We start from the raw sequence: 114561 nt of genomic DNA on the forward strand, positions 1-114561 counted from the left end.
CCACTTCGCCCTCACCCGCCTCGCCGACAACGACACCCTCCACCACACCCCCATCGGCGTCATCCGCAACATCCAACGCCCCGTCTACGACACCCTCATGAACGACCAGCTCCACACCGCCACCCAGCAACAAGGCCCAGGAGACCTCGCCACCCTCCTCGCCGGCAACGACACCTGGACGGTCACGGAGTGATGCCCCCGGCCGCCCGGACCCGGCGGCCACGGAGCAGTTGACGGCACACGTGACAAGTGGCCCGCGCGGTCGGATGACCGCGCGGCGGCCCGGTGCGGTGCCGTGTGGGTACGGAGGGATCGGCGCGGGCGGCCGGAGGGCCGGGCCCGGACCCGGGGCGCTCTCGTAAAGCGGAGGGCGCCCCCGTACGTGAGAACCCGTCGCGCCCCCGGCCGATTCCGGCGCGGCGGAGTCAGAGCTCCCGGTACGAGCCGAGGAAGCGCGGACGGCCCCCCTCCACCCGGTGGACATACATACCGCCCCTGCTCTCGTCGATCAGCTCGGTGCTGTCCCGGAAGACGACGGGCTTCACGATCCCGTCCTCGAACTCCACCGTGCGCAGCCGCTGCGCCAGCCTGGCCCGTCCGATCCTCTCCCCCGGCTCGCTCATCCCCCGCGCGATGAAGTGGACCGCGTCATACGCCTCCGCCGCGTACCGCCCGGCCTCCTCCGTCTTCCACCGCTTCCGGTAGGCGGCCAGGAAGGGGCGTGCGGAGGCCACTTCCGCCGGGTCGATGTACGAGGTGCCGAAGACCCATCCCTCGGCGGCCTTCCCGGCCCGGGCCAGGAACTCCGGTTGCAGTACGGGCTCGGGGGCTCCGCACGGACCGGTGTGGCCCCGCCCGGCCAGGGCCCGGGCGAGCAGCGCGGCGCGGACGGGGCTGCTCCCCGCGTAGACCACACCGCCGGACCCTTTCGTCACGGCGGTACGGGCCGCCGAGGCGAAGTCCTCACTGTCGGCGGGGACCTGGTGGTGGGATATCTCGCCGAGGCCCGGGGGTGCCTCCCGGAGCGATGTGGCGATGTTCCAGGAGAGATCGCCGCCCGCGAGATCCTCGACCACGGTGACCCCTCTGACTCGCCGGCCGGCGAGATAGGCGGTGACACAGGTGAGCAGCACCCGGTCGGCGGGCCGGAGCTCGTAATAGGCGCGGCGGGCCGCGCCCGGCATCGCCATGCCCGCGTCGGCGGAGACCGACACCAGGGGCAGCCCCGCCTTCAGATATATCGCGGCCACCTCGCGAACGGTGTCGCCGGTCACCGGGCCGAGCACCGCGACGACCGGCGCGGCGGATACGTGCGCGGTCGCGGCGAGCCGGGCCCTCGCGCGGTCCCCGGCATCGTCCAGCACCTTCAGCCGGAGGTCGAAGGGGCGGCCGGCGCGGGCGTTGAAGGACTCGACCGCGAGCCTGGCCCCGCGCTCCTGTGCCCGCCCGTCCGCCCCGCGCGGGCCGCTGAGATCGGTCTGGATCCCGATCGTGTGGACCGGGAGGGGCCCGCCCCGGGTCGCCGTGGTGCCCGATCCGTCCGGCTCACGGCGGATCAGCCAGGTTGTGACGGAGCCGGCGGCGACCACGGCGGCGGCCGAACCGAGGGCGAGGAAGCGCCGCCGGGAGGCCGCCGCGCCGGCGGGCGCCGGGCTCACCAGCAGGGTGGGCTCGGGGACCGGCAGATCCAGGACGCGGGCGGAGCGCTCGGCGATCAGACCGGGCAGCCCGGCCGGAAGCCAGTCGGTGCCGACGTCCGTGCCCGTGCTCGTGTCCGCACCGGCGGGGCCGCCCAGAGCGGCGCGTATCGCCACGGCGGTGGGGCGGGCCGCCGGGTCCTTGTCCAGACAGGAGCGCACCAGCCCCAGCAGGGCGGGCGGGACACCGTCGAGATCGGGCTCCTCGTGGACGGTGCGGAAGAGGATCGCCGGCACGGTGCCCACGCCGAAGGGCCGCCGCCCGGTGGCCGCGTGGGCCAGCACACAGCCGAGGGAGAAGATGTCACTCGCGGGGCCGACCGCCGCCGCCCCGCCGGCCCGCGCCTGCTCCGGGGAGAGATAGCCCGGCGAACCGATCACGGCACCGGTCGCGGTGAGCGCGGTGGCACCGGCCGTGCGAGCGATACCGAAGTCGATCAGCCGGGGCCCGTCCAGGGCGAGCAGGACATTGCCGGGCTTCACATCCCGGTGGACCAGACCCTCCCGGTGCGCCCCGTCGAGCGCTTCGGCGAGCCGGGCGCCCAGGATCCGGACCGTGTGCTCGGGCAGGGCGCCATGAGCCGCCACGGCCTCCGAGAGGGAGGGGCCGGGGATGAACTCGGTCGCCAGCCAGGGCTCACGGGCCTCCGGGTCGGCGTCCACCACGCGTACCACCCAGTGGCCGGTGACCCGCCGGGCGATCTCCGTCTCACGCCGGAACCGGGCCCGGAAGCCCGGATCGGCGGCGTGCTCGGCGCGGATCACCTTGAGCGCGGCCGGCGCCCCGCCGCCGGTACGGGCGAGATAGACCACGCCCATCCCGCCCGCGCCCAGCCTGCCGAGCAGCCGGAATCCGGCGACAGCGGACGGATCCCCGGTCTTCAGCGGGTCCATGGATCACCCCTTCCAGCGGCCGGGATCTTCGGTCGGCGCGGTACCGATGTAGGTGAAGCGCCCCTGCTTGACGCCGTGGAGATGGGTACGGAGGCCGGTGAGCCCGCCGGCCTTCGGGTCGAAGCGGTAGTAGCCCATGACGCCGTCATAGGTCTTGTCCCGCAGGGCGCCGGCGAGGGTCTCGCGGCTGGGCCGCTTGCCGCCGCCGGCGGCACCGACCACCTCTTCGATCATCATGTTGACGGCGTCGAACGCCTCACCCGCGTAGTAACCGGGCGCGGTGCCGTACTTCTTGCGGTACGCGGCGGCGAACGGCCTGGCCGTGGCGAGCGCGGTGGGATCCCCCACCGGGGCGCCGATCGTCCAGCCCTCGGCGGCCTCGCCCGCCTCCTTCAGGAACTCCGGGTCGAGCGCGTGGCCCCCGGCGAGCATCGGCCCGTCGAACTTCCGCTCCCTGAGGAGCTTCGCGACCTTCGCGGTGGTGCGGGGGCCGCCGCTGTGGAGGAAGGCATCGGCGCGGGCGTCGAGGATCGAGTCGACGACCGGTCCGTAGTCCTCGACGGAGGCGGGGACCACCCGGGGGAGGGTGTGGTGCCCGTAGACGGTCTGCATGAGCTGGTTGAACCTCACCGTGTACTGCCAGGAGTACTCGTCGTCCGTGCGGTCCTGGATGAGTCCGGGGCGGGCCTTCCGCCGCTTCAGCCGGAGGCTGTAGAAGCGCTGGAGCGAGTAGGCGAGCTGGGAGGCGATCTCGGGGTGGGAGGAGATGGTGCGGTTGAAGGCGCGGTTGTCGGCGGCGGTCAGCAGATTGAGCCCGGCGGAGACCGATATCAGCGGCAGCAGCGCCTCTTCGTAGAGGGGGCGGACGGCCTGGGTGGTGTAGTCGCCGGTGGAGCCGAGCACGGCGGTGATGTCGCGGTCCTCGGCCATCTCCCGGGCGACGGCGGTCGCCCGGATGGTGTCGCCCCGGTCGTCGGCGGTGCGCAGTGCGAAGGAGAAGGGCCGGTCCGCGCGGGCGTTGAAGGCGTCGACGGCGAGCCGGGCCCCGCGCTCCTGCTCGGCTCCGACGCGCTTCTGCGGGCCGGTGAGATCGGCCTGGACGCCAATGACCCAGTCGCGCTTGCGGGGTGATCCGGCGGAGCCGCCGCTGCCGCTCAGTCCGGCCCACAGAGCGGCTCCGCCGCCGGCCGCCGCGAGCACCGCCGCGCCGGAGAGCAGAAGGACCCGCCGTCGGCCGGCGCCGGTGGCGGCGGGCCCCGGCTTCCCGCCCCGGGTGAGGTCGATGTCGGGGAGGGCCAGCATCCGGGCGGAGCGCTCGGCGATGGTGCGGACGACCTCGGGCGGCAGCCAGTCGGCGCCGCGCGGTTCGTCCTCGGCGAGCCGCTCGGCGACCTGATCGGCGGTGGGCCGGGCGGCCGGGTCCTTGGCGAGGCAGCCGGCCAGCAGCGCGGCCATGTCGCCCTCGATGCCGCGCAGGTCGGGGGCGTCGTGAACGGTGCGGTAGAGCAGGGCGTCCACGGCGCCCCGGCCGAAGGGCAGCCGTCCGGTGACGGTGTACGCCAGCAGGCATCCCAGGGCGAAGACATCGCTGGGCGGCCCGATCTCGGCCCCGCGCGCCTCGGCCTGTTCGGGGGCGAGGAAGCCGGGAGTGCCGACGACCATGTCGGTGGAGGTGAGGGCGGATTCGCCGGTGGTCCGGGCGATTCCGAAGTCGATCAGCCGGGGCCCGTCGACGGCGAGCAGCACATTGCCGGGCTTCACATCCCGGTGGACGAGGCCGGCGGCATGGACGGCGGCCAGGGCGCGGGCGATGGCCACCCCCAGGATCCGTACGCTGCGGACCGGCAGCGGGCCGTGCGCGGCGACCGCCTCGGCGATGGAGGGGCCGGGCACGAAGGCGGTGGCCATCCAGGGCTCGGGTGCCTCCGGATCGGCTCCGGTGACCGGCACCGCCCAGGGGCTGGAGACCCGCCGGGCGGCCTCCACCTCACGGCGGAAGCGGGCCCGGAAGTCGGGGTCGTCGGCCTGACCGGAGAGGGTCACCTTGACGGCGGCCAGCTCACCGGCCTCGGTCCGGCCGAGATAGACCACCCCCATCCCGCCCGCGCCGAGCCTGCCGAGCAGCCGGTATCCGGCGATGGCGGAGGGATCGGAGGGCAGCAGCCGCTGCACCGACCCGGCGGGATCGGGCCCGCGCTCGGGCACCGGCCCCGCGTGAGCGCCGCCGGGCGGTGGCGGTACGGATCCGGCTCCGCCGGGCGGCGGTACTGATCCGGGCGGTACGGGCGCGGGCGCGGGTCCGGATCCGGGTCCGTACGGCGGGGTTACGGATCCGGGCGGTACGGGCCCGGGTACGGATCCGGCGGCACCCGGCAGGGGCCCCGGCGGGCCGGCGGGAACACGGGGCGGCCCGAAGGACCCGAGCGGCGGCCCGAACTCCCCCGGCGGCCGGTCCGCAGCGCCCGACCCCGGGAACGCCACCGGCACCGGCGGCCCGGACTCCCCCGGCGGCACGGCCGCTTCGGCGGATTCACCATCGGCACCCGGCCCGGACTCGGCCCCCGTACCGGACCCGCCGGCCGGCGGCGGTCCGGCGCCGGGCGGTCCGGCGGTCCCGCCCTCCCCCGTACCACCCGGCGGCGAGGGCGGCCCGGACGACACCCCGGGGCCGTCCGCACTCCCCCGGACCCCGGCCGGGCGCACGGCATCCGCCGGCCCCGGCTCCCCCGACGCGCCTGATCCGGCAGGTCCGGTGGGACCCGGCCCGCCCGGGACCCGGACTCCCGGCCCCTCCGGCATCCCCGCCGGCTCGGCGGAAAACGCGGGCCCGGACTCCCCCGGCCCGGTGGATTCGGCGGACCCCGCAGAACCCGGCCCGTCCTCCGGCGTCCCCGCCGGCCGCTCGGCGCTCATTCCGCACCCTCCAGCCGCTTCTCCAGGCGGTTCATCATCCTGGTCATCGCTTCCACCCTGGCGGTGTGGATCTCCTTGGCGGCATGGCCCTCGGCCCCCTTGGTGACGGCCGCCACGGTGACCTGCCCCAGCCGGGACTGGAACCAGCCGTACTCATAGGGCTTGCCGCCGAAGGCGTCGCTCACGAACTCCCCGACCTCGCCTATCGCGTCCTCGGCGACGAGATTGCCCCCGGTGCCGAAGCCGTACCCGATCGACATGAGCCCCCTGATCCGCTCCCCGTCGCGCAGCTTCTGACCGGGGCAGCGCAGCGCCTCCTCCAGCGTGTCGGCCATCTCCCACTCGGCGTCCGCCACTTCGCGGTGGACGGTGACGGTGGCGGCCACCCGGAGCGGGCCCTTGCCCCCGGCGGCGGGCAGTTCGCTGTGGGCGGTGAGGCTGTACAGCACATCGGACGGCGGGGTGCCGCCCTGCCACGCACACGTCTCGTCCAGCACCGGCCAGTACCCCGGCGGGCTCAGGAACGGGGTCCGCCGCACAAAGCCGGGGCCCCACAGGTCGGGCCCGGCGACGACGGCCTCGGCCAGCTCCCGGGCCGCCGCCGGGTCCTTCGGCGCGCGGGCGGGGTCGGGATCGAAATCGAGCCGGGGCGGTGACTCCGACAGCGCCGCCGGTCCGGCCCCCGGACTCCCCACGCCCGGCGGCGCGGAGCCCGTACCCGCAGGACCCGGCCGTCCGGGCGGATCATCCGCCTTCGAGCCGGAGCAGCCGATCAGCAACAGGCCGCCGGCCAGCACGCCACAGACAGCGCGCGACACCCTTCCGTACGCCATGGTTCCCCCGCCACACGTTCCCCCAGTGTTGCCCCGATCGTACGACCCGCCACCGACAATCAGCCCTGGCTTCAAGGTGATTGATCACCACCACTACGGGACGAATGTCCGCCGTGACTCGTCGTACTCCTCGCGCGCGAGCTCCACGGCGGGCAGCCGCCCCTCCGCCCACCGGGCCAGCGCCCACACCTGTTCGGCGGCCTCCCGGCCCAGTGGAGTGAGGGTGTAGTCGACACGCGGCGGGATCACCGGCTTGGCGTCGCGGTGGACGAGGCCGTCGCGTTCCAGCGTCCGGAGTGTCTGGGCGAGCATCTTCTCGCTGACCCCGCCGATGGCCCGGCGCAGTTCGCTGAAGCGGTACGAGCGCTCCAGCAGGGCGGCGAGCACCAGCACACCCCATCGGCTGGTCACATGCTCCAGCACCGCGCGCGAGGCGCACCCGGCCTCATTGACATCGGCCTTCGGGCGGAAGGGCGCGACCCCTGTCACGGCAGCGCTCCGGTGGTCGTCGCCGGTTATCCCGTTGATGGTGCCTCCCGCCGGCCGCGTCTCCGAAGAATTCATGGGCACTTACCCCAACACCAGTACCTTACGTCAAAGTGGGTACTTTCCCTCAGTAAGCGCTCTCCCTAGGCTGGTGCGCACACCCCTACCGAAGCGGAGAAAAGCCATGAGCGTTGTCGTCACCGCGGCCACCGGAGCCCTCGGGCGGCTCGTCATCGAGGAGCTGCTGACCCGGCTGCCCGCCGACCGGATCGCGGCGGTCGTCCGCGACCGGGAGCGGGCCGCGGACCTCGCCGCCCGCGGCATCGAGCTGCGGATCGCCGACTACGGCGACCCGGAGGCGCTGGCCGGCGCCTTCCGCCCCGGCGACCGGGTCCTGCTGATCTCGGGCAATGAGCTGGGCCGGCGGGTGGCCCAGCACACCGCCGTCATCGAGGCCGCGAAGACGGCCGGCGTCGCCCAGCTGGCCTTCACCAGCTTCCACCGCGCGCCGGACGCGGAGTTCCGGCTGGCCGAGGAGTACCGGGTCACCGAGCGGGTGCTGACCGGATCCGGAGTCCCGTACACCATCCTCCGCAACGGCTGGTACACCGAGAACAACACCGACCGGCTCGCCGCCGTACTGGCGCACGACGCCGTGATCGCGAGCGCCGGCGCGGGCCGGATCTCCTCCGCCTCCCGCGCCGACTACGCCGCCGCGGCCGCCGCCGTACTGACCGGGGACGGCCATCTCGGCCGGGCGTACGACCTGACCGGGGAGGTGGCCTGGTCGTACGAGGAGTACGCGGCGGAGCTCTCCCGGCAGTCCGGCCGGACCATCAGCTACCGGAACGTGCCCGCCGAGGCGCATCTCGACGTGCTGACCGGAGCGGGGATGCCGCAGCCGATGGCCGAGATCTTCGTCGATCTGGACGCGAAGGTCGCCCAAGGGGCCATGGCCCACACCACCGGCGATCTGGCCGGGCTGATCGGGCGGGCGCCGACCCCGCTGGCGGAGACGGTCCGGACGGCCCTCGCCACCCACTGACCCGGCGCGGGACCCCGGCTTGGCCACCCACTGACCCGGGCCGGGACCCCGGCCCCGCCATGCGCCGACCCGGGGCGGGATTCGTGCCTCATCACGCTCTGACCCGGTGCGGGACCCCGGACCGCGCGGTGCCGCGGGCGCGGTCCCGTACCGCGCGCCGGCCGGTGCGGGACCCCGGAGCGGCCGACCGTCCGACCGGTCATGACCGTATGCCGATACGGGCATGACAGCCCGCCCCGGGTGCGCGTACCTTCGTTCGACGGATGAGCGCTCGGGCCGGGAGGTTTCAGTGAAGTCGAACGACGGCGAACAGCGGGCAGGACTGCTGTACGGGGTCGCCGCCTACGGTCTGTGGGGACTCGTCCCGCTCTTCTGGCCGCTGCTGAAGCCCTCGGGCGCGGTGGAGATCCTGGCTCACCGCATGGTCTGGTCGCTCGCCGTCGTCGGCATCGCCCTGCTCGCGCTGCGCCGCTGGGCGTGGCTGGGCAAGCTGCTGCGCGACCCCCGGAAGCTGGCGCTGATCACCGCCGCCGCCGTGGTGATCTCCGTCAACTGGGGCATCTACATCTGGGCCGTGAACACCGGCCGGGTGGTCGAGGCGTCCCTCGGCTACTTCATCAACCCGCTGGTCACCATCGCGATCGGCGTCCTGCTGCTCAAGGAACGGCTGCGGCCCGCCCAGTGGGCGGCCGTGGCGACGGGCGCCGTCGCGGTGCTGGTGCTGACCATCGGATACGGGCAGCCTCCCTGGATCTCACTCGCCCTGGCCTTCTCGTTCGCGGTCTACGGCCTGGCGAAGAAGAAGGTGAACATCGGCGGCCTGGAGTCGCTGGCGGCCGAAACGGCCGTCCTCTTCCTTCCGGCGCTCGGCTTTCTGCTCTGGCAGGGCTCCCGGGGGAACATCACCTTCGGCACGGAAGGGTTCGGGCATGCCGCGCTGCTCGCCGCGACCGGTCTGGTGACGGCCATACCGCTGGTCGCCTTCGGGGCCGCCGCGATACGGGTGCCGCTCTCCACGCTCGGGCTGCTCCAGTATCTGGCCCCCATGTTCCAGTTCCTGCTGGGGGTGCTCTATTTCAAGGAGGAGATGCCCGCCGAACGCTGGGCGGGCTTCTCCCTGGTCTGGCTGGCGCTGATCTGCCTGACCTGGGACGCGCTGCGGACGGCCCGCCGGACGAGAGCGCGGGCCCTGGCCGCCCTCAAGCTCGTCCCCGACGCCCCGGCGGCCGTCCCGCCCCCGGCGGCGGAGACGGCGGAGGCGCCGGACCGGGTGGCGGTGGCCCGTCAGGGCGCGCCGGCCCTGGACATACCCCCGAAGCAGTGAAGCGCCGGCTCCGGCCGCCCACTTCGGCTGCCCGCCGGAGGGAGCCGGTCCGCGGGACGGCGTACGCGGACCGCTCTGCCGCACGCACACCGCCGGGCCGCCGCGACACTCCCGCCCGGTGCGGCATTCGCCCGATTTACCACTCCATCGGCCCAGCCCACGGGCCGGGCGCAGGCCCCGCCCCCCTGACCGGTGTTACGACCGAAGTCCAGGCCCCGGTCAGCGGGGACCGTCAGCGGACGGAGTGAATGCGTCATGTCACAGCCCCTCGCCCTCTCAGTGGACTTCGGTCAGGGCCTCACTGACGCGTGGTCCGCGGTGGCCCGGTTCATCCCGAGGCTCATCGCCTGTCTGGCCATCCTGATCATCGGCTGGTTCATCGCGAAGCTGATAGCCAAGGTGGTGGACCGGCTGCTGCGCCGGATCGGTTCGGAGAAGCTCGCCGAGCGGAGCGGGGCGGCCGACGCGCTGCGGGACTCCAAGTACGACGCGACCGGCATTCTCACCAAGGTCATCTACTACGGTCTGCTGCTGATCGTCCTTCAACTGGCCTTCAGCGCCTTCGGGCCCAATCCGATCAGCAGCATGATCAACGCGGTGGTGGCCTGGCTGCCCAAGGCCATCGTGGCGCTGGTGATCATCGTGGTGGCGATGGCCATCGCCCGCGCGGTCCGGGACATCGTGCTCGGGGCGCTGGGCGGGGTCTCGTACGGCAAGGTCGTGGCGACCGCGGCCTGGGCGTTCATCGTCGCGCTCGGTGTGATCGCGGCGCTGGGACAGGCGGGGATCGCGACCGCGATCACCGGACCGCTGCTGACCGCCGTGCTCGCCACGGTCGCGGGTGTGATCATCGTGGGCGCGGGCGGCGGGCTCATCGGCCCGATGCGCCAGCGCTGGGAGCGGTGGCTGTCCCGGGCGGAGGAGGAGTCGGCGGTGGCGCGGGAGAGCATCAGCACCTATCAGCGCGGCCGGGCGGACGCGCAGGCCGGGCAGCCGGCGCCGGGCGCGCGGACGGCGGCGGACCCGACGCGGCGGCGGCCGGGCACGGACGGGCCGGAGCACATCGACCCGATGTGAGGCCGTACACGGCACCGGGTGCGGGACGGCGACGGTCCCGCACCCGGTGCCGTGTGCGCGTCCTCAGGTCAGCAGATCGTGTTCGCGGATCAGCCAGCAGACCGCGGTCAGCCGCAGGCTGGCGAAGTCGTACCCGACCGGCTCGGTCCACCCCGTCTCGTCCAGCCAGTCCGTGAAGCCGAGGACATAGTCCGCCAGATCCTCCCGCCGTACGGGTGGGGGTACGGGAGCGAGTACGGGCTCGGCCGCCCGCGCCGCCGCACGGTGCCGGGACGTCCGGCCGGGCTCGCCCCGCCGGGGTTCCGGAAGCAGCGCGTCCCGGACCGCCGCCGCATGCTGGTCGACGGCGGCGACCAGCCCGGGATCGAAGGAGAACTCCGAGAGCCGGGACATGTACGTCACCACCACACCCGGCAGCGGGCAGCCGGCGGCCGGTCCGTCTCCCGGTCCCTCCATGGGCGATATGTCCATCGTCCCAAGGTAAGCGCGGCGGAGCCGCCCGCCGGCGTGAGCTTGGTCGCACTCGGACCGGCCGGTCAGCGCGCGCCGGCCCCGGCCGGGGCGCCACCCGGCTCGGCCGTGCGCACCACCCGCCCCGGCTGCCCGCCGCGTACCCCCGGCAGGGAGACCGCCACCCCCAGCAGCGCCATCACCACGGGCACCACCAGCGCCGCCCGGAAGGCGTCCATTCCTGTTCCGGCCAGGCCGTGCACCGCCGTGACGGCGGCGATGCCCACCGCCGCGCCGAACTGTGTGGCCGTCTGGAGCAGACCGCCCGCCAGGCCCTGTTCCTCCGCCGCGACCCCGTCGGTCGCCGCGATGGTCAGCGGTCCGTACGCCAGGGCGAAGGCGATCCCGGTCAGCGCGAGGGTCGGCACCATCGCCGCGTAGGTCCAGTCCGGCCCCACCGGCAGGAAGAGCGCATAGCCGAGGGCGGCCAGCGCGAAGCCGCCGAGGATCACTCTCCGATAGCCGAAGCGGTTCACCAGGAGGGGTGTGAGCGTGGGCGCGAGAATCACATCGGCGCCCATCAGCAGCAGGGCGAACGAGGTCTCCAGCGAGGACCAGCCGCGCAGTTCCTGGAGATACAGCGTGATCATGAACTGAAAGCCCATGAAGGACCCCAGGAAGAGCAGTGCCCCGAGATCGGCCCGGACCATGGAGGCGCGGCGCAGAATGCCGAGCCGGACCAGCGGCGTGGCGGAACGGCGCTCGATCACGGTGAAGAGGCAGACCAGGAGCGCGCCGGCGAGGACCGCCGCGAGGGTGATGTCCCAGCGGTGGAGACCGTGTTCGAGGCGGATGATCCCGTACGCGAGAAGCAGCATCGCCCCCGCCGCCGTGATCGCGCCGGGGAGATCGAAGCCGCCCCGGCGCACGGGCGCCGGCTCCCCGGCCGGGAGCAGCCGGATCGCGGCGGCCAGGATCGCCCCGGCGAGCAGTACCGGGGCGAAGAAGACCCAGCGCCAGCCGAACTGGGTGAGCACCCCGCCGATGACCAGCCCGAGCGAGAACCCGCCGGCCCCCGTCCCGGCGAAGATCAGCAGTGCCCTGTTGCGCTGCGGACCCTCCGCGAACGAGGTGGTGATGATCGACATGGAGGCGGGGGTCATGAACGCGGCGGCCAGCCCGGTGACAAAGCGGCTGACGATCAGCATCCACCCCTCGGTGGCGAAGCCGCCGAGAGCGGAGAAGGCGAGGAAGGCGCCGAGCCAGAAGAGGAACATCCGGCGCCGGCCGAGGAGATCGGCCGCACGGCCGCCGAGCAGGGTGAAACCGGCGTATCCGAGGACGTAACCGCTGACCACCCAGGCCGCCGCGCCGGTGGTCAGCGCGAGGTCGGCCCGGATGGCGGGGATGGCCACGGCGAGCATCGCGATGTCGATGCCCTCCAGGAAGATCGCACCGCAGAGAACGAGAAGCAGGGCCCAGGCGCGCCGGGACATCGCCCCGGTGCCGGAAGCGGCGGGGGCGGGCGGATTCGGGGCCGGGGGCAGGGCTGAGGACATGGGCGGGGCTCCGCTGAGAGCAGGGATCGGGGATGGCGGTTACCGAGAGGGTGGCCAGTTCCTTCTTGTAACCGCTTCGATCCTCCGGCAGCATGCCGGTTCATGGAAGAAGGCACTTTGAAGTCACCGAGGCACTGCGCGGTGACCGACTTCGACGACAGCGGGGATCCGGACCCCTTCCAGTGGGACACCCGGAGCGACTGCGAGGTCCGGCAGATCCTCGACCGGGTCGGCGACAAGTGGTCGCTGCTGGTGATCGCGCTGCTCGACAGCCGGGTACTGCGCTTCACGGAGCTGCGGCGGGAGATCGACGGCATCAGCCAGCGCATGCTGACCGTGACCCTGCGGCAGCTTGAGCGGGACGGGCTGGTGAGCCGCACCGTCCACCCGGTCGTCCCGCCCCGGGTGGAGTACGCGCTCACCCCGCTCGGCTGCACCCTGCACCACACCATCCGGGCCCTGGTCACCTGGACCGAGGAACACCAGAGCGAGATCGCGGCGGCACGCGCGGAGTACGACACCCGCACGGCCCCGGACGCCTGACCCGCGAGACCGGGCCACCGATCCGGGCCGCCCGGCCCCGCGCTCTGCCGCCGCCGCGGGGCCGGGCGATCCGTCACCGGCCGGCCGGCCGTGATGGTTACCGGCCCTCGGGATGTCCCCGACCGGTGACGGAATCCGTGCTGCCGATGAAGGCGGGTCACCCCCAGGGGACCCCGGCCCGCTGCCGGCTCTCGGCGTTGACCTCGGCGAGCTCGGCCGAGAGCTGATCGGTGACGGTGGCCGGCCGGACGTCTTCCTTGGGCGCCTCCCACTCACACCCGCCGTGGAGGGGCCGCAGCCAGTACGTCGACTCGTACGCGTCCATGACGACACCGACGCGCTGAACACCGGTGTCGTACGCCACCGCGCCAATCCTGAGATCGCCCTTCATGCCGCCCCCACGGTCTCGTGTGCCGGTGCGGCATTCTCCCGGGGCCCGCTCACGCGTCCGGGGCGAACGGGGTTGAGCACGCCGGGGTGCTGGGCGGGCGAGGGGTCCCACCCGGTCCGGGGGTCACTGGACATCGAACACTCCTCTCCGTAGCGCTTCCGCTACCAAGGGGAGTCAGCGTGGCTTAGAGTCGAGCTGTCTTCAACTGGTGTTATGCGAAGGAAGAGTTGAGGGGCTTGCGTTGAACCGGAAAGAACTGGACCCGCAGTCTTCGGCGTCGGCAGCGTTCGGGGAGCATCTTCGCAGGACTCGGGATGAACGCGGCTGGACCCAGGATGATTTGGCGGAACACACCGGGTACTCCGGAACGCATATTTCTGCCGTCGAAACCGATCGTAAGCCCCCGACTCTTCGCTTCGCGAACAGAGTCGACAAGGCATTCGGGACCGGTGAGAAGTTCGAGCGCATGTGCCGGTCCGTGCGAAACGCGGCCCTGCTGGAGGGGTTTCCGGAGTTCGTCGGACACGAGATGCGCGCGGCGGAGATCAGACTCTTCGAGCTGGGCATCATTCCGGGATTGCTGCAAACCGCCGGCTACGCCGCCGCGATCACGATGGGCGCCGTGCGCCGGGGAGCGATCACGGAACAGCAGGCAGAGGAACGGCTGGCTCTCCTCGCGGATCGACAGGCGGCCATAGCCCGGACTCCCACACCGCTGATCTACGCCGTGCTCGACGAGAGCTGCATCCGGCGACGGGTGGGCGGGGCCGGAGTCATGGCCGCCCAACTGGATCAGCTCGCCGCGTTCGCCGAACTGCCGAACACCGTGTTCCAGGTGGCACCCTACGATCTCGGCGAACGACGGGCGTTCGATCTGCCGGTGACGCTGGTGATACTGCCCGACAGGACCCATGTCGCGTATTCCGAATCCGCGCAACAGGGGCGCCTGGAACGGGACATCGACTTCGTACAGCCCCTGCTCACCGCCTACCATCAACTACAGGCTGAAGCGCTCTCACAGGCAGCTTCCGTGGCCATGGTCCAAGATGCCTTGAAAGGGAACTCACCGTGACCGAACCCCGCTGGTTCAAGTCATCCCACAGCAGCAACGGCGGCCAGTGCGTCGAGGTCGCGGCCAACCTCGCCGGCACGCTCGGCATAGTCCCCCTCCGCGACAGCAAGGTCAGCGACGGCCCGGTCCTCGCGCTCTCCCCCACGGCCTTCGCCGGGCTGGTCGCACTCGCCCGTTCCGCTGAGCTCTAGAACCGCACGACCCGGTCCCCGCCGCTTACCGTCCTCCGGAGCGGCGGGGCTCTTTCATGTCAGTGGAGGCGCGGGAACCACGGCCGGTGTCGCCATCCCGTTGTGCTCCAGGGCGAGTGGATCGAGCTCGACACTCCGGATCAGCACACCGGGGAACTCCTCGAAGAAGCCGAGCGCTTCCGCGACGGCATCGGTCAGCGCCTCGGCCTCGAAGGAGCACATGAACTCTGCCGTTTCCGGCCCCTCGATCAGGCCGATACGACCGTCGTTGAATCGGTCGAGTCCCGCCAGGGTGTCGGACTGCTCCTCGGTCAGCGCGTCCGCCAGATGCAGGGTGAAGTGCCACTTACGCGCAGTCGCGGTGGTTCCGAGTGAAGGCATCGATCTTGTTCGCCTCGTCTCCTGTGTTCTGAGGGGTGCAGTGAACGGTATAGCGCTTGCTGCAAGGGCAGCACAGCACAAAACCCCAGTTGTGCCTGTTCTTCGCGTGCGTCACCTTGAGGCCGGCCGCTTCCGCCCGCTTGAGCGCCGCCTCGATGTCCTTCTTCTGATGCCGGTCCCCGATTCCCATGCCACCACGTTCCACGCGCCGACGACGTGACGTGTGCCGAGCGGGAGTCGATCACCCCATCGAGCTACCGTCCCGTCAGAACCGTGAGACCGGCGGAACACGGGATGGACCCTCACAAATCGCACTGAATGGCGAAATGACGACACGACTCGCACACGCATCCGGGTGTCAGTGGTCGCCCCTATAACTGATCACATGACCCTGCACTGGAAACTCACCATCGACGCCGCCGACCCCGTCGCCCAGGCCGACTTCTGGGCCGAAGCCCTCGGGTACGAGGTGGAGGACCACAGCGCGCTCATCGAACGGCTCCGGGAGCACGGGCAGTTGCCCGAGGGCTCGACCATCCGGGCGCACGGCCGGGACGCTTGGCGGGAATTCGCCGCCGTCCGGCATCCGGACGATCCGTTCAACGAGGAGACGGGCGTCGGTACGGGCCGCCGGCTGCTGTTCCAGCGGGTGCCGGAGGCCAAGACGGTGAAGAACCGGCTCCACATCGATGTGCATGCGGGGCCGGAGCGGCGCGAGGCCGAAGTCGCGCGGCTGACCGGGCTCGGGGCCACGGTCCTGTACGAGCAGAACCAGTACGGGGGGAGCTGGACGACCATGGCCGACCCGGAAGGAAATGAGTACTGCGTGGAGTGAGCCGGAGCGGGCCGCACACCAAGGAAGCGGAATACCGGTGAGTTCGACGCGTTCTGGGGCTCGGCGGTCATTTCCCGACCGATCGAGTCCTATATGCGAACGTAACTGACCGGTTTCCGCCCTTGACGGTATGACGAACTCTCGCTGAACTCTCAGGGCGCACAACACGCCACTCAGTGCACCCGCCCCACCACCGCACGCCCCGCACGCGACACCCCGTGCCATGGAGCGGGGCCGGAGACACCGGACGCCACCGCCCCACCCCACCCGGCGGCCGGCCGATCAGCGCCACTGCTCCAGCGCCCCGGAAACCGCCACTCCGGGGCGTCCCGCACGTTCCGTCCTGTCCCCGTACGGAATCCGGAGCCCCCAGATGAAGCTCTCCTTCTCCAGACGCACGGCCGCGGCGGCCGGAATAGCCCTGGCCGGGCTGCTCGCCACCGCGATACCGGCGGCGGGTGCGGCCACGGCGGCACCCGCCGGCACCCCGGCCAAGACGGCGACCAGCACCGCACAGGCACTCGCCGCCCCTGACATACCGCTGGCCAATGTCAAAGCCCATCTGACGCAGTTCCAGTCGATCGCCACCGCCAACGGCGGCAACCGCGCCCACGGCCGCCCCGGCTACCGCGCCTCCATCGACTATGTGAAGGCCAAGCTGGACGCGGCCGGATTCACCACCACGGTCCAGCAGTTCACCACCAGCGGCGCCGTCGGCTACAACCTGATCGCCGACTGGCCGGGCGGTGACCCGAACCAGGTGCTGATGGCGGGCGCCCATCTCGACTCGGTCGCCTCGGGCGCCGGGATCAATGACAACGGCTCGGGCTCCGCCGGTGTCCTGGAGACCGCGCTCGCCGTCTCCCGCGCCCAGCTCCAGCCGGCCAAGCATCTGCGATTCGCCTGGTGGGGCGCGGAGGAGCTCGGCCTGATCGGCTCGCGCCACTACGTCACCCAGCTTCCCGCCGCCGAGCGTTCGAAGATCTCGGGATATCTGAACTTCGACATGATCGGCTCGCCCAACCCCGGCTACTTCGTCTACGACGACGATCCGCAACTGGAGAGCGTGCTCAAGAACTACTTCACCGGCCTCGGCGTCCCCACCGAGATCGAGACCGAGGGCGACGGCCGCTCCGACCACGCGTCCTTCAAGAATGTGGGAATCAAGGTCGGCGGGCTCTTCACCGGCGCGGGCCGGGTGAAGACCGCGGCACAGGCCCAGAAGTGGGGCGGCACCTCCGGTCAGGCATTCGACCGCTGCTACCACTCGTCGTGCGACACCACGGCGAACATCAACGACACCGCGCTGGACCGCAACAGCGACGCCATCGCCCACTCCATCTGGACACTGGCGACCGGCCCGGTCGTGCCGCCCGGTGATGTGTACGAGAACCTCGCCGACGTGGCCATCCCGGACAACGGCGCCGCCGTGACCTCCACGGTGACCGTCGCGGGCCGGACCGGCAACGCCCCCGCCGCGCTCGCCGTCGGAGTGGACGTCAAGCACACCTGGCGCGGTGATGTGGTGATCGATCTGCTGGCCCCGGACGGGACCGCCTACCGGCTGAAGAACTCCAGCACCAATGACTCGGCCGACAATGTCATCACCACCTTCACGGTGAACGCCTCCGCCGAGGCGGCGAACGGTGCCTGGAAGCTCCGGGTCCAGGACGTGGCCGCCCAGGACACCGGCTACATCGACAGCTGGAAGCTCACCTTCTGACAGCGGTGAGCCGGTAGTAGCGGTGGGCCGGTGAGAGCGGTGGACTCCGTGACACCGGCGCTACCGCCGGCACTCCGAATCCGGCGGATGTCCCCCGCCCCAGCCCCCACGGGATCCGCCCGCACGGCAGCCGGCCGTACGGGCGGGACCGCGACCGGCCCCGGCCAACGGCCCACGCATCCCGCGGCCGAACGGACCGCCACCCCCCACCGGCTCCATGCGTGTGCGTCCCGCACACGCATGGAGTCATGTCCGGACGCCGCTGGCCGAGGGCCCCGCCGTGGTCAGCTGCTGATGTCCTTGGCCGTGAACCGCGCCCAGGCAGCCGAGCCGAAGACCGCCGCGTACACCGCCTGGAGTCCGAGGTTCTTCACCACCTCGTCCCAGTACAGCGGATCCCGCAGCAGATCCGAGAAGGACATCCAGTAGTGCGGGAAGAGATAGGGATGGACCGCGTCGAGCTGCGGTATCGATCCCAGGATCTGCACGGTGATCAGCAGTCCCACCGTGGTCGCCATCGCCGCGACACCGCTGCCGGTGAGGGTGGAGACAAAGAGACCCAGCGCCGCCAGCCCGGCCAGTGAGGCCGCGACCACGATCGCGACCAGCCCGGCGCGCAGCAGCCCCTCCCCGAAGCCGATCGTGGTGCCGGAGATGGTGGTGACCTCCCCGAGCGGGAAGAGCAGCGCTCCCACGGCGAGCGCGGAGACCGCCACCACCAGGGTGGCTATCAGGCAGAACGCCAGCGTGGTGGCGTACTTGGCCAGCAGCAGCCTGGTCCGCCCGGCCGGGGCCACCAGCAGATAGCGCAGGGTGCCCGCGTTCGCCTCGCCCGCGATGGAATCCCCGGCGATGACACCGACCGCCATCGGGAGGAAGACGGGCAGGGTCGCGGCGAGCGCGGCGAAGACCAGGAAGACCCCGTTGTTGGTGATCTGACTGATGAAGGCGGGCCCCTCACCGCCCCCGCCCCCGCCGCCCCCGTCATCGCCGAGGGATCCGCCGCCGCCGGTCTCGATCCGCACGGCGATGCCGATCAGTACGGGAACAGCCGCCAGCACCCCCAGCAGGGCGAGGGTCCGCCAGCGGCGCAGCGTGATCATCAGCTCGGACCGGAAGAGCCCCGCACCCGACCACGCGCGCCGCGCCGGATAATCCGCCGGACCGGCCGGACGCGCCTGTTCCGCCGACCCCGCGTCGACCGCTTCAGCCCGCGACATCGAAACCCTCCCCCGTCAGTGCCACGAAAGCGTCCTCCAGTGAGGCCCGCTCGATCCCGAACGCCCTCACCCGTACCCCGCCCCCGACCAGCGCGGCATTGAGGTCGGCCGGATCGGTCCCCTCCCCCGGAGGGTCGGCGGTGACCCGGTCGTCCGCGATCTCCACCCCGGTGAGGCCCAGTTCCTTGAGGAGCCGCGCCGCGTCACCGGTGTCCGGAGTGAGCACGGAGAGCCTGCCCCGGGCCCCGGCCGCCAGCTCGGCCACCGGCCCCTGGGTGATCAGCCGCCCCTGGGCCATCACCGCCGCGTGGGTGCAGACCTGCTCGATCTCGTCGAGCAGATGGGAGGAGAGGAAAACGGTGGTGCCGTCCGCCGCCAGCTCCCGGATGAGCGAGCGGATCTCCCGCATCCCCTGCGGGTCGAGACCATTGGTCGGCTCGTCCAGCACGAGCAGCCGGCGCGGCTGGAGCAGCGCCGCCGCGAGCCCCAGGCGCTGCTTCATCCCGAGGGAGTACGCCTTGGCCTTCTTGCCCGCCGCCGAGGCCAGGCCCACCCGGTCGAGCGCGGTGCCGATCCGCCGGCCGCGGGTCCGGGGGTCGGCGGTCGGGTCGGCGGAGTCGTACCGCGCGAGATTGTCCCGGCCGCTGAGGAATCCGTACAGCGCGGGCCCCTCGATCAGTGTCCCCACCCGGGGAAGCACGGTACGCGCGGCGCGCGGCATGGGCTCGCCGAGGACGGTGGCACTGCCCGAGGTGGGCTCGATCAGGCCCATCAGCATGCGGATGGTGGTGGTCTTCCCCGATCCATTGGGGCCGAGGAAGCCGAACACGCTGCCGTCGGGGACGGTGAGATCGAGCCCGTCGACAGCGAGCTGCCCTCCCCGGTAGCGCTTGGTGAGGCCACGCGTCTCGATCACAGCCGTCATTGCGGTACCCGTCTCCCTCGGTCAGCAGTCCGCCCCACCGTACGGAGGGTACGGCGGGGCGGACGTCGCTCACAGACCGCCGGGGACCACCCCGGCGGCCGGCGTCAGCGGCCTGCGCTGTCGGCGTTCGCGGCCTTGAGCAGCGCGCCCTTGGTCACCGCACCCGCGTAGACCGTGCCGTCGTCCGTCATCAGGGCATTGACGAGGCGGGTCTTGACGATCGTGCCCGAGCCGAAGTCACCGGTGACCCGGTCGCCCAGCATGCCCAGGAGGTCCCCCGCCTCGGCGGGTATGTCGGCTTCCTTCTCCGCTCCCGGAGCCGCGTCGGAGGAGCCGCCGAACTTGGCGATGGACGTCCAGCCCTCGCCGATGACCTCCGCGCCCTCGGGGAAGGCACCGAGGCCGAGGGGGCCCCCGCCGGCCTCCGCGTTGACGGCCTTGCCCTCGCCCAGGAGCTTCTCCAGCTCCGCCTCCTGGTCCTTCGACAGCCCCTTGCCGGTGTCGGCCGAGAGGTCGCCCAGCTCCTTCTCCAGCTCGTCCGCCTCGGTGACCTTCGCACCCTTCGGCGGCTTGAAGTCGAAGACCGAGGCGTCGGGCGCGGAGAAGTCGACCTTGGTGAAGCCGATCTCGACAACGGCCTTGCCGCCGCTGCTCGAATTGACCGAGAGCCTCAGGGGCGTACCGGTCTTCGAGTCCACCGCGATCTTGACGGAGCCGATCGTGGAACCGCTCTGCTTGGGCTTGATCACCAGCTGGTACGCGTCCCGGCCGGCCACCTGGGCGGTGCCGTCGACCGAGACCGAGGTGGTGTCGCCGACCGCCTTCAGGGCCTCGGCCGCGAAGTCCTTGGGCAGGGTGGGCAGATCCTCCGCACCGTGCGGCGCCTTCTTCCCGCCCTTCCCGCCGCCGGGCTCGCCCTCGCCGTGGAAGACGGTGTTGGCCGCGCTGTCGTACGCCCAGACCTCGCCCTTGTTCTGGATCAGGCTGTACTCGGAGCTGTTCCCCAGGATCGAGACCTTCTGCCGGTCGGGGCCGTCGACCGCGACACGCAGCGTGTGCGAGCCGGTCGCCAGCTCCATCAGCTTCTCCTGGGGCGCGGCCGCGGAGCTCTTGCCGCCGTCGCTGCCGGGGCCCGGGGTGAAGTTGTCCGCGAGACCGGCGAAGTCGGGAAGGCCCAGGTCCGTACTGATCTTCACGGTGCCGGAGAGCCGCTCGGTGTCGGACGCGGCGATCTTCTCGATGAGTTCCTGCGCACTGATCTCGGGCAGGTCCGGGTCACCGGAGGCCGCGAGGGCCGGGACGAGACCGATGGTCGCCGCCGCGAACCCGGCCACCGCGACCGGGACGAGGTAACGCGCCGCCTTGCGGCGGCCCGCCGAGACATCCCTGGACTCGTCGGTGGAGTGAGCGCTGTCGTTCGGTGCCATGGTGTGGCCTACCTCCGTGGTCGGTCAGAGAGCGGTGCGGTGCTGCTCGTAAGCCTCTGCTGAAAGCCTTCACTGCCGGGCTCGGGCCCATGCCGGCGGTGTCACCGGAAACCGTGTGCCGCGACGCTCAAGAACTCTTCGCTCAGGAGTCGTGCGCTCCGGTTCCCGTTCCGCCGGCGAGCCGTGTGCCTCGGGAGTGCTGATACCCATCTGACCAAATCAGCCGCCCGCGAGCGTCAACCCCCGGGCGCAACTTGGCGTACTGCTGAGGGATGACGAATCAACGCGTCACCTCCTCCGTCCAGTAGGGGAGACGTCATGGCGACGGCAGGGGTTTCGCCGCGAACCGCCGTTCAGTGGATGACCTCCGCCGGATGAGGCCATGGTCCGCTCCAAGGGCGAATCCGACAACCTTCCCCTTGGCACGGCTGCCGGAGTGGGCCGCTCCGCCCAGTGCGGCGGGCCGCCCGGCCCACCCGTCCGCCCGATTGCGTGGCCCTGAGGTCCGGCTCGGGGACACCGCCGCCGGGCCACCTCGACCACATGACCTGTGTCACACCGCCCGGTTGGTGCGATGCGCCCGTCTCGTGACACCGGAGACACGAGACGGTGCGCGGATCGGTTCAACGGCGGGCGGGAGTCTCCTCGACGCGGTGCGGACGCTCCGGGCCGGGCGCGATCCCGCCGCGTACACCGGCCGGCCGTGCGGCGGGTGCGCGGGGTACGTCTGCCCGGCCGAACCCGGCCCGGCTCCGGAACACTCGGCTCCGGAAACCCGGACGACGGACACCCGGAGGACGAAGTCCGGACGAGCGGACCGGCCAGGCGCACGGACCGGACGGACCGGCCAGGCGCACGAAGCGGACCGGCATCCGGACGGCGGAACCATCAGCCCGCGCGGTGCACCACGGCGTCGCACAGCTCCTCCAGAGCCGCCTTCGCCCAGCACTGCGGCAGCGGCGCGAGCATCGCCCGCGCCTCCTCCGCGTACCGCACGGTGTCCCGGCGGGCCAGCTCCAGCGCGGGGTGCACCCGCAGCCGCCGCAGCACCTCGCCGTGGCGGGCGTCGTCCGTGAGGTCGCCGTCCAGGAGCTCGACCAGCTCCAGATCGGCCGCCTCGCCCTGCGCCTCGGCCTGGGCGCGCAGATGCAGCACGGGCAGGGTGGCGATGCCCTCGCGCAGATCGGTGCCGGGCGTCTTGCCGGACTCGTGCGAGTCGCTGGCGATGTCGAGTACGTCGTCGGCGAGCTGGAAGGCGACGCCGAGCCGCTCCCCGTACTGGGTGAGGATGTCGATGACCGACTCGTCCGCGCCGGACATCATCGCGCCGAACCGGCCGGCGACCGCGACCAGGGAGCCGGTCTTGCCCGCGATCACGTCGAGATAGTGCTCGACCGGGTCGCGGCCGTCGCGCGGTCCCGCCGTCTCCAGGATCTGGCCGGTGACCAGCCGCTCGAACGCCTCGGCCTGGATGCGGACGGCCTCCGGGCCGAGGTCGGCCAGTATGTGGGAGGCCCTGGCGAAGAGGAAGTCGCCGGTCAGCACGGCCACCGAATTGCCCCAGCGGGTGTTGGCGCTCTCCACCCCGCGCCGGACATCGGCCTCGTCCATCACATCGTCGTGGTACAGCGTCGCCAGATGGGTCAGCTCGACCACCACGGCGGAGGGCACCAGGTCAGGGGCGTGGGGATCACCGAACTGGGCCGCGAGCATCACCAGCAGCGGCCGGAAGCGCTTGCCCCCGGCCCGTACGAGGTGCTGTGCCGCCTCCATGATGAAGGGCACCTCGCTCTTGGTGGCATCGAGCAAGCCCGCCTCCACAGCGGACAGTCCGTTCTGGACATCGGCTTCAAGAGCCTGGTCCCGCACGCTCAGCCCGAACTGCCCGACGACGGTCACGAGGGGGTCTCCTGTCTGCTGATAATCACACGGATTGTCGATGTGTCGGTGGATTCACTCAAGTCAGCGTATCCGGTCGCGTTTCGATCACCGTGAGCGCCTTCCCGCCGTCGCCGGTATGTTCGCCATCAGCTCATATGGCCGGAGGCGGGCCTCCGGCCGGCAGCGGTGCCGGCCCCCGGAGCCGGGCCGCAATCGGACTCCCGCCCTCCGTGAGGATCACCGCAGAGCACTTCGCGCACTTCCTCCACGAGGTGGCCCGGTGAGCCCTCCCCGCACCTTCCCGGAGCATCCTCCGCGCGCTCGCGGGAAAGTTCTCCGCACACCTCCCCGGAAGATCGTGGACGTACCGCCGGAGCGTCCCCGGCGAATATTCGCCGGAAAGGCTGACGGCGCACCGCCCGGCCCGGCTGCCCGCGCACCCCTGCGGATACCCGGCCCGCGGGCGCCCATGCCGGACCGGGCCGGCCACGCGCGAGTGTGTCCGGTTCCGGGCCCCGGGGGCCCGCCCCGGGACGCCCGGGGCCGCTCCGGGGACACCGCTCCCGGCCCCGCTCCGGGACCCCCGCGATGATCGTCCTCTGCCGGACGGGGGTGTCCCCGACGTAACGTGTCCTCACACCGTGGAAAGCGAGGCAGGCACCGATGTCCGAGCAGAGCCCGCTCGATCTGGCCGAGGGCGATCCCTTCGGTCCGCACAACCTCCCGTACGGAGTCTTCACCCCCGCCGGCGAGCCCGAACGCCCCCGACTCGGCGTCCGTATCGGAAACCATGTGCTCGACGCCGGAGCGGCCGCACACGCCCTGGGCTCGCCCTACGCCGTCCTGCTGGACCGCCCGAGCCTCAACCCGCTGATGGCGGCGGGCCGCACGGCCTGGCGCGATGTCCGGCGCGCGCTCACCGCCTGGGTGACGGTGCCCGCCCACCGCGCCATCACGGAGGCGCTGCTCCACCCGCTGGAGTCGGTCACCCTCCATCTTCCGTACGAGGTCGCCGACTATGTCGACTTCTACGCGAGCGAGCACCACGCCACCAATGTCGGCCGGATCTTCCGCCCCGACGGCGAGGCGCTGACCCCGAACTGGAAGCACCTCCCGATCGGCTACCACGGGCGCTCCGGCACGGTCGTCGTCTCCGGCACCGATGTCGTGCGCCCCCGGGGGCAGCGCAAGGCCCCGTCCGACGCGGCCCCCGTCTTCGGCCCCTCGGTGAAGCTCGACATCGAGGCCGAGGTCGGCTTCGTCGTCGGCGCCCCCTCCGATCAGGGGCACCCGGTGGAGCTCGCGGACTTCCGCGACCATGTCTTCGGCCTCTGCCTTCTCAACGACTGGTCGGCACGGGACATCCAGGCCTGGGAGTACGTCCCGCTGGGCCCCTTCCTGGGGAAGTCCTTCGCCACCTCCGTATCGGCCTGGGTGACCCCCCTGGAGGCCCTGGAGGCGGCCCGTACCGACCCGCCCGCGCGGGACAGGGAGCTGCTGCCCTACCTGGACGACTCCGCCGAGGAGGAGAAGGGCGGCTTCGATCTGCGGATCACGGTCGCCGTCAACGGCCGGGTGATCGCCGAGCCGCCGTTCGCCGGCATGTACTGGACGGCCGCGCAGCAACTGGCCCATATGACGGTCAACGGCGCCTCCCTGCGCACCGGTGATCTCTACGGCTCCGGCACCGTCAGCGGCCCCGAGGTCCACCAGCGCGGTTCCCTGCTCGAACTGACCTGGAACGGCCGCGACCCCTTCGAGGTCCCCGACGGCGAGCGCACCTTCCTGGAGGACGGGGACACGGTGACCCTCACCGCCTGGGCCCCCGGCCCCGACGGCACCCGTGTCGGCCTCGGCGAGGTCACCGGCCGGATCGTTCCCTCTCCCTGACCCGGGCCCGCCCCGGCCGCCCCGCACCGTCAACGACACGCCCCCTCGGTCATCTGTTCGCGGGGGCGTGTCGCGATTCCCGCCGATACGCCGGCCGGACCCGCGGGACTCCGTCCCGTGGGAGCACCGATGAGCGTCGGACCCGGGCCCCGAACCGGCTGACCACCGCCCGCCCGCATGCGAGGGGCCCGGCTCCCCACGGGAGCCGGGCCCATCGCGTGTGACCTCACGCGTCAGCGGACGAAGGTGCTCGCCTGCCCCGCCAGATCCAGGAAGTACTGCGGCGCGACACCCAGCACCAGGGTCACCGCCACCCCCACCCCGATCGCGGTCATCGTGAACGCCGACGGCACGGCGACGGTCGGGCCGTCCGCCTTCGGCTCGCTGAAGAACATCAGCACGATGACCCGGATGTAGAAGAAGGCCGCGATGGCCGACGAGATCACACCGACCACGACCAGCGCACCGGCGCCGCTCTCCGCCGCCGCCTTGAAGACGGCGAACTTGCCGGAGAAGCCGGAGGTCAGCGGGATGCCGGCGAAGGCCAGCAGAAAGACCGCGAAGACCGCCGCCACCAGCGGCGAACGGCGCCCGAGCCCGGCCCACTTGGAGAGATGGGTGGCCTCGCCGCCCGCGTCCCGGACCAGGGTGACGACCGCGAAGGCGCCGATCGTGACGAAGGAGTACGCGCCCAGATAGAAGAGGACCGAGGAGACGCCCTCGGGCGTCACCGCGATCACACCGGCGAGGATGAAGCCGGCGTGGGCGATCGAGGAGTACGCCAGCAGCCGCTTGATGTCGGTCTGGGTGATGGCGATGATCGCACCGGCCAGCATGGTGACGATCGCGACGCCCCACATCACCGGGCGCCAGTCCCAGCGCAGGCCCGGCAGGACCACATAGAGCAGCCGCAGCAGCGCGCCGAAGGCCGCCACCTTGGTGGCCGCCGCCATGAAACCGGTGATCGGGGTCGGGGCACCCTGGTAGACGTCCGGGGTCCACATGTGGAAGGGGACCGCGCCGACCTTGAAGAGCAGCCCCATCAGGATCAGCGCGCTGCCGATCAGAAGGAGGGCGTCATTGCCCATGGTGTCGGCGAGCGCCGGGTCGATGGAGCGGACATTGCCGTCCACCACATCGGCGATCCGGGCGTACGAGACGGAGCCCGCGTAGCCGTAGAGCAGCGCGACACCGAAGAGCAGGAACGCCGAGGAGAACGCGCCGAGGAGGAAGTACTTCACCGCCGCTTCCTGGGACATGAGCCGCTTGCGGCGGGCCAGGGCGCACAGGAGATAGAGCGGGAGGGAGAAGACCTCCAGCGCGATGAAGAGCGTCAGCAGGTCGTTCGCCGCCGGGAAGACCAGCATTCCGGCGATGGCGAAGAGGGCCAGCGGATAGACCTCGGTGGTGCTGAAGCCGGCCTTGACCGCGGCCTTCTCGCTGTCGCTGCCCGGTACGGAGGCGGCCTGGGCGACGAAGGAGTCGACAGGGGTGCCGTGGGTCTCCGGGTCGAGCCGGCGCTCGGCGAAGGTGAAGACGGCCACCACCGACGCCAGCAGGATCGTGCCCTGGAGGAAGAGGGTCGGTCCGTCGACGGCGATGGCGCCCATCGCCGCGATGTTCACCTTGGTGGTGCCGTAACCGGCCTGTGCCAGGCCGACGACGGCGGCGAAGGAGGCGGCGAGCGCGACGACCGTCACGGTGACCTGGACGGGGTGGCGCACCTTGCGCGGGAGGAATGCCTCCAGGAGCAGGCTGATGATCGCGGCACCGACGATGATCAGGATCGGCGCCAGCTGCGCGTACTCGATGTCCGGGGCCGGGATCTTGGCGATCGGGTCGGCCGCCGTTGTCCACAGGGTGTGGACAGCTGTTGTGCTCACTGCGACGCCTCCACCTCGGGCCGGGGGTCCTTCTTCTGTACGTCCGACATCGTGTGCTCCACCGCCGGGTTGACGATCTCCGTGAGCGGCTTCGGGAAGACACCGAAGAAGATCAGCAGCGCGATCAGCGGGGCGATGACGGCCAGTTCACGGGGCCTGAGGTCGGGCATCGACCGCACCTCGGGCTTCACCGGGCCGGTCATGGTCCGCTGGTAGAGGACCAGGGTGTAGAGCGCGGCCAGCACGATGCCGGAGGTCGCGATGATCCCGGCGACCGGATAGCGGGCGAAGGTGCCCACCAGGACCAGGAACTCACTCACGAACGGCGCGAGCCCCGGCAGCGAGAGCGTCGCCAGGCCGCCGATCAGGAAGGTGCCCGCGAGCACCGGCGCGACCTTCTGCACTCCGCCGTAGTCCGCGATCAGCCGCGAGCCGCGCCGGGAGATCAGGAAGCCGGCCACCAGCATCAGCGCGGCGGTCGAGATCCCGTGGTTGACCATGTAGAGCGTCGCACCGGACTGTCCCTGGGAGGTCATCGCGAAGATGCCGAGGACGATGAAGCCGAAGTGCGAGATCGAGGCGTAGGCGACCAGCCGCTTGATGTCGCGCTGGCCGACCGCGAGCAGTGCCCCGTACACAATGCTGATCAGCGCCAGCACGATGATCACCGGGGTGGCCCACTTCGACGCCTCCGGGAAGAGCTGGAGGCAGAAGCGGAGCATCGCGAAGGTGCCGACCTTGTCGACCACGGCGGTGATCAGCACGGCGACCGGCGCGGTCGCCTCCCCCATGGCGTTCGGCAGCCAGGTGTGCAGCGGCCAGAGCGGCGCCTTGATCGCGAAGGCGAAGAAGAAGCCGAGGAAGAGCAGCCGCTCGGTGTTGGTCGCGATGTTGAGCTCACCGCTCGCCCTGGCCTCCGCGATCTCCGTGAGCGAGAAGCTCCCGGCGACCACGTACAGCCCGATGACCGCGGCCAGCATGATGAGGCCGCCGACCAGGTTGTAGAGGAGGAACTTGACCGCCGCGTACGACCGCTGGGCGGCGGCGTTCTGGTCGGTGCCCGCGTGGGCGCGGTCGCCGAAGCCGCCGATGAGGAAGTACATCGGGATCAGCATGGCTTCGAAGAGGATGTAGAAGAGGAAGACGTCGGTGGCCTCGAAGGAGAGGATCACCATCGCCTCGACCATGAGGATCAGGGCGAAGAAGCCCTGGGTGGGCCGCCAGCGGGAGCTTCCGGTCTCCTCGGAGTCGGCGTCGTTCCAGCCGGCCAGGATGATGAACGGAATGAGCAGCGCGGTCAGTGCGATCAGCACGACCCCGATGCCGTCCACGCCCAGTTCGTACCGGACGCCGAAGTCCGCGATCCAGGAGTGGGATTCGGTGAGCTGGTAGCGGTCGCCGCCCGGTTCGAAGCGGATCAGCACCGCGGCGGCGAGCGCCAGGGTGCCCAGCGAGACCGCCAGGGCCAGCCACTTCGCCGCGGTCCGCCGCGCGGCGGGTACCGCCGCGGTGGCGATCGCGCCGATCGCCGGGAGCACCGCGGTGGCGGTGAGGAGCGGAAAGGACATGAGTTACACCGCCCTCATCAGCAGGGTCACGGCGATCAGCACCGCCGTGCCTCCGAACATGGAGACGGCGTACGAGCGGACGTAGCCGTTCTGGAGTTTGCGCATCCGGCCGGAGAGGCCGCCGACCGAGGCCGCCGTGCCATTGACCACGCCGTCGACCAGGGAGTGGTCGACATAGACCAGCGAGCGGGTCAGATGCTCACCGCCCCGGACCAGGACCACATGGTTGAAGTCGTCCTGGAGCAGATCGCGGCGGGCGGCCCGGGTGAGCACCGAGCCGCGCGGCGCGGTGACCGGGACCGGGCGGCGCCCGTACATCAGCCAGGCGATGGTGACGCCGATCAGCAGGGCGACCACGGTCAGCCCGGTGACGGTGATGGCGCTCAGCGGCGAATGGCCGTGGTCCCAGCCGGTGACCGGCTCGAGCCAGTTGAGGAAGCGGTCGCCGATGGAGAAGAAGCCGCCCGCGAAGACCGAGCCGAAGGCCAGGATGATCATGGGGATGGTCATCGAGCGCGGCGACTCGTGCGGATGCGGCTCATGGCCCTCCGCGTCGGGCTGCCAGCGCTTCTCGCCGAAGAAGGTCATCACCATGACCCGGGTCATGTAGAAGGCCGTGATGGCCGCGCCGAGAAGGGTGACGCAGCCGAGGATCCAGCCCTCGGTGCCGCCCTTGGCGAAGGCGGCCTCGATGATCTTGTCCTTGGAGAAGAAGCCCGAGAGCCCGGGGAAGCCGATGATGGCGAGATAGCCGAGCCCGAAGGTGATGAAGGTGACCGGCATGTACTTCCGCAGGCCGCCGTACTTGCGCATGTCGACCTCGTCGTTCATGCCGTGCATGACCGAACCGGCGCCGAGGAAGAGCCCGGCCTTGAAGAAGCCGTGGGTCACCAGGTGCATGATCGCGAAGACATAGCCGATCGGGCCGAGGCCCGCCGCCAGGATCATGTAGCCGATCTGCGACATGGTCGAGCCGGCCAGCGCCTTCTTGATGTCGTCCTTGGCGCAACCGACGATCGCTCCGAAGAGGAGGGTGACCGCGCCGACGACGACCACCGCGAGCTGGGCGTCCGGGGCGGCGTTGAAGATCTCGCCGGAGCGGACGATCAGATAGACACCGGCGGTGACCATGGTGGCCGCGTGGATCAGGGCCGAGACCGGGGTCGGGCCCTCCATCGCGTCCCCCAGCCAGGACTGGAGCGGCACCTGCGCCGACTTGCCGCAGGCCGCGAGGAGCAGCATCAGGCCGATCGCCGTCAGGGTGCCCTCGCTCGCCTCGTCCGCCGAACCGAGGACCGACCCGAAGGTGAAGGTCCCGAAGGTGGTGAACATCAGCATGATGGCGATCGACAGACCGATGTCGCCCACCCGGTTGACCAGGAAGGCCTTCTTGGCCGCCGTGGCCGCGCTGGGCTTGTGCTGCCAGAAGCCGATCAGGAGGTACGAGGCGAGGCCGACGCCCTCCCAGCCGAAGTAGAGCAGCAGGTAGTTGTCGGCGATGACCAGCAGCAGCATCGCCGCGAGGAAGAGATTGAGATAGCCGAAGAAGCGGCGGCGGCGCTCGTCGTGCTCCATGTACCCGATCGAGTAGACATGGATCAGGGTGCCGACACCGGTGATCAGCAGGACGAAGGTCATCGAGAGCTGGTCGAGCTGGAAGGCGATGTCAGCCTGGAAGCCCTCCACGGGGATCCAGCTGAACAGCTTCTGGTGCAGCGCGCGGTCGTCGGCGCTCTTGCCGAGCATGTCCGCGAAGAGCACCGCGCCGATGACGAAGGAGGCGCCGGCGAGCGCGGTACCGAGCAGATGACCGACACGGTCGAGCCGCCGCCCGCCGCAGAGCAGCACCGCCGCTCCGAGCAGGGGCGCCGCGACGAGCAGCGCAATCAGGTTTTGCACGGTTCAGCCCCTCACAGCTTCATCAGGCTGGCGTCGTCGACCGAGGCCGAGTGGCGGGAACGGAAGAGGGAGACGATGATCGCCAGCCCGACCACGACCTCCGCGGCGGCCACGACCATCGTGAAGAAGGCGATGATCTGGCCGTCGAGATTGCCGTGCATCCGGGAGAACGCGACCAGCGAGAGATTGCAGGCGTTGAGCATCAGCTCCACGCACATGAACACCACGATCGCGTTCCGCCGGATCAGCACACCGGCGGCGCCGATGGTGAAGAGGAGGGCGGCGAGATAGAGGTAGTTGACCGGATTCACCGACTGGCCTCCTCTTCGTCCCGGCCGGTGGAATCGCCGGTGCCGGAGTCACGGGGTGCGGAGTCGCGCGGACCGGGGTCGCGGTCCTCGACTCCCTTGCGGCCCAGCCGGTCCTCCGAGCGCTGCTCCAGGGCGCGCAGATCCTCCAGCGCCCGGGCGGACACATCGCGGACCTGGCCGCGCTCCCGCAGGGTGCTGATCACGGTCAGCTCGGAGGGGGTGCCGTCGGGCAGCAGGCCGGCGATGTCGACGGCATTGTGGCGGGCGTAGACACCGGGGGCGGGCAGCGGCGGGAGCTGCTTGCCCTCGCGCACACGCTCCTCGGCCAGCTCGCGCTGGGTCTTCGCGCGCTCGGTGCGCTCCCGGTGGGTGAGCACCATCGCACCGACGGCCGCGGTGATCAGCAGCGCGCCGGTGATCTCGAAGGCGAAGACGTACTTGGTGAAGAGCAGGGCGGCGATTCCCTCCACATTGCCGCCGTGCGCGGTGTTCGCGGCGCCCAGGCCGTTGAAGTTCTTCAGCGAGGCATTGCTGATTCCGGCGATGAGCAGCACGCCGAAGCCGATTCCGCAGAGGGCGGCGAGCCAGCGCTGGCCCTTCAGCGTCTCCTTGAGCGAATCGGCGGCGGTGACGCCGACCAGCATGACCACGAAGAGGAAGAGCATCATGATCGCGCCGGTGTAGACGACGATCTGGACGACGCCGAGGAAGTAGGCGCCGTTGGCGAGGTAGAAGACCGCCAGAATGATCATGGTCCCGGCGAGGCAGAGTGCGCTGTGCACCGCCCGCTTCATCAGGATCGTACAGAGCGCGCCGATCACCGCGACGGTGCCGAGCACCCAGAACTGCACGGCCTCGCCCGTCGAAGTGGTGCTCGCGGCAAGGATGTTCATGCGCCGATCACCTTCCGGGAGACCGGGCCGCCCGCACCGGGACCCTCCGCGGGCCCGGCCTCGTCCGACTCGGGCTTCTCGCCCTTGGAGACCGCGACCTGCCGGACGGTGCCGGGCGCGGCCTCGGTGACCGCTCCCCGGTAGTAATCCCCGTCGTCCATGCCGGGGAAGATCGAGTGCGGGGCCTCGACCATGCCCTCGTCGAGCCCGGCGAGCAGCTGCTCCTTGGTGTAGATCAGATTCTCCCGGGAGCTGTCGGCCAGCTCGAACTCATTGGTCATCGTGAGCGCCCGGGTGGGGCACGCCTCGATGCAGAGCCCGCAGAGAATGCAGCGCGCGTAATTGATCTGGTAGACCCGGCCGTACCGCTCACCCGGGGAGTAGCGCTCCTCCTCGGTGTTGTCGGCGCCCTCCACATAGATGGCGTCGGCGGGACAGGCCCAGGCGCACAGCTCGCAGCCGATGCACTTCTCCAGCCCGTCCGGATGACGGTTGAGCTGATGCCGGCCGTGGAAGCGCGGCGCCGTGACCTTCTGCTGCTCCGGGTACTGCTCGGTCAGCCGCTTCTTGAACATGGCCTTGAAGGTCACGCCGAAGCCGGCAACCGGGTTCTGGAACGAACTCTCCGATCCGTCAGACACCGTCAGCCTCCTTTCCGTTACTCGAACCGTCACCCTCAGTATTGGGGCCGCCACTGACAATCAGCTCGCGCTCCCGGCGCGGACGCCTGCGCGGCACGGGCGGCAGGGTCTGCCCGGGCAGCGGCGGTACGGGGAATCCGCCCGCCATCGGGTCGAAGGCCGCGGGCGGTTCCTTGGCGGCCTCCTCCTCCCGGTCCTTTCTGCCGCGGAACATGTCCGCGACGAAGGACAGCAGCAGTACGGCGATGACCGCGCCGCCCACGTACAGCAGGATCGACTGGAAGTCGTAGTTCTCGTTCCGCAGCGCCCGCACGGTCGCGACCAGCATCAGCCAGACCAGCGAGACGGGGATGAGGACCTTCCAGCCGAGCTTCATCAGCTGGTCGTAGCGGACCCGCGGGAGGGTGCCGCGCAGCCAGATGAAGAAGAAGAGCAGCAGCTGCACCTTGAGGACGAACCAGAGCATCGGCCACCAGCCGTGGTTCGCGCCCTCCCAGAAGGTGGAGATGGGCCAGGGGGCGCGCCAGCCGCCGAGGAAGAGGGTGACCGAGACCGCGGAGACGGTGACCATGTTGACGTACTCGGCCAGCATGAACATCGCGAACTTGATCGAGCTGTACTCGGTGTTGAAGCCGCCGACCAGGTCGCCCTCGGACTCGGGCATGTCGAACGGCGCCCGGTTGGTCTCGCCGACCATGGTGATCACATAGATGATGAAGGAGACCGGCAGCAGGATCACGAACCAGCGGTCGGCCTGTGCCTCCACGATCGCCGAGGTCGACATCGATCCGGAGTAGAGGAAGACCGAGGCGAAGGCGGCGCCCATGGCGATCTCGTAGGAGATCATCTGGGCGCAGGAGCGGAGCCCGCCGAGCAGCGGATAGGTGGAGCCGGAGGACCAGCCCGCCAGGACGATGCCGTAGATGCCGACCGAGGCGATGGCCAGGACGTAGAGCATCGCGATCGGCAGGTCGGTCAGCTGCATCGTGGTGCGCTGGCCGAAGATCGAGACCTCGTTGCCCGCCGGTCCGAAGGGGATGACCGCGATGGCCATGAAGGCGGGGGCAGCGGCGATGATCGGGGCGAGGATGTAGACGACCTTGTCCGCCCGCTTGACGACCAGGTCCTCCTTCAGCATCAGCTTGATGCCGTCGGCGAGGGACTGGAGCATGCCCCAGGGGCCGTGCCGGTTGGGGCCGATGCGCAGCTGCATCCAGGCCACGACCTTGCGCTCCCAGACGATCGAGAGCAGCACGGTGACCATGAGGAAGGCGAAGCAGAAGACGGCCTTGATCGCGACGAGCCACCAGGGGTCGCGGCCGAACAGCGACAGATCCTCGGCGGCGAGGACGGCATGGCCCCCGGCCGCGTATGCCTCGGAGATCATGAGCGCACCTCCGGCGCTTGGGTGGCGGCGCCGTCCTGCGGGGCCGGCGCCGGACCGATGCGGACCAGCTGTCCGGGGACGGCCCCGGTGTCGGAGGCGACACCGCCGCCGGTGGAGTTGAGCGGCAGCCAGACCACGCGGTCGGGCATCTCGGTGACCTGGAGCGGCAGCCGTACGGTGCCGGCGGGGCCGGTCACGGCGAGCTCGCCGCCGTCCTTGACGCCGGTTTCGGCCGCGGTGGCGGCGGAGAGCCGGGCGACGGCGGGGTGACGGGTGCCCGCCAGCGCGCTGTCCCCCTGCTGGAGCAGACCCTGGTCGAGCAGGAGCCGGTGACCGGCGAGCACTGCCTCGCCCTCGCCCGCGCGGGGCAGCGGACGGGCGGATTCCATGGGCTCGCCCGCCCCGGCTCCCCGCCAGGTGCCGAGGCGGTCGATCTCCCGCCGCACGGCGGTGACATCGGGGAGTCCGAAGAAGACGTCCATGTGGTCCGCGAGCATGTGCAGCACCCGGGCGTCGCCCGGGGCGAGCGGCCGGGTCATCTGCTCGGGCTTCAGGGCCGCCTCGAACATCCGGGCCCTGCCCTCCCAGTTGAGGAAGGTGCCGGACTTCTCGGCGACGGCCGCGACCGGGAAGACGACATCGGCGCGGTCGGTGACCTCGCTCGGCCGCAGTTCCAGGGAGACCAGGAAGCCGACCGCGTCGAGCGCCTCGCGGGCGCGGGCCGGGTCGGGCAGGTCCGCGATCTCCACTCCGGCGACCAGCAGGGCGCCGAGTTCGCCGTCGGCCGCGGCGGCCACGATCTGGCCGGTGTCGCGTCCGTACCGGGTGGGGAGTTCGCGTACCCGCCAGATCTCGGCGGTCTCCTCGCGGGCCGCCGGGTCGGTGGCCGGACGGCCGCCGGGGAGCAGCGAGGGGATGGCGCCGGCTTCGACGGCGCCGCGCTCACCGGCCCGGCGCGGGATCCACACCAGGCGGGCGCCGGTGGCGGTGGCGGTGCGGACGGCGGCGGTGAGGCCGCCGGGCACGGCCGCGAGGCGCTCGCCGACGATGATCACGGCGCCGTCGGCGCGGAGTGCCTCCGCCGCGGCGGCGCCCTTCTCGTCGAGTCCGATGGTGCCGCTGAGGGCGTCCAGCCATTCGGTCTCGGTGCCGGGTGCGGCGGGGAGCAGGGTGCCGCCCGCCTTCTCCAGGCCGCGGGTGGCGTGGGTGGCGAGGGCGAAGGTGCGCTGGCCGTGCTTGCGGTGGGCCTTGCGCAGTCGCAGGAAGACGCCGGGGGCCTCCTCCTCGGACTCGAAGCCGACCAGGAGTACGGCGGGGGCCCGCTCCAGTACGGAGTAGGTGACCCCCGCTCCGCCGCCGAGGTCCCAGCCCTTGCCCGCGACACGGGCGGCGAGGAAGTCGGCCTCCTCGCCGGAGTGCGCCCGGGCCCGGAAGTCGATGTCATTGGTGTCGAGCGCGACCCGGGCGAACTTGGCGTAGGCGTAGGCGTCCTCGACGGTGAGCCGGCCGCCGGCCAGGACTCCGGTCCGGCCGCGGGCGGCGGTCAGTCCGGCGGCCGCGGCGGCCAGCGCCTCGGGCCAGCTCGCCGGCTGGAGGACTCCGGCGGCGTCGCGGACCAGCGGGGTGGTGAGGCGGTCGCGCTGCTGGGCGTAGCGGAAGCCGAACCTCCCCTTGTCGCAGATCCATTCCTCGTTGACCTGCGGGTCGTCGGCGGCGAGCTTCCGCAGGACCTTGCCGCGCCGGTGGTCGGTGCGGGTGGCGCAGCCGCCGGAGCAGTGCTCGCAGACGCTGGGCGAGGAGACCAGGTCGAAGGGGCGGGAGCGGAAGCGGTACGCGGCCGAGGTGAGCGCGCCGACCGGGCAGATCTGGATGGTGTTGCCGGAGAAGTACGACTCGAAGGGAACGCCCTCGCCGGTGCCGACCTGCTGGAGCGCGCCGCGCTCCAGGAGTTCGATCATCGGGTCGCCGGCGATCTGGTTGGAGAAGCGGGTGCAGCGGGCGCAGAGCACGCACCGCTCGCGGTCGAGCAGTACCTGGGTGGAGATCGGTACCGGCTTCTCGAAGGTCCGCTTCTTTCCCTCGAACCGGGATTCCGGGCCGCCGTGGGACATGGCCTGGTTCTGGAGGGGGCACTCGCCGCCCTTGTCGCAGACCGGACAGTCGAGCGGATGGTTGATCAGCAGCAGCTCCATCACGCCCTTCTGCGCCTTCTCGGCGACGGGCGAGGAGAGCTGGGACTTGACGACCATGCCGTCGGTGCAGGTGATGGTGCAGGAGGCCATCGGCTTGCGCTGGCCCTCGACTTCGACGATGCACTGGCGGCAGGCGCCGGCCGGGTCGAGGAGAGGGTGGTCGCAGAACCGGGGGATCTCGATGCCGAGGAGTTCGGCGGCGCGGATGACCAGGGTGCCCTTGGGCACGCTGATCTCGGCGCCGTCGATGGTCAGCGAGACCAGGTCCTCGGGCGGGACCGCCGCCTCCCCGCCCCCGGAGGGAGCGCTGGTGGTCACAGTCATGCGTTCACCTCCGTGCGGTGATCGGCCCAAGCGGTCGACTTGGCCGGGTCGAAGGGGCAGCCTCTGCCGGTGATGTGCTGTTCGTACTCCTCGCGGAAGTACTTGAGCGAGGAGATGATCGGGGCGGCGGCGCCGTCGCCGAGTGCGCAGAACGACTTGCCGTCGATGTTCTCCGCGATGTCCACGAGCTTGTCCAGGTCGGACATGAGGCCGTGGCCGGCCTCCATGTCCCGCATCAACTGGACGAGCCAGTAGGTGCCTTCGCGGCAGGGGGTGCACTTGCCGCAGGATTCATGGGCGTAGAACTCGGTCCAGCGGGTGACGGCGCGCACCACACAGGTGGTCTCGTCGAAGCACTGGAGCGCCTTGGTGCCGAGCAGGGAGCCGGCGGCTCCGACGGCCTCGTAGTCGAGCGGGACATCGAGGTGGGCGTCGGTGAGCAGCGGGCTGGAGGAGCCGCCCGGTGTCCAGAACTTCAGACGGTGGCCGGGGCGCATGCCGCCGCCCATGTCGAGGAGCTGGCGCAGGGTGAGCCCGAGGGGGCCCTCGTACTGGCCGGGTGCGGCGACATGGCCGCTGAGGGAGTAGAGCGTGAAGCCGGGCGACCGCTCGCTTCCCATCGACTTGAACCAGTCTTTTCCGCGGAGCAGGATCGCGGGAACCGAGGCGATCGATTCGACGTTGTTCACCACAGTGGGGCAGGCGTACAGACCGGCGACCGCGGGGAAGGGAGGTCGCAGCCGGGGCTGGCCGCGCCGCCCTTCCAGGGAGTCCAGCAGCGCGGTCTCCTCGCCGCAGATGTACGCGCCCGCGCCCGCGTGCACCGTGATGTCGAGGTCGAGTCCGCTGCCGAGGATGTCCTTGCCGAGGAGTCCGGCCTCGTACGCCTCGCGGACGGCTTCGTGCAGCCGCCGCAGTACGGGGACGACCTCACCGCGCAGGTAGATGAAGGCATGGCTGGAGCGGATCGCGTAACAGGCGATGATCATCCCCTCGATGAGGGAATGCGGGTTCGCGAAGAGGAGCGGGATGTCCTTGCAGGTCCCGGGCTCCGATTCGTCGGCGTTGACAACAAGATAGTGGGGCTTGCCGTCTCCCTGGGGGATGAACTGCCACTTCATCCCGGTGGGGAAGCCGGCGCCGCCGCGGCCGCGCAGACCCGATTCCTTGACGTAGGCGATCAGGTCGTCGGGGGCCATGGCGAGGGCTTTGCGCAGTCCCTCGTAGCCCTCGTTGCGGCGGTAGGTGTCCAGGGTCCAGGAGCGCTCGTCGTCCCAGAAGGCGGAGAGGACGGGGGCGAGCAGTTTCTCGGGGCTCGCTTCCGCACCGGTCCCGGGCCCGGCGTCGCCGCCGTATTCGGTGGACAAGGTCATCACTCCCCCTCCTCGGTGACCGGCCCGGACGGGTGGTGCGGGTCGGAGTCGGCCGTCTTCTGCGGTGCGTCGTGCGAGCTGAGGTGGTGCCGCTGCCCGGTGTCCGCGGCGTCGCCCGGCACGGTCCCGGCCGGGGCCGCCGGGGTCTCGCCGCGCGGGGAGACCACCCGGGCGGGGATCGCCTCGCCCTTGGCGAGACGGAGTCCGATGAGGGAGGCCGGGCCGGCGCCGCCGCCGCCCTCGACGGCGCCGGGGCGCTCGTCGGGGAAGCCGGCGAGGATCCGCGCGGTCTCCTTGAAGGTGCACAGGGGAGCGCCGCGGGTGGGCTGCACCGGGCGTCCCGCGCGCAGGTCGTCCACGATGCGCCGGGCCGACTGCGGTGTCTGGTTGTCGAAGAACTCCCAGTTCACCATCACCACGGGGGCGAAGTCGCAGGCCGCGTTGCACTCGATGTGCTCAAGGGTGACCTTGCCGTCCTCGGTGGTCTCGTTGTTGCCGACACCGAGGTGTTCCTTGAGGTCGTCGAAGATGGCGTCGCCGCCCATGACCGCGCAGAGGCTGTTGGTGCAGACCCCGACCTGGTAGTCGCCGGAGGGCTTGCGCCGGTACATGGTGTAGAAGGTGGCGACCGCGGTGACCTCGGCGGTCGTCAGATCGAGCATCTCGGCGCAGAACCGCATCCCGGTCCGGGTGACGTACCCCTCCTCGGACTGGACGAGGTGGAGCAGCGGCAGCAGCGCGGAGCGGGAGTCGGGGTACCGGGAGATGACTTCCTTGGCGTCCGTCTCCAGTCTGGCGCGCACCTCGGCCGGGTAGTCGGGGGCGGGGAGCCGGGGCATGCCCAGCGCCACCTCCTGACCGGGCCGAGCCGGCTGAGTCGGCTGTGCGTTCATCGGTCCACGCCTCCCATCACGGGGTCGATGGAAGCCACGGCGACGATGACATCGGCGATCTGGCCGCCCTCGCACATCGCGGCCATGGCCTGGAGGTTGGTGAAGGACGGGTCGCGGAAGTGGACCCGGTAGGGACGGGTGCCGCCGTCGGAGACGACATGGGCGCCGAGCTCGCCCTTGGGGGACTCGACGGCCGCGTACACCTGTCCGGCGGGGACCCGGAAGCCCTCGGTGACCAGCTTGAAGTGGTGGATCAGGGCCTCCATCGAGGTGCCCATGATCTTCCGGATGTGGTCGAGGGAGTTGCCGAGTCCGTCCGGGCCGTGGGCGAGCTGCGCGGGCCAGGCGATCTTCTTGTCGGCGACCATCACCGGTCCCGGCTCCAGCCGGTCGACGCACTGCTCGATGATCCGCAGCGACTGGCGCATCTCCTCCAGCCGGATGAGGAAACGGCCGTAGGAGTCGCAGGTGTCGGCGGTCGGGATCTCGAAGTCGTAGGTCTCGTAGCCGCAGTACGGGTCGGTCTTGCGCAGATCGTGGGCGAGCCCGGCGGAGCGCAGGACCGGTCCGGTGGCGCCGAGCGCCATGCAGCCGGTGAGGTCGAGATAGCCGATGTCCTGCATACGGGCCTTGAAGATGGGGTTGCCGGTGGCGAGCTTGTCGTACTCCGGCAGGTTCTTCTTCATGGTCTTCACGAACTCGCGGAGCTGGTCCACCGTGCCGGCGGGCAGGTCCTGGGCGAGTCCGCCGGGCCGGATGTACGCGTGGTTCATCCGCAGGCCGGTGATGAGCTCGTACAGATCGAGAATGAGTTCACGATCGCGGAAGCCGTAGATCATGATCGTGGTGGCGCCGAGCTCCATGCCGCCGGTGGCGATGCACACCAGGTGGGAGGAGAGCCGGTTGAGCTCCATCAGCAGGACGCGGATGACGGTGGCCCGGTCGGGGATCTGGTCCTCGATGCCGAGCAGCTTCTCCACGGCGAGGCAGTAGGCGGCCTCGTTGAAGAAGGGCGTCAGGTAGTCCATGCGCGTGACGAAGGTGGTGCCCTGGGTCCAGGTGCGGTATTCGAGATTCTTCTCGATACCGGTGTGGAGGTAGCCGATGCCGCAGCGGGCCTCGGTGACGGTCTCGCCGTCGATCTCCAGGATGAGCCGGAGCACTCCGTGGGTGGAGGGGTGCTGAGGGCCCATGTTGACGACGATGCGCTCGTCGTCGGCCTTGACGGCGCTCTGGACGACCTCGTCCCAGTCGCCTCCGGTGACCGTGTAGACGGTGCCCTCGGTGGTGTCGCGCGCGGAAGCGTGTGATGTGGACATCAGCTGTACGACCTCCGCTGGTCCGGTGCCGGGATCTGGGCGCCCTTGTACTCGATGGCGATGCCGCCGAGGGGGTAGTCCTTGCGCTGCGGGAAGCCCTGCCAGTCGTCCGGCATCATGATCCGGGTGAGGGCGGGGTGGCCGTCGAAGACGAGGCCGAAGAAGTCGTAGGTCTCGCGCTCGTGCCAGTCATTGGTGGGATAGACCGTGACCAGTGACGGGATGTGCGGGTCCGCGTCGGGGGCGGAGACCTCCAGCCGGATCAGCCGGCCGTGGGTGAGCGAGCGCAGATGGTAGACGGCGCGCAGTTCACGGCCCTTGTCGTCGGGGTAGTGCACCCCGCTGACGCCGGTGCAGAGTTCGAACCGGAGCGCCGGGTCGTTCCGCAGGGTGAGGGCGACCGTGAGCAGATGTTCGCGCTCGATGTGGAAGGTCAGCTCGCCCCGGTCGACCACCGTTCTGACGATGGCGTTCTCGGGGACGAGGCCCTGCTCCTCCAGCGCGCCCTCCAGCTCGTCGGCGACCTCGTCGAACCAGCCGCCGTAGGGGCGGGCCGCGGGGCCCGGCATCCGTACGGAGCGGACCAGGCCGCCGTAACCGGAGGTGTCGCCGCCGTTGTTGGCGCCGAACATGCCGCGCTGGACGCGGATCTCCTCGCCGTGATCGCCCCGCTGCCCCGGCAGATTCTGCTCGCTGAGTTCCTTCTCGGGGTTCGGCTGATCCGTCATGCCTGTACCTCTTCGTTCTTCCCCGGCGCCGGCGCCTGGGCGGTGCCCCCGTCCGCGCCCGCGCGGCGGTGCGGTGCGGTGCGGTGCGCCGGACCGGCGGCGCGGGCCGCCGGATCCGTGCCCGTACAGCCGGCGGCGGCCATTGCTGTCTCGCTCACCGGAGCAGCCCCTTCATCTCGATGGTGGGCAGCGCCTTGAGCGCGGCTTCCTCCGCCTCGCGGGCGGCTTCCTCCGCGTTCACCCCGAGCTTGGAGCCCTGGATCTTCTGGTGGAGCTTCAGGATCGCGTCCAGCAGCATCTCCGGACGCGGCGGGCAGCCGGGCAGGTAGATGTCGACGGGGACGACATGGTCGACGCCCTGCACGATCGCGTAGTTGTTGAACATGCCGCCGGAGGAGGCGCAAACCCCCATGGAGATGACCCACTTGGGGTTGGGCATCTGGTCATAGACCTGCCGGAGCACGGGTGCCATCTTCTGGCTGACCCGGCCCGCCACGATCATCAGATCGGCCTGGCGCGGCGAGCCGCGGAAGACCTCCATGCCGAAGCGGGCGAGGTCATAGCGGCCGGCGCCGGTCGTCATCATCTCGATGGCGCAGCACGCCAGCCCGAATGTGGCCGGGAAGACGGATGACTTGCGCACCCAGCCCGCGGCCTGTTCGACCGTGGTGAGCAGAAATCCGCTCGGCAGCTTCTCTTCGAGTCCCATTGGTGCCTCTCAGCCCCTCAGTCCCATTCCAGGCCGCCGCGCCGCCACACATACGCATAGGCGACGAAGACGGTGAGCACGAAGAGCAACATCTCCACGAGCCCGAAAAGCCCCAGGGCGTCGAAGCTGACCGCCCAGGGGTAGAGGAAGACGATCTCGATGTCGAAAATGATGAAGAGCATCGCCGTCAGGTAGTACTTGATAGGAAAGCGGCCGCCGCCGGCGGGCGTCGGAGTGGGCTCGATGCCGCACTCGTACGCCTCCTGCTTTGCCCGGTTGTAGCGCTTGGGGCCGATTAGCGTGGCCATGACCACGGAGAAGATCGCAAACCCTGCCCCTAGGGCGCCGAGTACAAGGATGGGCGCGTAAGCATTCACCCTCCTCGCTCCTTCCAGTCGTCCTTGACCGTGTTGGACCGCACCGGGCGTCTACCGTTCCGCCTCGAAGATCGTGTTCATGTGAGGCAGTTCACAAGCCCGACTGCCGTGCATCCTATGCCTGTCGGTCTGTGATCTGCGACACGGGGTCGGTAACCGTCCTTGTGATCTCCACCACCCGTTGAAGGCGGGTCGAGCGGGAGTGGAGACGATCTTCATACGTGAAGCGCGCAGTTGGTCACCAGAAGTGACGGCATCGGGCGTTTTCGCTGGTGGAAGCGGTTCGCGCTATATCAAGACATAGCGCGCGGGGGCAAATTCGCAATGGACCGCGACGGATGATAGTTAGGCTTGCCTCACTAAACGGCACCTTCGCGAGCGGCCGGCGGAGAACGCCGGCCGGGGCGGGTGGCGGGCAGTGCGTGAGCGCGATCACGAGCCCGTTCGCGGACCGGATCGCGGGCCCGGCCGCCGCGGATTCGGATATCGGATGCGACTTCCGGACACCGGCCTCCGGTGCCGGCACCGGCCTCCGGCACCGGCACCGGCACGGATGCGCGCATGGATACGGATACGGATGCGGCCGGGGACGGTCGCGGACCGGGGGCACGGGGCGGAAGCGCGGCGGCGGTCCTCGACCCGGCGCGTGTACGGAGCCGGCGCCGCCGGGCCGATCGCGGGCCGGGCCGCACGGGCGGACGGCGCGGGGTGCGGAATCCCGTCCGGAGCGGAGCCGCACCGGACGCGCGGGGCGGGACGTCATGGCGGACGCCGGAACACAATCCGGTCGATCATGCGCCCGGGTGTCCGGAACTCATATGACGGACCCGGCGGACGGGCGGACCGCCGATGACAGTCGTGATGTAATTGGGCACGGACTGTAGCGGCCCCTCCCGGGCCGCCCCCGGGCTCCACGTCGGCGCGATCCCGCCCGCGCGAGTTTCTGACGAAAGATCAGCTCAACTCGCCCCGCCCACTCAGCTCGTGATCACTCTGTGACCTGCGTCACATTCGAACCCTGCCCAAAAACGCGGGCTTGGCCATCGGTTCGAAGGAGTGGTAGGCGTCCGGCAATTCGGACTTTTTTCCGGAACTCCATGATCACACCCATGATCATCGGTGTCCGAATTGCCCGTTAGGGCGTCAATAAAGGCCCATGGAAAGCGGATTGGATTATTCCGATCGTAACTGTGGCGCAACACACGTTTCTTGTCGGGAACTATGGATGGCTGATAGCGGTTGTCCTTATGCCCCACACCGCTCACATACCCAGCCACCGGAAGCCCCGTCGCCGGAGCGCTTCCGCCATGGCACTCCGGGCCGGAGTCGCCGGTGGCGTTCTCAGCACCATCGCAGTGGCCGGAGCCGCCGGACCGGCCAACGCCGACCCGGTGACCGAGACCATTGAGATGCCCACGATCAACCCCGAGGGCCTCTCCCAGACCATCGCGCACTCCGCCCAGACCCAGCAGCAGGCCGTCTTCGACCAGCAGCTGGACACCCTGGAGGAGACCGCCGCGAAGAAGGCCGCCAAGGACGCCAAGGCCGCGAAGGCCGAGGCCGTCCGCGAGGCCGAGGCCGCCAAGGCCGCGGAGAAGAAGCGCGAGCGCGAGGCCGCCGAGCGCGCCTCCCGCACCGCCGACCGCACCTCGCTCACCGCGCCCGCCGGCAACAACTCCGGCGGTGGCTCCTCCTCGAACTCCCAGACCCCGTCCGGCTCCGTCGGCACGGTCATCGCCTTCCTCAAGGCGCAGGTCGGGGACGCGTATGTCATGGGTGCCACCGGCCCCAACTCCTGGGACTGCTCCAGCCTGGTCCAGGCCGCCTTCCGCCAGGTCAACATCGACCTCCCCCGGGTCTCCCAGGCGCAGTCGACCGTGGGTCGCGAGGTCGGCACCTCCAACCTCCAGGTCGGCGACATCCTTTACTGGGGTGCCAAGGGCAACGCGTACCACACCGGTGTCTACATCGGCGGCGGTCAGTACCTGGACGCCGCGAACCCCGCCAAGGGTGTTGTCATCCAGGATCTGTCGGGCTACCCGGCGACCGGCGCGGTCCGCGTTCTCTGAGCCGACCCCCCGGCTCCCCGGCTCCGTCCCGGCGCGCGGCACCGCTCGCCGCATGCCGGGTGCCGAAGTGACGCAGCCCGATGGGGCCGACAGCGGATGCTGTCGGCCCCATCGGGCTTTTCGCGGTGCGCGAGGGCTGGGCGAAAGAGCTGTGCGTACGGTGCGGGCGGGATCCGGCCGCCGGGTCAGCCGGCCGGCGGTCTGCGGGCAAGACCGCAGAGCAGATCCTGAGCCGCGTTCATGAAGCGCAGCCGCAGATTGGGCATGGTGTTGGTGAGCGCCACCACCGCGACCGCCGGATCCCGGCTGAAGCCGATGAAGGTGGTGAAACCGCGGGTCGCGCCCCCGTGGTAGTAGATCTGGCGGTCCGGTGTCTCGTGGTGGAACCAGCTCAGGGGGAGCGCGGGACCGCCCTGAGCACGCGGGCGCGCCCGGGTGACCTCGTCCAGCGCGGCGCGCAGCGCGACCCCGGCACCCTCGCCCGGGTGGCTGTCCGGCGCGATGTGGCAGCGCAGATAGTGCAGCAGATCGCGGGCGCTGGAGCGGAGCACCCCCGCGCCCGGCAGCCCCGGGATGACGAAGGGCGGCCGGGGCCGGCCGTGCCAGTGGCCGGTGGCCTGCGGTTCGGCGGGGTCGGATGTGGTGTCGGCGAGCCCCAGCGGATCCAGCACCTGGGCCCGCAGCAGGGCGCCGTAACCGGTGCCGCCCTGCTCGGCGAGGAGCTGGCCGAGCAGCCCCACCCCGAAGTTGGAGTAGTGCACCCGGGTCCCCGGAGCGCGCCGGACCCGGCTCCGCGCCAGCGACTTCAGCAGCCGCTGCGGCGGATACCGCCCATAGGGGTTGCTGGTCCAGCCGGGCAGCGCGGTGCGCAACAGCCCCGGTGGCAGCCGCGGCAGACCCGAGGTGTGGGTCGCCAGATGCTCCAGGGTGATGCTCTCCGCCGCGGCCCCCCTCGGCAGGGCCCACTCCGGCACCCGCGAGCTGAGCGGATCGTCCAGCCCCACCCTGCCGCGGGCGGCCATGTCGGCGAAGAGCAGCGCCGTGAAGGTCTTGGTGGCGGAGCCGAGTTCGAATCTGGTCCGGTCGGTGACGGCCTCGGCGCGCGTGCCGTCGGTGAATCCCCGGCAGTGGACGGTCTCCTCCCCCGCCCTGTCCACCGCGATCACGGTGGCGGCACGGCGGGGGGCGGCGTCCGCGACCTGTTGGAGCAGCGCGGCCGGCGACAGGGCCCGATCAGCGCACAACGGTGTCGCCGAGCCGGGAGAGCGCGAGGGTGCCGGCCACGATCGCCACGATCGAGGTGTGCCGGTTGTCCAGATACGACTGGGTCGGGTCGTCGTCGATCGGATGCCCGTCGCGCGGCAGCAGCCCGTCCGGATGCTGGGCGCCGGCCAGCCGCTCCCAGAACTCCGCCTCGCACTGCGGCTGGGGCAGGCAGGCGTCCACGATGATCAGCTCGGCGAGCAGATCCCACTCCTCGATCTCCGCCCAGGCGTCCATCCACACCGGCAGCCAGTCGACCAGATAATCCCGCACCCTCGGCGGCAGCCCCTGCGGCTCCGCGCCCCAGTCGGTGGCGTGGAAGACGGTGTGGGTCATGCAGTACGCCGTCATCCAGTCGATCATCCACGGCTCGGGGGTGTGCCCCAGCCAGGTCGCCTCCATCATCGAGGTCCAGTCGGCCTGGCGCTCGATTCCTGCCACCCGGGCGGCGTTCGCCACCGCCATCCGGCGGTTGGGAATCATCTCCGCGCCCCGGTGCGAGGCGAGCGAGCCGAGATGGCGCACCAGCTTGTCGAGCCGGTCGTGCCTATAGCCGACCCGGGCGAAGTGGGTGTACATCTCCAGCGGGTCGGTCATCATCGGGAACCGGATCTGCCGTTCGTAGAGCAGATCGCCGTGGCCCAGCTGCCCCCAGGAGAAGTCGAGCAGATCCCGCGCCTGCTGCTGCTCGCTCGCCGAGGCCATGCCCTCGCGCAGGACCAGCGACGACGCCAGCGCCAGCTCCCCGAGCGGCTTGTAGAAGCCGTCCGGGTCGGCGAGTACTTCGGTGGATTCCGGCGGCATCGCACCGCTGTCCCGGTTGGCATGCAGCCAGGCGAGCGACCGGGTGGCCACCTGATGTGCGATCTGCCGGCGGGTCGCCGGTGCTCCGGTCGACGTGCTCACGCGCCGTCCCCTCTCCGTGCCCCGCGCCCGGCGATGAGGCGCGCGGCGATCTCGGTGTCCAATACGGTTCTGGCGCCGACGGCGCCGCACAATTCCAGGTGCTCCACCACGGGCTCGATGTCGATACCCGGCAGCGCGCCCTCCCGGCTCTGGACCAGGGCCGCCCAGCGGGCCAGCCGCGCGGCCGTGGGGTAGTCGCGCCGCAGCATCGAGCGGGCCAGCCCGCGCTTGAGCGCGAGGACCCGCAGGCCGGCGTCGGTGATCACCGGGCTCTCGATCCCGGGCAGCGCCATCGGGGAGAGCCGCGCGATCCGCTGCGCCCACGCCCGCCAGTGCGAGATCTCGGGCAGGACCGGCGCCGACTCGCCGCTCGCCGGGTCCGGGATACCGGCGGCGCCCGCGCCGTACCGGATCAGGAGCGCGGTGGTCGCCTGCGCGAGGCAAGCCACTTCAGGGGGGTCGTCGGGAGCGCTCGGGAAGACGCTCAGCGCCTCGTACACCACATCCCGGTCGTCCGGGCCGAAGCGTACGGAGGCCAACAGCGCGGGTGCGAAGACATCAGGGCCCAGCACCCGCACCGCGGCCAATGCCGCCTTGGTGTCCGCCGCGCTGTCCACATGCGCCGCCAGACCCGGGAAATCCCCGGTGCCTCGCAGCGCAGCGAGCAGGCGCACGGCCAGACTCTCCACCGCCGCTCCGTATTCAGCCGACGGCACGGAGTCCGATTGCGACATTTGGTAACTCACCTTCTTCAGGGTCGATCAGATGTGCTGCCGCTCAGCGCGGCGGAGAACTACTTGCTGGGCTTGGGCGCCCGCGGCGAAAGGAGAACGGCGGCCAGCAGAAGCAGCACGGCCTCCGGGGCGTAGACCGGGGCGCCGGAGACGGTGGCCTCGGGCTCCGTGATCAGGCCGCGCACCGCGGTCCGCTCGGCCGCCTCGGCGCGGATGGAACGAGTACGGGTGGGGGTGTGGACGGACATGATTCCTCCAGGTTGTCTGCCGCCCGTTCTCGCGAACGGGCAACGGGCGTCACACGGCGAATACCGGTGACCGACGGAACACCGCATGGCGACGTGCCGTCACTCGATGGTCACTCCCTGAAGCGGCGACTCGCGAGACGAGGTCACGCTATTTCACCCGTTTCGGTGAATGGTGTGGCAGTGAAACAAACCCCCACCGGGGCGGATTTTCCTTGCGGGAACTGGGATCGGGCGGGCTGTCCGGCGTCCACCCGGCGCCGGGGGAGCGATTGCCGCCACCTGGCGGCAGCGGTCGAGAACCGCCGATGCGCAGGGGGTCGCGGGGGCGGAAGAGGGCGGATGAGTCCCCTCGGTGTTGATGGGACTCGGCCCGTCGGTGCCGATGGGATTCGGCTCGGTGTTGATGGGGCTCGGCTCGGTGCCGGGGGGCTCGGCTCGGTGCCGGGGGGCTCGGCTCGGTGCCGATGGGGCTCGGCCGCCCGCCGTGCGGCTCCCGGCCACCGTCCCGGCCGGGGGTGGGAAGCTCCCCGGACCGGGCGTCCCCGGCGGCGGGTCACGCCCGCGCGGATCGGCGCGTACGGCCGGTGGTGAGCGGGGCCCCGCGCCCCGCTCGCCGCCGTCGCAGGAACCGGCCGGCAGGGGAACGACGGCCGGCGGTGCCGGTCCGGCGCCGCCGCGCCCGCCGAGAGCAACCGGCCCTGATGAACGCCTGGTTGGCCGCCGCGCCGAGAGGCGGCCGGGTACGGCACCGGGGCGCGCGGGCGATACCGGCGACGCGGGCCGACGGCCGCGTACCCACTGCCAACAGCCCTGCGCCCAGCCGGGGTTGAGGTCCGCGCGCGGGACACCCCCGTGCCCACCGGCTCGCTCAACACCCTTGCGCGGAAGGCCCTTGGGAAACACGGACGGGCACGGCTGTCACCGGCCGGGGCACGCGTCCGGAGGAGCCGGCCGTACACAACCCGGCTCCCCACCCGAAGCGGGCGGGGAGCCGAATCCGTACCGGCCCCGTACGGCGGGATCAGTAACCGTCCTGCGCCTCCAGGCGCGTGAGGTCCATGTCGTCGAGCAGCGCCTCGATCGTGCGCCCGCTCATGTGCGCGTCCTTCTCGATCTCGACGGCCGCCCAGCCGGTGAGGCTCATGACCAGCACCCGCAGGCCGTCGGATCCGTACCGCTCCAGCACCGCGTCGGCGGTCCGCAGGGCCTCTTCCGGAATGCGTTCCTCGGGATAGGCACCGGCCACCTTCCGCAGGAGTTCGACCGAGATCTGCGAGATGTCCGGGGCTATGGCTTGCAGCCGCCGGTCCTCGGCTTCGTCCATGCTGTGCCCTCCCCATGTGTTGGCTGTGCGATGGCTGCCGCGCCGCCCCCGTGCGCATGCGGGCGCAGACAGAGGGTTTCCCGCGCGGCCGGTTCTCACACGGTCGCTTTCCGGCTCTTGGCGCGGTTGTCCGGTTCCTCCCGCCGGCACCCGGATCGGCGCCCCGGCACCGGTCTCCGCGCCCCGTTCCGGTATGCATACGCCACGCCGGAGCGGCACGGCGGTCAACCGCCGGAGAGTCGCCCGATCGGGTCATGACCGGGAGTCAACTCCCCTGCGGGCGGCGGGAGAACACCCGGGTACGCCGATCCGCGGCACCGGCGGGGAGGGGTGCCGGACGACGCCCGGCGGCGGGCCGGGTCAGGCGTCCGCGGCCGGGAGGTCCAGGAAGCCCGCGAGGGTGTCGCTCGCGTGGGTGAGGTGGAGGGTGACCGCCTCGGCGACGCCGTCCGGGTCGCCCTCGGTGATGCGGTCCAGGATCGCCTGGTGCTCCTCGGCGATGACCGAGGGCTGGAGCAGGCGCCGGCTCTGGACCTGGGCCATGCACAGGCGCATCTCACCCATCAGGGAGCCGTAGAGCCTGGTCATCCGGGGGCTGCCGGTGGCGTCCACCAGCGAGAGGTGGAAGCGGACGTCCGGGGCGACGATCGCCAGGGTCGGGGTGTCGCCGTGGGCGACGATCTCCGCCTGGGCCTCGATCGCGGCCGGCGGCACATACCGGCGCACGGCGAGCTTCCGCAGCACCTCGCGCTCGACGCACATCCGGCTGTCGTAGAGATCGCGGATGTCGTCGATGCCGAGCTCGGGGACATGGGCGGTCTTGTGCGCGGTGCGGCGCAGCAGGCCCTCGGCGACCAGTTTCTCGATCGCCGCCTTCGCCGTGGGGCGGGAGACCTCGTACCGCCCGGCCACCTCGGCCTCCGGGAGCAGGGCGTTCGCGGGGATGTCGCCACTGAAGACTTGCTGGCGGAGATCCTCCGCCAGCGCGTCGATGATCGACATCATTTGTAGCTTCGTGCCCCTCACAAAAACCCCGCTCCCTCGCCCGTTCCGGACCGATTGTGCCCTACGTCCGCACACCCAGGGGGTTGACTGACAAGTCAGATTGTCTTACAAGTTTACAACCGCGGACTCACTGGAGCGCGGAGGCCCGAACCCAGGAGTTCGCGTGTATCGACAAATACTGGATCCCATCGCCGATTCCTTGCTTCTGTCGGCTCTGTGTGCGGTTGTGCCGCTGATCGTTCTGTTTGTGCTGCTTGGCGCCTTCAGAGTGAAGGCGTACTGGTCGGCACTGGCCGCCGTGGCGAGCGCCGTCCTGCTGGCGATCGTCGGCTGGCAGATGCCCGCCGTCCAGGCTTTCTCCGGCGTCGCCGAGGGTGCGTTCTACGGGCTCTTCCCGATTCTGTGGATCCTGATCAACGCGCTCTTCGTCTACCGGCTGACCGAGATCACCGGCTGGTTCGCCGTGCTGCGGCGCACCTTCAACTCGGTCTCCGACGACCAGCGCATCCAGGCGATCCTGATCGCCTTCTGCTTCGGCGCGCTGATCGAGGCCCTGGCCGGATTCGGTACGCCGGTGGCCATCTCGGTCGTCATGCTGATCGCGGCCGGGCTCAAGCCGATCAAGGCCGCGACCGTGGCGCTGGTCGCCAACACCGCGCCCGTCGCCTTCGGCAGCCTCGCCGTGCCGATCACCACCCTGGCGGGCGTCACCGGGCTGCCGGTCGACGAGCTGGGTGCCATGGCCGGACGGCAGACGCCGGTGCTCGCGGTCTTCGTACCGCTGATCCTGGTGCTGCTGGTCGACGGCAAGCGCGGTGTCCGCCAGACCTGGCCCGCCGCGATCGTCGCCGGTCTGGCCTTCGGTATCAGCCAGTTCGTCTGGGCCCAGTGGGTGTCCGTGGAGACCACCGACATCGCGGCCGGAGCCGTCACCCTGGTCGCCCTCCTCGGCTTCCTGCGGATCTGGCGCCCGCGCACCCTGGTCACCGCCGCGACGAAGGAGGCCGAGAGCGGCAAGGGCTCCGACGCCGGCGAGGCCGACGAGGAGAACCCCGAGCTGGACGCCGACGCCGGCGAGGCCGACAGGCACCGGGCCCGTACCGGCGAGGGCAGCGCCTGGCTCGCCTTCGCCCCGTACCTGATCATCATCGTGCTCTTCGCGATCGCCCAGTTCGGACCGGTCAAGCAGTGGCTGGCGGTCAACGGCACCCACGCCTTCGCCTGGCCCGGACTCGACGTCTACCCGGCGACCGGGGACAAGCCGGTCGGGCTGACCACCTTCAAGCTCGACCACATCAAGGCGGCCGGCACGATCCTGCTGCTCTCCGGCCTGCTCACGATGGCCTGCTACAAGATCCGGCCGGGCCGGGCACTGCGCGCCTACGGCGGCAACCTCGTCAAGCTCCGCTGGACCATGGTCACCGTCATGCTGGTGCTGGCCCTCTCGTACACGATGAACCTCTCCGGCATGACCGCCACCCTCGGCGAGGCACTGGCCGCGACCGGTCCGGCGTTCGCCTTCCTCTCGCCGATCCTGGGCTGGATCGGAGTGGCCCTGACCGGCTCCGACACCTCCTCCAACTCCCTCTTCGGCAACACGCAGGTCGCCGCCGCGCAGAAGCTCGGCCTGGATCCGGTGCTGCTGGCCGCCGCCAACTCCTCCGGCGGTGTGCTCGGCAAGATGATCTCGATCCAGAACCTCTCCGTCGCCGCCGCGGCCATCGGGCAGCCGGGATCCGAGAGCCAGATCTTCCGCAAGGTGATCGGCTGGAGCCTCGGGCTCATCGTGGTCTTCGCCTTCTTCGTCTACCTCCAGTCCACCCCGGTGCTCGGCTGGATGACCAAGGCTCTGTGACCGGCCGTCATGACCGGGACCCGGAAGGAACACACCATATGAACCCCCTGAACAGGACACCGGTGGTGCTCTGCGCGCCGGACAAATTCCGGGACGCGCTCACCGCCCGGGAGGCGGCGAACGCCCTCGCCGCCGGGGCCGAGCAGGCGGGCTGGGAAGCGCTCACGCACCCGCTGGCCGACGGCGGCGAGGGCTCCCTGGAGGCCGTGATCACCAGCGGCGGCGGGACCACCGAGGCGGTGGACTCGGTCGACCCGCTGGGCCGCCCGATCCGTACCCGGGTGGGCTGGCTCCCCGGCCGGACCGCCGTCGTGGAGGCCGCCGAGGTGATCGGGCTGGCGGGTCTCGCACCCGCCGACCGGGACCCGCTGCGGGCCTCCAGCGCCGGCCTCGCCGCACCGATCCTGGCCGCCGTCGCCGGAGGGGCCCGCCGTGTGGTGGTCTTCCTCGGCGGTACGGCCACGGTGGACGGCGGCACCGGACTGCTCACCGCGCTCGGTGCCCGCCTCAGCGGCGAGAGCGGTACGGCGATCGCCGGCAGCGGCGCCGATCTCGCCCGGATCGCCCGGGCCGATCTCGAACCCGCCCGCCGGGCGCTGCACGGTGTCGAACTCGTCGTCGCCACGGATGTCCGCAGCCCCTTCCACGGCCCGGACGGCGCGGCCTTCGTCTACGGTCCGCAGAAGGGCGCCGACCCGGCGGCGGTGGAACGGCTCGACGCGGGTCTGCGCCGGTTCGCCCCGCTGCTGGGCAACGCGGCCGAGCTGCGCGGGGCCGGCGCGGCGGGCGGCCTCGGGGCCGCGCTGACCGCGATCGGGAAGCGCCCGCCGGTGCTCGGCGCGGAGATGGTGCTCGATCTGACCGGGTTCGCGGCGCGGCTGGCCGGGGTGGACCTCTGCCTGTCGGGCGAGGGGCGGATCGACCGCAGCACCGCCGCCGGCAAGACCCCCCACGCGGTGCTGCTGGCCGCCGAGCGGGCCGGGGTGCCCTGCGCCCTGATCGGCGGGACGGTGACCGCCGAGGCGGAGGAGCTGTACGCGCATCACGCGGCGGGTGTCTTCGCGGCGGGCCGGCTGCCGCGCCCGCTGGCGGAGGCGCTCCCGGCCACGGCCGGGGACCTCGCCACGACGGCCCGCGCGGTCTGCTCCCTGGCGGCGGCGTTCCGGCCGGTCCGGGGCGCGGTCGCGGGTACGGGTACGGGCACGGGCGCTTTCGCGGGTACGGGCGCGGGCGCGGTCTCCGGGCCGCTCGAACCCGCGCGGATCACCGGACCGTGATCACGGAGCGCCGGCCGTCATGCCTGTGAGCGGCCGACCCTCCGTTCCGTGATCACCAGCCGCCGGTCCCGCCCCCACACCGCACCGGCGGCACACCGCGGCCCCGCTCCCGGGAATCCCTCCCGGCCGCGGGGCCGCGGTCGCGCCCGGTCCCGGTCCCGCTCCCGGGTCACTTCGGCGGACCGGCCCCCTCGAAGCGGTGGACTCCCGCCGGAGCATTCCCGCCGGACGATTCCCCCGGATGTTCCGGGCACGTCAATTCACCGCGCTCATGTGCCAGGTGACGCACAGGACTTCGCGCGGAGCGTCTGAGCGGTCGGGAAGGAGGGGACCCCTACAGGGCTTCGGCCAACCGGATCCGCCGGCCGGGACCGGTGCAGCCGTGTCCCGTACCGATGCGGACCCCCACCGCGAAAGGTCCGCCCCCATGGCTCACCGCACCCGCAAGCCGCTCTTGCCCGCACTTCTCGCGCTGACGTCCTTCGCGCTGACATCGCCCGCGGCCACCGCGGCGCCGGCGGCTCCCGCCGCCCCGGCGGTCGGCAGCATATGTCTGGCGACCGCCTATCCGTCGTTCCACGCGGCCAGTGTGAAGTCCTGCAACGCGTCCTCGTCCGAGCAGCGATGGACCTCCAGCGGGGAGCTGATCCGCCTGGCCGCCCACCCGGGCATGTGCCTGGCCACCGGCTATCCCGGCTTCCACGCCGCCAGTGTGAAGTCCTGCAACGCGTCCTCGTCCGAGCAGCGCTGGACCTCCAGCGGGGAGCTGATCCGCCTGGCCGCCCACCCGGGCATGTGCCTCGCCACCGGCTATCCCGGCTTCCACGCCGCCAGTGTGAAGTCCTGCAACGCGTCCTCGTCCGAGCAGCGCTGGACCAGGGTGGGAGAGCTGATCAGCCTGACGGCGTACTAGACCGTCTCCCGGTCCCCCGCTCCGGCCGGCGCCGCCGCGCCCGCCCGCCGGAGCGGGGCCCGGAGGTCACGCCTTGGGGGCCACCTTCGACAGGCCGTTGATGATGCGGTCCATCGCGTCGCCGCCCGTCGGGTCGGTCAGATTCGCCAGCATCTTCAGGGTGAAGCGCATCAGCAGCGGGTGCGTCAGGCCCCGCTCCGTCGCCAGCTTCATCACCTTCGGGTTGCCGATCAGCTTCACGAAGGCGCGGCCGAGGGTGTAGTAGCCGCCGTAGGTGTCCTTGAGGACCTTCGGATAGCGCTGGAGGGCGAGCTCGCGGTGGGCCGGGGTGGCGCGGGCGTGGGCCTGGACGATGACATCGGCGGCGATCTGGCCCGACTCCATCGCATAGGCGATGCCCTCGCCGTTGAACGGGTTGACCAGGCCGCCCGCGTCGCCGACCAGGAGCAGGCCCCGGGTGTAGTGCGGCTGGCGGTTGAAGGCCATCGGGAGCGCGGCGCCCCGGATCGGGCCCGTCATGTTCTCCTCGGAGTAACCCCACTCCTCGGGCATCGAGGCGCACCACGCCTTCAGCACCTCGCGCCAGTCCAGCTCCTTGAAGGAGGAGGTGGTGTTGAGGACGCCGAGGCCGACATTGGAGGTGCCGTCGCCCATGCCGAAGATCCAGCCGTAGCCGGGCAGCAGCCGGTCCGGGCCCGGGCCGCGCCGGTCCCACAGCTCCAGCCAGGACTCCAGATAGTCGTCGTCGTGGCGCGGCGAGGTGAAGTAGGTGCGGACCGCCACGCCCATCGGGCGGTCGTCACGGCGGTGCAGGCCCATCGCGAGGGAGATCCGGGAGGAGTTGCCGTCGGCGGCGACCACCAGCGGGGCGTGGAAGGTGACCGGGGTCTTCTCCTCGCCCAGCTTGGCCTCCACTCCGGTGATCTTCCCGGTGCGGTCGTCGATGATCGGCGCGCCGACATTGCACCGCTCGTACAGCCGGGCGCCGGCCTTCTGGGCCTGACGGGCGAGCTGCTCGTCGAAGTCGTCGCGCTTGCGGACGAGTCCGTAATCCGGGTAGGAGGCGAGCTCCGGCCAGTCGAGCTGGAGCCGTACGCCGCCGCCGATGATCCGCAGGCCCTTGTTCCGGAGCCAGCCGGCCTCTTCGGAGATGTCGATTCCCATGGCCACCAGCTGCTTGGTGGCGCGCGGGGTGAGGCCGTCGCCGCAGACCTTCTCGCGCGGGAACGCCGTCTTCTCCAGCAGGAGTACGTCGAGTCCGGCCTTGGCGAGGTAATACGCCGTGGTCGCGCCGGCCGGGCCTGCCCCGACGACGATCACATCTGCGCTGTGTTCGGAGAGGGGTTCGGTCACGGCGGGTTCTCCCGGGGACTCTCGATATTGCATGCTCAGCGGCACTGGACAAGGGCAGTCTATGGGTGCGTATCGATCAACCGACTGAAGGGCTCCCCTCCATGAGCAGGCTCCTCCCCGCCTTGCGGCTCCGTGTGCCCACCGACGAGGACGCCCATGCCTGGCACCGGGTCTTCGACGACCCCGATGTCATGGAGTTCCACGGCGGACGGAGTGCGGAACTCTCCGTATACGAGGAGCTGACCGCACGGCAGCGGCGCCATGACGCCGAACTCGGCTTCTGCCTCTGGACAATTCTGGACGAAGAGGGCGAGGTCATAGGCTTCACGGGTGCGCAGCCGTGGCCGCGCACCGACTTCGGCCCGGTCGGCGCGATCGAGATCGGCTGGCGGCTGGCCCGGTCCGCGTGGGGGAAGGGCTGTGCCACGACCGCCGCCCTCACCACACTGGAGCGGCTGCGCGCCGCCGGGGTCGGCGAGGTGGTGGCCATGGTGAAGCAGGGCAATGAACGCTCGATCGCGGTGACCCGGCGCCTCGGCATGACGGAGGCGGAGAGCTACCCGATGCCGGGCACCGACGAGCTCGCGCTCTCCTTCCGGCTGGAGCTGTAGCGGCGGCGGCACGGGTACGGGGACGTCGCCCCCGTACCCGGCCGGCGCGTCAGGCCGTCTTGGTGCCCCGGTGCAGCGCCACGATCCCGCCGCTCAGATTGCGCCAGGCGACCTTGGACCAGCCCGCCCGCTGAAGCGCCGCCGCCAGGGCGGGCTGGTCCGGCCAGGACTGGATCGACTCGGCGAGATAGACATAGGCGTCCGGGTTGGAGGAGACCGCCCGCGCCACCGGCGGGAGCGCCCGCATCAGATACTCCTCGTACACCGTCCGGAACGGCGCCCAGGTGGGGTGCGAGAACTCACAGATCACGATCCGGCCGCCCGGCTTGGTGACCCGGTGCATCTCGGCCAGCGCCACCTGGGTCTCCTGCACATTGCGCAGGCCGAAGGAGATGGTGACCGCGTCGAACACCCCGTCGCGGAACGGCAGCCGGGTCGCGTCGCCCGCCGTCAGCGGCAGCCAGGCGTTGCGCTTCTTGCCCTCCCGGAGCATCCCGAGGGAGAAGTCGCAGGGCACCACATAGGCGCCGGCCGCCGCGAACGGCATCGAGGACGTGCCCGTGCCCGCCGCCAGGTCGAGGATCCGCTGCCCCGGCCGGGCGCCGACCGCCTTGGCGACCTCCTTGCGCCAGCGGCGGTCCCGGCCGAGCGAGAGAACATCATTGGTGAGGTCGTAGTTGGCCGCGACGTCGTCGAACATCGTGGCGACTTCGTGCGGCTGCTTGTCCAGGGATGCTCTGATCACGCTCCCCATTCAAGCAGTCCGCACCGCCCGGCTCACGAGCGGCGGTACACCAGCCGTCCGGCCAGTACGGTCGCCACACAGCTCGCCGCGCCCGGCCCGCGCAGGGCCGGCTCCCACGGCTCGTCCACCGGTACGGCGAAGACCGCGAAGTCGGCCGGGGCGCCCGGCACGAGCCGGCCGCCGAGGAGGGATTCCGGCGGCACCTCGTACGCCAGGGGGTCCAGCGAGAGCGGGCCCGCCACCGGCGAGGGCTCGCGCACCCGCAGACCCGAGCGGGCCACCGCCGTGCGCACCGGGGGACGGGTGAAGGGCCCGGTCACCGCCGTGACCCCATGGGCCAGCAGCCGCTGAAGACCGCGCCGGGCGCTGCCGCCCCACCGGGCCTCGTCGGGGGCGAGCGCCGCCAGGGCCGCGCCGGTGACCGGTTCGGTGCCCAGCTCGGCCGCCTCGCGCGGGTCGGGGTGGTACGCCGACTCCAGCAGCTCCCCGGTGCGCGGATGGCGGAGTCCGGGCATCAGCAGGCCCGGCCAGCTCCGGATCCGCGCGCCCGGATACGCGGCGGCCAGCTCCTCGTGGCCGCCCAGCGCGGCGATCCGGCCGGTGTCGACCACGATGGCGACCGCACCGGGGGTGCCGCCGAGGACGGCACCGGCCGTGTGGAGAGTGAGCAATCCGGGCTCAGTTGGTGCTGAGGAGCTTCAGCTCCGGGTGGGCGGTGCCGCCGTCGATCGCCGTGGAGGAGATGTGGGACATCACCCGCTCGTCGACCGGGTCGTTCGCCGGGTCGTCGTGGACCACCAGGTGCTCATAGGTCGTCGCCCGCTGCGCCGGGACCCGGCCCGAGGTGCGGATGAGATCGATGATCTCCTGCCGGTTGGAGCGGTGCCTGGCGCCCGCCGAGGAGACCACGTTCTCCTCCAGCATGATCGAGCCGAGGTCGTCCGCGCCGTAGTGCAGCGAGAGCTGGCCGACCTCCTTGCCGGTGGTCAGCCACGAGCCCTGGATATGGGCGATGTTGTCCATGAAGAGCCGGGCGATCGCGATCATCCGCAGATACTCGAAGAGCGTGGCGTGGGTGCGGCCCTTCAGATGGTTGTTCTCCGGCTGGTAGGTGTACGGGATGAAGGCCCGGAAACCGCCGGTGCGGTCCTGGACGTCCCGGATCATCCGCAGATGCTCGATCCGCTCGGCGTTGGTCTCGCCGGTGCCCATCAGCATGGTGGAGGTGGACTCCACCCCCAGATTGTGGGCGGTCTCCATGATCTCCAGCCAGCGCTCGCCGGACTCCTTGAGCGGGGCGATCGCCTTGCGGGGACGGGCGGGCAGCAGTTCGGCGCCCGCGCCGGCGAAGGAGTCCAGGCCGGCCGTGTGGATCCGCTGGATGGCCTCCTCGACCGAGACCCCGGAGATCCGGGCCATGTGGTCGACCTCGGAGGCGCCGAGGGAGTGGATCACCAGCTGCGGGAAGGCGGACTTGATGGCGGAGAAGTGCTCCTCGTAGTACTCGACGCCGTAGTCGGGGTGGTGCCCGCCCTGGAACATGATCTGGGTGCCGCCCAGTTCGACGGTCTCCGCGCAGCGGCGCAGGATGTCGTCGAGATCGCGGGTCCACCCCTTCCTCGTGTCCTTCGGCGGGGCGTAGAAGGCGCAGAACTTGCAGGCGGTGACGCACACATTGGTGTAGTTGATGTTGCGCTCGATGATGTACGTCGCGATGTGCTCGGTACCGGCGTACCGGCGGCGGCGTACGGCGTCGGCCGCACTGCCCAGCGCGTGGAGCGGGGCCGAGCGGTAGAGGTCGAGCGCCTCTTCCGGGGTGATCCGGCCCCCCTCGGCGGCACGGTCCAGCACGGACTGAAGGTCGGCCTTCTCGGTCACCGGGTGTCACCTTTCGGTGGATTTCCAAAGCGTTGCCGGACGTTCGCGGACGCTGGTCATCGGGCGGCTGCCGGATGGGCGTCGGTGCGTGTCCGCGGGCCGGTCCAGCCTACGCCAGGGGCATGCGCCGGTTACGGACCGGTTCGGCGCGGGGTGCGCCCGGCTGCTCCGGGGTGCGGCGCGGCGTGCCGGTCAGGGGCGGGGGCCGGGGCGCCGGAGGATTCCGGCGGGGCTGTCGGCGCCGGGCCGGCCGGAGGTCCAGCGCACGTGGTTGTCGATCAGCCGGAAGGTCACCGTGTGGGTGCCGGGGACACAGGAGGAGGTGCCCACGGCGCGGAGTTCCGAGCCGGTCGCCCCGGTCAGCAGGAGGCCGGTGGAGCAGAGGAGTCCGCCGGCACTGTCGTACTGGCGGACCGTGCCGATGCGGTCGCCGACGGGGCCCGGCTTGATGACGGCGGTGGCGGTGGTCCCCTCATCGCCCGAGGAGAGGGTGACCGGGCCCGTCCAGGTGCCGACGAACCCCTTCGGGACCTGGCGGACGGGGGTGGTCGCGGTGGGTTCCTTCATCCACGCGCCGTCCGTCGCCGAGCCGGACGGCAGGTGCTCGGGTGGCGAGGCCATTTTCCCCTTGTCCGCGCCGCTGTTGTCCCCGGTCCAGGTGTCGGGGAGGGAGTTCAGCCCGTAGGACAGGCCCGCCAGGGCGAGGGCCAGCGTGAGGGTGAAGGTGCAGCTGACCCGACGCCGGCGGCCGGATTCCCCCGAGCCGGGAGCGGCCCCGGGCCGGGGGCCGGTGACGAGCGGCGGTTCGGTGCCCTCGGTGCTCTCGGTGTCCCCCGTGCTCCCCGCCGGATCGCCGGTACCCGCCGAGGGGCCCATGGCCGGGCCCCGCACCGCCGGAGTGGTGAACTCCACCGGTCCCGACGCGGGGTCGGGGGCCGCTTCCGGCTCCGCCCCCGACACCGCCTCCGGCTCCAGGTCGAGCAGGCTCACCGCCACCCGGCCCGCCTCCGCCACCAGCGGCCCCGGCAGCCAGCCGGATCCGGCCGCTTCCGCCGCGCCGTCCGGGGCCATGGTCCGCGCGATCTCCCGGGGATCGGGCCGGTCCGCCGGGTCCTTGGCCAGACAGCCGGCGACCAGCTCCCGGATGGCGGCGTCCGGGCCCCCGGGGCCGTCCGGCCAGGGGAGCTCAGGCTCCCCGTGCACCACCCGGTAGAGCAGCGCCGCCGAGGAGTCGCCGGGGAACGGTCCCGCGCCCATCGCCGCGTACGCCAGCACCGCGCCCAGCGAGAAGACATCGGACGCGCCCGTGACCTCCTTGCCCAGGACCTGCTCGGGGGACATATAGCCCGGTGAGCCGACCGGGACACCGGTGGAGGTGAGCGAGGCGGTGCCGTCCGTGGCCCGTGCGATCCCGAAGTCGATCAGCCGGGGGCCGTCCAGGGTGAGCAGCACATTGGACGGTTTCACATCACGGTGCACGAGCTCCAGCGCGTGGACGGCGCAGAGCGCCTCGGCGAGCCCGGCCGCCAGTACGCGTAAGGACGGGCCGGGCAGCGGACCGTGCTCGGCGACCGCGCGGGAGAGCGGCGGACCGGCGACGAAGCCGGTGGCCACCCAGGGCACGGTCGCGTCGGGATCCGCGTCGAGCACGGGCGCGGTCCACCGGCCGCCCACCCGCCGTGCCACCTCCACCTCGCGCCGGAAACGGGCCCGGAATTCGCCGTCGCGCGCGAAGTGCGGATGGACGATCTTGACCGCGACCGTACGGCCCCCGGTGCTCCGTCCGAGATAGACCCGGCCCATGCCGCCCGACCCGAGCCGGCCCAGCAGCCGGTACGCGCCAATGGTGTGCGGCTCCTCCGGATTCAGCGGCTGCATCAGTTGACTCCCCCGTGTGCTGCTGCGCGCTTGTCCAACGCCAGCGTAGGGCCTGCCCGCCGGGCGGGGACCGGCACCGGACCCCTGCCGCCCCCGCCGTCCCTCCCGCCCCGGAAATTCTCCGATCCGCCTGTAACGATGCGCCGTGTCGAACCACTTCCTCATGGCAGATGAAACCCGGAGGGGACGGAGGTGCGGGCGGTGGCAGACGAAGCGGACCGCTTCACCACGATGTACGACGCCTGCCGCGGGCGGGTGTGGGCCTATGTGGTGAGCAGGGCCGGACGGCAGGTCGCCGACGAGGTGGTGAGTGAGACCTTCACCATCGCCTGGCGGCGGCGTGCCGAGATGCCGCGCGCGGAGCTCCCGTGGCTGCTCGGCGTGGCGCGCAATGTGCTGCGGGAGACGGTGCGGGCGGAGGTGCGGCGGGCGTCGTTCGCCGCCGAACTGCGGGAGTGGACCGAGCGGTCCGACCGCGGCAGCGCCGAGGACATAGCGGATGACGTGGCGGATCGCAGCGCTCTGCTCACCGCCCTGGCCTCGCTCCCGGAGGACGACCGCGAGGTGCTGATCCTCGCCGCCTGGCAGGGGTTCTCCCCCGCCGAGGCCGCGCAGGTCGTCGGCTGTACGTCGGCGGCGATGCGGGTCCGGCTGCACCGGGCGCGGAAACGGCTGACCAGGGCCGTGGAGGCCACGGCGGGTCCGTCGGCCGCGGCCGTGCGGCGCCGGGTTCAGCTCGTACGAGAGGAAGTGTGAGAGATGGGAGAGCACATGCGCGGGAATCCGCCGAAGGGCGATGTCATGCGCCGGCTGAGGGAGGCCCGCCCGCCGGAGCTGGCGGACGGGACCCGGGCCGATCCCGGGCGCAGGGTCGCGGAACTGACGGCGGCCATGACGGGGACGCCCCCGGCCGGCGCCGAGGCGGAACCGCGCCCCGCGCGGCAGCTGCCGCGGCTCCGCTGGGGCATCGGCCTGGTGGGGGTGGCGGCGGCCGGAGCACTCGCCGTGACCCTGCTGCCGGCCGACAGCGGAGCGCCCGCCCGGGCCGGCGCTCCGGCGCCCGGCACCGGGCCCGTCACCGGACGGGACTTCCTGCTGGCCGCCGCCGAGCGGGTGGAGAGCAGGGGGAAGAACACCACGGGGGCCTACTGGTACACGGAGGAGCGTTCGGGCAACTTCATCCCCGTCCCCGGCAAGGACGGAAAGCCCGCCTATCTCGTCGACGACCGCACCCAGAACCGGCAGTGGCTGGCCCGGAACGAGCACAAGCGCTGGAGCGACACGGCCGGAACGGGCGTGCGCCCCGCCTTCGCGAAGGACGAGCGGGCGTGGCGGGCGGCCGGATCGCCGAAGAACTGGGACCTGTGGGGCATCGGCGGGAAGCTGAAGTGGGACGCCTTCGGGCTGGTCGCCCAGGACGCCCCGGGCGGTAGCGGCGACACCATGCCCATGGGTGACATCTCGATCAAGGATGTACAGGCGCTGCCGACCGATGTGGACAAGCTGCGCAAGCGGCTGCGCGAACTGGTCGACAAGGAGTACAACGCCCCCGAGAAGCATCTGCGCGAGCTGGTGCAGCGCAAGGCGTTCGAGGTCGCCGTGCACATGCCCGCGGGCCCGGCGCTCCGCGCCGCCGCCTACCGGCTGCTCGCCGAGGAACCGGGGGTGCGCGCGCTCGGCGAGATCACCGACCGCTCGGGCCGCAAGGGGTACGGAGTGGGGCTGCCGGCGTGGGGCGCGACGCAGCAGCAGATCATCCTCGACAAGAGGAACGGCGCACCGCTCGGTGTGCAGACCGTGAATCTCAAGGCGCAGCACAACAGGGAGAAGGGCGGAATCCTCTACTACTCGACCATCGTCGAACAGCGCTGGACCAACACCGAGCCGCCGTTCAGCGAGGACAAGCAGAACCTCGGCGAGCAGCCGCCGTTCAACCCGGAGCTCGGCGAGTTCGAGTTCGCCGATGAGGACGGGAACGATCCCACTCCGGAGTAGCGGAACCGCCGCGGGCGGGGCGGGGAGCCGGTGACGCCGGGCGGGTGGCCGGCTCCGCGGTGAGAAGCGGTACGGGGGCGGGGTCCGGGATCCGGGGCCTCGCCCCTGCGGCCGTCCCGGGCCGGGGTCCCGCGGCGGTCCCGGCGCGGGGCCGGGGTCCCGCTCTCCGCGGCCTACGCCGGGGCCAGCAGCTCCACCGTCACATCCGGCGCGAAGCCGGTGGTCGCACCGATGCGGCGGGCGAATTCCCGCACTCCCCCGAGCTGGTCCGGCCCGAAGCGGTAGTCCAGGGTCCGGAAGTAGCGTTCCAGCAGCTCCGCGTCGAACGCCTCCCAGCGCGCCGCCTGCTCCGCGACCTTGGTGACCTCCTGGAGCGAGAGATCCCGGGAGTCGACGAACGCCCGGTGCACCTCGCGCACCACCTCGGGCTCGCGCGCCAGATACTCCTTGCGTGCCGCCCACACCGCGAAGACGAAGGGCAACCCGGTCCACTCCTTCCACATCAGACCGAGATCGTGGACCTGGAGACCGAGCCTCGGGGCGTCGTGGAGCGAGGCGCGCAGGGCGGCGTCACCGATCAGTACGGCCGCCTCCGCCTCCTGCATCATCACGCCGAGATCGGGCGGGCAGGTGAAGTAGTCGGGGGTCACCTCGTACCGCTCCGCCAGCAGCAGCTGGGCCAGCCGCACCGAGGTGCGCGACGTGGAGCCCAGGGCGACCCGCGCCCCGTCCAGCTTCTCCAGCGGGAGCTGGGAGACGATCACACAGGACATCACCGGACCGTCGCAGCCGACCGCGACATCGGGAAAGGCGACGAGCTGATCGGCATTGCGCAGGAATTCCACAAGAGTGATCGGGGCGATATCGAGATCGCCGCGCACCAGCTGTTCGCTGAGCTTCTCCGGGGTGTCCTTCGACAGTTCGAGGTCGAGCAGGGTTCCGGTGCGCGCCAGCCCCCAATAGAGGGGGAGACAGTTGAGGAACTGGATATGGCCTACACGGGGCCGGCTGCGATGGCGGCCGGCTGCTGGGGTTTCTCCAAGACTGTCCACAAACGCGAGGCTAGCCCAAGGCCGGCGTCGGACAGCCGCCCCGGGCACCGGGAGATGTGCGGGGCGCGTCACACGGACCGGAGAGCGGAAGGAGCGCGGCCGGAGCGCGGGCCGCGGCCGGCCCCGCATGCTCCTCGGACCCCCGGGGCGGCCTCCCCGTACGCCGTCGCCGCGACGTCGCCGCCACACCTCCCGGGTCTCCGGGGAAGCCCGTCCGGCCGCCGCCCCGGTGCCCGGCTCGGGCCGGGCCCGGAGGGGGCTCGGGCCGCCCTCGGGGCCCGCTCGGCGGCGGCCCCGCCGGCGGTGCCCGCGCCGCCCTCCGCCGTGTTCGCGCGGTCGCACGCGGTGTGCACCCGATCGGCCGATGCCCCGGGCCCGCGGCACAGTGGCACGTCAGCGCGTGGATGGGCGTTTCAAGCGTCCGAGTGAAGTGATCTTCACCTCTACCGCTGCGAACACAGTGCGTGCTAGGCTCGACGCAAGTTGCAGTTTGGTTTCCCTTGCAGTACAGAGCCTGCGGAGCATGTGACCCGCAGGCTTTTGTAGTTTTCAGACTTGTTTGCAGGTTCTGGAGCAGGGCAACCCTTTGGCCCAAGGAGGGCTTATGGCTACCGGAACCGTCAAGTGGTTCAACGCTGAAAAGGGCTTCGGCTTCATCGCCCAGGACGGCGGCGGCCCGGATGTCTTCGTCCACTACTCCGCGATCAACGCGTCTGGTTTCCGCTCCCTTGAGGAGAACCAGGTCGTGAACTTCGACGTCACTCAGGGTCCGAAGGGCCCCCAGGCGGAGAACGTCACCCCGGCCTGATCAGCCACGGGTTGACGATCGCGTACACCTTTTAGCAGTACCCAAGGAGCCCCGTCCTTCCAGGAACGGGGCTCCTGCCTTTTCCCGGCTCCCGGGCCGCCCGGCGAAACCCCCGGATTCAGCGGATCCGCACCGGGACGCATTCACCGGGCCCGCGCCGGAGCCGCCGTCGGCGAACCGGAGCGGATTCGCAGAATCCGGTTCCGGCATTCCCTCTCCCGGGTGCCGGCGTTCCCCCATTCGCCGAATTCCCGTCACTCCGGAGAGGGAACGGCCGGGGCCTCGCCAGGCCTCTCCCACTTCCTAGACCGGCCCCGCGGGCTGCGGCAGGGGCGGGAGAGCGGGCTCGTACAGCCACCGGGTGAAGAGGTCGTCCAGCGGACGCGGCGACCGGCCCCGGGCCAGCGCGATGAACTGCTCCGTGGTCACCACCCCGCCCCGGTGGACCGCCGTCCACTCCCGCAGCAGCCCCACGAAGGCCGGATGCCCGAGCTCCGTCCGCAGCGCGTGGAGGGTGAGCGCGCCGCGCTCGTACACCCGGTCGTCGAACATCCGCCGCACCCCCGGATCGGCCACCGTCAGATCCTGCGGGAGCAGGGCGAGCCGTGCCCGGGACGAGGCCGCCTTCGCCCCGGCCGAGGCACCGCCGGACAATTCCGACCAGAGCCATTCCGCGTACTTCGCGAAGCCCTCGTTCAGCCAGATGTGCCGCCAGTCGGCGACGGTGAGGCTGTTGCCGAACCACTGATGGGCCAGCTCATGGGCGATCAGCCGCTCGCTGCCCCGCTGGCCGTCCACATGGTTGGTGCCGAAGACCGACAGCCCCTGTGCCTCGACGGGCACCTCCAGCTCCTCGTCCACGATCACCACCCCGTACTCCTCGAAGGGGTAGGGACCGAAGAGATCCCGGAAAACGGTCATCATCCTCGGCTGACGGGCGAAGTCGTGCTCGAACCGCCCGCCGAGCAGCGCCCGCGGCACGGCCGCCGGCTGCGGCACCGCCCCCGCGCCGGCGATGTCGACCAGTTCGTACGGCCCGATCTGCACCGTCGCGAGATACGCGGCCATCGGCTCCGGCTGTTCGTACACCCAGGTCGTGGTGGAGGCGCCGATGGTGCGCGAGATCAGCCGGCCGTTGGCGACCGCGGTGTACGGGGTGGGCGCGGTCACCGTGATCCGGTAGACGGCCTTGTCGCCCGGCCGGTCGTTGCAGGGGAACCAGGAGGGCGCGCCGATGGGCTGGGACGCCACCAGCGCGCCCTCGTGCAGCTGCTCCCAGCCCAGCTCGCCCCAGTCGCGGGTGCGCACCGGCTGCGGGACGCCCGTGTACCGGACCTCCACCGTGAAGGCGGCGCCGGCGGGCAGCGGCCGGGCCGGGCGGATCCGCAGCCGGTCGGCGCGGTGGGTGTACCGGGCGGGGCGGCGGCCGTCGACCAGCACCTTGCCGAGCCGGAACCGGCCGAGGTCGAGCACGATCTCGGCCAGCGGGCCCGCGCTCCCGGCCACCGCGCTGATCACGGCCCGGCCATCCAGCCTGCCGCTGTGCGGCAGATACTCCAGCTCCAGGTCGTACGCGGTGGTGTGGTGGCCGCTGTCCCCGTGGAGCGGGAAGTAGGAATCGGCCCCGGGTGGTGTCGAGTCGGTCACCTGTGGTTCCTCACCTTGCTCCGCCGCGCCGCGCCTTCGCGCCTCCGGCCCTCCCGCGCCGCTTCCGCCGCGCCGGCCACCCGGCGATCGGATTGCCCAGCCAGCGGGTCCCGGCGGGCACCGTCTCGCCGCGCATCACCAGGGACGCCGGGCCGACGGTGGCCCGGTCGCCGATCACCGCGCCGGGCAGCGCGATTCCGTGCGGGCCGAGCGTGGCTCCCGCGCCGAGGACCACATTGTCCATCCTCATGATCCGGTCGTGGAAGAGGTGGGTCTGCACCACACAGCCCCGGTTCACACTCGCGCCGGCGCCGATGGCGACCAGGTCCGCCTCGGGGAGCCAGTACGTCTCGCTCCACACCCCCCGGCCGATCCGCGCCCCGAGCCCGCGCAGCCACAGGCTCATCAGCGGGGTCCCGCCGAGCCCGCCGACCAGCCAGGGCACGGCCACCACCTCCACAAAGGTGTCGGCCAGCTCATTGCGCCAGACGAAGCCCGACCAGAGCGGGTGCTCGACCGCCCGGAAGCGGCCCACCAGCAGCCATTTCGCCGTGATGGCGAGAAGGGAGGCGAGCAGCCCGCCGGTGAGCAGCAGCGCCCCGCCGCAGAGGATCGCGAGCGGGTGCCCCAGCCGTTCCGCCAGCGCCCCGAAGGCCGCCACGGCGAGGACCGCGAGACCGGCCGAACAGATCACCGGAACGATTCTGCAGAGCTCGACGGCGGCCCGCGCCCACTTCAGCCGGGCCGGCGGGGCGAAGGTGCGGCTCCGGTCCCCCCGCTCGGCCGCCCGGGGCAGCCGCATCGGGGGCATCCCGAGCCAGGAGGTGCCCGCCTTGGCGCCCTTGGGGGCGGCGGAGAGCACACCGACGAGCCCGCGCTTGGGCACCCGGCGGCCCGCGGCCGTCATCCCGGAATTGCCGAGGAAGGCCCGCTTGCCGATCCGGGCCTCGGCGATCCGGAGCCGGCCGCCGCCGAGCTCGTAGGAGGCGACCATCGTGTCGTCGGCGAGGAAGGCGCCGTCGCCGATCGTGGTCATCGAGGGCAGGGCCAGTACGGTCGACGCCTCCACGCCCCGGCCCACCTTCATCCCGAGCGCCCGCAGCCACACGGGGGTGAGCAGACCGGCGTACAGCGGGAAGAGCTGCACCCGGGCCATGTCCATCAGCCGCTCGGTGGTCCACGCCTGCCAGGCGATCCGGCTGTGGACGGGATGGCTGCCCGCCCGCAGCCCGATGCTCAGCGCGCGCACCCCGGCCAGGACGAGCAGGGCGTACGCGATCATCCCGGTCAGGGTCGCGAGCGGTACGGCGGCGAGCAGCGGGCCCGGGAGGGCGGCGAGGACCAGCAGCGCGGGGAGGACGGCGAGGGCGGGCAGCACCCCGAGGACGAGCGAGGTCAGCGCGTACACGGCGGTCCAGCGGCGGCGGCGCGGCGGGCGTGGTCCGCCCGCGCCCCTGGCCCTGCCGTCGCGGGCGGCCGGGACGCCCGACCAGCGCTGTCCCGCCGGGACGCCGCCGGTCACCCCGGAGCCAGGGGCGATCTCGGACCGCTTGCCGACCCGGGCGCCGGGGAAGAGCGTGGTGCGGGCGCCGATGACGGCGTCGGCGCCGACCCGGACCGTACCGATGTGCAGCCGGTCGCCGTCCACCCAGTGGCCGGAGAGATCCACTTCCGGTTCCACGGCGCAGCCACGGCCGAGCCGGAGCATTCCGGTGACCGGCGGCAGGGTGTGCAGATCCACCTCGTCGCCGATCCGGGCGCCGAGGGCGCGGGCGTAGTAGGTGAGCCAGGAGCCGGCGAGCGCGCCGGCGCCGCTCAGTTCGGCGAGCCGTTCGGCCGCCCAGAGCCGCAGATGGACCGGGCCGGCCCGGTCGTACGTGCCGGGCCGCACCCCGCGCAGCAGCAGCCGGGCGCCGCCCGCCGCGATGGCGATCCGGCCGGGCGGGCTGATCACCAGCAGCCAGCCGAGCGCGATCCACCACCAGGAGAGGGAGGGGCCGAGGCCCAGGAGATTGGCCGCGGCGGCGGCGAGCACGCTCCAGCGGAGCCCGGCGACGGTGAGCAGCGGGATCAGGAGCAGCAGCTGCACGGCCTGCGCGCGGCGCGGCACCGGGCGTACGTCATGGCCGCGCGCGCTGTCGGCGGGCCCGCCCTCCAGGGTCCGGGCGAGGGCCCCGAGGGTGCGGTGCTGGTAGATGTCACCGACGGACCCGGTGCCGTACCGCTGCCGGATCCGGGAGACCAGCCGGGCGGCGGCGAGGCTGCCGCCGCCGTGGTCGAAGAAGTCGGCGCCGGGGTCCCGGACGGACACCCCGAGCAGCTCCCGCCACTGCTCGGCGAGCCATGCCTCGGCCCCGGTGAGGGACTCCTCGCCGGGCGCCGCCGGACCGGCCCCCTCGGCCGGCAGCGGCCAGGGCAGGGCGTCCCGGTCGACCTTGCCCGAGGTCCGGGTGGGCAGCTCGGCCACCACCGCGATCAGGGGGACGAGCGCCGCGGGCAGCTCGGCCCGGAGCCGGGCGGCGGCCTCGACGGGGTCGAACGGCCGGGTGGGGGGCGTCGGGGGCAGGGGGACGGGGTGCGCCCGGCCGGCCCGGGCGCCCGGGGCCTGCGGGGCGGATTCCGGCGGGTGCGAACCGGCCGGGCTCCCGCCCGCCGGGGTTCCCGCCGTATCCACGGGTACGGCTCTGTCCGCCGCGGGGGCGGCCATGGGCGAGCGGGCGGTACCCCCGTCGCCCGGGAGAGGGGCGGCGGGACGGGGGCGCGGGCCGGCCGGCGGCGCGGCGGCGGGCGCCGGGGCCGCGTCGCGCGGCGCGGGATACCCCGCCACCCGCGCGGGCCCGTCGCCCGGCCCGCGCGAACCGGCGGGACCGGCACCGTCCGGAAGGGAGACGGACTCGGGGGGCGGATCTCCGGCGTCCGGGGCCGCGGCGGGCGCCGCGGAATCGTCCGCCGCCCGCGCGGGGGCGGACTCCTCCGGATCCACGGGCACGGACTCGTCCCCCGGCCCGGCGGCACCCGCGCCGGCGGCCGGGACCGTGCCCGGGCCGTCCGGGGTACCCGGGCCGTCCGGGGTACCCGGGCCGTCCGGGCCGTCCGGGGTGTCCGGGGTGTCGGTCGCCGGGACGACGTACCCCACCAGCAGCTGATGGCCCGCGACCGTGGTGCGGACCGCCGACGCCGCGCCCGCGACGCCCGGGAGGGCCCGGAGCGCCGCGTCGATCTCGCCGAGTTCGATACGGCGGCCGGCCAGCTTGATCTGCTCGTCCGCGCGGCCCGCGAAGAGCAGCCCGGCGGGTTCCGCGCGGACCAGGTCGCCGCTGCGGTAGGCGCGGGGCCAGCCCAGGGAGGGGAGGGGGGCGTACTTCTCGGCGTCCTTGGCCGGGTCCAGATAGCGGGCCAGGCCCACTCCCCCGATCACCAGCTCGCCGGTCTCCCCCATCGGCACGACCTCGCCCCGGGCGTCCACGACCGCCAGCTCCCAGCCGTCGAGCGGCAGCCCGATGCGGACCGGGCCCTCTCCCGTCAGCGGGGCGGCGCACGCCACGACGGTGGCCTCGGTGGGGCCGTAGGTGTTCCAGACCTCGCGGCCGGAGACGGCCATCCGCTCCGCCAGCTCGGGCGGGCATGCCTCACCGCCGAAGATCAGCAGCCGGATGCCGTCGAGCGTCTCGGCGGGCCAGAGCGCGGCGAGGGTGGGCACCGTCGAGACGACGGTGATGCGGCGCTCCACGAGCCAGGGGCCGAGATCGACACCGCTGCGCACCAGCGAGCGGGGCGCGGGCACCAGGCAGGCGCCGTGCCGCCAGGCCAGCCACATCTCCTCGCAGGAGGCGTCGAAGGCGACGGAGAGCCCGGCGAGCACCCGGTCCCCGGGGCCGATCGGGGCATGGGGGACGAAGAGCCGTGCCTCGGCGTCCACGAAGGCCGCCGCGCTGCGGTGGGTGACGGCGACGCCCTTGGGCCGGCCGGTGGAACCGGAGGTGAAGATGATCCACGCGTCGTCGCCGGGCCGGGGGCGGTCCTCGGAACCCGCGAGGGCCGGGGTGCCGGAGGGCCGCCCCGGTCCCGGCGCGATCACACCGCCGGGGCCGGTCACCACCGACACCGCCGCCTCCGTGAAGACCAGCCCGGCGCGCTCGTCCGGGTCGTCCGCGTCCACGGGGACATAGGCCGCGCCGGCCGTCAGCACGGCGAGAACGGCGATGTAGAGCTCCGCGGTGCCGGAGGGGACCCGGATCCCGACCCGGTCGCCGGGGCGGACACCGGCGGCGGTGAGCCGGTGCCGGGCCTCCGCGACCCGGTCGAGCAGGGTCCGGTAGGTGAGCGGGCCGGTGCCGTCGTCCACGGCGAGCGCGTCCGGATGACGGCGGGCCGTCTCGCGGAGGATGTCCACGAGGGTCCGCTCGGGCGCGGCGGGGGCCGAGCGGAACAGCGCCGGGGCGGCCTCGTCACCGGTCGGCGGTCCGGTGGGCGCCGGGGTGTGGGTGGCGAGGGTCATGCGGCGCACCCGCCGCCGGACCGCCGCGCGGGCGGTCCGGTCCGGCCCGCCGCATCACCGCGGGGCGGGCACCAGAAGTTCGTACGCATCGCTCACTCTCCGTCCGTCGTGTGGAGTGCGCCACGAGCGCCCACCCATGCCGCGCACGGCAAACGGGAAGTTTATCCACTGATGCCCCGACTCGCCTGTTGTGCGAGTGTCGCCCCGGACACAGGGCGTACCCGCACACGGCCGCCCCGCCGTCACCGGCCGTGACCACCGGTCGTCGCGGCGGCTCGCGGCGCCGGCCCGGAGAGCCCGTGCGGAGGGCTTCCGGCGGCCACCGCCCCCACGCCCCGGCGCACGCCCCCGCGCATGGGCAACTCCCCGCGAAATCCCCGGCACTTCCTGCCCCGGGACGGTCTCCGGAACCGGCCCGGGTGGCCTACGATCCAACCTTGCCCCCACGCCGTCCGCGGCCCGTCCACAAGGGAGGCCGGGCCACCGGGACGCCGGAATTCCGGAGCGCCGGGACACCGGGACGGCACGACGAGAGCACAGTGCGCGTGTTACCACCCCCGAACGGAGAGACCGTGACCCCGAGCCCGTTGCCCGATCAGGCCGACGGCGGACACGAACGCGTCTGGGCCAGAGCCCCCGCGGAGCCGGCCGTCAGCGAGGCGACCCGGCTGCTCTGCGCGGGTGTTCACCTGGACGGCCAGTACCGGGACACGGTCCTGGACGAGCTGTATGTCCACGAGGAGCGTTTCACCGCGCCCTCCTTCGGCTTCGACGCGGCCCGCGTCCTGGCCCACGCCCTGCATGCCCGCCGGGTCGAACTGGGCTGGGCCCTCGGCATCCTGGCGCTCTGGATCCTCGCGGTCCCGCTCACCGGCGGGCTCTTCCTGCTGCTGGTGATGCCGTGCGCGCTGGTGGCCGTCGCCCCCTGGATCAGGGGCCGTTCGGCCCGTCCGCGCCTGTTCCGCGTCGTGGCCGCGTTCGCCGTGCGCTGGTACGGGCGGATCTGGCTGCTGCTGGCCCTGCTGCTCTTCGCCGCCCTGGCCGTCTTCGGGCTCTTCGGCGACGAGGACGAGGGCGAGTTCGACCCGGTCGGCGGCGCGTCGCCGTGGAGCATGTTCACTTCGGGCGGTTCGGCGGAGAGCATTCCCGCAGCACCCGCCATGGCCTGGCTGACCCTGGTCCTCTTCGCTCTGACCACCGTGGCGGTGGCGCTCCAGCGCGGCCAGTTCGCCCGGATGATGACCGGCCCGCTCGCCCCGCACAACTTCCCCTCCATGGCGACGGATCCGGCCGAGGCCGCCCAGGGGCCGCGCGCCCGGCAGCGCCAGGCGATCATCCGCCACGAGCAGCACTCCCCGCTGGCCGTCTACGACGCCGCGGACCCCTTCCGGGGCGCCGGTGACGCCTTCCAGACCTGGACGCTCGCGGTGGAGCTGGTGCCCCGCGAGGGGTGCGAGCCGCGGCCCGTCAGCAACCGCACCATCCTGGAGCGGATCCGCCCGCTGGTGGAGGATCTGAGGATCCCCTCGGCGCACGAGGCCGACCCCCGGATCGCGGGCGCGGTGCGGGACCGGCTGCGCGAACTGCGGATCGACGAATGCGTCTTCCTGCCGGCCGAGGGCATCGGCAACCGCCACGGCGCGCCCTACGACCCGGCCGGATTCGAGGCGCACCGGGCGGCGGCCGTCGAGGAGGGCGGCGAGGCCAGACGGCACTTCCTGCGGATCCGGGTCGGCGGCTGGGAGGAGCAGCTGGTCGTGACGGTCTTCGTCCGGGTCCACACCCAGGGCGGCATGCTGATGCTGGAGGTGGCGCCGCATGCGCTGATGCCGGTGCACCCCCGCTTCCGCGAGGCGGACCGGCTCGCCCACCGGTATGTGAACAACAACGCCGTCGGCCGCGTGGCCTGGGCACTCGCCCACACGCCCCGCGCCCCGCTGTGGTGCGCGGTCACCCTCGGACGTCATCTCATCAGCCAGTGGGAGCTGCTGACCGGCGGACACCGCGGCGCGCTGCCGGACGGCCCCGCCCTCTCCATCCGGGAGTACGGCTCCGACACGGAGGCGTCGCTCTTCCACGAGATGGACATCATGCGGTATCTGAGGAGCATTCAGGACCGGATCGCGGGCGGAGTCACCCTCGCGCTGCGGGAGGCCGGCTGGCGGACCGAGGGCTTCGAGCAGAAGATCGTCCATGTCAGCGGCGGGGTCTACATCGACTCCGCGAACAACAGCGCCTTCGGCTTCGGATCCCACTCCACCGCCACCACGAACAACAACACCACCAACACCACCAAGGGTGGCCCGCGCGGCGGCGCGACGGGCCCCGCGTCCACCGGCGGCAACACCACGGGAGCAGGCAATGGCAGCGGCTGACGGCGGCACGGGCGGGGGTTCGCACGGCGGGCCGCCGAACGTTCACATCGGTTCGGCGGACAACAGCGCCCTCAACTTCGGCTCGCACGGGTCGGCGACCACCAACAACACCTGGGCCGCCGGCCCGGCGGCGGACCCCGCCCAGCGGGAACTCCTCGAAGCGGTACGGGCGCTGCGGGACGATCTCGGACGGTTCGCGCCCTTCGACAGCCGGGAGATCCTGGACGCGGAGCTCGTGGCGACCGAGGAGGAGATCACCTCCTCCGGCGCCGCCGCGCCCGGCCGGCTGGAGCGGCTGCGGGGCGCGCTGGCCGTCGCGGGCGGAAGCGTGGCGGCACTCGCCTCCTCCATCGCCGTCGGCGAGGCCGTCACCGCGCTGCTGAGGGGCTGAGGAGTCACAAGGTGACCGGAGAGACACCGCGCTGGAACGCGGAGGAGCAGCGCTGGGAGCGGTCCCGGAGGACCAGGGCGTACACACCGCCGCCCCCGCCGCTGCCGATGTTCCCGCCGCAGCCGCCCGCGGACGGGAGCGGCACGCACCTCGGGAAGAGCACACATCCCACCGCCCCGCCGGCGTACCCGCTCGTCCCCCCGGGGCCGGGCGGCGGGCGGCGGCTGGGGCGCACACCGGTGATCGCGTTCGCGGTGGCCGCGGTGGCGGGGGTGGCCGGGCTGGGCGTCTGGCTCGGTGTGCACCGGGACGACGGCGGGGAATCCGCGAAGCGGGGCTCCTCCTCCGGGGCGCCCGCGAGCACCGCTCCCTCTCCGGAGGACACCTGGCCGCCGGACGCCTCCGGCGTGGAACCGCCGGCGAGCTCACCGGCCGGGACCGAATCGGCGACGGAACCGCCCGCCGGATTCCGGATCGCCGAGGAGCCGTCGGGGATCGCCCTCGCCGTACCGGAGAAGTGGAAGCGCTCCACCGAGGGGGGCTCGGTCTTCCACAAGGCGCCGGACGGCCGGAGCCTGTTGCAGATCTTCATCATCAGCGAGCCGGAGATGACTCCGCTGGGCGCGGTGGAGGCCGCGTCGGCGAGTCTGGCCGAGACCAATGAGGGCTACCGGGAGCTGAGTGTGGGGGCGGTGGAGAGCGGCCCCGAGAATCCCGCCGCCGACGCCGCCGAGCTGCACTACTCGTACGAGAGCGAGAAGGCGGGCGGGGTGCGCGAGTGCGTCGACCGGGCGTTCACCGCGGCGAATGACACCAAGTACGCGGTGATCGCCTGCGCCCCGGCCGACGAGGCGCCGTATCAGCGCACCCTGCTGACCACGGCACTGAAGCACTTCACGACTTAGCGGACAGCCGAGCGCCCCGGACCTGGTGGTCCGGGGCGCTCGGGAGACACGAGGCGGGTGCTACGCGGGGACGGGCTCGCGGTCCCCGGCCGTGCGCGCCGGCTCCGGGTCGTCGATCGGCGACGAGGTGGCGCTGTTGTACGCGTCGTGGTCCAGGATCTTCTCCCGGGCCGCGACGATGACCGGGACGACCGCCTGGCCCGCCACGTTCGTGGCCGTGCGCGCCATGTCGATGATCGGGTCGATGGCCATCAGCAGACCCACACCCTCCAGCGGAAGGCCCAGCGTGGAGAGGGTCAGGGTGAGCATCACGGTGGCGCCGGTGAGACCCGCCGTGGCGGCCGAGCCGACCACCGAGACAAAGGCGATGAGCAGGTACTCCTGGATGCCGAGCTGCACATCGAAGATCTGCGCGATGAAGATCGCCGCCAGCGCCGGGTAGATCGCGGCGCAGCCGTCCATCTTGGTCGTCGCGCCGAACGGGACGGCGAAGGAGGTGTACTCCTTCGGCACACCGAGCCGCTCGGTGACGCGCTGGGTGACCGGCATGGTGCCGACGGAGGAGCGGGAGACGAAGGCCAGCTGGATCGCGGGCCAGGCGCCCCGGAAGAACTGGAGCGGGTTGACCCTGGCGACGGTGGCCAGCAGCAGCGGGTAGACACCGAACATCACCAGGGCGCAGCCGATGTAGACATCGGCGGTGAAGGTCGCGTACTTGCTGATCAGGTCCCAGCCATAGTCGGCGATGGCGTAGCCGATGAGACCGACGGTGCCGATCGGCGCCAGCCGGATGACCCACCACAGGGCCTTCTGGAGCAGTTCGAGAACGGACTCGCTCAGGCTCAGGATCGGCTTGGCCTTCTCGCCGAGGGCGAGGGCGGCGATACCGGCGACGGCGGCGAGGAAGACGATCTGGAGGACGTTCAGCTCGGTGAAGGGCGTGATCACATCGGTCGGGATGATTCCGGTGAGGAAGTCGATCCAGGAGCCGGAGCCCTCGGGGGCCTTGCCGTCCTTCGGCGTGAGGCCGGTGCCCGCGCCGGGGTTGGTGACCAGGCCGATGGTGATGCCGATGGCGACCGCGATCAGCGACGTGATCATGAACCAGAGCAGCGTCTGGCCGGCCAGCCGGGCGGCGTTGTTGACCTTCCGGAGGTTGGTGATCGACACCAGGATGGCGAAGAAGACCAGGGGCGCGACGGCCAGCTTCAGCAGCCGGACGAAGATGGAGCCGATCTGCTCCAGGGTGTCCTTGAGCCAGGCGATGTCGAAGTGGCGGGCGAGCCAGCCGAAGACGACACCGAGGAGCAGACCGACGACGATCTGGGCCCAGAAGGGGAACCTGGGTATGCGGGAACCGGAGCGCGGGTGCTCATCGGTCGGGGCGGACGCGGTGTTCGCGGACACGGACGGACTCCATAGCGGCGGGGAGGCGGGGAGACAGGCAGGCGACAACGAGGAGCGGCAGCTGAGGAACAGGGGCGACGCGGTGTCCCGGGCCGGCGGGGCCGGATGGTGCGGGACAGTGGCGCGGATCAGTCGGGGGCCGGGCCGGGGACGGAGCGGCCGGGAATCAGCCGGGGATCAGACCGGGCGACAGCGGACCGCGGGCATACAGCGGCGGAATGCGACATGCCGGCGCACCGCGAGCGGTGGGCTCGCGGCCGTGTGTAGGCGCCATGCAATCGTCATATCGACACGTTAACACTTGAACTTTGAGAATCTCAAAGCTCACCTTTGGGATCTTTACCAACCCGGAACCTTCGGCTCCCGCCGCCAAGACCCCGGAAGCGGCCATTCCAAGCCCCTGACATGCCCGGGAGCCTTCCCCGGCCCCGCCCCGGGAGTGGCCGAGAACACAGATGAGCCCCCGGCCGCGCGGGGCGGCCGGGGGCTCACTGGGGCCAAAGGGCCCGAAGGAGTAGAAAGGGGAGGTCAGTCCTCCTGGGTGCGGTTCGCCTCCAGCCGGACCTTCGCCCGGTCGACCTTGTTGACGATCTGCTCCGACATCGCGTCCCGCTGGCTGCGCAGCAGGACGAAACTGAGCGGCGCCGAGATCAGCAGGGCGAGCAGCACGACCCAGACGAAGTTGGAGTCACCGAGGCCCTTGGGCAGGATCCCGAACTGCACCAGCCCGGCCACCAGCACAAAGCAGCCGATGAAGACGGCGAAGCGCATGGCGGTGTACTTGATCGCGGCGCTCGACTTGGCGGACACGGCGAACCCTTCTCTCGTCATTCAGCCGGCGGATCGTGCGAAACCAGTGAAGCACGACCGAAAAATGATCAGCACGGCGGCGGTGGCCCGGCGCAATCGCCCTCCGGGCCGCGCGGGAATCCGGCCGCGTCAGACCCGCATGGGCTGCGGGGACTCGCGCCGCCCGGCGTCCGGCCCCGGGTACTCGCGGATGATCTCGTACCGGGTGTTCCGCTCCACGGGCTGGAAACCGGCGTCGCGGATCAGGTCGAGCAGATCGTCACGGGTGAGCTTGTTCGGCGTCCCGTAGTTGTCCGCGTCATGCGTGATCTTGTACTCGACGACCGAGCCGTCCATGTCGTCCGCGCCGTGCTGGAGCGCGAGCTGCGCGGTCTGCACACCGTGCATCACCCAGAAGACCTTGACGTGCGGCACGTTGTCGAAGAGCAGCCGGGAGACGGCGAAGGTCTTCAGCGCCTCGGCGCCGGTCGCCATCGTGGTCCGGGCCTGGAGGCGGTTGCGGATCTTGCCGTCCTTCATGTCCACGAAGTCGTGCTGATACCGCAGCGGGATGAAGACCTGGAAGCCGCCGGTCTCGTCCTGGAGCTCACGCAGCCGCAGCACGTGGTCGACCCGGTGACGGGGCTCCTCGATGTGCCCGTACAGCATGGTGCAGGGGGTCTTGAGGCCCTTGCCGTGCGCCAGCCGGTGGATGCGGGACCAGTCCTCCCAGTGGGTGCGGTGGTCCACGATGTGCTGCCGCACCTCCCAGTCGAAGATCTCCGCGCCGCCGCCGGTCAGCGACTCCAGGCCGGCCTCGATCAGCTCGTCCAGGATGTCGGAGGCCGACATGCCGGAGATGGTCTCGAAGTGGTGGATCTCCGTGGCGGTGAACGCCTTCAGCGAGACATGCGGCAGGGCCTCCTTCAGCGCGCTGAGGGAGCGGGGGTAGTAGCGCCAGGGCAGATTGGGGTGGAGGCCGTTGACGATGTGGAGTTCGGTGAGGTTCTCGTTCTCCATCGCCTTGGCGAGGCGGACGGCCTCCTCGATCCGCATGGTGTACGCGTCCTTCTCGCCCGGCTTGCGCTGGAACGAGCAGTAGGCGCACGACGCGGTGCACACATTGGTCATGTTGAGGTGGCGATTGACGTTGAAGTGGACGACATCGCCGTTCTTGCGGGTGCGCACCTGATGGGCGAGGCCGCCGAGCCACGCCAGGTCGTCCGACTCGTAGAGAGCGATACCGTCCTCACGTGTCAGCCGTTCACCGGCTTCGACCTTCTGCTCCAGCTCTCGCTTGAGCCCAGCGTCCATGCGCCCGCCTCCCATGTTCTCGTCCATCGGGCTCCCCCCACCGTACTCTCCCGCATTCCACGGACGGGGGTGGCCCCATGGCATCGAAAGCAATGTCGCGACGGGATGTCAGCTCTGCTCGGGCAGATCCCCGACGCGGTTCTCCCACTTGGTGGAGAGCACGATGGTGGTACGCGTACGGGAGACCCCGCGCGTGCCGCTCAGCCGGCGGATGGTCTTCTCCAGTCCGTCGACATCGCTCACCCGGACCTTGAGCATGTACGAGTCGTCGCCGGCGATGAACCAGCAGTCCTCGATCTCCGCGAGGTCGCGGAGCCGGCGTGCCACGTCCTCGTGGTCGGCGGCGTCGGAGAGGGAGATGCCGATGAGGGCGGTCACCCCGAGACCGAGCGAGGCCGCGTCGACGGTGGCCCGGTAACCGGTGATGACCCCCGCCGCCTCCAGGCGGTTGATCCGGTCCGTCACACTCGGCCCGGAGAGCCCGACGAGCCGTCCCAGCTCGGCGTACGAGGCCCGGCCGTTCTCCCGGAGAGCCTGGATGAGCTGTCTGTCCACCGCGTCCATGTGCCTGGAGCCTTCCATAGTTCCTTAAAATCCCCTGCGCGCAGGGCGAGCCCTGCGATCGGTTGTGAACGATTGGCCGTGCGGAGCCGCCGCGCCGCCGCTCACGGCGGCGCGGGGCCGGATCAGCCGGGCCGCGAGCCGCCGAGCTCGCCTTCCCAGCGGCGGTAGAGCCGGTGCGGCACCCCGGCCGCGTCCAGGACCCGTCCGGCCACGAAGTCCACCAGATCCTGGATGTGGGTGGCGCCCGCGTAGAACGCCGGCGAGGCGGGCAGCACCACCGCGCCGGCCTCGTCGAGGGTGACCAGATGCCGCAGGGTCTGGCCGTTCAGCGGGGTCTCGCGGACGGAGACGATCAGCGGCCGGCGCTCCTTGAGGGTCACGCTCGCGGTGCGCTGGAGAAGATCTTTGGAGAGCCCGAGGGCGACTCCGGCGACGGCCGCGGTGGAGGCGGGGACGATCATCATGCCCTTGGCCGGGTACGAGCCGGAGGACGGCCCGGCGGCCAGATCGCCCGCGGACCAGTGGCGTACGCCGTCGAGCGCGACCCGGAAGGTGTCCGGCTTGCCGTCGGCGCCCCTGGCCAGCCACTCCGCCAGATCCGTCCGCCAGTGGGCGTCCCGGAAGGAGATCCCGGTCTCGTCCAGCAGCGTCAGCCGCGACGCCCGGGAGACCACCAGATCGACGCTCTCGCCGGCGTCGATCAGCCCGCGCAGCACGGCGGCGGCATAGGGCGTCCCGGACGCTCCGGAGACTCCGACGATCCAGGGGCGGCGGGGGTTCATGTCAGCGGGCTCCACACAAGGAGCCTATCCGGCGGGCCGGCGGGGGTCGGCGCCAGGCATGGGGACCGGGCACCCCTCCCCCGGCGGCGCGGGGCCGCGGCCCGCCCGGGCCGGGGGCCGTCACCCGATCGATGGAATCGCGTGACGGACCGGCCGGGGACGGCGGCGTCAGACGGTCAGTCCCCGGACCAGCAGGTCCAGCAGGGCACAGACGAAGAGGCTGATCCCGATGAAGCCGTTGACCGTGAAGAACGCCCGGTTCAGCCGGGAGAGATCGTGCGGCCGGACCACCGTGTGCTCGTAGCAGAACGCCGCCGCCACGATCACCAGCCCCGCCCAGAGGAAGAGCCCCGCGTCCGTCGCCAGCGCGTACCAGACCAGCAGAGCGGTCGTCACCGCGTGGGCGGCCCGCGCCCCGTGGAGCGCCGCCGGGACACCGAAGCGGGCCGGGACGGAGCGGACGCCCTCGGCCCGGTCGGCGGCGACGTCCTGACAGGCGAAGATCAGGTCGAAGCCGCCGATCCAGACGCCGACCGCGACCCCGAGGATCACCGCGTCCCAGCTCCAGCTCCCGGTGACCGCGAGCCAGGCGCCGATCGGCCCCATGGCCTGGGCGAGCCCGAGGATGGCGTGCGGGTAGTGGGTGAACCGCTTCCCGTACGGATAGACCACCATCGGGATCACGGCGACCGGCGCGAGGGCCAGACAGAGCGGATTGAGCAGCGCCGCCGCCCCGAGGAAGACCGCCAGGGCGATCAGCGCGCCGGTCCAGGCGGAGCGGACGCTCACCGCGCCGGTGACCAGCTCACGGCTCGCGGTCCGCGGATTCCGGGCGTCGATCTCGCGGTCGATGATCCGGTTGCAGGCCATGGCGAAGGTGCGCAGGCCGACCATGGCGACCGTGACCAGCAGCAGGGTGACCCAGTCGATGCTCCGGTCCCGCTGGAACATCGCGGTGAGGGCGGCGATATAGGCGAAGGGCAGCGCGAAGACCGAGTGCTCGATCATCACCAGGCGCAGAAACGCCTTGGTGCGGCCGGGAGCGCCCGGCACCGCCGCGGCGGAGGCGCTCACCGGCGGGTCCCCCGGGCCGGGAAGCGGCTCACAGTCCGTACTCCTTCCAGCGGCGGTCCACCAGGGCCGCCGTCGCCGGGTCGGACTCGACCATGTTCGGCCAGCCGCCGTCCCGCGTGTAGCCCTCCTCGGGCCACTTCTTCGTGGCGTCGATACCCGCCTTGCCGCCCCAGAACTGCTGGTAGGAGGCGTGGTCGAGATGGTCGACGGGGCCCTCGGTGACGGTGAGGTCGCGGGCGTAGTCGGTATTGCCCAGCGCCCGCCAGGAGACCTCGTGCAGATCGTGGACGTCGCAGTCGGAGTCGACCACCACGATCAGCTTGGTCAGCGACATCATGTGCGCGCCCCAGATGGCGCTCATCACCTTCTGGGCGTGCTTGGGGTACTTCTTGTCGATGGAGACGATGGCGCAGTTGTGGAAGCCGCCCGACTCCGGCAGGTGATAGTCGACGATGTCCGGGACGATGATCTTGAGCAGGGGCAGGAAGAACCGCTCCGTCGCCCGGCCCAGCGGCCCGTCCTCGGTCGGCGGACGGCCCACCACGATCGACTGGAGCAGCGGACGCCGCCGCATGGTCACACAGTCGATGGTGAGGGCCGGGAACGGCTCCTGCGGGGTGTAGAAGCCGGTGTGGTCGCCGAAGGGACCCTCCGGGAGCATCTTGCCCGGCTCCAGCCACCCCTCCAGGACGACCTCCGCCTGCGCGGGCACCTGGAGCGGAACGGTCTTGCAGTCGACCATCTCGATCCGCTTGCCCTGGATGAACCCGGCGAACAGGTACTCGTCGATGTCGCCGGGGAGCGGCGCGGTGGAGGCGTAGGTCACGGCCGGCGGGGCGCCGAAGGCGATGGCGACCGGCAGCCGCTCCCCGCGCCGGGCGGCGACCTGGTAGTGGTTGCGGCTGTCCTTGTGGATCTGCCAGTGCATCCCGATGGTGCGCCGGTCGTGGCGCTGGAGCCGGTAGAGACCGAGGTTGCGGACCCCGCTCTCCGGGTCCTTGGTGTGGGTGAGGCCGAGGTTGAAGAAGGAGCCGCCGTCCTCGGGCCAGGTGAAGAGCGCGGGCAGCTGGTCCAGGTCGACGTCCTCGCCGTGCAGGACGACCTCCTGCACCGGCGCGTCCTTCACCTTCTTCGGCGGTACGTGGACCATGGAGCCGAGCTTGCCGAACGCCTCGCGCACGCCGACGAAGCCGTGCGGCAGCTCCGGCTTGAGCAGCCCGCCGATCTTGTCGCTGATCTCGGAGTAGGAGTTCAGTCCGAGCGCCTTGAGCAGCCGCCGGTCGGTGCCGAAGACATTCATCGCCAGGGGCATGGCGGCGCCGCGCACATTCTCGAAGAGCAGCGCGGGCCCGCCGGCCTTGTTCACCCGGTCGACGATCTCCCCCACTTCCAGGTGGGGATCGACCTCTGCCTTGATGCGCTTGAGGTCTCCCTCGCGCTCCAGGGCCCTGAGCAGGGAGCGAAGATCGTCATAAGCCATACGCCCCAGTATCGGGTACCGGTTACCCTGGCCGCGTCACCGGGGGCGCGTTCCGCGCCCCACCACCTCTCTCTGGGGGCCCGTAAGACCATGCTCCGGTATCTGCCCTTCCTGCTGGTCCTGGCGCTGTGGATCTATGCCTTCATCGACTGTCTGAACACTCCGGAGAACGAGGTCCGGAAGCTGCCGAAGCTCGCGTGGGTCTTCATCGTGCTGCTCTTCGGACAGGTGCTGATCGGCCCGGTCGCCTGGTTCGCCGTGGGGCGCCCGCGCAAGGCCGCGCCGTACGGCGGCGGGCGGCGCGGGAGCTGGGTCGCGCCGGACGACAATCCGGACTTCCTGAAGTCGCTGCGGGACGAGAAGCCGGCCGGCGACGGCGACGGCGACGGCGGGAAGAACACCGGGGACGAGAAGAAGGACGAGAAGAAGAAGGACAAGGACGACGAGGAGGCGTAGCCCTCCCCCTGGCACAGGGAGGCGTAGCCCCTCCCCCCTGGCACGAAGGGGCCGGCCCCCGCCTCTCCGGGCGGGGGCCGGCCCCTGGGTCGTGTGCGCCGCGCCCTACGCGTACGAGTGCAGACCGTCCACGAAGATGTTCACGCCGTAATAGTTGAAGAGCCAGCACGCGAAGGCGATCAGCGCCAGGACGGCGGCCTTGCGGCCCTTCCACCCGGCGGTGGCACGGGCGTGCAGATAGCAGGCGTAGGCGGCCCAGGTGATGAAGGACCAGACCTCCTTGGGGTCCCAGCCCCAGTAACGGCCCCAGGCGTCGCCCGCCCAGATCGCGCCCGCGATGATGGTGAAGGTCCAGAGCGGGAAGACGAAGGCGTGGACCCGGTAGGCGAATTTGTCCAGCGACGCCGCCGAGGGCAGCCGCTCCAGCACCGAGGCCGCGAAGGCGCCGGGCTTCACCCCGCGCGCCAGCTTGCTCTCGTGCGAGTCGCGGAAGAGATAGAGCAGTGTGGTGACCGCGCCCAGGTAGAAGACCGCGCCGCAGAAGATCGCGGTGGCCACATGGATGATCAGCCAGTACGAGTCCAGCGCGGGGACCAGCTGGTCGCTCTCGGTGTAGAGCCAGGTGACGGCGATGCCCAGATCGGCGAGGACGGTGCCGACCAGCGGCAGCCCCAGCCAGCGGACGTTCTTCTTCGCGGCCAGCAGGGCCAGATAGGCGCCCACCACCACCATGGAGAAGGTGGTGGAGAACTCGTACATGTTGCCCCACGGCACCCGCTGCACCGACAGGGCGCGGGCCAGCACCCCGCCGACATGGACGAGGAAGGCGAGGACGGTGAGCGAGATCGCGATCCGGCCGTACAGATCGCCCTTGACCGTGCCGCCCGCGGCGCCCGGGCCGTCGGGGACGTCCCGGCCGCCGGCCGCCGAGCGGGTGATGATCTCCGGCTTGTCCAGTACGGCGGTGGCGCCCTGCTCGCCCCGGCCGGCCGCCGCGGTGACGGCCGCCGCCCGGCCCGGCAGGGAGGCGGCGGAGCGGCCGACCTTGCTGCGGCTGCCGAAGGACCACTCGGTGATGAAGGCGAAGAAGGCCAGGGTGTAGACGGCCATCGCCGAGTAGATCAGCGTATTGCTGATCTGGGCGAGGTTCTCGTTGGTTGCGGCGGCGAGAGTCACTTCTCAGCCCCTTCGGCGGAAGCTTCCACGGGATCGTCGGAATCGTTGACGGGTACGGGGCCGGCCGGTGCGGCCGGGTCCTTCTCGGGGTCCTTCTCGGGCGCGGTCGGCGCCCCGGAGTGCAGGGTGAGGGCGAGGGACTTCAGCTCCTCGGGGAGTCTCGCCGACTCGCTGCGGCCGAGCCCGGCCATCTCCACGACGGTCACCCCGTCGGCGCCCCGGACGGCCCGCACCCAGACCCGGCGGCGCTGGATGAAGAGCGAACCGGCGAGGCCGAGCACGGCGGCGACCGCTCCGGTGAGCGCCCAGCCGTTCCCCGGCTGGCCGGAGATCTGGAAGCTGGCCCACTCCTTGATCCCCTTCTCGAAGGTGATCGAACCGGCGCCGCCCGGGAGCTTCATGGTGTCGCCCTGGAGCATCAGCTGCCGCAGGATCTCACCGTCCTCGGTCTTGAACTGCTTCATCTTGCGGGTTTCGAGCTGGTAGACGTTCTGCGGCAGGCCGGAGTCGACGCCCAGGTCGCCGATGAAGGCGTTGAGGGCGAGGACCGGATTCTTCAGCGCCGGGAACTGCGAGAGCATCGTGCCGCTGCCGTGACCGGCGAAGGTCGGCAGGAAGACGGCCTGGAATCCGAGCTGGCGCTTGACGCCCTTGGCGTCCCGGTAACCGTCCATGACCTTGATCGAGCCGGTGGAGGTCACATTGGAGTCGGTGGGCAGCAGCGGTACGGCGCCGTTGAAGACGACCTTGCCCCTGCCGTCCCGGACGGTGACGACGGGCGCGTACCCGTGGGCCAGCAGATAGACCTTGGTGCCGTCCACGACCAGGGGCTCGTTCACCCTGATCACCGACTTCCGGTCCTTCTCGCCCGGCCGGGACCAGGTGACGCCCGCCTCGAAGGTGCGGGGGGTGCCGCGCTGCGGTCCGGTCTCCTCGTAGGTGCCGGTGAAGCTGTCGAGCCGGAAGCTGAACGGTGCCAGATCGTCCACGTCGTAGAGGGCGCCGGAGCGGAAGTCGTCGTACTGGACGAGCGTGTTGGAGAACCCGTCGCCCTCGACGATCAGCTTGCCGCCCTCGGACTTGAAGAGCTGGCCGGCGGCGAAGGCGATCAGCATCACGATCAGCGCCACATGGAAGACCAGATTTCCGACCTCGCGCAGATAGCCCTTCTCCGCGGAGACGGCGTCACCCACCGTGTGGGCGCGGAAGCGGCGGCCCTTGAGCAGGGCGAGCGCGCTCTCCCGCACCTCCTCGGGGCCGGCCTCGGTGCGCCAGGTGGTGTACGCGGGCATCCGGGTCAGCCGTCCGGGCGCGGCCGGCGGGCGGCTGCGGAGCTGGCCGGCGAACTGCCAGGTGCGCGGGACGATGCAGCCGATGAGGGAGACGAAGAGCAGGATGTAGATCGCGGAGAACCAGACCGAGCTGTAGACATCGAAGAGCTGGAGCTTCTCGAAGATCCCGGTCAGGGCCTCGTTGTTCTTCTTCCACTGCTCCACCTTCATGTCGTCCACGCTGTTCTGCGGGACGAGCGAGCCCGGGACCGCGCCCAGGGCCAGCAGGAGGAGCAGGATCAGCGCGATCCGCATGGAGGTGAGCTGCCGCCAGAACCAGCGCACCCAGCCGACGAGGCCGAGGGTCGGCCCGCCGGCGAGTTCCTCGCGCGGGGCGGTCTCCTCGCGCGGGGCGGTGGAGAGCCGTGAACCGGCCGCGGCGTCGGCGGCGTCGGCTGTCGCGTCGGAGGGTTCGGGGGTCTCGCGGTTCTTGCCGGCCGAGGTGTCCGTTGTGCTCATGTGCTTGTCAGATCCCCACCGTGAAACCCTGGGACCAGGTCTGCATCTGCTGCACCATGGTGTCCCAGACACCGGTGAGCAGCAGTACTCCGGTCACGATCATCATGATGCCGCCGATGCGCATCACCCAGACATAGTGGCGCTTGACCCAGCCGAAGGCGCCCATCGCCTTGCGGAAGGCGAGGGCGGCCAGGATGAAGGGCACGCCGAGGCCGAGGCAGTACGCGACCATCAGTATCGCGCCGCGCCCGGCGCTGCCCTGCTCCCCGGCGAGAATCACCACGGAGCTGAGGGTGGGTCCCACACAGGGCGCCCAGCCGATCCCGAAGAGCGCGCCCAGCAGCGGGGCGCCCGCGAGGCCGGCGGCCGGCTTCTTGTGGATACGGAATTCCCGCTGGGTGAGCCAGGGCATCAGTCCCATGTAGAAGAGGCCGAGCAGCACCATCAGCACACCGAGGACCCGGTTCAGGATCTCCTGGTTCTCCAGCAGTTCCTGGCCCGCGTAGCCGAAGAGCGCACCGCCGGAGACGAAGACGGCGGAGAAGCCGACGACGAAGAGCGCCGCCCCGGTGATCATGCGCCCGCGTTTGGCCTCGGCGAGGTCGGAACCGGTGATGCCGGTGACATACGAGAGATAGCCGGGGACGAGCGGCAGCACACACGGGGAGAAGAAGGAGACCAGCCCGGCGAGCACCGCGATCGGGAAGGCGAGCGCCAGCGCGCCGTTGAGCACGGTCTCGTTGTTGGTCGCCGAGGCGAGCACGGTCGCGGCCGACAGCGCCTCTACGGTTTGCACAGCACCCACGGGATCACTTCTCGGCGATCAGCGGAGTGATCATCTTGCGGAGGTCCTTCTCGTTGAGCGCCTTGAGCGAGCGCGCCGCGATCTTTCCCTCCCGGTCGAGCACGACCGTGGAGGGAATGGTCTGCGGGTTGAGGGTGCCCCGGGGGAAACCGCTGAGCAGCAGCTTGCTGGCGGGGTCGTAGATGCTCGGGTAGGGGACCTTGTAGTCCTTCTCGAACTCGATCGCCGGGGTCTTGTTGGGGTCGCGGGCATTGATCCCGACGAACTCCACGCCCTGGGGCTTCAGATCATTGGCTACCTTGACGAAGTGCGGCGCCTCAAGCCGGCAGGGTCCGCACCAGGATCCCCAGACATTGAGCACCACGACCTTCCCCTTGAGGTCGGCCACATCGAGCGGCTCCCCCTCCAGGGTCTCGCCGGCGATCTCGCCGGTGGCCTTGCGTTCGCCCGCCGCGACGGTGGAGACGCCTTCGTCCGAGGTGATGAAGTTGGTGTCGTTACCGCCTCCGCGCGTGCCGTTGCCGCAGGCGGAGAGGGTGAGCGCGCCGACCGCGATCAGCACGGTCGGCAGGGCAGCGCGAGGGGCACGGCTAAGGCTCATGTGAAAAGTTTCGCATGGCACTTCCGGCGATCTTCCGCACCCCCCTTGCTGCCCGTAAGTCACCCAAAGGACCGTTGTCGGGAGGCCCTAAAGGCCGGCCGCATTGGAGAAGGTCAGGCGGCCTTGAAGAAGGTGTTCCAGCCCCCGGACGGACCCTGGCCGACGTCGAGAGTGCGGAGCTTGGCCAGTACCTTCGGATCCTGTGCGTCGAGCCAGTCGCAGAACTGGCGGAAGGACACCAGCCGTACATCCTTCTTCCCGGCCATCTCGCCGAGCGCGTTCTCGACGGCGTCCATATAGATACCGCCGTTCCACTCCTCGAAGTGATTTCCTATGAAGAGCGGCGCCCGGTTGCTCTCATAGGCGCGGCGGAATCCCTGGACATAGGTTCCGGTCGCCTGCTCGCGCCAGCGCGGATAGTTCGACGGCGGGGCCTTGGTGGAATTCCGGGACTGATTGGCGAGGATGTTGTAGTCCATCGACAGCACCTCGAAGGAGTGCCCGGGGAACGGCAGCGCCTGGAGCGGCAGATCCCACAGGCCCGCCCGCTTGACGGGCCAGACCTGGCGTCCGCCCGGGGAGCTGGAGTCGTACCGCCAGCCGAGTTCGCGGGCGGCGGGCAGCAGCCGCTCCTGCCCGAGGAGGCAGGGGGTGCGCGCGCCGATGAGTTCTTTGCGGTAGTCGAAGGGGAGCGGCGGGAGATCCTGCCATCCCGTGTTGGTGCGCCATTCGGTGACGAAGGAGACGGCCTGCTCGATCTCGTTCTCCCAGTCGGCGGAGGTCCAGTTGGCGACCGATCCGGAGCCGCCGCAGAAGTGGCCGTTGAAGTGTGTTCCGATCTCATGACCGCCGAGCCATGCCTCGCGGACGTACTTCAGGGTTTTCCTGATGTTCTCGTCCTTGAGGTAACCGATGTCGGAGGCGCCGGTGCGGTTGTTCGGCGGGCGGTAGCGCGCTTTCTCCGATTCGGGCAGCAGATAGAGCCCGGAGAGGAAGAAGGTCATCGCCGCGTCGTGTTCCCGGGCGAGTTTCAGAAAGCGCGGGAAGAGGCCGTTGCCGACCTCTCCGGCGCCGTCCCAGGAGAAGACCACGAATTGCGGCGGGGCCTGTCCGGGCTCCAGGGGGACGGGGGCGGGCGGCTGATTCGGCTGCTTCCCGGTGTCGGCGGTGGAGCCGTCGCCGATGAGCCGGGCCCGGTCCTCCTCCGCCGCCGACGGCCCGCCGCCGGCGGCTCCCCCGTCCGGGCCCTTGGCGGCGCGGGCGGCGGAGCCCCCGCGGTCACCGGTGCCGCAGCCCGCGATCCCCAGCGCGGCCGCGGCACCGATACCGGCCCCCAGCGCACTCCTCCGGCTGATGTCCCGCATGTCGTTCCCATTCCGCACACAGCCGCCCGCGCGCTGCGGAGGGCTGCCCACTCAAACCGTCCAAATGATGATCCGATGATGAAACCGGACATTGGTTGAGAGGTGGTGCGAACCGGGATGGTTCCGAAAGAGCCTTGATTTTTTATGGAGAGATGATGATCTCTCTGGAAAACGGGGGCCTCAGGCCCCGAACGCCTTGGATTTCCCCTTCACCGGCTTGGCTCCGGCGAGCAGATGCGGCGGCACCAGATCGCGGGCGGGCTCGGAGTACTTGACGGCGACGATGCGGTCGCCCTCGTAGGTGAAGGTGGTCAGCGAGGCCAGCGTGCACTGGCGGCGGCGCGGGTCGTGCCAGAGCGTGCGCCGCTCGACGAAGCTCCGGACGATCCAGATCGGCAGCTGGTGGCTGACGAGCACCGCCTCATGGCCGCGCGCGGCGTCCCGGGCCGTGCCCAGGGCGCCCATCATCCGGACGACCTGCTCGATATAGGGCTCGCCCCAGGAGGGGCGGAAGGGGTTGGTCAGATGCCGCCAGTTGCCCGGCCTGCGCAGGGCGCCGTCGCCGACCCCGAAGGTCTTGCCCTCGAAGACATTGCCCGCCTCGATCAGCCGGTCGTCAGTGCCGAGCGGCAGACCGTGGCTCTTGGCCACGGGGTCGGCGGTCTCCTGGGCGCGCTCCAGCGGGGAGGCGGTCACCTGGGTGATGTCCCGGTCGGCGAGCGCCTCGGCGACCCGGTCGGCCATCCGGCGGCCGAGGTCGGAGAGGTGGTAGCCGGGCCGGCGGCCGTAGAGGACGCCGTCGGGGTTGTGGACCTCTCCGTGCCGGACCAGATGGACGAGGGTGCGGGTGGTGTCGTCACCGCCGCTGCCGTTGCCGACCAGCCCGTGGGCGTGGTAGCCGCCGATCTTCTCGATGCCGGTCGGCTCGCCGGCGCGGTTCCCGCCGCTCATGCCGCGGCCTCCGCGGCGGCACGGGCGGCGGCGGGCAGGGCGGCGGCGATGCGCTCGACGGCACGGCTGTCATGGGCCGTGGAGACGAACCAGGACTCGAAGGCGGAGGGCGGCAGATAGACGCCGTGCGCCAGCATCGTCTGGAAGAAGGCATTGAAGCGGAAGGCTTCCTGCCGCTTGGCCGTCTCGTAGTCGGTGACCGCGTCCGGGGTGAAGAAGACGGAGAACATGTTGCTCGCCGTCTGGAGCCGGTGGGCCACCCCCTCCTTGGTGAGGGCGTCGGTGACCAGCCGCTGGATCTCCGCCGAGACGGCGTCCAGCCGGTCGTACGCGGCCCGGTCGAGCAGGCGCAGCTGGGCCAGGCCGGCGGCGGTGGCGACCGGGTTCCCGGAGAGGGTGCCCGCCTGGTAGACGGGTCCGGCCGGGGCCAGATGTCCCATCACGTCCGCCCGCCCGCCGAAGGCCGCGGCCGGGAAGCCGCCGCCCATGACCTTGCCGAAGGTCATCAGATCGGGCTCGACGCCGTCGACCCCGTACCAGCCGGCCCGGCTGGTGCGGAAGCCGGTCATCACCTCGTCGGAGATGTAGAGCGCGCCGTTCTCCCGGCAGAGGTCCTTCAGACCCTGGTTGAACCCGGGCAGCGGCGGGACCACGCCCATGTTGCCGGGGGACGCCTCGGTGATCACACAGGCGATCTCACCGGGGTGCGCGGTGAAGGCGGCGCGGACGGCTTCGAGGTCGTTGTAGGGCAGCACGACCGTCTCGCCCGCCTGCGCGCCGGTGACCCCGGGGGTGTCCGGCAGCCCGAAGGTGGCCACCCCGGAACCGGCGGCGGCCAGCAGCGCGTCCACATGTCCGTGGTAGCAGCCCGCGAACTTGACGACCTTCGCCCGGCCGGTGAAACCCCGGGCGAGCCGGATCGCCGACATGGTCGCCTCCGTACCGCTGGAGACCAGCCGGACCTGCTCGACGGGGGCGATCCGGGCGACGATCTCCTCCGCGAGGGCGACCTCCCCCTCGCCGGGGGTGCCGAAGGAGGTGCCGCGGGACACGGCCGCATGCACCGCCTCCAGTACGGCCGGATGGGAGTGGCCGAGAATCATCGGCCCCCACGAGCAGACGAGGTCGACATACTCGCGCCCGTCCGCGTCGGTGAGGTACGGGCCGGTGCCGGACACCATGAACCGGGGCGTACCGCCCACGGCCCGGAAGGCCCGCACGGGTGAGTTGACGCCGCCGGGCGTCACAAGGGAAGCGCGGTCGAAGAGCGCCTGCGAAACTGGGGCTTCGTATGAGTACGGCACTTTGGTCCTGATCTGCGATTCGAGGGCTAGGGCGGCCGGGGCGAATGATCTCGGCCACGGGTGAGCAGGGCGCGCGATCTCTTCGTATGACGAAACAGCGTCACCCTCGTCGCATCTGCGAAACTGGGGCGACACAGGGAAGGCTCACGGAATCCATGGTGTCAGAGGCCACGGTGTTCCTCGCGGACAGGTGTTTCACCTGACGTTCACGGGGGAGGTCACTGTCACGATGATCGGGTTGCGCGGCGGGGGCTGCGAGTGGTCGGGTGGAGATATGTATCGCGGTGGACCGGGCGAGGGGACCGACGACCTGGGACCTGAGCCTGCCCGTCGGGGCAGGCACCGGCGCGGCGACGCGGACGCGGGTGCCACGGCAGGCAGGAGCAGCGGCCGAGTGGGGGTGACCTACAAGTACTTCGGCGCGCCCGACGGGGCCACGGCCGCACGGGTGCCGATCTCCATGCGCCCGGAGGAGCTGGGCGGCGACGAGCTCGGCATGGGCGGACTCTTCACCAAGATCAAGCCGGAAACCATCGCCGCGATGGTCCTCACCGGCATTCAGGGCATGCCGCTGAACAAGGTGCCGCCGCTGGAGCTGGTGGTGCTCCACCCCGACTACGCGGTGGTGAAGCTCCCCATGACGGTGGTGGACCCGCTCCGCGACATAGGCGAGGAGTCGGTGGGCGCGGCGGCCTTCATCTGGTCGACGGTGCCGGACCGGGGCGGTCCCCGGGACGCCTTCCATGTCTACCGGCTGCTCCATGAGTGGCAGGACTTCAGCCAGCGGCTCCACGAGGCGGGGCACCAGCCCTACTGCCTGGTGTGGCCTTAGTCACCCCAGCCCGCGCCGCGACCGCCTCACCCACACGGAGACCGCCCCGGCCGGGGCGGTCTCCCGCATGCGGCGGACCGTACGACCGGGGCGGCCGGGCCGCGGACATCGGCCCCCGCACCCTCCGCGATCACCGCGCGGGCGGCTCCCAGTGCGGATCCCGGCCGGTCACCGCCAGCATCCGCTCGAAATCGGACGCCGCCTCCCCCGGCTCGACCGCCGCGCCGTACACCCCGTACTCGCGCGCCATCGGAGCCATCGCCGCCACGGCCGGCGCCAGCTCCGCGATCACGAACCCCTCCGGCGCGTAGCTCCGCCCCGTCGCCCGCGCCAGGTCCCAGGCGTGCACGGTCAGATCGCCCAGCGCCATGAAGCCCACCGTCCGGGCGGGCAGCCCGAGCGAGCCCGCGGTGCCCTCCTCCGCGCCCGGCGCCGCCCAGGCCGCCGCGAGCGCCGCGGTCTCCGCCGCGAACCGCTCCCGCCAGTCGCCGCCCGGCTCCACCCGGCGCGGCGCGGCACCGAAGTCCGCCTCCCGCTTCGCCGCCAGTTCCCGGAAATTGGTCACCACCTGGAAGAGATGGTCGGCCAGTTCCCGTACGTCATATTCCGGACACGGGGTCGGATCGCCCAGCTGGTCGTCGGTGATCGCGCGCACCACCGGCAGCGCGCTCCCGGCCGCCGCTCCGAGCAGCTCACTCATGGTTCTCGTCCGATTCGTCATGGTCCCGACCGTAGAAACCCGGCCGCCCGGCGTCTTGAACAAACGCGACATAGGATCCGGCCATGGCTGGTCATGGCCCGCGCCGCGACACCCGCGGCATCGTCGGAGCCCGCGAGCTCTTCACCCGGGTCCGCTTCCGCCGCCGGCTGCCCGACCCGGCGCTGCGCCCGTTCCTGGAGCACTACTGGCTGATCGACTGGGAGCTCACGGAGCCGTACGCGACCCATGTGGTGCCGCATCCCTCGGTGAACCTCGTCTTCCGGCGGTACGGGGACGAGCCGGCGCGGGGTGAGGTGGCGGGGATCGGCACGGAGCTGTTCACCATGAAGCTGGAGGGCCGGGGGCGGGTCTGCGGGGTGCAGTTCCGGCCCGGCGGATTCCGGCCCTTCGCGCCGGAGCGGCCCGTCTCGGCCTGGACGGGCCGCCGGGTGCCCGCCGGTGCTCCGGCCGGGCCCCTCGCCTCCCTCGGTGCCGACGGCGGCGCGGCGGCGGTCACCGCTCCGGAGTCCGAGGACGGCCGGGTCGCCGCGCTGGACGCCCTCCTTCTCCGGCTGGCCCCCGGGCGGGCGGATCCCCGGGCGCTGCGCGCCATGGAGCTGGCCGGCCGGATCCGTGACGACCGGACCGTCCGGCGGGTCGCCGAACTCGCCGCCGCCGAGGGAGTCTCGGTCCGCTCGCTGCAACGGCTCTTCGCCGACTGGGTGGGAGTCGGGCCGAAATGGGTGATTCTGCGCTACCGGCTCCATGACGCGCTGGAGCGCGCGGAGGCGCGGAGCCCGGCCGCCGCACCCGACTGGGCGGCCCTCGCGGCGGAGCTCGGCTACAGCGATCAGGCCCATCTGGTGCGCGATTTCACGGCCGCGGTCGGTGTGCCGCCGACCGTGTACACCGCCCGGACCGGCGCCTGAGCCCCGTGCGCTGTCAGACCCTCCCCCTACAGTTCGAACCATGGTGAACGAGAGTTCGGGAGTACGCATCGAGGCGTGGTCCGAGGAGGACTTCGACCTGCTCCGCGCTGCCAACGCGCCGGAGATGACGGCCCATCTGAGCGGGCCGGAGACGGAGGAACAGCTGCTCGCCCGGCACCGGAGATATGTGACCCTGAGCGCGGAGGACACCGCCCGGAGCCGGGTGTACCGCATCGTCGCCGCCGACACCGGGGAGCGGGCGGGGACCATCGGCTTCTGGGAGAGCGACTGGCAGGGGCGGGAGATCTACGAGACGGGGTGGGGCGTCCTCCCCGGTTTCCAGGGGCGCGGCATCGCCAGTGCGGCGGCCCGCGCGGTGATCGGGGCGGCCCGCGCCGCCGGCCTGCACCGCTGTCTCCACGCCTTCCCCCGGCTGAGCAACACCGCGTCGAACGCGGTCTGCCGGAAGGCCGGTTTCCAGCTGATGGGCGAGCACGAGATCGACTACCCGCCGGGCAGTTTCCATCCGTCCAACGACTGGCGGTTCGATCTGTGGGCGCCCCTGCCTCCCGCGCCTCCCGGCCCCTGAGCGGACCGCCCGCCAAACCGGATGCCGCCGTCCCCGCCCCCATGGCAAGCTGCTCGGGTGAACGGACCGGAGATCCATCTCAGCGTCGCCCCTGAGCTGCGCCTTTTCATCCCGTCAAAGCGCCGTGCGGGCTCCACGACACTGGTCACCGACGGGGTGTCGACGCTCGGTCATGTCATCGAGTCACTGGGCGTGCCGCTGACCGAGGCGGGCCGGCTCACGGTCGACGGCGCCCCGGTGACCACCGCCCACATCCCGCGCGAGGGCGAGACCGTCGAGGTGTACGGGGTCGAGCGGCCCCAGCGGGTCCCGGGCGCCCCGCTGCGGTTTCTGCTCGATGTCCATCTGGGCACCCTGGCGCGCCGGCTGCGGCTGCTCGGGGTGGACGCGGCGTACGAGAGCGAGGACATCGGCGATCCGGCGCTGGCGGCGCTCTCGGCGAAGGAGCGGCGGGTCATGCTCTCCCGGGACCGCGGGCTGCTGCGGCGCCGGGAGATCTGGGCCGGGGCCTATGTCTACAGCGATCAGCCGGATGACCAGCTCCGCGATGTGCTGGCCCGGTTCGCCCCCGAGCTGGCCCCCTGGACACGCTGCACGGCTTGCAACGGCCCGCTGCGGGACGCGGACAAGGACACCGTCCGGGATCAGCTGGAACACGGCACGGAGCGGAATTACGACGTCTTCGCGCAGTGCGCCGCCTGCGGCCGGGCGTACTGGCGCGGGGCGCACCACGCCCGGCTGGAGGCGATCGTGGACGGCGCCGTACGCGAATTCGGCGGCCCTTGAGGCCTTCCGCCGGATCCTGCCGGGGCTTCCCGGGTGACCGGCGCTCCGGGGCTCGGCCGCCGGTCCCGCCTATCCTGGCCGCGTAATCGACCGTATGCGCGAGGGAGCAGAAATGACCGCCGCCGGGACACCTGTCGCCGTCGTCACCGGAGCGAGCAGCGGCATCGGGGCGGCCACCGCGCGCCGGCTCGCCGCCGCCGGGTTCCATGTGATGCTCACCGCCCGCCGGGCGGACCGGATCCAGGCACTCGCCGACGAGCTGACGGAGGCGGGGCACCGGGCCACCGCGCGGACTCTCGATGTCACCGACCGGTCGGCGGTCGATGTCTTCGCGGCCGGGCTCGACCGCTGCGACGTCCTGGTGAACAACGCGGGCGGCGCGCTCGGCGCGGACCCGGTCGCCACCGCCGACCCGGCGGACTGGCGGCGGATGTTCGAGGTCAATGTCATCGGCACCCTCCACACCACCCAGGCCCTGCTGCCGGCGCTCACCGCGAGCGGCGACGGCACCGTGGTCGTCCTGACCTCCACGGCCGGCCTCGCCACCTATGAGGGCGGCGGGGGCTATGTCGCGGCCAAGCATGCCGAGCGGGTGATCGCCGAGACCCTCCGGCTGGAGATCGTCGGCACCCCGGTCCGGGTGATCGAGATCGCGCCGGGGATGGTGAAGACCGAGGAATTCGCCACGACCCGCTTCCGGGGCGACACGGAGAAGGCGGCGAAGGTCTACGCGGGAGTGGCCGAACCGCTCACGGCCGGCGATGTGGCGGACACCATCGCCTGGGCCGTCACCCGTCCGTCCCATGTGAACATCGATCTGCTGGTGGTGCGCCCCCGGGCGCAGGCGTCCAACCAGAAGGTGCACCGCACCCACTGACCGTGCCGCCGGGGGCGATCCGCCGGACCGCCCCCGCCCCGCTCAGCCCTTCACACAGATGACCTGCTTGAGCTTGGCGACGATCTCCACCAGATCCCGCTGCTGCTCGATCACCTTCTCGATCGGCTTGTACGCCCCCGGGATCTCATCCACCACACCCTCGTCCTTCCGGCACTCGACGCCCCGGGTCTGGTCCTCCAGATCCCTGGTCGAGAACCGCTTCCGCGCCTGGTTCCGGCTCATCTTCCGGCCGGCTCCGTGCGAGGCGGAGTTGAAGGACTTCTCATTGCCGAGACCCTTCACGATGTACGAGCCGGTACCCATCGAGCCGGGGATGATCCCGTGGTCGCCGCTGCCCGCGCGAATCGCTCCCTTGCGGGTGACCAGCAGATCCATCCCGTCGTACCGCTCCTCCGACACATAGTTGTGGTGGCAGGAGATCACGGGCCGGAAGGAGACCTTCGCCTTGCGGAACTCCCGCCGGACGACCTCCTGGAAGAGCCCCATCATCATGGCGCGGTTGTACTTGGCGTACTCCTGCGCCCAGAAGAGGTCATTGCGGTACGCCGCCATCTGCGGCGTCTCGGCGACGAAGACGGCGAGATCCCGGTCGATCAGATCCTGGTTGTGCGGCAGCTTCTGCGCCTCGCCGATGTGGTGGGCGGCCAGCTCGGCGCCGATGTTGCGGGAGCCGGAGTGCAGCATCAGCCAGACGGCGCCGGTCTCGTCGAGGCAGAGCTCCACGAAGTGATTCCCGCCGCCGAGCGTGCCCATCTGGAGCATCGCCCGCTCGCGGCGGAATTTCACCGAATCCGCCACCGTGTCGAAGCGGCCCCAGAAGTCGCCCCAGCCCTCGGCCGGGAAGCCGAACACCCGCTCGGGATCGACCGACTCGCGGTGCATGCCCCGCCCGACCGGAATGGCCTGCTCGATGCGCGAACGGAGCCCGGAGAGATCGCCGGGAAGGTCATTCGCGGTGAGCGAGGACTTGACCGCCGACATCCCGCAGCCGATGTCCACCCCGACCGCCGCCGGACAGACCGCGCCCTCCATGGCGATGACCGAACCGACCGTGGCGCCCTTGCCGAAATGCACGTCCGGCATCACCGCCAGCCCCTTGATCCAGGGCAGCGTGGAGACATTCCGCAGCTGCTGCATGGCCAGATCCTCGACCGAGGCCGGATCGGCCCACATCCGGATCGGCACCTGATCGCCGGGCATCTCCACGTACGGCATAATCGATCAATCCCCCCGATAAACAGATAAAACAAGCAAAAAGCAAAACCAGCGCCAATGCCTGCGAAAGACCCGGTGAACCGGCGGCCGCGGCGGCGCGTGCGATAGACATTGTGTCCACCGGCCGCTGTCACGCGGCAACAGCTTTTCCGCTCGAAAGGAGCCCGGGACCGTGCCACGAAAGGCGTACGCACCCCACCGCGAGACGGGCAGGACGCACCGGACCGCGGTGCGCGCGTCCGGCTTCGCCTCGGTGTTCCTCACCGCCGTCGCGGTCCTGGTGACCGGCTGCACCGGCACCGGCGGGGCCGAGGACGCCGCGGCGGACGCGAAGACCGGAACGGAGACCGCGCCGGTCGCCCAGCCCGGCAAGTACCGCTCCCTGCTGGAACCCTGCGGCTCCCTCGGCCGTTCCACCCTCGAAGAGCTGCTGCCCGGCATGGCCCAACTCCCCGAGGAACAGCGGAAGGATCTCCTCCGCGGCACGCCGGTGAGCACCTACGACCCCGACCGCCGGGCCGGCTGCGGCTGGAAGGCCGACTCCCAGGACACCGCCCACACCCTCAGCCTCGACTTCGAGCGCGTGGTCTCCTACGACCCCGCGGTCAGCGACGCCGACCGGGCCCGGGAGGTCTTCGCGAAGAAGCAGGCCGCCGTCTCCGCCACGGCCGGCGATCCGGGCACGGAGACCGCCTCCTCCGGGGAGACCGCCACCGACTCGACCGCACCGGCCGCGTCCGACGATCCCGCCCAGTCCTCCGGCAGCCCGTCCGGCACCCCGGACGACCTGGCGCCCCGCGCCCTCGACGGCATCGGCGACGCCGCCTTCCTCAATGACGTGGTCGACTCCGCGGACACCGGATCCACCGCCCGGCACCGCACCGTGAGCGTGGCGTTCCGCACATCGAATGTGATCGTCACCGTGGTCTACGCCGAGCATCCCGGCCGCCTCGCCGAGGTCCCCAGCAGCAAGGAACTCCAGGACAAGGCCCAGAACGTGGCCCGGAACCTGGCGGAGAAGATCAGCGACTGACCGTCCGGCGCGGCACCGCGGGACCGGACCCCGTCAGGGCGGAGAGCACCCCCGCGGCGCCCCGTCCGCGTACCGTGGCCCCAGGTCGGAGACCGCACCACCGAACGAAACCGAAGGAACCATGCACCGAACAGCCCCGCGTCTCGCCCGCATACTCGCCTGCGCAGCCGTCCCGGTGATGCTCGTCGCCGCGGGCTGCTCGTCGGACTCCGGCTCGGACGAGAAGAAGACGTCGAACAGCTCCGGCGAGAGCGGCGGAGAAGACCAGGGCAAGGGCGCCGAACCGGCTCAGTCGGAGACGGAGAAGGCCCCCGCGGTCGAGCCCGCGAAGTTCGCCAAGCTCCCCGACACCTGCGACGCGATCACCGCGAAGTCCATCGGCGAGCTGGTGCCCTCGGCCAAGGTCAAGGGCGGCACGGCCGGCCGCTCCACGGACACCGCGAGCCGGGGCAGCTGCTCCTGGAACGGCCTGGACGACCGGGGCGTGAAGGGCTCGCAGTACCGCTGGCTCGATGTCTCCTTCCTCCGCTACGACTCCGACGAGAGCCTCGGAGTGAGCGCGGCGGAGCGCGCCGGCGAGACGTACACCAAGGAAATCGCCAAGGCCCAGACCACCAAGGGCGCGACCAAGGTGCGCACGGCCGCGGTGACCGGAATCGGCCAGGTCGCGTCGACCGTGACGTACCAGCTGAAGAAGACGGGTGAGCAGTTCTCGTATGTCACCGTCGTGACCCGTACCGAGAACGCGGTGATCACCCTCACCTACAACGGCACCGGTTACGCGGGCGCGAAGAACCCGTCTGTCTCGAATCTGCTGCAGAAGGCCGTCCCGGCGGCGAAGGAAGCGGTCGCCGCGGTGGCCAAGGCGAACGCCTGACCCGCCTCCCGTGAGCCCGGCGGCAGACGGCCGCCGGGCTTTCGGCACCCGGAATGGCGACCTTCACGAACAACCGGCCGACCGCAGCAAGTAGCCTGCCCCTGGCCGAAAAGGAACACGCGTCCAGCCGTCGGTGTGCACGCGTTTCGACACGGGAGGGGTGCCGATGGCCGCGATGCAGCTGACACGCACGCACCGGATACTCATCGCGATCGTCGTCACGGGCGCGGTGATCATCGCCGGTATCGGTTTCGCCGGTTCATACGCGGCGGTGCGCGACCTCGCCGAACGCAAGGGCTTCGGGGATTTCGCCCTGGTCTTCCCCATCGGCATCGACGCGGGCATCTGTGTCCTGCTCGCGCTGGATCTGCTCCTGACCTGGATGCGCATCCCCTTCCCGCTGCTGCGCCAGACGGCCTGGCTGCTCACCATCGCCACCATCGCCTTCAACGGCGCGGCCTCCTGGCCCGACCCGCTGGGCGTGGGCATGCACGCGGTGATCCCGGTGCTCTTCGTCGTCTCGGTGGAGGCCGCCCGGCATGCGGTCGGCCGCATCGCCGACATCACCGCCGACAAGCACATGGAGGGCGTGCGGCTCACCCGCTGGCTGCTCTCCCCCGTCCCCACCTTCAAGCTGTGGCGCCGGATGAAGCTGTGGGAGCTGCGCAGTTATGAGCAGGTCATCAAGTTGGAACAGGACCGGCTGATCTACCAGGCCCGGCTCCAGGCCCGGTTCGGCCGCGCGTGGCGCCGCAAGGCCCCGATCGAGGCGCTGATGCCGCTGCGGCTGGCGAAGTACGGGGTGCCGCTGTCGGAGACGGCCGCGGCGGGGCTGGCGGCGGCGGGTGTGGAGCCCGCGCTGCTGCCGCCGGCTCCGGCTCCGGTGCCCCGGCAACAGCCTGAGCTGGTACGGGAGTCCCCGAAGCCGCCGAGCCTGAGCAAGGAGCCGGCGGAACCGGGCCGCGCGCAGCTGCCGCCGGGGCGGGAGGAGTCGGCGGACGCGGGCCCTGCCGGCGTCCCGGTGGAGCGGCGTGGGGCGTCACGGCAGTGGGCGGAGGAGGAGTGGCGCGAGGAGGACCGCTCCCCCGAGTACGACGAGTACGGCGCGCACGCCCCGGACCCCGAGGAGTCCCAGGGCAGCCCGTGGTTCGCGCGGCAGGCGCAGGACGTGGTGTACGAGGGCGGCTACGACCCCTCGTACCCGGCGGACACCAGGATCGCGGACCCCGACGCCCCCCAGGTCCCGACGGGTTCCGGTGACCGGATGCGCCCCCTCGGCGACCCCAGCCGCCGCCCGGAGCCGCCCCGCCGCCCGTCGTCCCCCGAGCCGCAGCCCGAGCCCGAGCAGCTCGCCGAGGAGGTCCGGGAGTTCTACGAGGCCGCCTACCCGGTCTTCGTGACGCTCTCTCACGAGCTGAGCGACTACCCCAAGGCCGAGCACCTGGACATCCACCTCGCGGACGTCCACGGCATCACGCACCCGGACAGCGCGGCGCTGCTGAGGCAGGCGATGCCGGCGTTCAAGCAGCGCATACAGACGGAGCTGGTGGACGACCACATCGCGTAGCCGGACGCGGGCGCGGTTCGCTTGGCGCGGGTCCTTGCGGGGCGCGGGTCCTTGCGGGGCGCGGGTCCTTGCGGGGCGCGGGTCCTTGCGGGGCGCGGGTCCTTGCGGGGCGCGGGTCCTTGCGGGGCGCGGGTCCTTGCGGGGCGCGGGTCCTTGCGGGGCGCGGGTCCGGACCCCGCGCCTCAATCGCCGGCGGGGCTTGAATTGGCGTCCTCGCCCGCCAGTGCGGGCAGGATCTGGCGCCCTTGCCTGTCCGGTGCGGGCCGGGTTTGGCGTCCTTGCCCGCCTGTGCGGGTACAAAGCAGGGCACCTTGCCATGGGTGCGGGCCGGGGGCCCTCCGGGCTCGACTCCTCAGAGCCGGCGGAAACCGGCCCGCTTGCACTGATCACCCCGGTCTTACCGCCGGCTCTTCCGGGGACGACCCTGTACACCCCCTTCCCGGGCGTCGCCCGATAAGCGGCCCCCCACCGCCCCCGGGCTGTTCTGGTGCGGGAGCGCCCGCCCAGAAGCACCCGCCCACTCTGACGCCCATCACGATCCGGCCCCTGGGTGACGTTCCGGAGCGGGGTTCCCCGCCTTGTGAAACCGTCTCGGAACGCGCGGACGGGCAAAGCATCGTCATCACGCACTGGGCTTACTCGCGGAAGGGGGGACGCGCAGGAGCGGTACTGGGGCATCAAGCGTGATTTGTGGCGCAAACCCGGGCGAACAAAACAAGACCGGGTGACCGCGCCGTAAATCATGCAGCCCCAGTGCCGAACCGGAGCGGCACCCAACCCGCACCAACAAGCACCCAGCCCGGGCATACGGGCAACCCGCACCAACAACAGCCCAGCCGGCGATTGAGGCGGCGCCCACCCCGGACCAGGGTGACCAAACCCCGCCCGCGTCAGACCGCCACCGCCCCCCGATAGTCGCTCGGCCTCGTCCCGTACACCCTCTTGAACGCCACGCTCAGCCCGAAGGGACTCCGGTACCCCACCTGCCGCGCGATCGACTCCACCGTCCCCTCCGTCCGCGCCAGCAGATCCGCCGCGAGGGCCAGCCGCCAGCTCGTCAGGTAGGCCATCGGCGGCTCGCCCACGAGGTCGGTGAAGCGCCGGGCGAAGGTCGCCCGCGACACACCGGCCTCGTCGGCGAGCGCCGACACCGTCCAGGAACGCGCCGGCTGATCGTGGATCAGCCGCAGCGCCGTCCCGGTGACGGGGTCGCCGAGCGCCCGGAACCACCCGGGCGGATCCGCCTCGGGGCGGGCGAACCATTCCCGGAGGGTGGAGAGGAGGAGCAGGTCGAGGAGCCGGTCGAGGACGGCCTGTTGGCCCGGGTCGTCGCGGCCGATCTCCGCGTCGGTGAGCGCGAGGATCGGCCCGGGCTCACCGTCGTGGCGGACGACGAGGACCCGGGGCAGCGCGTCGAGGAGCCGCCGGGAGAGCCGGCCGTCGGCCTGGTAGCCGCCGGTGAGCAGGACGGTCGGCCCGTCGGGGGCGTTCCCGCAGGTGCGTACGCCGAGGAGGAGTTCGTCGCCGAGTTCCGCGCCGTCGGCGGTGGTGCACGGCTCGGGGCAGCGCGCCACGTACAGCGGCGGCGAGGTGCCGGTGGGGCTGTCCGCGAGGGAGAAGGGCTCGGGTCCGACCACGATGGCGGCGTCGCCGCGGCCGAGTTCGACGGGCTCGGCGTCGCCGGTCACCACCCAGCTCGTGCCGCGCACGATGGTGATCAGGGTCAGAGGGGTGCGGGCGGCGAACCGGACCGACCAGGGCGCGGCCACGATGTTCCGGCCGAACACGGCGCCATCGGATCTGACCTCGTACATCAGGCTCGCCAACGCGTCCATGACACAACTTTAGACGCTGAGACATCGGAGTGAGCGAATAGATCATTCCGGGACGGGCGGGCGGACGGCTTGACTTGCCGCATGACGACACAGACAACGAACAAGCCGATTCTGGTCCTTGGCGGCACGGGAAAGACGGGCCGCCGGGTGGCCTCCGGACTGCGGCGGCGCGGACGCGAGGTCCGGGTGGCGTCCCGGCAGGGAGGGACCCGCTTCGACTGGGGTGACGAGAACACCTGGGAGCGGGCGCTGGAGGGGGCCGGCTCGGCGTATCTGGTCGATTCCATGAGCGGCGGCGCGGCGTCGGAGATGACCGCCTTCGCGAAGCTGGCGGTGGAGCGGGGGGTCGAGCGGCTGGTTCTGCTCTCGCACCGCGACTGGGTGGTTCCGGCCGGAGAGGAGAAGCTTCCGTGTGAGCGCGCGGTGCGGGAGTCGGGCGCGGAGTGGACGTTCCTGAAGCCGTCGTGGTTCTCGCAGAACTTCAGCGAGGACGCGTTCTTCCGGGGGCAGATCCTGGACGGCGAGGTGGTGATGTCGGCCGGTGACGGTCTTGAGCCGTTCATCGACGCGGACGACATCGCCGATGTCGCCGTGGCGGCGCTCACCGAGGACGGCCACGGCGGTGAGGCGTACGAGCTGTCCGGCCCGCGCCTGCTGAGCATGGCGGAGATCAGCGGCGAGATCGCCCGCGCCACGGGCAGGACGATCACCTACCGCCCCGTGTCCCCGGCCGAGTTCGCGTCCTACGCGACCGGCCGGGGTGTGCCGGAGGAGTTCGCCGGCCTGCTGAACACGTTGTACGGCTGGATCGCCGACAACCGTTTCGCCACGCTCGCCGACGGCGTCCAGCGCGCCCTCGGCCGTGAGCCCCGCGATTTCGGCGACTACGCCCGGGCCACCGCGGTGACCGGTGTGTGGCACCCCTGAGAGGCCGGGGCGCGGAGCCGTGAGAGCCCCGCGCCCCGGAAGCCGCGGCTATCCGCCGAGCAGCACCCGCACCCGGTCCGCGCCGACCGCCAGCAGCAGCGTCGGCAGGCGGGGGCCGGTCTCGCGTGTCACCAGGAGCCGGTACAGCAGGGCGAAGAAGGTCCGCTGCGCCACCTTGAGCTCCGGCGTCGGCTTCGCGTCCGGCGCGAGGCCCGCCATCACCTTCGGCACGCCGTAGACGAGCGTGGTGAGCCCGTCGAGCGACCAGTGCGAGTCGAGTCCGTCGAGCAGCCGCCGCAGCGACTCGCGGCCGGCCTCGTCGAGCGAGGAGAGCAGCTCGGTGTCCGGCTCGGCGCGCACGATGGTGCGCGCCTCCGCCGGTACCTGGCTGCTGATCCAGTGCTCGGCGCGGTCGAGCCGGGGCCGCACCTCGTCGAGGGAGGAGAGCGGGTTGGCCGGGTCGAGGTCGCTCAGGATACGCAGGGTCTGCTCGTCGTGACCGGCGGTGATGTCCGCGACGGAGGCGAGGGTGCGGTACGCCAGCGGCCGGGGGGTGACCGGCAGGGCGCCGGCGGCGGTGCCGACGGCCCGGGTGTACGCGGCGACATCGGCGGGCAGCGCCGACCCGTCGGCGACCTTCGCGCCGAGCTTGTCCCACTCGTCGTAGAGCCGCTGGATCTCCTGGTCGAAGGCGATCTTGAAGGACTGGTTGGGCCGGCGCCGCGCGTACAGCCAGCGCAGCAGCGGCGCCTCCATGATCTTCAGCGCGTCGGCCGGGGTGGGCACGCCGCCCTTGGAGGAGGACATCTTGGCCATGCCGCTGATGCCGACGAAGGCGTACATCGGGCCGATGGGCTGCCGGCCGCCGAAGATCCGGTCGACGATCTCGCCGCCGACCTGGAAGGAGGAGCCGGGGGACGAGTGGTCGACACCGCTGGGCTCGAAGATCACGCCCTCGTGCGCCCAGCGCATCGGCCAGTCGACCTTCCAGACCAGCTTGCCCCGGTTGAACTCGTTGAGCAGGACGGTCTCCGAGTGTCCGCACGCCGTGCAGGTGTACGTCAGCTCGGTGCTGTCGTCGTCGTACGCCGTGACGGTGGTGAGGTCCTTGTCGCACTGACCGCAGTAGGGCTTGTACGGGAAGTAGCCGGCCGATCCGGTGCCGTCCTCCTCGCCCGCCGCGCCGGACCCCTCGGCCGCTTCCAGCTCGGCCTCGTCGAGGGGCTTCTGCGACTTCTTCTGGGGGGTCTTCTTGGTGCGGTACTGGTCGAGGATGGCGTCGATGTCGGCGCGGTGGCGCATCGCGTGCAGCACCTGCTCGCGGTAGGCGCCGGCGGTGTACTGCTCGGTCTGGCTGATGCCGTCGTACTCGACGCCCAGCTCGGCGAGGGAGCCGATGAGGACGGCCTTGAAGTGGGCGGCCCAGTGGGGGTGCGCGGAGCCCTTGGGCGCGGGCACGGAGGTGAGCGGGCGGCCGATGTGCTCGGCCCAGCTCTCGTCCACGCCGTCGACCCCGGCGGGCACCTTGCGGAACCGGTCGTAGTCGTCCCAGGAGATCAGGTGCCGGACCTCGTGCCCGCGCCGCCGGATCTCGTCGGCGACCAGGTGCGGGGTCATGACCTCGCGGAGATTGCCCAGGTGAATGGGGCCGGAGGGGGAGATTCCGGACGCGACGACGACAGGTTTCCCAGGCGCGCGCCGTTCCGATTCCGCAATGACTTCGTCCGCGAAACGGGAGACCCAGTCGGTCTCGGTGCTGCTCTGAGCCACGGTCGGCACGTCCTTCTTTCTCGTATCGGGTCGGTCCGGGGGCGACCCGAGGGGCCGGATTCTCATTCTCCCAGACCCGGCGGCCCGCTCCCGGGCTGTCCGCGGCCCCGGCGGCCCGGGAGCCGGGCCCGGGAACAATGGGTGAGCAGGAGGCTGCTCCCCCGTGGGACACTTGACAACCGAATTAGACCGCATTCCCCGACCTCAGGAACGGAAGCTCATGGCCTCGGTCCCTTCTCTCGCTTCGACTGTGCAGCAGCGCCTCGCGGAAGCCCTCTCGGCAGCCCTGCCGGAGGCCGGTTCCGCCGACCCGCTGCTGCGACGTAGCGACCGGGCCGATTTCCAGGCCAATGGCATCCTCGCCCTCGCCAAGAAGGCCAAGGGCAATCCGCGCGAGCTGGCGACCCTGGTCGTGGCCGCGATCCCGGCCAATGACGTGCTGAAGGAGATCGAGGTCTCGGGCCCCGGCTTCCTGAACATCACCGTCACCGACCGGGCGATCGTGGACACCCTGGCGGCCCGCGCCGCCGATGACCGGCTCGGCGTCCCGTACAACCCGGACGCGGGCACCACCGTGATCGACTACGCCCAGCCGAATGTGGCGAAGGAGATGCACGTCGGTCATCTGCGGTCGGCGGTGATCGGTGCCGCGATGGTGGAGATCCTGGAGTTCACCGGCGAGAAGGTGATCCGCAGGCACCACATCGGCGACTGGGGCACCCAGTTCGGCATGCTCATCCAGTATCTGATCGAGCACCCGCACGAGCTGGACCACAAGGAGGGCGAGGAGGTCTCCGGCGAGGAGGCCATGTCCTCGCTGAACCGCCTCTACAAGGCGTCCCGCGCGCTCTTCGACTCCGACGAGGAGTTCAAGGCCCGCTCGCGGGACCGGGTGGTGGCGCTCCAGTCCGGTGACAAGGAGACCCTGGCCCTCTGGCAGCGGTTCGTCGACGAGTCGAAGATCTACTTCTACTCCGTCTTCGACCAGCTCGACATGGAGATCAGGGACCCCGATGTCGTCGGCGAGTCCGCGTACAACGCCATGCTGGACGAGACCTGCCGGCTGCTGGAGGAATCCGGCGTCGCGGTGATCTCGGACGGCGCGCTCTGTGTCTTCTTCGACGACATCAAGGGCCCGGACGGCAATCCGACCCCGCTGATCGTCCGGAAGTCCAACGGCGGATACGGATACGCCGCCACCGACCTCTCCGCCGTGCGCGACCGGGTGGGGAATCTGGGCGCGGACACCCTGCTGTACGTGGTCGACGCGCGGCAGTCCCTGCACTTCAAGATGGTGTGGGAGACCGCCCGCCGGGCCGGCTGGCTGAATGACAAGGTCAAGGCCGTCCAGCTCGCGTTCGGCACGGTCCTGGGCGCGGACGGCAAGCCGTTCAAGACCCGTGAGGGCGAGACGGTCCGGCTGGTGGATCTGCTCCAGCAGGCCGTGGAGCGGGCGACCGCCGTCGTCCGGGACAAGGACGAGGAGCGCGGCCAGCTGACCGAGGCGGAGATCGTCGAGCACGGCCGCCAGGTCGGCATCGGCGCGATCAAGTACGCCGACCTGTCGACGTCCGCCGTGCGCGACTACAAGTTCGACCTGGAGCAGATGGTCTCGCTCCACGGCGACACCTCCGTCTACCTCCAGTACGCCTATGTCCGCATCCGGTCGATCATGCGGAACGCGGGCGACGCCAAGCCGGCCGCCCACCCGGAGCTGGAGCTGGCCCCGGCCGAGCGCGCGCTGGGGCTGCATCTGGACCGGTTCGCCGAGACGGTCGCGGAGGTCGCCGAGTCGTACGAGCCGCACAAGCTGGCCGCGTACCTCTACCAGCTCGCCTCGCACCTGACGAAGTTCTACGACCAGTGCCAGGTCCTCAGCGCGTCCAATCCGCCGGAGGTCGTGGAGAACCGCCTCTTCCTGATCGATCTGACGGCCCGCACCCTGCACCAGGGCATGGCGCTGCTGGGCATCAGGACCCCTGAGCGCCTCTAGGTACGCGGGAAGGGGGCACCCGGCCACGGTCCGTGGCGGGGTGCCCCCTTTCCGTTTGAGTCACCGCAGCGGATGTGAGGTCCGCCCGGATGCCTCGTCGATCTCGACATGTGCCTTCTGCAACAGCTGTGAGGCGATGTCCATGAGAGCCCGCGCACCCGCGATCTCCTCACCGACCCGCAGCTGCTCATCGTCCGAGGGGTGACGCTGCGCATTGCCATGGCCACGGATCTCGGAACCATCCCCGAGCCGGACCATCGCGGCCGCACGCGTACGGTCGCCCTCTTCGCGGAATTCCATCTCGACATGCCATCCGACGAGCGTCTGCATGATGGATCACCTCCCGCACCACGTCTCGGCGGTACGTATTCCAGGGTGCGCCCGCCGGGCCCGGATCACCACTCGTCCCCGCCACCGGACACGGCGGCGGGAATGGCGACGGTGGCGGCGGTCGCGAATTCGCACCACACCACTTTGCCGGGCGCCCGCTCGCCGATCCCCCACTGGTCGGCGAGCGCGGCGACCAGCAGGAGCCCGCGCCCGGACTCCTCCTCCGCCGATACGCGGACGACCGGCACCCCCGGCCCGCTGTCATGGACCTCGACGCGCAGTACGCCGTCGGAGCGGAGCCGGAAGCGGAGCTGATAGCCGCGGCCGGGAGGAGCGCCGTGCATGACGGCATTGGTGGCGAGTTCACTGACGCACAGGAGTACGTCATCCATTCGGGGATCGCAGCCCCATTCCTTGACGATCGCGCGTGCGAATTCCCGGGCGGCGGGGATAGTCTTGCGCTCGCGGCGGTAGAACTGCCTTCGAAACTGTGGGGGTTGTTCACTCATGGTGCGAGAGTTGCGCGCGGATACCCCACCGAGGAGTGCCTCAACCCGTACAAATCTTTTGTACGGGTGCGGAATGCGTGACGGAGGTGCACCCCGGGGGAGTTGAAGGCGTATGTACTCCAAGAAGCAGCGCAAGAACACCTCGGCGATGCGGCTCGTGGGCAGGCAGATGGCCCGCCTGAGGAATGTCGCCTCACTTACTCAACAGGAGCTGGCCACCGCACTCGGCACCCATCTGGAGACGGTCGCGTCAATCGAGCAGGGCAGGCGGGTACTGAAGCTCGACTATGCACAGATGCTGGACGAGATCCTCCAGTCCAAGGGAGTGCTGGAGGTCGCGGTCGACAACATGCCGGAGGTCGACATGATCCCGGCGTGGGCGGACCACTACATGGCGGTGGAACGAGAGGCGATCGCGCTCTCGTTCTACGAGAACCATGTACTCCCCGGCCTGCTCCAGACCCCTGACTACGCCCGCGCACTCTTCCGCAACCGGGTCCCGGCTACCTCCGAGGAGGAGATCGAAGCCAATGCGGCCGCCCGCATGGCACGCCAGGAGATCTTGCACCGCAAGAATCCAACCGCTCTCAGCTTCATCTTCTCCGAGGCGGTCCTGATGGACCGACTGGGCGGGGACGAGGTCTACCGGGAGATGCTGAGCCATGTGCGCAGTTGCGCGGATCTACCAGGCGTCAACATTCAGATCATGCCCTTTGGCAGGCATGGACATGCAGGGTTGGACGGCCCCTTCGTGGTACTGGAAACAGCCGATCACCAGCACCTCGCCTATACCGAAACGCAACGCGGAAGCCAGTTGATCGGTGATCAGGATGAGGTGAGCATCCTCACTCGGAAGTATGCGATGCTGCGGACACAGGCCCTCAATCCCGAAGAGACAAAGGCCCTGTTGGACCGGCTGCTAGGAGACCAATGAGCACCGCACTTGAGTGGTTCAAGTCCAGCCACAGCGGCGGCGAAGGCGGTAGCAACTGCCTCGAAGTCGCCTATCAATGGCGCAAGTCCAGTTACAGCACGGGCGAGGCCGGAAGCAACTGCGTCGAGGTCGGCTACGACTGGACCAAGTCCAGCCACAGCGGTGACGAAGGCGGCGGCAACTGCCTCGAAGTCGCCACCCACCAAACCGCCGTCCACATCCGCGACTCCAAGATTCCGGACGGCCCCGTCCTCACCATCACTCCCACCACCTGGGCGTCCTTCACCGCCCACACCGCCCACACCGCCCGGACGGCGTGACCCGCACACCCTCCCGGCCCCGCCACCGAGCGCCCCGCACGCAGCGCCAAGGGCCCGGTGGCCATCCGGAGCACACGCCCCCACCAGGGCTGATTAGGCTCAGGCGCATGTCCGATCAGATACAGCTCGCGGAGGCCCGCCTCGCCGACGGCGATCCGGCTCTCTTCGATCAGCTGCTCCGCCGGCTGACCCTCACTCCGGGCCGGGAGAACATCCGGCAGGCACTCCGCATGGTGTCGTCGCGCCCGCCCTCCGACCCCCGCACCCGGAAGTGGATCCGGCACACCGCCTCCCTTCTCGCGTCCGGGCAGACGCCGGAGGACCTGGCCCCGGTCTTCACCGACGGCGACGGCCGGGCGGACCGGACGCAGACCACCCTGGAGCTCCGCGCCTGCCTCATCCACGAGATGGTGCTCCGGAGCGTGGATGTCACCGCGCTGCCGGAAATCACCGCGTGGACCCGGTCGCCGCAGTGGGCCCACCACCGGCTCAGCGCCCTGCCCCTCACCGTGTCCCCGGTGGAGGAGAAGCGCGTCCTGCCCACCTACGGCGTCTCCGGCGCCGCTGGTGCGCCGGTCCCGCACGGGCCGCCGATCGCTCCCGGCGCGCCCTCCCCTCACGACCCGGCGGCCATCACGGCGGCGCCCTCGGAGACGACCACTCCGGAGCGGGCCGAGGCCATGAGCGCCGCCGTGGCGAACTGGGCCGAGGAGTCCAACGGCCGGATCGAGGCCCGCGCCTTCGAGCTCGCCGCACCCCTCGCCGCGCCGCTCACAGCCGGCTCGCCGCTCACGGCCCACTCGGCGGTCCCGGGCGTGCTCGCGGCCCTGGGGCTGGAGTGCCTGGAGGGTCTGGACACCCCCGGACCGCGTCTCTCGGTCGCCGCCGGGACGCCCGCCGAGGCCTGGCAGACGCTCTTCGCGGCGGCGTCCACGGGCGCGGCGTACAACGACGGCCATCAGGGCGCCTGGGGCCGGCTGGCGGCCTGGCGGTCGATGGGGGCGATGGCGGGGGTGGCCGAGGACGCGCCGTTCGGCGAGACGGAGGCGCGGGTCCTGGAGTGCGCGTGGTTCCGCTTCAGTTCGGACGCGCGATGGTTCGATTTCATCGCCTGGGATCTCGGACTGCTGGCGGCCGGTCCGGACCGGCGGAGTCTGGCCGTTCTGGCGGCCACGGACACCGACTGACCACCGGAAACCGCCGCCGCGGGCGGGGGCGGACGGCCCGCCGGACCCCAACCGCCCTTCACCGTAAAGACTTTGCGTCGAAGATTCGCATTGGTCTATACCTTGACCGCGCCCCGACAACACGCTTCAGTTGGAGTACCACAACCCCCACTACGGCCTCCTCGGCCCGGGTCCCCACACCCAGGCCTCCCCCTCAGGAGCCGTTGAGCACGAAGGAGAGAACTCGTGCTGAAGCGACGCATGAAGACTGCTCTGATCGCCCTGGCCTCCGCCGCGGGACTCGCGGCGATCAGCCTGCTCCCCACCGCCGGCACGGCCGCGGCGGACGAGTGCACCACCGCGCCCAACTGGACCCAGGGCGCGAACTACGTACCGGGCAACGTTGTCAAGTACCGCGATGGCAACTACTACATCGCCGAGCACGCCAACCCCGGCTACGACCCCACCGTGAGCACCTGGTTCTGGAACCCGCACACCTGTAGCGGCGGGAACCCGGAGCCCACTCCCACCCCGACGCCCACCGGTCCGGGGAATTCGAACTTCGTCGTCAGCGAGGCGCAGTTCAACCAGATGTTCCCGAACCGGAATTCGTTCTACACATACAAGGGCATGACGGACGCGATGAGCGCCTATCCGGCCTTCGCGAAGACCGGCAGCGACACGGTGAAGAAGCAGGAGGCCGCGGCCTTCCTGGCGAACGTCCACCACGAGACCGGCGGACTGGTCCACATCGTCGAGCAGAACACCGCGAACTACTCGCACTACTGCGACCGTTCCCAGTCGTACGGCTGCCCGGCCGGGCAGTCGGCGTACTACGGGCGCGGGCCCATCCAGCTCAGCTGGAACTTCAACTACAAGGCGGCCGGTGACGCCCTCGGCATCGACCTGCTGCGCGACCCCTACAAGGTGCAGAACGACCCGGCCGTGGCCATGAAGACCGGCCTCTGGTACTGGAACACCCAGAACGGCCCCGGGACGATGACCGGCCACGCCGCGATGACGAACGGGTCGGGCTTCGGGCACACCATCCGGGCCATCAACGGCTCGCTGGAGTGCAACGGCGGCAACCCCGCCCAGGTGCAGAGCCGGGTGAACAAGTACACCCAGTTCACGCAGCTTCTGGGCGTGCCGACGGGCGCCAACCTGTACTGCTGACCTCCCCCTCACCCGGGCCCCGGCCACCTCGCCGGCGGGCCCGGAACGGTCCTCCGAGCGTTCACCCGACCACTCGGAAGCCCCCCACACCGCTGCGGGCCGGGGCCACCCTCCCCGGCCCGCAGCGCCTCTCCGGGATCGCATCCCCTAGGGGTCAACGCCCCCTGAAATCAGGGTGGTTGTTTTAAAAATGCATTGGTCTATACCTTGACTCGGCCCCGCCCGGGACGATTGTGTGTGCGTTACCACCCCCCAACACGGCGTGCCTGGTCCACCCGGTTTCCCGCCGGGCGGGTCAGGCATGTCCGTTGCACGCACGAAAGGGCAATGGATCGTGCTCAAGAACCGCATGAAGGCGCTGATGGCCGGTGTTGTCGCGGCCGGTTCCCTCGCGGCGTCGGTGCTCATGCCGACCGCGTCGGCGTCCGCCACCACCCCGCCCGTGGACGAGTGCGCCACGGCGCCCTCCTGGGCGGCCGGGGCGAACTACCGCGCCGGGGACATCGTCAAGTACAACGATGGCTCGATCTACATCGCCGAGCGCGCCAACCCGGGCTACAACCCGGTCGTCAGCACGTACTACTGGGACCCGTACACCTGCGGTACCGGGGGCAACCCGAACCCGAACAGCTTCGTCGTGAGCGAGGCGCAGTTCAACGAGATGTTCCCGCGGCGGAACCCGTTCTACACGTACAAGGGACTGACGGACGCCATGAAGGCGTTCCCGAAGTTCGCCCACACCGGCACGGACACCATGCGCAAGCAGGAGGCCGCGGCCTTCCTCGCGAATGTGGCCCACGAGACCGGCGGGCTGTACTACATCAAGGAGATCAACGAGGCGAACTACCCGCACTACTGTGACACCACGCAGTCGTACGGGTGCCCGGCGGGCGTCGCCAAGTACTACGGGCGCGGTCCCATCCAGCTCAGCTGGAACTTCAACTACAAGGCCGCGGGTGACTGGCTGGGCATCGACCTGCTCAACTACCCCGACAAGGTCGAGACCGACCCGGCGGTCGCCATGATGACCGGCCTCTGGTACTGGAACACCCAGGACGGCCCCGGCCCGGTGACCGGCCACGACGCGATGGTCAGCGGCGCCGGCTTCGGCCAGTCGATCCGTTCCATCAACGGCGCGCTGGAGTGCAACGGCGGCAACCCCGCCCAGGTGCAGAGCCGTATCAACCGGTACACCAACTTCACCCGGATCCTGGGTGTGCCGACGGGCGCCAACCTCTCCTGCTGACGGTGACGGGCTGACGGTGACGGGCGGCTGACCGCTTCACCATGAGACGGGTACGGGCCGGGGAGAGCACGCTCCCCGGCCCGTACCGCTGTCCTCACCGGCCCGTACCGCTGCCGCCGCCGCTCCCCGGTCAGAGACCGCGCGCGACCTCGGTGGCCCAGTAGGTGAGGATCATGTCCGCCCCGGCCCGCTTGATCCCGGTCAGGGTCTCCAGGATCGCCTGGTCCCGGTCGATCCAGCCCTTCTCAGCGGCGGCCTCGACCATCGCGTACTCACCGCTGATCTGGTACGCGGCGACCGGCACGTCCACCGCCTCCGCGACCTTCGCCAGCACATCGAGGTAGGGGCCGGCCGGCTTCACCATGACGACATCGGCGCCCTCGTCGAGATCGAGCGCCAGCTCGCGCAGCGACTCCCGCACATTGGCCGGATTCTGCTGATACGTCTTGCGGTCCCCGCTGAGGGAGGAACCCACGGCCTCCCGGAAGGGGCCGTAGAAGGCGGAGGAGTACTTCGCCGTGTAGGCGAGGATCGACACATCCTCCTTGCCGATGGTGTCCAGGGCGTCCCTGACCACCCCGACCTGGCCGTCCATCATCCCGCTCGGGCCGACCATGTGGACCCCGGCATCGGCCTGGACCTGGGCCATCTCCGCGTACCGCTCCAGCGTGGCGTCATTGTCGACCCGGCCCGCGGCGTCCAGGACACCGCAGTGGCCGTGGTCGGTGTACTCGTCCAGACAGAGATCGGACATGATCACCAGCTCGTCGCCGACCTCGGACCGCACATCGCGGATGGCGACCTGGAGGATCCCGTCCGGGTCGGTTCCGGCGGTCCCGAGAGCGTCCTTCTTCGCGTCCTCCGGCACCCCGAACAGCATGATCCCGGCCACCCCGGCCTCGCGCGCCTCCACGGCGGCCTTCCGCAGGGTGTCCCGGGTGTGCTGGACGACCCCGGGCATGGCGGAGATCGGCACGGGCTCGCCGATGCCCTCCCGGACGAAGGCCGGAAGGATCAGATCGTCCGGGAGCAGCCGGGTCTCGGCGACCATGCGCCGCATCGCGGGGGTGGTGCGCAACCGCCGTGGCCGCGCGCCGGGAAAGGATCCATACAGACTCATGCGCTCTACGCTACGCCCCGCCCGGAGCCCGTCGCGCCCGCCCCGGAACCGGCCCCGCGCAGGTGCAGCAGCTGCCCGATCTCGGAGACGTTCTTGGCCAGCTCGAAGTTGACCCAGGCGGCGATGTCCACCAGCCGCAGGCCCTCGCCCCAGGGGAGCGAGGCGGTCCGCTCCGTACTGTCCAGCTCGGCGTCGCCGAGCCCCAGCAGCTCGTCCCGCCAGCGGTCCTTGAGCTCCTCCAGCCACCGCGCGGCGGCGTCCGCACCGCCGGGCCAGCGGATCTCCGTACGGTCCGGGGCGCCGTCCCCGAAGCAGTGCCCGAGGGTGGTCGTCCACCAGTAGCCGATGTGCCAGCCGGTCCAGGCGATGGTGGTGACGGGCACCGGCTCCGGCTCGGGCACCTGCCAGTCGGCGGCCCACCGGCCCCCGGCGTCCCGCCGCACGGTCCAGGAGGCGCCGGGCACCGGCTCCCAGTAACAGGCGTCGTCGTCGAGGGCCGGGCGGTGGTGCTCGAAGAGCGACCAGACGGCGTCGAGCTGCCACACGAGAAGGGCGGCGCGCTCGGACACGGCCGTGTGGTGGGGCGCGGGGGCTGAGGTCATCGCAGGAGACTGCCACCGCCCCGGACCGGGGGCAACGGATTTGCCGCGGCGGCCGGCGCCGGCGCGGGCTCCTCGCCGAAGACCCAGGGCGCGAGGACGACCAGCCAGCCGTCCGGATCCTCGAAGAGCACCGCTCCGTATCTCGGCCAGTACGGGTTGGCCGCCGCGACCGGCCGGTGGCCGTGCTCCGCGAGGCGGGCGGCGAGCGCGTCCCGGGCCCCGGGGCCGCGCAAGTAGAGCACCAGCTGGTTCTCGGGGTGCGGCTCGGGGACGCGCGGCGGGGTGCCGTGCTGGGTGATCTCCAGCTGGACCCCGGTGCCGGGCAGCCCGAACACGACACCGTCGTAGCCGTCGTGGTCGTCCCACCGGGCGACGACGGGAAGGCCCACCGCGTCCCGGTAGAAGGTGAGGACATCGTCGTACCTGCCGGTGGGCCGGGCGAAGCGCACGGCTCCCACGGCCAGGTGCTCGGGCCAGATCTGGGTCATGTGCCCACGCTGGCACACCGCCGCGGACCGCCCCAGGGACCAGGGGCGGATCCGGGCTCGTCCGGTGGTCCCGCACCCGGCCGCTCCCCCGCCCGGCCACAGATGTAGGGGGCACGAAAAAGGGCGGGAGGGGGGACAAGCCCCCTCCCGCCCCTTCACTTCTTCCCGCTCACCTCAGGTGACGCGGCGCCGGCGCCCGCCGGGGCGCCGCTCGGACGGCCGGAGCACATGCTCCCCCGCCTCCGCCGCCGCGGCCCGGCGGTCCATGCCGAACTGCGCCAGCGCCTCGGCCAGCCGGTGCACCGACGGCTCCGGCGAGAGCACGTCGACCCGCAGGCCGTGCTCCTCCGCCGTCTTCGCGGTGGCCGGACCGATACACGCGATCACGGTCACATTGTGCGGCTTCCCGGCGATACCGACGAGATTGCGCACCGTGGACGAGGAGGTGAAGAGCACGGCGTCGAAGCCGCCGCCCTTGATCGCCTCACGGGTGTCGGCCGGCGGCGGCGAGGCGCGCACCGTCCGGTAGGCGGTGACGTCGTCCACCTCCCAGCCCAGCTCGATCAGCCCGGCGACCAGAGTCTCCGTGGCGATGTCGGCACGCGGCAGGAACACCCGGTCGATCGGGTCGAAGACCGGGTCGTACGGCGGCCAGTCGTCCAGCAGACCGGCGGCGGACTGCTCACCGCTGGGTACGAGATCGGGCTTCACACCGAACTCGACCAGCGCCCGGGCGGTCTGCTCGCCGACCGCCGCGACCTTGATCCCGGCGAAGGCGCGCGCGTCGAGCCCGTACTCCTCGAACTTCTCCCGCACCGCCTTGACCGCGTTGACCGAGGTGAAGGCGATCCACTCGTACCGGCCGGTGACCAGGCCCTTGACGGCGCGTTCCATCTGCTGCGGGGTGCGCGGGGGCTCGACGGCGATCGTCGGCACCTCGTGCGGGACCGCGCCGTAGGAGCGCAGCTGGTCCGAGAGGGACGCGGCCTGCTCCTTGGTGCGCGGCACCAGGACCCGCCAGCCGAAGAGCGGCTTGGACTCGAACCAGGCGAGCTGGTCGCGCTGTGCGGCGGAGCTGCGCTCGCCGACGACGGCTATGACCGGACGGTGACCCTCCGGGGAGGGCAGCACCTTCCCCTGCTTGAAGGTCTGGCCGATCGAGCCGAGCGTGGCGGTCCAGGTCCGCTGCCGGGTGGTGGTGCCGGCGACGGTGACGGTGAGCGGGGTGTCGGGCTTGCGCCCGGCCGCCACCAGCTCACCCGCCGCCGCGGCGACGGCGTCCAGCGTGGTGGAGACCACGACGGTGCCGTCACTCGCGCCGACCTCGGACCAGCAGCGCTCGCTCGCGGTGCGGGCGTCCACGAACCGGACGTCCGTACCCTGCGCGTCGCGCAGCGGAACACCCGCGTACGCGGGCACCCCGACCGCGGTGGCGATACCGGGCACCACCTCGAAGGGGATCCCGGCGGCGGCGCAGGCCAGCATCTCCTGGCCGGCGTCCGCGTCGAGTCCCGGGTCACCGGTCACCGCACGGACGACCCGCTTGCCGCCCCGCGCGGCCTCCATGACAAGATTGACCGCATCCCTGAGTACGGGGATTCCGGCGGCTGTTGACGCATCGTCAGCAACCGCCTGCTCAGGCGTGCTGACGTTCGCCCGCGCATGGCCGCGTACCACTTCGAGCACATCGGGCTCGGCGATCAGTACGTCGGCTCCCGCGAGTGCCTCGACAGCGCGCAGAGTCAGCAATCCGGGATCGCCGGGACCGGCGCCGAGGAAAGTGACATGCCCGTGTGCCGAGTACGCCGAGGACGGGTTGGTGGTGGGGCTCAATGTGCTCGCTCCCCCATAAGACCAGCCGCACCCTTGGCGAGCATC

At 71.2% G+C, this 114561-nt stretch carries 103 protein-coding genes and 1 pseudogene (1 of these 104 only partly in view); 37 read left to right on the top strand and 67 right to left on the bottom strand.

Annotation, left to right across the window (positions count from 1 at the left end):
• A pseudogene (locus tag AAFN69_RS32065) lies at positions 1-193 on the top strand (2-oxoacid:ferredoxin oxidoreductase subunit beta); the annotation flags it as partial.
• 232 nt (positions 194-425) lie between these two features.
• On the opposite strand, the gene AAFN69_RS32070 reads toward AAFN69_RS32065, so the two are convergent.
• The 4 genes from AAFN69_RS32070 to AAFN69_RS32085 form a co-directional block, all read right to left on the bottom strand.
• On the bottom strand, positions 426-2591 hold the full coding sequence (locus AAFN69_RS32070) for a bifunctional serine/threonine-protein kinase/ABC transporter substrate-binding protein (RefSeq protein WP_347732415.1): 2166 nt from the start codon (positions 2589-2591) through the stop codon (positions 426-428).
• Positions 2592-2594: 3 nt separating this feature from the next.
• A complete protein-coding gene (locus AAFN69_RS32075) occupies positions 2595-4796 on the bottom strand; it encodes a bifunctional serine/threonine-protein kinase/ABC transporter substrate-binding protein (RefSeq protein WP_347732416.1) in 2202 nt (733 codons plus the stop codon).
• Between the two features lie 704 nt (positions 4797-5500).
• Entirely contained in the window at positions 5501-6337 is an 837-nt protein-coding gene (locus tag AAFN69_RS32080; protein WP_347732417.1) for a hypothetical protein, read from the bottom strand.
• 93 nt (positions 6338-6430) lie between these two features.
• Positions 6431-6826 (bottom strand): helix-turn-helix domain-containing protein, encoded by a 396-nt coding sequence (locus AAFN69_RS32085; protein WP_347732418.1) that lies wholly within the window; start codon positions 6824-6826, stop codon positions 6431-6433.
• A gap of 181 nt (positions 6827-7007) precedes the next feature.
• Between AAFN69_RS32085 and AAFN69_RS32090 the strand changes: the two genes are divergently transcribed.
• From AAFN69_RS32090 to AAFN69_RS32100, 3 genes are all read left to right on the top strand, one after another.
• The gene (locus AAFN69_RS32090) at positions 7008-7868 is read left to right on the top strand and encodes an SDR family oxidoreductase (protein ID WP_347732419.1); all 861 of its coding nucleotides are present in this window, start codon (positions 7008-7010) and stop codon (positions 7866-7868) included.
• Positions 7869-8157: 289 nt separating this feature from the next.
• On the top strand, positions 8158-9192 hold the full coding sequence (rarD, locus tag AAFN69_RS32095; RefSeq protein WP_347732420.1) for an EamA family transporter RarD: 1035 nt from the start codon (positions 8158-8160) through the stop codon (positions 9190-9192).
• A 255-nt stretch (positions 9193-9447) separates the two neighbouring features.
• Positions 9448-10269, top strand: a complete 822-nt coding sequence (locus AAFN69_RS32100; RefSeq protein WP_347732421.1) for a hypothetical protein — start codon at positions 9448-9450, stop codon at positions 10267-10269.
• Positions 10270-10332: 63 nt separating this feature from the next.
• Here AAFN69_RS32100 and AAFN69_RS32105 read toward each other — a convergent pair whose 3' ends face one another.
• Positions 10333-10740, bottom strand: a complete 408-nt coding sequence (locus tag AAFN69_RS32105) for a DUF6401 family natural product biosynthesis protein (RefSeq protein ID WP_347732422.1) — start codon at positions 10738-10740, stop codon at positions 10333-10335.
• Between the two features lie 65 nt (positions 10741-10805).
• Positions 10806-12215 (bottom strand): MFS transporter, encoded by a 1410-nt coding sequence (locus AAFN69_RS32110; RefSeq protein WP_347732522.1) that lies wholly within the window; start codon positions 12213-12215, stop codon positions 10806-10808.
• A gap of 165 nt (positions 12216-12380) precedes the next feature.
• Between AAFN69_RS32110 and AAFN69_RS32115 the strand changes: the two genes are divergently transcribed.
• Positions 12381-12821, top strand: coding sequence for a helix-turn-helix domain-containing protein (locus tag AAFN69_RS32115; RefSeq protein ID WP_347732423.1), 441 nt, complete (start codon positions 12381-12383; stop codon positions 12819-12821).
• Positions 12822-12978: 157 nt separating this feature from the next.
• Here the strand turns inward: AAFN69_RS32115 and AAFN69_RS32120 are convergent, their stop codons facing one another.
• Positions 12979-13212 (bottom strand): hypothetical protein, encoded by a 234-nt coding sequence (locus AAFN69_RS32120; protein ID WP_347732424.1) that lies wholly within the window; start codon positions 13210-13212, stop codon positions 12979-12981.
• 241 nt (positions 13213-13453) lie between these two features.
• On the opposite strand from AAFN69_RS32120, the gene AAFN69_RS32125 reads away from it, so the two are divergent.
• Both AAFN69_RS32125 and AAFN69_RS32130 read left to right on the top strand, forming a co-directional pair.
• The gene (locus tag AAFN69_RS32125; RefSeq protein ID WP_347732425.1) at positions 13454-14284 is read left to right on the top strand and encodes a Scr1 family TA system antitoxin-like transcriptional regulator; all 831 of its coding nucleotides are present in this window, start codon (positions 13454-13456) and stop codon (positions 14282-14284) included.
• Positions 14281-14475, top strand: coding sequence for a DUF397 domain-containing protein (locus AAFN69_RS32130; protein WP_347732426.1), 195 nt, complete (start codon positions 14281-14283; stop codon positions 14473-14475). Before AAFN69_RS32125 ends, AAFN69_RS32130 begins: the two co-directional genes overlap by 4 nt.
• A 54-nt stretch (positions 14476-14529) precedes the next feature.
• Here AAFN69_RS32130 and AAFN69_RS32135 read toward each other — a convergent pair whose 3' ends face one another.
• Positions 14530-14856, bottom strand: coding sequence for a hypothetical protein (locus tag AAFN69_RS32135; RefSeq protein ID WP_347732427.1), 327 nt, complete (start codon positions 14854-14856; stop codon positions 14530-14532).
• The gene (locus tag AAFN69_RS32140) at positions 14822-15046 is read right to left on the bottom strand and encodes a hypothetical protein (RefSeq protein WP_347732428.1); all 225 of its coding nucleotides are present in this window, start codon (positions 15044-15046) and stop codon (positions 14822-14824) included. The genes AAFN69_RS32135 and AAFN69_RS32140 overlap by 35 nt, the downstream gene beginning before the upstream one ends.
• 195 nt (positions 15047-15241) lie before the next feature.
• Here AAFN69_RS32140 and AAFN69_RS32145 point away from each other — a divergent pair, with 195 nt between their 5' ends.
• Together AAFN69_RS32145 and AAFN69_RS32150 are read left to right on the top strand one after the other, a co-directional pair.
• Positions 15242-15691 carry a VOC family protein gene (locus AAFN69_RS32145; RefSeq protein ID WP_347732429.1) on the top strand — a complete coding sequence of 150 codons (450 nt, stop codon included), beginning with the start codon at positions 15242-15244 and terminating at the stop codon, positions 15689-15691.
• A gap of 373 nt (positions 15692-16064) precedes the next feature.
• Positions 16065-17414: a M28 family metallopeptidase gene (locus tag AAFN69_RS32150; RefSeq protein WP_347732430.1), complete on the top strand. Its 1350-nt coding sequence runs from the start codon at positions 16065-16067 to the stop codon at positions 17412-17414.
• Positions 17415-17698: 284 nt separating this feature from the next.
• Here the strand turns inward: AAFN69_RS32150 and AAFN69_RS32155 are convergent, their stop codons facing one another.
• From AAFN69_RS32155 to AAFN69_RS32170, 4 genes are all read right to left on the bottom strand, one after another.
• Positions 17699-18517, bottom strand: a complete 819-nt coding sequence (locus AAFN69_RS32155) for an ABC transporter permease (protein WP_347732523.1) — start codon at positions 18515-18517, stop codon at positions 17699-17701.
• A gap of 103 nt (positions 18518-18620) precedes the next feature.
• A complete protein-coding gene (locus AAFN69_RS32160; RefSeq protein ID WP_347732431.1) occupies positions 18621-19559 on the bottom strand; it encodes an ABC transporter ATP-binding protein in 939 nt (312 codons plus the stop codon).
• Between the two features lie 104 nt (positions 19560-19663).
• Positions 19664-20986 carry a DUF2092 domain-containing protein gene (locus AAFN69_RS32165; RefSeq protein ID WP_347732432.1) on the bottom strand — a complete coding sequence of 441 codons (1323 nt, stop codon included), beginning with the start codon at positions 20984-20986 and terminating at the stop codon, positions 19664-19666.
• Positions 20987-21874: 888 nt separating this feature from the next.
• A complete protein-coding gene (locus AAFN69_RS32170; protein WP_347732433.1) occupies positions 21875-22885 on the bottom strand; it encodes a polyprenyl synthetase family protein in 1011 nt (336 codons plus the stop codon).
• Between the two features lie 645 nt (positions 22886-23530).
• Between AAFN69_RS32170 and fahA the strand changes: the two genes are divergently transcribed.
• On the top strand, positions 23531-24757 hold the full coding sequence (fahA, locus tag AAFN69_RS32175; RefSeq protein WP_347732434.1) for a fumarylacetoacetase: 1227 nt from the start codon (positions 23531-23533) through the stop codon (positions 24755-24757).
• Positions 24758-24990: 233 nt separating this feature from the next.
• On the opposite strand, the gene nuoN is transcribed toward fahA, so the two are convergent.
• From nuoN to AAFN69_RS32250, 15 genes are read right to left on the bottom strand one after another with little or no spacing between them, the layout of a single operon-like run.
• Positions 24991-26640 carry an NADH-quinone oxidoreductase subunit NuoN gene (gene nuoN, locus AAFN69_RS32180; protein WP_347732435.1) on the bottom strand — a complete coding sequence of 550 codons (1650 nt, stop codon included), beginning with the start codon at positions 26638-26640 and terminating at the stop codon, positions 24991-24993.
• Entirely contained in the window at positions 26637-28208 is a 1572-nt protein-coding gene (locus AAFN69_RS32185; RefSeq protein WP_347732436.1) for an NADH-quinone oxidoreductase subunit M, read from the bottom strand. Before AAFN69_RS32185 ends, nuoN begins: the two co-directional genes overlap by 4 nt.
• 3 nt (positions 28209-28211) lie before the next feature.
• Complete coding sequence (nuoL, locus tag AAFN69_RS32190) at positions 28212-30107, bottom strand: NADH-quinone oxidoreductase subunit L (protein ID WP_347732437.1); 1896 nt, start codon at positions 30105-30107, stop codon at positions 28212-28214.
• An 11-nt stretch (positions 30108-30118) separates the two neighbouring features.
• Positions 30119-30418, bottom strand: a complete 300-nt coding sequence (gene nuoK / locus AAFN69_RS32195) for an NADH-quinone oxidoreductase subunit NuoK (protein WP_347732438.1) — start codon at positions 30416-30418, stop codon at positions 30119-30121.
• The gene (locus tag AAFN69_RS32200) at positions 30415-31311 is read right to left on the bottom strand and encodes an NADH-quinone oxidoreductase subunit J (protein ID WP_347732439.1); all 897 of its coding nucleotides are present in this window, start codon (positions 31309-31311) and stop codon (positions 30415-30417) included. The genes nuoK and AAFN69_RS32200 overlap by 4 nt, the downstream gene beginning before the upstream one ends.
• Entirely contained in the window at positions 31308-31952 is a 645-nt protein-coding gene (nuoI, locus tag AAFN69_RS32205; protein WP_347732440.1) for an NADH-quinone oxidoreductase subunit NuoI, read from the bottom strand. Before nuoI ends, AAFN69_RS32200 begins: the two co-directional genes overlap by 4 nt.
• Positions 31945-33339: an NADH-quinone oxidoreductase subunit NuoH gene (nuoH, locus tag AAFN69_RS32210; RefSeq protein WP_347732441.1), complete on the bottom strand. Its 1395-nt coding sequence runs from the start codon at positions 33337-33339 to the stop codon at positions 31945-31947. The genes nuoI and nuoH overlap by 8 nt, the downstream gene beginning before the upstream one ends.
• Positions 33336-35855 carry an NADH-quinone oxidoreductase subunit G gene (locus AAFN69_RS32215; protein WP_347732442.1) on the bottom strand — a complete coding sequence of 840 codons (2520 nt, stop codon included), beginning with the start codon at positions 35853-35855 and terminating at the stop codon, positions 33336-33338. Before AAFN69_RS32215 ends, nuoH begins: the two co-directional genes overlap by 4 nt.
• Positions 35852-37228 carry an NADH-quinone oxidoreductase subunit NuoF gene (gene nuoF / locus AAFN69_RS32220; RefSeq protein WP_347732443.1) on the bottom strand — a complete coding sequence of 459 codons (1377 nt, stop codon included), beginning with the start codon at positions 37226-37228 and terminating at the stop codon, positions 35852-35854. Before nuoF ends, AAFN69_RS32215 begins: the two co-directional genes overlap by 4 nt.
• Positions 37228-38121 (bottom strand): NADH-quinone oxidoreductase subunit NuoE, encoded by an 894-nt coding sequence (gene nuoE, locus AAFN69_RS32225; protein ID WP_347732444.1) that lies wholly within the window; start codon positions 38119-38121, stop codon positions 37228-37230. Before nuoE ends, nuoF begins: the two co-directional genes overlap by 1 nt.
• Complete coding sequence (locus AAFN69_RS32230) at positions 38118-39440, bottom strand: NADH-quinone oxidoreductase subunit D (RefSeq protein WP_347732445.1); 1323 nt, start codon at positions 39438-39440, stop codon at positions 38118-38120. Before AAFN69_RS32230 ends, nuoE begins: the two co-directional genes overlap by 4 nt.
• Positions 39440-40168 carry an NADH-quinone oxidoreductase subunit C gene (locus AAFN69_RS32235; RefSeq protein ID WP_347732446.1) on the bottom strand — a complete coding sequence of 243 codons (729 nt, stop codon included), beginning with the start codon at positions 40166-40168 and terminating at the stop codon, positions 39440-39442. Before AAFN69_RS32235 ends, AAFN69_RS32230 begins: the two co-directional genes overlap by 1 nt.
• The gene (locus tag AAFN69_RS32240) at positions 40165-40326 is read right to left on the bottom strand and encodes a hypothetical protein (RefSeq protein ID WP_347732447.1); all 162 of its coding nucleotides are present in this window, start codon (positions 40324-40326) and stop codon (positions 40165-40167) included. The genes AAFN69_RS32235 and AAFN69_RS32240 overlap by 4 nt, the downstream gene beginning before the upstream one ends.
• Positions 40323-40877, bottom strand: coding sequence for an NADH-quinone oxidoreductase subunit B family protein (locus AAFN69_RS32245; protein ID WP_347732448.1), 555 nt, complete (start codon positions 40875-40877; stop codon positions 40323-40325). The genes AAFN69_RS32240 and AAFN69_RS32245 overlap by 4 nt, the downstream gene beginning before the upstream one ends.
• A 17-nt stretch (positions 40878-40894) precedes the next feature.
• Positions 40895-41254 carry an NADH-quinone oxidoreductase subunit A gene (locus AAFN69_RS32250; RefSeq protein ID WP_347732449.1) on the bottom strand — a complete coding sequence of 120 codons (360 nt, stop codon included), beginning with the start codon at positions 41252-41254 and terminating at the stop codon, positions 40895-40897.
• A 1247-nt stretch (positions 41255-42501) separates the two neighbouring features.
• On the opposite strand from AAFN69_RS32250, the gene AAFN69_RS32255 reads away from it, so the two are divergent.
• On the top strand, positions 42502-43323 hold the full coding sequence (locus tag AAFN69_RS32255; protein ID WP_347732450.1) for a C40 family peptidase: 822 nt from the start codon (positions 42502-42504) through the stop codon (positions 43321-43323).
• A gap of 185 nt (positions 43324-43508) precedes the next feature.
• On the opposite strand, the gene AAFN69_RS32260 is transcribed toward AAFN69_RS32255, so the two are convergent.
• The 6 genes from AAFN69_RS32260 to AAFN69_RS32285 all read right to left on the bottom strand — a co-directional run bounded on the left by AAFN69_RS32260 (position 43509) and on the right by AAFN69_RS32285 (position 48800).
• Entirely contained in the window at positions 43509-44567 is a 1059-nt protein-coding gene (locus AAFN69_RS32260; protein WP_347732451.1) for a serine hydrolase domain-containing protein, read from the bottom strand.
• Positions 44557-45492: a hypothetical protein gene (locus tag AAFN69_RS32265; protein ID WP_347732452.1), complete on the bottom strand. Its 936-nt coding sequence runs from the start codon at positions 45490-45492 to the stop codon at positions 44557-44559. The genes AAFN69_RS32260 and AAFN69_RS32265 overlap by 11 nt, the downstream gene beginning before the upstream one ends.
• Complete coding sequence (locus AAFN69_RS32270; RefSeq protein ID WP_347732453.1) at positions 45489-46226, bottom strand: hypothetical protein; 738 nt, start codon at positions 46224-46226, stop codon at positions 45489-45491. The genes AAFN69_RS32265 and AAFN69_RS32270 overlap by 4 nt, the downstream gene beginning before the upstream one ends.
• Before the next feature lie 59 nt (positions 46227-46285).
• Positions 46286-46474 (bottom strand): hypothetical protein, encoded by a 189-nt coding sequence (locus tag AAFN69_RS32275; RefSeq protein ID WP_347732454.1) that lies wholly within the window; start codon positions 46472-46474, stop codon positions 46286-46288.
• A gap of 1021 nt (positions 46475-47495) precedes the next feature.
• Positions 47496-47798, bottom strand: coding sequence for a hypothetical protein (locus AAFN69_RS32280; protein WP_347732455.1), 303 nt, complete (start codon positions 47796-47798; stop codon positions 47496-47498).
• Between the two features lie 360 nt (positions 47799-48158).
• Entirely contained in the window at positions 48159-48800 is a 642-nt protein-coding gene (locus tag AAFN69_RS32285; RefSeq protein WP_347732456.1) for a GntR family transcriptional regulator, read from the bottom strand.
• A gap of 166 nt (positions 48801-48966) precedes the next feature.
• On the opposite strand from AAFN69_RS32285, the gene AAFN69_RS32290 reads away from it, so the two are divergent.
• The 3 genes from AAFN69_RS32290 (at position 48967) to AAFN69_RS32300 (ending at position 52848) form a co-directional block, all read left to right on the top strand.
• On the top strand, positions 48967-50658 hold the full coding sequence (locus AAFN69_RS32290) for an L-lactate permease (protein WP_347732457.1): 1692 nt from the start codon (positions 48967-48969) through the stop codon (positions 50656-50658).
• 38 nt (positions 50659-50696) lie between these two features.
• Positions 50697-51935, top strand: coding sequence for a glycerate kinase (locus tag AAFN69_RS32295; RefSeq protein ID WP_347732458.1), 1239 nt, complete (start codon positions 50697-50699; stop codon positions 51933-51935).
• Positions 51936-52362: 427 nt separating this feature from the next.
• Complete coding sequence (locus tag AAFN69_RS32300) at positions 52363-52848, top strand: ricin-type beta-trefoil lectin domain protein (protein WP_347732459.1); 486 nt, start codon at positions 52363-52365, stop codon at positions 52846-52848.
• 66 nt (positions 52849-52914) lie between these two features.
• Here the strand turns inward: AAFN69_RS32300 and AAFN69_RS32305 are convergent, their stop codons facing one another.
• A complete protein-coding gene (locus AAFN69_RS32305; RefSeq protein ID WP_347732460.1) occupies positions 52915-54201 on the bottom strand; it encodes a geranylgeranyl reductase family protein in 1287 nt (428 codons plus the stop codon).
• Positions 54202-54302: 101 nt separating this feature from the next.
• Here AAFN69_RS32305 and AAFN69_RS32310 point away from each other — a divergent pair, with 101 nt between their 5' ends.
• Positions 54303-54812 carry a GNAT family N-acetyltransferase gene (locus AAFN69_RS32310; protein WP_347732461.1) on the top strand — a complete coding sequence of 170 codons (510 nt, stop codon included), beginning with the start codon at positions 54303-54305 and terminating at the stop codon, positions 54810-54812.
• Between the two features lie 49 nt (positions 54813-54861).
• Here AAFN69_RS32310 and AAFN69_RS32315 read toward each other — a convergent pair whose 3' ends face one another.
• The 4 genes from AAFN69_RS32315 to AAFN69_RS32330 form a co-directional block, all read right to left on the bottom strand.
• A complete protein-coding gene (locus AAFN69_RS32315) occupies positions 54862-55557 on the bottom strand; it encodes a demethylmenaquinone methyltransferase (RefSeq protein WP_347732462.1) in 696 nt (231 codons plus the stop codon).
• Positions 55558-55589: 32 nt separating this feature from the next.
• The gene (locus AAFN69_RS32320) at positions 55590-56228 is read right to left on the bottom strand and encodes a hypothetical protein (RefSeq protein ID WP_347732463.1); all 639 of its coding nucleotides are present in this window, start codon (positions 56226-56228) and stop codon (positions 55590-55592) included.
• Between the two features lie 7 nt (positions 56229-56235).
• Positions 56236-57435: a cyclic dehypoxanthinyl futalosine synthase gene (gene mqnC, locus AAFN69_RS32325; protein WP_347732464.1), complete on the bottom strand. Its 1200-nt coding sequence runs from the start codon at positions 57433-57435 to the stop codon at positions 56236-56238.
• 192 nt (positions 57436-57627) lie between these two features.
• A complete protein-coding gene (locus AAFN69_RS32330) occupies positions 57628-59313 on the bottom strand; it encodes a protein kinase (RefSeq protein ID WP_347732465.1) in 1686 nt (561 codons plus the stop codon).
• A 201-nt stretch (positions 59314-59514) separates the two neighbouring features.
• Between AAFN69_RS32330 and AAFN69_RS32335 the strand changes: the two genes are divergently transcribed.
• Together AAFN69_RS32335 and AAFN69_RS32340 are read left to right on the top strand one after the other, a co-directional pair.
• Positions 59515-60069: a sigma-70 family RNA polymerase sigma factor gene (locus AAFN69_RS32335; protein ID WP_347732466.1), complete on the top strand. Its 555-nt coding sequence runs from the start codon at positions 59515-59517 to the stop codon at positions 60067-60069.
• Between the two features lie 3 nt (positions 60070-60072).
• Positions 60073-61308 carry a CU044_5270 family protein gene (locus AAFN69_RS32340; RefSeq protein WP_347732467.1) on the top strand — a complete coding sequence of 412 codons (1236 nt, stop codon included), beginning with the start codon at positions 60073-60075 and terminating at the stop codon, positions 61306-61308.
• A gap of 173 nt (positions 61309-61481) precedes the next feature.
• Here AAFN69_RS32340 and AAFN69_RS32345 read toward each other — a convergent pair whose 3' ends face one another.
• Positions 61482-62360 (bottom strand): menaquinone biosynthesis protein, encoded by an 879-nt coding sequence (locus AAFN69_RS32345; protein ID WP_347732468.1) that lies wholly within the window; start codon positions 62358-62360, stop codon positions 61482-61484.
• A 604-nt stretch (positions 62361-62964) separates the two neighbouring features.
• Here AAFN69_RS32345 and AAFN69_RS32350 point away from each other — a divergent pair.
• Positions 62965-63168, top strand: coding sequence for a cold-shock protein (locus tag AAFN69_RS32350; protein ID WP_003967102.1), 204 nt, complete (start codon positions 62965-62967; stop codon positions 63166-63168).
• A 303-nt stretch (positions 63169-63471) separates the two neighbouring features.
• Here AAFN69_RS32350 and AAFN69_RS32355 read toward each other — a convergent pair whose 3' ends face one another.
• Both AAFN69_RS32355 and AAFN69_RS32360 read right to left on the bottom strand, forming a co-directional pair.
• Positions 63472-64815: a M1 family metallopeptidase gene (locus AAFN69_RS32355; RefSeq protein WP_347732469.1), complete on the bottom strand. Its 1344-nt coding sequence runs from the start codon at positions 64813-64815 to the stop codon at positions 63472-63474.
• A gap of 10 nt (positions 64816-64825) precedes the next feature.
• Positions 64826-69313, bottom strand: a complete 4488-nt coding sequence (locus AAFN69_RS32360) for a Pls/PosA family non-ribosomal peptide synthetase (RefSeq protein WP_347732470.1) — start codon at positions 69311-69313, stop codon at positions 64826-64828.
• A 572-nt stretch (positions 69314-69885) separates the two neighbouring features.
• Here AAFN69_RS32360 and AAFN69_RS32365 point away from each other — a divergent pair.
• The 3 genes from AAFN69_RS32365 to AAFN69_RS32375 are packed head-to-tail and all read left to right on the top strand — an operon-like array spanning position 69886 to position 72984.
• Positions 69886-71688 carry a hypothetical protein gene (locus tag AAFN69_RS32365; RefSeq protein ID WP_347732471.1) on the top strand — a complete coding sequence of 601 codons (1803 nt, stop codon included), beginning with the start codon at positions 69886-69888 and terminating at the stop codon, positions 71686-71688.
• Positions 71675-72079, top strand: a complete 405-nt coding sequence (locus AAFN69_RS32370) for a hypothetical protein (RefSeq protein WP_347732472.1) — start codon at positions 71675-71677, stop codon at positions 72077-72079. Before AAFN69_RS32365 ends, AAFN69_RS32370 begins: the two co-directional genes overlap by 14 nt.
• Before the next feature lie 11 nt (positions 72080-72090).
• The gene (locus tag AAFN69_RS32375; RefSeq protein WP_347732473.1) at positions 72091-72984 is read left to right on the top strand and encodes a hypothetical protein; all 894 of its coding nucleotides are present in this window, start codon (positions 72091-72093) and stop codon (positions 72982-72984) included.
• A gap of 60 nt (positions 72985-73044) precedes the next feature.
• Here the strand turns inward: AAFN69_RS32375 and AAFN69_RS32380 are convergent, their stop codons facing one another.
• The 7 genes from AAFN69_RS32380 to AAFN69_RS32410 form a co-directional block, all read right to left on the bottom strand.
• The gene (locus AAFN69_RS32380) at positions 73045-74391 is read right to left on the bottom strand and encodes a dicarboxylate/amino acid:cation symporter (protein WP_347732474.1); all 1347 of its coding nucleotides are present in this window, start codon (positions 74389-74391) and stop codon (positions 73045-73047) included.
• A gap of 528 nt (positions 74392-74919) precedes the next feature.
• Positions 74920-75162, bottom strand: a complete 243-nt coding sequence (locus AAFN69_RS32385; RefSeq protein ID WP_347732524.1) for a DUF4229 domain-containing protein — start codon at positions 75160-75162, stop codon at positions 74920-74922.
• 168 nt (positions 75163-75330) lie between these two features.
• On the bottom strand, positions 75331-76494 hold the full coding sequence (gene mqnE / locus AAFN69_RS32390) for an aminofutalosine synthase MqnE (RefSeq protein ID WP_347732475.1): 1164 nt from the start codon (positions 76492-76494) through the stop codon (positions 75331-75333).
• A gap of 108 nt (positions 76495-76602) precedes the next feature.
• Entirely contained in the window at positions 76603-77058 is a 456-nt protein-coding gene (locus tag AAFN69_RS32395) for an Lrp/AsnC family transcriptional regulator (RefSeq protein ID WP_347732525.1), read from the bottom strand.
• A 122-nt stretch (positions 77059-77180) separates the two neighbouring features.
• A complete protein-coding gene (locus AAFN69_RS32400) occupies positions 77181-77840 on the bottom strand; it encodes a UbiX family flavin prenyltransferase (RefSeq protein ID WP_347732526.1) in 660 nt (219 codons plus the stop codon).
• 168 nt (positions 77841-78008) lie between these two features.
• Positions 78009-78914 carry a menaquinone biosynthesis prenyltransferase MqnP gene (gene mqnP / locus AAFN69_RS32405; RefSeq protein WP_347732476.1) on the bottom strand — a complete coding sequence of 302 codons (906 nt, stop codon included), beginning with the start codon at positions 78912-78914 and terminating at the stop codon, positions 78009-78011.
• 28 nt (positions 78915-78942) lie between these two features.
• Complete coding sequence (locus tag AAFN69_RS32410) at positions 78943-80394, bottom strand: menaquinone biosynthesis decarboxylase (RefSeq protein WP_347732477.1); 1452 nt, start codon at positions 80392-80394, stop codon at positions 78943-78945.
• Positions 80395-80484: 90 nt separating this feature from the next.
• Here AAFN69_RS32410 and AAFN69_RS32415 point away from each other — a divergent pair, with 90 nt between their 5' ends.
• Complete coding sequence (locus AAFN69_RS32415; protein ID WP_347732478.1) at positions 80485-80850, top strand: PLD nuclease N-terminal domain-containing protein; 366 nt, start codon at positions 80485-80487, stop codon at positions 80848-80850.
• A 105-nt stretch (positions 80851-80955) separates the two neighbouring features.
• Here AAFN69_RS32415 and ccsB read toward each other — a convergent pair whose 3' ends face one another.
• From ccsB to hemL, 7 genes are all read right to left on the bottom strand, one after another.
• Positions 80956-82026: a c-type cytochrome biogenesis protein CcsB gene (gene ccsB, locus AAFN69_RS32420; RefSeq protein WP_347732479.1), complete on the bottom strand. Its 1071-nt coding sequence runs from the start codon at positions 82024-82026 to the stop codon at positions 80956-80958.
• On the bottom strand, positions 82023-83816 hold the full coding sequence (locus AAFN69_RS32425) for a cytochrome c biogenesis protein ResB (protein ID WP_347732480.1): 1794 nt from the start codon (positions 83814-83816) through the stop codon (positions 82023-82025). The genes ccsB and AAFN69_RS32425 overlap by 4 nt, the downstream gene beginning before the upstream one ends.
• 7 nt (positions 83817-83823) lie before the next feature.
• Entirely contained in the window at positions 83824-84594 is a 771-nt protein-coding gene (locus AAFN69_RS32430; RefSeq protein WP_347732527.1) for a cytochrome c biogenesis protein CcdA, read from the bottom strand.
• Between the two features lie 31 nt (positions 84595-84625).
• Positions 84626-85222, bottom strand: a complete 597-nt coding sequence (locus tag AAFN69_RS32435) for a TlpA disulfide reductase family protein (protein WP_347732481.1) — start codon at positions 85220-85222, stop codon at positions 84626-84628.
• 113 nt (positions 85223-85335) lie between these two features.
• Positions 85336-86586 (bottom strand): hypothetical protein, encoded by a 1251-nt coding sequence (locus tag AAFN69_RS32440; protein WP_347732482.1) that lies wholly within the window; start codon positions 86584-86586, stop codon positions 85336-85338.
• A gap of 180 nt (positions 86587-86766) precedes the next feature.
• Entirely contained in the window at positions 86767-87537 is a 771-nt protein-coding gene (locus AAFN69_RS32445; protein WP_347732483.1) for a histidine phosphatase family protein, read from the bottom strand.
• Positions 87534-88841 (bottom strand): glutamate-1-semialdehyde 2,1-aminomutase, encoded by a 1308-nt coding sequence (gene hemL / locus AAFN69_RS32450; RefSeq protein ID WP_347732484.1) that lies wholly within the window; start codon positions 88839-88841, stop codon positions 87534-87536. The genes AAFN69_RS32445 and hemL overlap by 4 nt, the downstream gene beginning before the upstream one ends.
• Before the next feature lie 274 nt (positions 88842-89115).
• Between hemL and AAFN69_RS32455 the strand changes: the two genes are divergently transcribed.
• Complete coding sequence (locus tag AAFN69_RS32455; protein WP_347732485.1) at positions 89116-89673, top strand: hypothetical protein; 558 nt, start codon at positions 89116-89118, stop codon at positions 89671-89673.
• A gap of 130 nt (positions 89674-89803) precedes the next feature.
• On the opposite strand, the gene AAFN69_RS32460 is transcribed toward AAFN69_RS32455, so the two are convergent.
• Positions 89804-90394: a TIGR03086 family metal-binding protein gene (locus tag AAFN69_RS32460; RefSeq protein WP_347732486.1), complete on the bottom strand. Its 591-nt coding sequence runs from the start codon at positions 90392-90394 to the stop codon at positions 89804-89806.
• A 62-nt stretch (positions 90395-90456) separates the two neighbouring features.
• Between AAFN69_RS32460 and AAFN69_RS32465 the strand changes: the two genes are divergently transcribed.
• The 4 genes from AAFN69_RS32465 (at position 90457) to AAFN69_RS32480 (ending at position 93554) form a co-directional block, all read left to right on the top strand.
• Positions 90457-91302, top strand: coding sequence for a helix-turn-helix domain-containing protein (locus tag AAFN69_RS32465; protein ID WP_347732487.1), 846 nt, complete (start codon positions 90457-90459; stop codon positions 91300-91302).
• Positions 91303-91342: 40 nt separating this feature from the next.
• Complete coding sequence (locus AAFN69_RS32470; RefSeq protein WP_347732488.1) at positions 91343-91891, top strand: GNAT family N-acetyltransferase; 549 nt, start codon at positions 91343-91345, stop codon at positions 91889-91891.
• A 57-nt stretch (positions 91892-91948) separates the two neighbouring features.
• Positions 91949-92677 carry a Mut7-C RNAse domain-containing protein gene (locus AAFN69_RS32475; RefSeq protein WP_347732489.1) on the top strand — a complete coding sequence of 243 codons (729 nt, stop codon included), beginning with the start codon at positions 91949-91951 and terminating at the stop codon, positions 92675-92677.
• Positions 92678-92789: 112 nt separating this feature from the next.
• Entirely contained in the window at positions 92790-93554 is a 765-nt protein-coding gene (locus AAFN69_RS32480) for an SDR family oxidoreductase (RefSeq protein ID WP_347732528.1), read from the top strand.
• 42 nt (positions 93555-93596) lie between these two features.
• On the opposite strand, the gene AAFN69_RS32485 is transcribed toward AAFN69_RS32480, so the two are convergent.
• Positions 93597-94790 (bottom strand): RtcB family protein, encoded by a 1194-nt coding sequence (locus AAFN69_RS32485; RefSeq protein ID WP_347732490.1) that lies wholly within the window; start codon positions 94788-94790, stop codon positions 93597-93599.
• Between the two features lie 172 nt (positions 94791-94962).
• Here AAFN69_RS32485 and AAFN69_RS32490 point away from each other — a divergent pair, with 172 nt between their 5' ends.
• The 3 genes from AAFN69_RS32490 (at position 94963) to AAFN69_RS32500 (ending at position 98267) form a co-directional block, all read left to right on the top strand.
• Positions 94963-95823, top strand: coding sequence for a DUF3558 domain-containing protein (locus AAFN69_RS32490; RefSeq protein ID WP_347732491.1), 861 nt, complete (start codon positions 94963-94965; stop codon positions 95821-95823).
• A 121-nt stretch (positions 95824-95944) separates the two neighbouring features.
• Positions 95945-96700: a DUF3558 domain-containing protein gene (locus AAFN69_RS32495; protein WP_347732492.1), complete on the top strand. Its 756-nt coding sequence runs from the start codon at positions 95945-95947 to the stop codon at positions 96698-96700.
• Positions 96701-96866: 166 nt separating this feature from the next.
• Positions 96867-98267 carry a DUF2637 domain-containing protein gene (locus AAFN69_RS32500; RefSeq protein ID WP_347732493.1) on the top strand — a complete coding sequence of 467 codons (1401 nt, stop codon included), beginning with the start codon at positions 96867-96869 and terminating at the stop codon, positions 98265-98267.
• 890 nt (positions 98268-99157) lie between these two features.
• Here AAFN69_RS32500 and AAFN69_RS32505 read toward each other — a convergent pair.
• Positions 99158-100102, bottom strand: a complete 945-nt coding sequence (locus AAFN69_RS32505; RefSeq protein ID WP_347732494.1) for an AraC family transcriptional regulator — start codon at positions 100100-100102, stop codon at positions 99158-99160.
• An 81-nt stretch (positions 100103-100183) separates the two neighbouring features.
• Between AAFN69_RS32505 and AAFN69_RS32510 the strand changes: the two genes are divergently transcribed.
• Positions 100184-101029: an NmrA family NAD(P)-binding protein gene (locus tag AAFN69_RS32510; protein WP_347732495.1), complete on the top strand. Its 846-nt coding sequence runs from the start codon at positions 100184-100186 to the stop codon at positions 101027-101029.
• Between the two features lie 48 nt (positions 101030-101077).
• Here AAFN69_RS32510 and lysS read toward each other — a convergent pair whose 3' ends face one another.
• Positions 101078-102808 carry a lysine--tRNA ligase gene (lysS, locus tag AAFN69_RS32515; RefSeq protein ID WP_347732496.1) on the bottom strand — a complete coding sequence of 577 codons (1731 nt, stop codon included), beginning with the start codon at positions 102806-102808 and terminating at the stop codon, positions 101078-101080.
• A gap of 211 nt (positions 102809-103019) precedes the next feature.
• Here lysS and argS point away from each other — a divergent pair, with 211 nt between their 5' ends.
• Positions 103020-104792 (top strand): arginine--tRNA ligase, encoded by a 1773-nt coding sequence (gene argS / locus AAFN69_RS32520; RefSeq protein WP_347732497.1) that lies wholly within the window; start codon positions 103020-103022, stop codon positions 104790-104792.
• Between the two features lie 60 nt (positions 104793-104852).
• Here argS and AAFN69_RS32525 read toward each other — a convergent pair whose 3' ends face one another.
• A complete protein-coding gene (locus AAFN69_RS32525) occupies positions 104853-105122 on the bottom strand; it encodes a DUF1876 domain-containing protein (RefSeq protein WP_347732498.1) in 270 nt (89 codons plus the stop codon).
• A gap of 65 nt (positions 105123-105187) precedes the next feature.
• On the bottom strand, positions 105188-105631 hold the full coding sequence (locus AAFN69_RS32530) for an ATP-binding protein (RefSeq protein ID WP_347732499.1): 444 nt from the start codon (positions 105629-105631) through the stop codon (positions 105188-105190).
• 112 nt (positions 105632-105743) lie between these two features.
• Between AAFN69_RS32530 and AAFN69_RS32535 the strand changes: the two genes are divergently transcribed.
• The 5 genes from AAFN69_RS32535 (at position 105744) to AAFN69_RS32555 (ending at position 110473) form a co-directional block, all read left to right on the top strand.
• The gene (locus AAFN69_RS32535; RefSeq protein ID WP_347732500.1) at positions 105744-106565 is read left to right on the top strand and encodes a helix-turn-helix transcriptional regulator; all 822 of its coding nucleotides are present in this window, start codon (positions 105744-105746) and stop codon (positions 106563-106565) included.
• The gene (locus AAFN69_RS32540; protein ID WP_347732501.1) at positions 106562-106885 is read left to right on the top strand and encodes a DUF397 domain-containing protein; all 324 of its coding nucleotides are present in this window, start codon (positions 106562-106564) and stop codon (positions 106883-106885) included. Before AAFN69_RS32535 ends, AAFN69_RS32540 begins: the two co-directional genes overlap by 4 nt.
• A gap of 107 nt (positions 106886-106992) precedes the next feature.
• Positions 106993-108072: a DUF6183 family protein gene (locus AAFN69_RS32545; RefSeq protein WP_347732502.1), complete on the top strand. Its 1080-nt coding sequence runs from the start codon at positions 106993-106995 to the stop codon at positions 108070-108072.
• A 225-nt stretch (positions 108073-108297) separates the two neighbouring features.
• Positions 108298-109227 carry a chitinase gene (locus AAFN69_RS32550; RefSeq protein ID WP_347732503.1) on the top strand — a complete coding sequence of 310 codons (930 nt, stop codon included), beginning with the start codon at positions 108298-108300 and terminating at the stop codon, positions 109225-109227.
• 334 nt (positions 109228-109561) lie between these two features.
• Positions 109562-110473: a glycoside hydrolase family 19 protein gene (locus AAFN69_RS32555; RefSeq protein WP_347732504.1), complete on the top strand. Its 912-nt coding sequence runs from the start codon at positions 109562-109564 to the stop codon at positions 110471-110473.
• A gap of 130 nt (positions 110474-110603) precedes the next feature.
• On the opposite strand, the gene hemB is transcribed toward AAFN69_RS32555, so the two are convergent.
• The 5 genes from hemB to hemC form a co-directional block, all read right to left on the bottom strand.
• Entirely contained in the window at positions 110604-111593 is a 990-nt protein-coding gene (hemB, locus tag AAFN69_RS32560; RefSeq protein ID WP_347732505.1) for a porphobilinogen synthase, read from the bottom strand.
• A gap of 5 nt (positions 111594-111598) precedes the next feature.
• Complete coding sequence (locus tag AAFN69_RS32565; protein WP_347732506.1) at positions 111599-112195, bottom strand: DinB family protein; 597 nt, start codon at positions 112193-112195, stop codon at positions 111599-111601.
• Entirely contained in the window at positions 112192-112683 is a 492-nt protein-coding gene (locus tag AAFN69_RS32570; RefSeq protein WP_347732507.1) for a VOC family protein, read from the bottom strand. The genes AAFN69_RS32565 and AAFN69_RS32570 overlap by 4 nt, the downstream gene beginning before the upstream one ends.
• Positions 112684-112857: 174 nt before the next feature.
• On the bottom strand, positions 112858-114516 hold the full coding sequence (locus tag AAFN69_RS32575; protein ID WP_347732508.1) for a uroporphyrinogen-III synthase: 1659 nt from the start codon (positions 114514-114516) through the stop codon (positions 112858-112860).
• On the bottom strand, positions 114513-114561 hold the end of the coding sequence (hemC, locus tag AAFN69_RS32580) for a hydroxymethylbilane synthase (protein ID WP_347732509.1). 911 nt of this gene lie beyond the right edge of the window; the window shows 49 of its 960 coding nt (coding positions 912-960); the start codon falls outside the window, past its right edge; its stop codon occupies positions 114513-114515. Before hemC ends, AAFN69_RS32575 begins: the two co-directional genes overlap by 4 nt.

The sequence above is a fragment of the Streptomyces sp. CAU 1734 genome (genome assembly GCF_039888735.1).
Lineage (GTDB): Bacteria > Actinomycetota > Actinomycetes > Streptomycetales > Streptomycetaceae > Streptomyces.

Bases quoted from the DNA above. Each gene is read 5' to 3' on its own strand.
- AAFN69_RS32115 (WP_347732423.1), top strand. From the start codon at position 12,381: ATGGAAGAAGGCACTTTGAAGTCACCGAGGCACTGCGCGGTGACCGAC.
- AAFN69_RS32350 (WP_003967102.1), top strand. From the start codon at position 62,965: ATGGCTACCGGAACCGTCAAGTGGTTCAACGCTGAAAAGGGCTTCGGC.
- AAFN69_RS32110 (WP_347732522.1), bottom strand. From the start codon at position 12,215: ATGTCCCGGCGCGCCTGGGCCCTGCTTCTCGTTCTCTGCGGTGCGATC.
- AAFN69_RS32435 (WP_347732481.1), bottom strand. From the start codon at position 85,222: ATGAGCCTTAGCCGTGCCCCTCGCGCTGCCCTGCCGACCGTGCTGATC.
- AAFN69_RS32255 (WP_347732450.1), top strand. From the start codon at position 42,502: ATGCCCCACACCGCTCACATACCCAGCCACCGGAAGCCCCGTCGCCGG.
- AAFN69_RS32155 (WP_347732523.1), bottom strand. From the start codon at position 18,517: ATGATCACGCTGCGCCGCTGGCGGACCCTCGCCCTGCTGGGGGTGCTG.
- AAFN69_RS32425 (WP_347732480.1), bottom strand. From the start codon at position 83,816: ATGAGCACAACGGACACCTCGGCCGGCAAGAACCGCGAGACCCCCGAA.
- AAFN69_RS32105 (WP_347732422.1), bottom strand. From the start codon at position 10,740: ATGGACATATCGCCCATGGAGGGACCGGGAGACGGACCGGCCGCCGGC.
- AAFN69_RS32310 (WP_347732461.1), top strand. From the start codon at position 54,303: ATGAGCAGGCTCCTCCCCGCCTTGCGGCTCCGTGTGCCCACCGACGAG.
- AAFN69_RS32160 (WP_347732431.1), bottom strand. From the start codon at position 19,559: ATGACGGCTGTGATCGAGACGCGTGGCCTCACCAAGCGCTACCGGGGA.
- AAFN69_RS32470 (WP_347732488.1), top strand. From the start codon at position 91,343: ATGGTGAACGAGAGTTCGGGAGTACGCATCGAGGCGTGGTCCGAGGAG.
- AAFN69_RS32280 (WP_347732455.1), bottom strand. From the start codon at position 47,798: ATGGACGAAGCCGAGGACCGGCGGCTGCAAGCCATAGCCCCGGACATC.
- AAFN69_RS32080 (WP_347732417.1), bottom strand. From the start codon at position 6,337: ATGGCGTACGGAAGGGTGTCGCGCGCTGTCTGTGGCGTGCTGGCCGGC.
- AAFN69_RS32370 (WP_347732472.1), top strand. From the start codon at position 71,675: ATGGCAGCGGCTGACGGCGGCACGGGCGGGGGTTCGCACGGCGGGCCG.
- AAFN69_RS32070 (WP_347732415.1), bottom strand. From the start codon at position 2,591: ATGGACCCGCTGAAGACCGGGGATCCGTCCGCTGTCGCCGGATTCCGG.
- AAFN69_RS32565 (WP_347732506.1), bottom strand. From the start codon at position 112,195: ATGACCTCAGCCCCCGCGCCCCACCACACGGCCGTGTCCGAGCGCGCC.
- AAFN69_RS32270 (WP_347732453.1), bottom strand. From the start codon at position 46,226: ATGTCGCAATCGGACTCCGTGCCGTCGGCTGAATACGGAGCGGCGGTG.
- argS (WP_347732497.1), top strand. From the start codon at position 103,020: ATGGCCTCGGTCCCTTCTCTCGCTTCGACTGTGCAGCAGCGCCTCGCG.
- AAFN69_RS32090 (WP_347732419.1), top strand. From the start codon at position 7,008: ATGAGCGTTGTCGTCACCGCGGCCACCGGAGCCCTCGGGCGGCTCGTC.
- AAFN69_RS32150 (WP_347732430.1), top strand. From the start codon at position 16,065: ATGAAGCTCTCCTTCTCCAGACGCACGGCCGCGGCGGCCGGAATAGCC.
- fahA (WP_347732434.1), top strand. From the start codon at position 23,531: ATGTCCGAGCAGAGCCCGCTCGATCTGGCCGAGGGCGATCCCTTCGGT.
- AAFN69_RS32385 (WP_347732524.1), bottom strand. From the start codon at position 75,162: ATGCGCTTCGCCGTCTTCATCGGCTGCTTTGTGCTGGTGGCCGGGCTG.
- AAFN69_RS32460 (WP_347732486.1), bottom strand. From the start codon at position 90,394: ATGACGAATCGGACGAGAACCATGAGTGAGCTGCTCGGAGCGGCGGCC.
- nuoF (WP_347732443.1), bottom strand. From the start codon at position 37,228: ATGACCTTGTCCACCGAATACGGCGGCGACGCCGGGCCCGGGACCGGT.
- AAFN69_RS32185 (WP_347732436.1), bottom strand. From the start codon at position 28,208: ATGTCCTTTCCGCTCCTCACCGCCACCGCGGTGCTCCCGGCGATCGGC.
- hemB (WP_347732505.1), bottom strand. From the start codon at position 111,593: ATGAGTCTGTATGGATCCTTTCCCGGCGCGCGGCCACGGCGGTTGCGC.
- AAFN69_RS32275 (WP_347732454.1), bottom strand. From the start codon at position 46,474: ATGTCCGTCCACACCCCCACCCGTACTCGTTCCATCCGCGCCGAGGCG.
- AAFN69_RS32495 (WP_347732492.1), top strand. From the start codon at position 95,945: ATGCACCGAACAGCCCCGCGTCTCGCCCGCATACTCGCCTGCGCAGCC.
- AAFN69_RS32230 (WP_347732445.1), bottom strand. From the start codon at position 39,440: ATGTCCACATCACACGCTTCCGCGCGCGACACCACCGAGGGCACCGTC.
- AAFN69_RS32395 (WP_347732525.1), bottom strand. From the start codon at position 77,058: ATGGACGCGGTGGACAGACAGCTCATCCAGGCTCTCCGGGAGAACGGC.
- AAFN69_RS32510 (WP_347732495.1), top strand. From the start codon at position 100,184: ATGACGACACAGACAACGAACAAGCCGATTCTGGTCCTTGGCGGCACG.
- AAFN69_RS32300 (WP_347732459.1), top strand. From the start codon at position 52,363: ATGGCTCACCGCACCCGCAAGCCGCTCTTGCCCGCACTTCTCGCGCTG.
- AAFN69_RS32455 (WP_347732485.1), top strand. From the start codon at position 89,116: ATGTATCGCGGTGGACCGGGCGAGGGGACCGACGACCTGGGACCTGAG.
- AAFN69_RS32120 (WP_347732424.1), bottom strand. From the start codon at position 13,212: ATGAAGGGCGATCTCAGGATTGGCGCGGTGGCGTACGACACCGGTGTT.
- AAFN69_RS32445 (WP_347732483.1), bottom strand. From the start codon at position 87,537: ATGAGCGGCGGGAACCGCGCCGGCGAGCCGACCGGCATCGAGAAGATC.
- AAFN69_RS32235 (WP_347732446.1), bottom strand. From the start codon at position 40,168: ATGACGGATCAGCCGAACCCCGAGAAGGAACTCAGCGAGCAGAATCTG.
- AAFN69_RS32465 (WP_347732487.1), top strand. From the start codon at position 90,457: ATGGCTGGTCATGGCCCGCGCCGCGACACCCGCGGCATCGTCGGAGCC.
- nuoH (WP_347732441.1), bottom strand. From the start codon at position 33,339: ATGATCTCCGAGGCATACGCGGCCGGGGGCCATGCCGTCCTCGCCGCC.
- AAFN69_RS32535 (WP_347732500.1), top strand. From the start codon at position 105,744: ATGTACTCCAAGAAGCAGCGCAAGAACACCTCGGCGATGCGGCTCGTG.
- AAFN69_RS32360 (WP_347732470.1), bottom strand. From the start codon at position 69,313: ATGACCCTCGCCACCCACACCCCGGCGCCCACCGGACCGCCGACCGGT.
- AAFN69_RS32140 (WP_347732428.1), bottom strand. From the start codon at position 15,046: ATGGGAATCGGGGACCGGCATCAGAAGAAGGACATCGAGGCGGCGCTC.
- AAFN69_RS32410 (WP_347732477.1), bottom strand. From the start codon at position 80,394: ATGGCTTATGACGATCTTCGCTCCCTGCTCAGGGCCCTGGAGCGCGAG.
- AAFN69_RS32480 (WP_347732528.1), top strand. From the start codon at position 92,790: ATGACCGCCGCCGGGACACCTGTCGCCGTCGTCACCGGAGCGAGCAGC.
- AAFN69_RS32340 (WP_347732467.1), top strand. From the start codon at position 60,073: ATGGGAGAGCACATGCGCGGGAATCCGCCGAAGGGCGATGTCATGCGC.
- AAFN69_RS32215 (WP_347732442.1), bottom strand. From the start codon at position 35,855: ATGACTGTGACCACCAGCGCTCCCTCCGGGGGCGGGGAGGCGGCGGTC.
- AAFN69_RS32540 (WP_347732501.1), top strand. From the start codon at position 106,562: ATGAGCACCGCACTTGAGTGGTTCAAGTCCAGCCACAGCGGCGGCGAA.
- AAFN69_RS32295 (WP_347732458.1), top strand. From the start codon at position 50,697: ATGAACCCCCTGAACAGGACACCGGTGGTGCTCTGCGCGCCGGACAAA.
- AAFN69_RS32440 (WP_347732482.1), bottom strand. From the start codon at position 86,586: ATGCGGGACATCAGCCGGAGGAGTGCGCTGGGGGCCGGTATCGGTGCC.
- nuoE (WP_347732444.1), bottom strand. From the start codon at position 38,121: ATGAACGCACAGCCGACTCAGCCGGCTCGGCCCGGTCAGGAGGTGGCG.
- AAFN69_RS32100 (WP_347732421.1), top strand. From the start codon at position 9,448: ATGTCACAGCCCCTCGCCCTCTCAGTGGACTTCGGTCAGGGCCTCACT.
- AAFN69_RS32505 (WP_347732494.1), bottom strand. From the start codon at position 100,102: ATGGACGCGTTGGCGAGCCTGATGTACGAGGTCAGATCCGATGGCGCC.
- AAFN69_RS32530 (WP_347732499.1), bottom strand. From the start codon at position 105,631: ATGAGTGAACAACCCCCACAGTTTCGAAGGCAGTTCTACCGCCGCGAG.
- AAFN69_RS32545 (WP_347732502.1), top strand. From the start codon at position 106,993: ATGTCCGATCAGATACAGCTCGCGGAGGCCCGCCTCGCCGACGGCGAT.
- AAFN69_RS32200 (WP_347732439.1), bottom strand. From the start codon at position 31,311: ATGAACATCCTTGCCGCGAGCACCACTTCGACGGGCGAGGCCGTGCAG.
- mqnE (WP_347732475.1), bottom strand. From the start codon at position 76,494: ATGGACGCTGGGCTCAAGCGAGAGCTGGAGCAGAAGGTCGAAGCCGGT.
- AAFN69_RS32415 (WP_347732478.1), top strand. From the start codon at position 80,485: ATGCTCCGGTATCTGCCCTTCCTGCTGGTCCTGGCGCTGTGGATCTAT.
- AAFN69_RS32485 (WP_347732490.1), bottom strand. From the start codon at position 94,790: ATGCCGTACGTGGAGATGCCCGGCGATCAGGTGCCGATCCGGATGTGG.
- AAFN69_RS32330 (WP_347732465.1), bottom strand. From the start codon at position 59,313: ATGCAGCCGCTGAATCCGGAGGAGCCGCACACCATTGGCGCGTACCGG.
- AAFN69_RS32400 (WP_347732526.1), bottom strand. From the start codon at position 77,840: ATGAACCCCCGCCGCCCCTGGATCGTCGGAGTCTCCGGAGCGTCCGGG.
- AAFN69_RS32570 (WP_347732507.1), bottom strand. From the start codon at position 112,683: ATGACCCAGATCTGGCCCGAGCACCTGGCCGTGGGAGCCGTGCGCTTC.
- AAFN69_RS32245 (WP_347732448.1), bottom strand. From the start codon at position 40,877: ATGGGACTCGAAGAGAAGCTGCCGAGCGGATTTCTGCTCACCACGGTC.
- AAFN69_RS32135 (WP_347732427.1), bottom strand. From the start codon at position 14,856: ATGCCTTCACTCGGAACCACCGCGACTGCGCGTAAGTGGCACTTCACC.
- AAFN69_RS32145 (WP_347732429.1), top strand. From the start codon at position 15,242: ATGACCCTGCACTGGAAACTCACCATCGACGCCGCCGACCCCGTCGCC.
- AAFN69_RS32165 (WP_347732432.1), bottom strand. From the start codon at position 20,986: ATGGCACCGAACGACAGCGCTCACTCCACCGACGAGTCCAGGGATGTC.
- AAFN69_RS32500 (WP_347732493.1), top strand. From the start codon at position 96,867: ATGGCCGCGATGCAGCTGACACGCACGCACCGGATACTCATCGCGATC.
- AAFN69_RS32525 (WP_347732498.1), bottom strand. From the start codon at position 105,122: ATGCAGACGCTCGTCGGATGGCATGTCGAGATGGAATTCCGCGAAGAG.
- AAFN69_RS32285 (WP_347732456.1), bottom strand. From the start codon at position 48,800: ATGTCGATCATCGACGCGCTGGCGGAGGATCTCCGCCAGCAAGTCTTC.